Source organism: Streptomyces sp. NPDC005962, assembly GCF_040629205.1.
Lineage (GTDB): Bacteria > Actinomycetota > Actinomycetes > Streptomycetales > Streptomycetaceae > Streptomyces.
The window spans coordinates 1-83,298 of sequence record NZ_JBEXVE010000043.1 but is presented as its reverse complement, the minus strand read 5'-3'; the positions used below and the strand labels follow the sequence as shown (position 1 = coordinate 83,298).

The window sequence follows — 83,298 nt, the reverse complement described above, 5'->3', positions numbered from 1 at the left end:
GGGGTTCGAGACCCCGCCCGCGCCCGGAAGTTCTTGAGGGGCGCTCAGCCGGTGACGGCGAGCGCGTCGATCTCGACGAGCAGCCCGGCGGGGAGGCCGACGTAGATCGTCGTACGGGCCGCCGGGACCTCCTTGAGGTCCGCGAAGAACTCGTTGTAGATCTCGTTGAACTCGGCGAAGTGGCCGGTGTCGGTGAGGTAGACGCGGATCATCACCACGTCCTCGTAGCTCGCCTCGCCCGCCTCCAGCACGGACTGCACGTTGCGCAGGGTCTGCAGGGTCTGCTCGCGCAGGGACGGCCCGACCGGGGCGGGGGCCTGGCCGGGGACCGCGGGGCCGAAGCCGACCTGACCGGCGACCTGGAGGATGTTGCCCTTCTTGACGCCGTGCGAGAACTTGGCGGGCGGGGCGGTGTGGGTGGCCGGGGTGATCGCGGTCTTCTGCGGCTGCTCGGTCATGAGGAGGGTTCCTCGGCTCTCTTCTCGGGTGTTACTTGCGGTCGTGCACCGGGGGTAACTTCAGGCGGTGCTTCGGGTGTTCCTTGTCCACTGGACGCTCCACCGGACGGCCCGTCGGACGCGCCACCGGGCGGCCGGGCCGGGGCGCCGCCCGAGTACTCCCGGCTGATGTCGTCGGCGGTGCGGCGCACCGCGGGCAGCAGGGTGAGGAGTTCGTCCGCGGTGACGACGACGTTCGGCGCCGACACCGAGCACGCGGCGACGACGCGGCCGTCCGCACCCCGGATCGGCGCCCCGACGCAGTTGATCGACTCCTCGTGGCCGCCGAGGTCGGTGGCCCAGCCCTGTCCCCGTACGGTCTCCAGCTCCCTCAGGAACGCGGTCGCGTTCGGGGTGGAGCGGGCCGTGTACGCCGGGTACGGGAGCCGTTCGGCCAGCGTCCGCCGCTCGGGCTCCGGCAGGTCGGCCAGCAGCAGCTTGGCGACGGCGGCGACCGTGATCGCGACGGGTTTGCCGATCCGCGAGTACATCCGCACCGGGTAGCGGCTCTCCACCTTGTCGATGTAGAGGACCTCGTTCTCCTCGTACACCGCGAGGTGCACGGTGTGTCCGCACCGCTCGTTGAGCGCGACCAGATGGGGGTGGGCGATCTCCCGTACGTCCAGGTTCTCCACCGCCTCCTGGGCGAGCGCGAAGAGGCGGGCGCCGAGCCGGTAGCGCTGGTCCCGCTGGCGGTAGACCATGCCGTGCTCGTGCAGCGTGCGCAGCAGCCGCAGTGCGGTCGACTTGTGCACGCCCAGCCGCGAGGCGACCTGCTCCAGGTTGGCGGGTCCCTCCGCCAGCAGGGGCAGGATGCTCAGCGCTCGGTCGACGGTCTGGCTCATGGGTCGGTTACCTCCACCACCGCGGTATCGGACCCCGTTCCCGCCGGGTTCGCCCAGCCGGGGCCGCATCGCAGTGTGCCCCACTCGGCGGCGTCCAGGGTCACCAGCCGGTCGGCGTACGCGCGCGGGGGCGGGGTGCCGAGGTCGCCGGGGACGGTGAGGGCGGCGGCCGCCATCAGATGGCCGTGGCGCAGCCGCTGCGCGACGGGCAGGTCGCGCAGGGTGCCGGAGAGGAAGCCCGCGGCGAAGGCGTCGCCCGCGCCGACCGGGGCGACGACGTCCACGCGCAGGGCGGGCGCGAAGGTGACGGTGTCGGCTCCGTCCGCCCCCCGCGCGTACGCGGTGGCCCCGTCGCTGCCCTGCTTGACGACCAGCACCTCCGGCTCGGGCAGGGCCTCACGGATCGCGTCCGCGCCGCCGCGTATGCCCCAGGCGGCCGCCGCCTCGTCCTCGCCGACGAAGACCAGGTCGCAGCCGCGGGCGAGGTCGAGCAGCACGGACGGGCCTTCGTCCGGGGCCCGGTCCTCCCAGAGCGACACGCGGTAGTTGAGGTCGAAGGAGACCAGGGGGCGGCCGGGGGCCCGGGTGGTCAGCTCGCGCATCAGGGCGAGGCAGTCGGGCGAGAGGGCCGGGGTGATGCCGGTGAGGTGGAGCACCCGGCCCGACCAGGTCTGCATCCGCGGCATGAGCGCCGGGGACATGGCCGCGGCGGCCGATCCGGCCCGGTAGTAGACCACTTCGGCGAGCGGCTGCTCGCCATCGTCTTCCGTGGACGGCTCGGCCTCTTCCGCGGACGACTCGGCCTCGTCCGTGGACGGCTCGGACCCCACGGCCCGCTCGCCCGCCGTGCGGAAGTAGATGCCGGTGGGGCGGCGCGGGTCGCGCTGGACGCGGCCGACGTCCACCCCCCTCGCCGCGATCTCCGTCAGCAGATGGTCGCCGAAGCCGTCGGTGCCGACCCGGCTGAGCCATCGCACGCTGTGCCCCGCGCCCGCCAGTCCGCACGCCACGTTGGACTCGGCGCCGCCGATCCCCCGCGCGAAGGCGGGCACGTCCGCGAGGCGGCCCGGCCGGGACGGCACGAACGTCACCATCGACTCGCCGAGGCACACGACGTCGACATTCGGGACTGGGCGCACGATGGGTCTCGCTCCTCGCGGGTGGGGGTATGGCACACACCGTTGACCGGTTGCTTGGCGGGATGTTAAACAGCGCTAAGCGTTATACGCAATGGACGTTGCAGAGAATGCAACCAGAAATGTACGGGAGGCTCCTCCATGGCCACCGACCACCGCGAGCGCGCCGCCGCGCACTCCGACGCGCACCCCGCCGTCGCCCAGCTCGCGCAGGAGCGTGTCGACCACCGCTTCAAGGGGCTGCCGCCGAGCGCCGGCGGCCGCACCGTGGGTGAGCTGGCCGCCGAACGCCGCTCCCTGTTCACCGGTGGCTTCACCACTCCCGTACTCGTGCTGTCCGCCGAGGCCCTGGAGCACAACCTCCTCGCCATGGAGCGCTACTCCACCGCCCACGGCCTGGCCTTCGCCCCGCACGGCAAAACCTCCATGGCCCCGCAGCTCTTCGAGCGCCAGCTCGCCCACGGCGCCTGGGGCATCACCGCCGCCGTCCCCTCCCACGTGCGGATCTACCGCGCCTTCGGCATCCAGCGGATCTTCCTCGCCAACGAGGTCGTCGACGCCGCCGCCCTGGAGTGGCTGGCCGCCGAACTCGACGCCGACCCCGGCTTCCGCTTCGTCGCCTACGTCGACTCCGTACGCGGCGTCGAACTCATGGACGAGGCCCTGCGCCGGGCCGGGGCCGGGCGGCCCGTCGACGTCGTGGTCGAGCTGGGCGCGGGCGAGGGCGCGCGCACCGGGGTCCGCACCGAGGCCGAGTGCGCCAAGGTCGCCGACGCGGTCGCCGCCACCGGGACGCTGCGGCTGGTCGGCGTCGCGGGCTACGAGGGCGAAGTACCGAAGGCCGACGGCGAACGGGTACGGGCCTGGCTGCGCCGCCTCACCGCACTCGCCGCCGACTTCGACGCCGCGGGCCGCTTCGACGGCGTCGACGAGGTGGTGGTCAGCGCGGGCGGCAGCGCCTGGTTCGACGCGGTCGCCGACGTCTTCGCCGAACTGCCCGCGCTCTCCCGGCCCGTGCTGAAGCTGCTCCGCTCGGGCGCGTACGTCTCCCACGACGACGGCCACTACCGGCACATCACCCCCTTCAACCGCGTCCCGGAGGAGGGCGAGCTGCACCCCGCCTTCCGCCTCTGGGCCCAGGTCGTCTCCAGCCCCGAACCCGGCCAGGCCTTCCTCAACGCGGGCAAGCGGGACGCCGCGTACGACCTCCACCTGCCCGAACCGCAGCTCGTCCGCTCCGCCCGCGACGGCTCCGTCCGCCCCGCCCACGGCCTCGTCGTCACCGGCCTCTCCGACCAGCACGCCTGGGTCACGGTCGCCGAGGGCGCGGAACTGGAAGTCGGCGACTGGGTCGCCCTCGGCCTCTCCCACCCCTGCACCAGCTTCGACAAGTGGCAGCTGATCCCCCTGGCGGAGGCGGACGGCACGGTCACGGACTACATCCGCACGTTCTTCTAACCCAACGGCAGCACCTGCCCACAGCCGTGAGAGAGGCAAGGGGACGATGGACCTCGTCATCCGCGACGCACGCGTCATCGACGGCACCGGCGCCGCCGCCTACCGGGCCGACGTGGCCGTGGACGGCGGCCGCATCGCCGCCGTCGTCCGCGAGGGCGGCGGTCCGCGCCCCGGCGCCCGCCGCACCGTGGACGCCGACGGCCTCGCCCTCTCCCCCGGCTTCATCGACATGCACGCGCACAGCGACCTCGCGCTGCTCCGCGACCCCGACCACTCCGCGAAGGCCGCCCAGGGCGTCACCCTCGAAGTCATCGGCCAGGACGGCCTGTCGTACGCGCCCGTCGACGACCGCACGCTCGCCCAGATCCGTACCGCCATCACCGGCTGGAACGGCGACGGCTCCGACATCGACTTCACCTGGCGCACCGTCGGCGAGTACCTGGACCGCCTCGACCACGGCTTCGACGGCCAGGGAATCGCCGTCAACGCCGCGTACCTCGTCCCCCAGGGCACCGTCCGCATGCTCGCCCTCGGCTGGGAGGACCGCGACGCCACGCCCGCCGAGATCTCCCGGATGAAGGACCTCGTCGCCGACGGCCTCGAACAGGGCGCCGTAGGCCTGTCCTCCGGCCTCACCTACACCCCCGGCATGTACGCCACCGACTCCGAACTCACCGAGCTGTGCCGGGTCGTGGCGGCGTACGGCGGCTACTACTGCCCGCACCACCGCTCCTACGGCGCGGGCGCCCTGCGCGCGTACGAGGAGATGGTGGCCCTCTCCCGCGAGGCGGGCTGCGCCCTCCACCTCGCCCACGCCACCATGAACTTCGGCGTCAACAAGGGCCGCGCCCCCGAGCTCCTCACCCTGCTCGACACCGCGCTCGCCGACGGCGCCGACATCACCCTCGACACCTACCCCTACCTCCCCGGCTGCACCACCCTCGCCGCCATGCTGCCCAGCTGGGCCGCCGAGGGCGGACCCGACGCGATCCTCGCCCGGCTCCGGAACGACACGGAGGCCGCGCGCATCCGCCACGTCATGGAGGTCGAGGGCGCGGACGGCTGCCACGACGTGCCGATCGAGTGGGACGCGATCGAGATCTCCGGCGTGAGCGACCCGTCCCTGAACGGCTACATCGGCAAAACGGTCGCCGCGAGCGCCCGCGAACACGGCGAGGAGCCGTGGACCACCGCCCGCCGCCTGCTCCTCGACGACCGGCTCGGCTCGACGATCCTGCAGCACGTGGGCCACGAGGAGAACGTCCAGGCGATCATGAAGCACCCCGTCCACACGGGCGGCAGCGACGGCATCCTGCACGGCGCCAAGCCCCACCCCCGGGCGTATGGCACCTTCCCCCAGTACCTCGGCCGCTACGTCCGCGACCTGGGCGTCCTGCCCCTGGAGGAGTGCGTGGCCCACCTCACCGGCCGCCCCGCCGCCCGCCTCCGCCTCCCCGACCGAGGCCTGATCCGCGAGGGCTACCGCGCCGACCTCGTCCTCTTCGACCCGGACACGGTCGCGGCGGGCTCCACCTTCGCAACCCCCCGCACCCTCCCGACGGGCATCCCCCACGTCCTCATCGACGGCCGCTTCGTCATCGAGGACGGCCACCGCACGACCACCCTGGCAGGCCGCACCGTACGCCGCGTCGCCCCGCGCCAGAATTGAGTCGGCCTCAGCGTGGCCTGGTCAGGCAGAAGGGATGCCCGGCCGGGTCGGTGAGGACCCGCCACCTGGCTCCGCCCGGTTGGCCCTCCGGCTTCGCCGCACCCAGCTCCAGCAGCTCGGCCTCGGCGTCGTCGAGGTTGTCGACCTCGAAGTCGAGGTGGAACTGCTGGGGCACGGTCTGGGCAGGCCAGAGCGGGGGCCGGTAGTCGTCGACCCGCTGGAAGCCGATGACGGGCCCGCCCTGCTGGGTGAGGGCGGCGAAGTCCCGGTCGCTCGCGGGGTGCGGTTCAAGTCCGGTCGCCCGCTGATAGAACGCGGCCAGCGCTTCGGGATCGGCACAGTCGAGCGTTATCGCTGTCAGCTTCATCTGCGGGGGCATGGCAACTTCCTGCCCCACTAAATCCGTTGTCCACCTCGTGACTCGCCAGTAACCTTCCCCTCGTGCGACGACAACCCGTCAGATCGCACACCAACGGGGAATAACGGGGTGTAAATCCATGCGCATGCGCACTTTTCTGGTATCGGCCGCGTCGGCCGCACTCATAGCCGGAGGCGTGACGGCCACACCGGCGATGGCCGCGCCGTCCGGGCAGTCGGCGCCGTCCGCGGTCGGTACGTACATCACCAACGGTGACCGCGTCCACGTCTCCAGCACACCGCCGCGGACCGCGTCCGCGCACGGTTGGTGGATCAAGGTCAGCGGGGCGGGGACCAAGGCCAAGGTGACCATCTGGCTCCAGATGAAGAAGAGCAACGGCAAGTGGCGTTCGGTGGCGAAGGGCCAGAAGAACGTCAAGTCGGGCGGCGGCAGCTCGCGTCGGGCCAACGTGCGCAAGACCTGCGCGAACGCGCAGAAGCGGCAGTGGCGCAGCCTGATCGACGTGGACATCATTGGCGTCAGCGACTCGCCGGAGAAGGCGGTCACCAAGGCCGTGACGGTTCGCTGCGGCCTCTGAGCCACCGAGGAGTGACGACATGAGGGATGCCGGTCGCGGGGCCGCCAACGACCCCACGCTCATCGTGGGGCTGCACGGAACCCTGGACCGGCATCCCTGGTTCGAGCGCGCGAGCGCCGAATACGACCTCGACGAGGACGTCTTCAGCCTGGCCACCAAGCGGGCCACCGCGTACGGCTTCAGCTCGACTCTGCTCGGCCGGGCAGCGGCGGCCAACGCGGAACTCTGGGAGCACAACGACGCCGGTGGCGACTGGGCCCAGGACGGCCGGGTGCGCGAGCTGGCCTGGCTGCAGGCCCGCCTCCCGGCGCGGGCGCGCGGGCGGCGGCTGCCGCTGCTGCCCGTGGTCACCGTCCTCACCGACGCGCTGCGCCGCGTCGGCGCCGTACGCCTGACCGGTCTGCACGCGCTCGTACCGCTTCACGGCACGGCGGACGTCCGCGCCGAACTGGCCACCGTGGCCGACTGGTTCGCCCTCGCCGACCCGGACGGCGCGGCACAGCTCGCGGTGACGGTGTCGGCGCGGCCCTCGGCCGGGCTGTCCGGCCGGGCGACCGAGGTGTGCGAGGGGGCGCGGGCGCGGGTGTACGAGCGGATGAGCATCGAGACGTCCGACGCCCCCGGCGCGGACGCGGGGCTGGCGCGGCCCCTGGCCGGAGAGGTGCAGGCCGAGGGGATGCGGCAGGCCCTGGCCTTCCGGTGCGGGGCCCGCGAATGGTCCCCGGATGTCGCCGCCTGGACGGCGGAGGTCTTCGCCGACGCCCTCCGCGACGGCGGTACGGCCGAGCCGGTACTGATCACCGTTTCCGTCGTCTGAGCCGGTCGCCTCGCGCCCCCGACCGCCCAGCTCCGCCTCCACGAAGCCCGCAGATGCCGCTACGCGTCCTCGACACCGGCCACGGCGATCCGTGACATCACGTCCTTGGTTCAGCAGCGCCATGCGCCGTCAATGCGATCTGCATCACGGAAGCTTCCATCGCCGACTCGGCGGGACACTTCTTCCCATTCCCGCATCACCCTTGGCCTGCCCTCCGAATGGACAGGCCAATCGGTGCGCGTGACCGGCCTATCCGCGTAAATCGGCTCCCATGAGATGGCGTGAAAAGGGCCGATCTCGGGGAGTAGCGTCGCAAGGGAATGGAGTGTGCGACGGTGGTACCACTTGCCGATGGCCGTGATCCTCAATCCGGATTCCAATGCTTCCCGCAGATACGGAAGAGCAAGCTCCACGTTCTTCCATGTATTAACGGATTGATCCTCGCAGCGAATGACGACATCGGGCACCCCGCGCTCAATGAGAAGCCTGCGGAACTCCCTGGCTTCCACAATGCGGTTGTGGCGGTTGATACCGCCAGTCGCGATGATGAGCGGAGCCAGCCCCTGATGGTACCGTTCGGCCGCGATCTCAACGGGTTGAGCCTGATTGGTTCCGAAGATGAGATGAGCGGTAGGCAGTTCCACCGGGGGCGGCGCCTCGATGTCCACGAACGTGGTAACTTCGCCGACCTGGCCACCGTCCAGACCTTCGCTACTCATGCACGATCATCTCCCTCAAGCGAGAATCATATTCGGCAGCCTGTCGGGTGTCAGCAAAATCTCGCTTGAGAACCTGATTGAATTTACCAGCAAGAACCACGGTGGGCCATGCGGGCCGGTCGCCATTGAGGGCGGCATGCGCAGCGGAAACAGCCTCATCGACGGCCGCTTCGTCATCGAGGACGGCCACCACACGGCCACCCTGGCAGGCCGCGCCATCCGCCGCGCCGCCCCGCACCAGACCGGCCACGGCTGATGGGTGGGCGAAACTTCAGGTGCGGTGGGCCGAGACGGCGTCGGTGTAAAGCTCTGTCGTCAGGTCGCTCTCGGGGATGCCCAGCTCCGAAATAATCGAGCGTACATCGGCAAGGGCAGCCGATAGCTCGCGATCCTCCTGGACCAGGGTCTCGACCTCCAGGAACGTGCCCTCGATCTCCGGCACTTGCACCAGGGTGGCCAGCACATGCCGACCACGGAGGCTGAAGTCGTAGTTCACGCATCGCTTCTGAAACGCGAGTACGGGAACGAAACCGAGACCTCGAAGTATGGCACCGACGGCGTCAGGGTCTTCGACACGCGTTTCGTGTTCCGGCTTCGACCCTGACCCTTCATCGACGCGGGCGCCCTTGTACGTGAGCACGGATCGACTTGAATCGTCTCCGCGAATGGTCCGGACCCGCAACTCCCGGTCCTGCGCCCCGAGGTCTCCCGAAGGAGCATCGTAGTAGGTGTCCTGGTACACCTCGATCCGCGCATCCGTGAGCCGGTCCAGCCGCATGCTTACGGATTCAGGATCACGAACTCGCGCTTTCAGCTCGGCCTCGATCAAGGTCTACTCCCTCCGTTCAGATGACACGAATTCCGTCATTGACCATGGACTCGAACATTCGCTGGAATCCCCGGAACAGGGGGCCCTGTGGCCCTTCCACGACCTTGTAGGCAGCCGACTCATGCCCTTCCCAGCCGACGTCGAAGGTCGAAACGAACATGGTGTCATCTACGCGGATAACGCGCCAGGTCGGCCGCATGTCATATCGATACAGGCGCAGGTCGCAGACATCGGAGAGTTCGCGTAGTCGCGTTTCAGAGAGCGCAATGCCTGCTGCCAGTGATTCGGGAGACTCACCAATCTCCGCTGCCCGCTCGACCAAAGCCGGGGATTCAGGGTCGAGCAGCAAGACTCGTACGCGAGGCCGCCGCCCTACCGGTCGGGCGAGGGAAGCGCGGAGAAGTGAATCCTTCAGCCCAATGAGCCCGAGGCCACGCACGGCGAGCACGTCCAGTTCTTCCGCCGAAGCCGCGAGCTGCTTGATGTCCTCCGACGCGGCAACCTGACGAGCGTACACGTGTACGACCTCCGGAAAGGCTGCCAAGGCGAACGCCCTATCGCCGCCTCTCCCTTGGCGTATCGCCGCAAGGCCCATCAACTGCCGAGCATCATCCGGCATGCCCAGCCCGTCCGCGATTCGTTCGAACACGTCAAGCCGAGTGACCTCCCTCTTGCCGTTGATGATCTCGTTCACCCGCGCCTGGGTCATGGTCACAGCCGCCGCGATCCTGGCCTGGCTCACCCCGCCGTATTGCTGGACGCGCCGAAAGACCGCCCCTACATCGCGCCCGCGCAGCGCCTTGCGTACTTCAGCTCTTTGCCAGGCCCACTCGGGCAGTTCGATGGGCACCAGCACCGTCGACATGACCCTCCCGCTTCCACCGTGGGATGAAGAACCATCCCACGGTGAGATTACCTCTCAGGTATCGATCTCGCACCAGCCTGCGTCGAATCCTGTCCTGATGAGAAATGAAAATGTGCATGCACTCGGATGGGCTGTTCACGACGCGCTCGCGGAGGTGAAGCGGTGACCGCGACAAACGGTCTACGGCTACTGCCGTGGTCAAGCCCCGAAGGCAAGCCATGTTTCCTGTCAACGGACGGCAGCAGCAGCCGGTTGAGCCGCAGGGCGGATGAGGTCGAGGACCTTCAGCTGTCCATGGGCGCCGAACTCCTCGGCCACGCCCGCGCGCTGCTGAATGACCGGAAGGCCGACGTCCGGGAAGTCCGCTTCCTCGCGGAGCGGCTGTGCGAAGCGCTGCGCGACGCACTGCGCGTCGCGGAGAGCCGGGGCGAACGCTTGCCCACACACGATGACGACAGTGATGCCGACCAGACGGGCGAAGACACCAAGCCGTCATGCGCGCCCTGCCACTGCGTCCACAATTCGCATGGTGAGAGATCACCAGCCCTTGTCACCGAGGAGTGAGTCGGGGTGGCGGCGCGGACGGCCGGGCCGTCCGGCCACGGGTGGGATGCCATCGACCAGGGCGACCTTGAACGGGTGCCGCGTCCGTCGCAGATCAGGTGGTGTTTGCTGCCCGTCTTCCGCCGGTCGACCGGCGACGGACCAGTATCGGCACCCCTTTTTCGCGCGGACGTGGGAGCCGTCCACGCACGCGCGGGACCAGTCGAGATCGCCGGCCAGGGCGGCAGCAGCGGCTCGATCAGCACCACTTCAACGGTCTTTGGCGTGACTGGTTGCCAGGCTATTCGCCGGCCTGAACATGGACGGGGATCTTGGTGATGTCAGGGCGTAACGGGGAGGCTAGCGAGGTGCCGCGAGTACGTCCCGGAGTACGTTCGCGAGCGTGACCCGGGCCAGTTCGTGTCTCAGGGTCTCCTCGATGCCCTCGTAGATGCCCTGCATCGCCGGCTGGATGCCGTAACCCACCACGCATCCCTGGTCCGGGGTGGTGCGGTGCATCGCGAACAGCGGGCCGGGTTCCACTGCCTCGTACACGTCGAGCAGCGTTATCGACCCCAGCTCGCGCGCCAGCGACCAGCCCGCGCCCACGCCCCGCCGGGACTCCACGAGCCCGGCCCTGCGCAGCTCGCCGAGCAGCCGCCTGATCACCACGGGGTTGGTGTTCGCGCTGGTCGCGATCTGCTCGGAGGTAGCGACCTCATGGCCCTGGCGCTGGTAGAGACCGATCCAGGCCAGCGCATGGGCGGCAATGGTCAACCTGCTGTTGGCACTCATGAACCCCTCCTCTCGGCCGCAACACTTCATGTTACGACAGCAGAGTCGTAACAACTAAGGTTGCAACAAGCTGTCGTAACAATTAGTGTTGCGACTGCCGGGAAGCATCAACCAACGAGGTGGGAAGCATGAGCAAGCCACTCACGGGCAAGGTCGCCCTGGTCACCGGGGGGTCGCGCGGGTTGGGAGCCGCGACCGTACGACTGCTGGCCGAGCAGGGCGCTGACGTCGCCTTCACCTATGTCAGCTCCGAGAAGCAGGCACAGGTTGTCGTCGACGAGGTGTGCGGCAAGGGAGCGAAGGCCGTCGCCTTCCAGTCCGACCAGGCGGACATGAGTCGGGCGCCGGCGCTGATCGACGACGTGGTCGCGCACTTCGGCGGCCTGGACATCCTCGTCAACAACGCGGCGATCTCCGCGGGTGGCACGGTGGACGACCCTGCCGCCGACACTGCCGCACTGGACCGGATGCACGCCACCAACTACCTCGGCGTGATCGCCGTCATCCGGGCCGCCTCCCGCGTGCTGCGCGCGGGCGGCCGCATCGTCACGGTGAGTTCCGGAGTGGGCTCCCGGGTCGGTGTCCCGGGAGCTGCCGACTACGCGGCGACCAAGTCAGGGATCGAGAGGTACACCATGGGGGTCGCACGGGACCTCGGACCCCGGGGCATCACGGCCAACGTCGTGGAGGCCGGAATCATGGACGGCGGCATGGAAGCGCCGGACCCCGAGACCCTCAAGGCCCTGGTCAGCTCGCTGTCCCTGCAACGTATGGGTCACCCCGAAGAAATCGCCGCGGCGATCGCCTTTCTGGCGAGCCCCGCCGCGTCGTACGTCACGGGCGCGGTGCTGGACGCCCACGGTGGCTACAACGCCTGAACCGGCCCTGCCGCGCGCCCCGAAGGACTTCGCGCCCTCGGGGCGCGCACCGCCGACGCCCCGCGCGTGCGTGGACGTCTCAAGAAGACCGGATCGTGATCGCGTTACGAGCTTTAAGGCACGCCCCACCAGTGCACATCCACAAGATCGTGTTACGAGCTCTCAGGACAGGGTTATCGGAGCGGCCCTTGTTCGTCGATGAACACAGTGGGCGAGGACAGGAACACATCGGTGCTGACCGGGCCGTAGGCGATGTTGAACGTATCCAGCCAGTACGACCATCCCCGGATCCCCAGTGCACTGCTGAAGCGGTAGTTGAGCTGCCAGCGCACCCACTGGCCGGGGGCGAGTCGCACTGCCGGGGGCCGTCGCGGCCGGGGTGGCAGGGAAAACAAGGGCTGGACTCGCGGGAAGACCCGCAGTCGTCCGTCGGCTTCCCGGAGCTGGACATCGACTTTGGCGGGGTCTTCCTGGGTGGCATAGGGCTTGAAGCCGTCACGCTCTTGCATGCGAATCACGTGGGCGAAGGTGGTGGTCTCGACAGGTGGGAGAGCGAAGCCGATCGGGGTGCCGTTCCTGCGCGAGGCAGCCTCTCCTCCCCGGGACTCCTTCGTCCAGGATGTCCGTATCCACTGGACGGTGATCTCCATGACGTACTCCCGCCGTGTGGCTCACGGATGAAACCGCCACCGGCCTTCGGAGATGACGTCCACTTCATCGTCACTGACGCGAATAGCCGTGTCGTCGTCGATGAAATAGATCGGGAAGTCTGCCCGCTCGACGATGCGATCAGCCCAGGCGTCGTCCCGCTCCGGGAAGTCCGGCGAGTACAGGTGCGGCTTCAGATACCAGTCGAAGAGACCGAACGGCGGCTCCACCGTGGTGGCGCCGAGCACGTGCAGGTCCGCAGCATCCCCGATGACGTCGGCGGAATGTTCGGTGAGATTCCGGCTGAAGATCATCGATCCAGCGCTCACCCCCACATAGACGCGGCTCTCCAGGGCTTCCAGGAAGCCTTCGGCCAGACCGTTGCCGGTAATGCTGCGCGCGAAATGGTAGTGACTGCCGCCCCCGACATAAACGACGTCGGCGTGCAGCAGCCGGTCAAGCACCATCTGCCGAGGCAGTCCGTTCAACTCCAGGATGTCGAACTCCCGCCAGCCGAGGCCGTGCAGCCGGCTCATATCCGCGACGACCCACCCGTGGTCACCGGGCTCGGCGACGGATGCCGTGGGAACGTACACGACGTTCGCCGACTCGAACGGTTTTCCCAGCAGGTCCCGCAATGCATCCCGCAACGTCGCGTTACGCAGGCCACTCGCCGTCAACAGAAGATTCACCGGGCGAGCCAACCACGGCTGCCAGGCGCCCGCAATGCACCGGGCGACCGCCACCGCAGTCATCCGCTCAGGTGAGGAGTTTCGCGAACCGGGCCATCTCGGCGGGCGGGTCGATCACCGGCTGGATGAGGAGTTCGTCGATTCCGGCCTGTTCCAGGGCGGTGATGCGGGTGCGGAGGTCGTCGCGGGTCCCGACCAGGGCCAGGGTGTTCATCAACGAGGGCAGGACCAGGTCGCGGTCCTGAGGTGCGATGCGTCCGAGGTAGTTGGGGTAGAGCTTGGTGTGCCGGTCCGGTGCGGTGGAGGTGGTGCCGCGCCGGTCGAGGAGCCGCCGCACCGCCTCGCCTTCCTCAGGGCCGAGTTGCTCGGCGAAGGCGGGTGTGTCGGCGGCGAAGGCCAGGAATGACATGACGAGGTGGCCCGTGGCGTCCCGGGCCGGGTCGCCGTGGGGGTCCTCGTCCTCGTCGAGAAGGTGGAGCGAGGTGACCACGTAGGAGTCCGTGTGGGAGGCGGGGTCATGGGGCGTGGCCTGGGCGGCGTGGCGGCGGGCGTCGTGCAGCGCGTGCCAGGCGGTGGGGTCCAGCAGGCCGACGGAGATGAGGCCGGTGCCGCGGCGGCCGGCGACGGCGGCGGCCTCCGGTCCGCGCAGCGCGGCCACGACGAACTCGATCGGGTCGGCGGTGTGCACGTGCGCCCCGGCGTGCAGGAACCGGATGTCGCGGACCCGGTCACCTTCGCGATACTCCGTCGAACGTCCGGCGCACAGGTCCTGCAGTGCGGCGGTGAAGTTCTCCAGCCTGTCCGCCGTGGTCGGCCGCATGCCCAGGGTGCGCCGGGCGGTGTTTCCGGTGCCGACCCCGCAGATGATCCGGCCCGGTGCCAGGGCATTGAGGCTGGCCAGCCCGCTCGCGGTGGCCGGGGCCGAGCGCAGCGCCGGTGAGGTCACGCCGATGCCGAGCCTGATGCGGCTGGTGGCCTTCGCACACAGGCTCAAGGCGACGAAGGGGTCACCGTGGACCATCGGGGTGTCGTAGACCCAGAAGCTGCGCAAGCCCAACTCCTCGGCCCGCACGGCGAGGTCCTCCACACCGGGGTGCGCGGCGACAATGACGCCCGTACGCATCAAGACCTCCAAGAAGTGCGGATGGAATCGAATTCTCCTCCACGGCGAGTTCTGCCCTGCGCAAGCCACGCTCCTGATCCGCTGCCACAAGGTTCCAGCTCCCTCGGAAGCTTGGTAGTCGACGCCTCCGATCGCCACCGGGAGGTCGGCAGGGGTGCACACAGCCAGGTAGGACCTGGCCTTCCGGTGCGGGGCCCGCGAGGCGCGCCGGCTCTCCCGGGCAGGCACTCATGCCATGCGTCCGGGAGCGTTAGCCGGACGTTAGCGGTACGGCGGCGGTTCGACAGCGGCGGCCGACAGTCTTGTTCTCACGAGCCCGAAGCACCACTTCGAGCGATGAGAGAAAAACGGACAAGAACATGTCGCACACCGCCACGCTTCGCCGCTCCCGCACCGCCCGCAAGGCTTCCGCCGCCATGGTGATCGCCGTCGCGGCGCTCGGGCTCACGGCCTGTCAGGGCAACGACGCCGCCTCGTCGTCCCCGACCCACTCGTCCGCCTCCGCGAGTGCCCCGCAATCTTCCGGTACCAAGGGCGAGACCGGGGGCTCCGCCAACGACACGTCGTCGGGCACCGCCAAGAAGTCCGGCATGAAGTGCACCGACCAGATCAACTACGCGGGCGACCCCCGGGACAACGCCACCATCAACTCCATCGGTGAGGACACCGGGACCTGCCCGGAGCCCGAGAAGGGCAGCGCGTCGAAGGGCACCCCCGCGGACCCCAACACCAAGTGCACCGACCAGATCAACTACGCGGACGACCCCCGCGACAACGCCACCATCAACAGCATCGGCTCGGACACCGGCTACTGCCCGCCGGTCCAGGGCAAGTGAGCCCGCGCCGCCCAGGCGCCCGCTCAGCCGCCCAGCTCCGCCTCCGCGAAGCGCCGCAGATGCCGTCGCGCGTCCTCGACGCTCAGGGCCGGGACCTGCCGCAGCCGCCGCAACGCCAGCCCATCCGCCAGCGCCGAGAAGCGCAAGGTGAAGTCGGCCGGGTCGGCGCAGCGGAAGTCGCCCTCGGCGCAGCCCCGCTCCACCAGCGACCGGATCTCGCCGTGCCAGCTCTCGTACCGCTCGGCCGCCCCGCGGGCGAACGTCTCGTCGCGCTCGCCCGCGTTCCAGTAGTCGAACCACATCCGCCAGTGCCGGTCCGTGTCGTCCGTGAAGAGCGCGTCGATGAGCAGCCACAGCCCCTCCGCGCCGCTGGTGGCGTGGTCGGCGGTCTCGGTGAGGGCGGCGTAGTAGCGCTCGATGTGCAGGACCATCGCCTCGGAGAGGACTTCCTGCACGCTGTCGAAGTGGTACGTGACGGTGCCGACCGAGACCCCCGCCGCGGCGGCGACCTCGCGCACCCCGACCCCCGCGGTGCCCCGCTCCGCGATCAGCGGAACGGCGGCCTCCACGATCAGTCGGCGCCGTACCTCGGTCGGCTGCCGGGTACGGGCCGAGGCGGCGACGGCGCGGCGGGCGGGGCGGCGTTCGGAGGGGCGCTCGGACGAGGGTGTCACGCGGATGTCCTCGGGATGGTGTGCTGCCATGCGCGGTTGGCCACTGTCTCTCCGTTCGCCCGTGCTTCGACGCTGCTGTCCATGATGAATTCCTCCGCCGTGGCGCGCAGTTCGGTCGTGGTGTGGATCTCCGCGTCCCAGCCGTCGCGCCGCAGCCGGATGGTCCACCGCGAGCTTGCCACGGCCGACAGCGGGTCGCCGGAGCGGATGCGGTAGGTCTCGCGGGCGCTCTCCTCGTACCGCAGGCCGTCCGGATACGTTCGCGAACCGCCGTAGTTGGGGTCCACGTCCAGCACCCACTCCCCTGTGGCGACGTCGTGGGTGACGACGCGTTCGGGGCGGGGCTCGGCGGGCGTCTCCACGGTCACGGCCAGCGGCGGGGCCTGCTCGGGCTCCTCGAAGACGATCGGCGCGCGCGAGGCGTCCCCGGACGGGTCCCGTACCGGCAGCAGCAGCGCGCTCTCCGCGGGCCGTACGGTGAGCTGTCCGCGTTCGCCGTGCGGCCAGACCCACGGCCAGTACGCGTCGGAGACGGCGACCCGGACGCGGTGGCCGGGCGGGAAGGCGTAGCCGGTCCCGTTCAGCTCGAACTCGACGTCCTCGTCACGCCCCGGCTCCCACTCCACGGCCTTGTCCCGGCCGTGCCGCGACATCAGGTTGAGCACCCCTCGGGTGACGAGGGTGGACGAGCCGTCCGGCGCCACGTCGCAGACGCGCGCGATGACATGGGCGCGCCGGGTCGCGCTGTCGAGCCGCAGCCGTACCCGGGGGCGGCCCAGGATCTCCACCCGCTCCTCCAGCGGCGCCGAGTCGAAGCAGACCGAGCGGCCGTCCTCCTCGCGCTGGTCCGGCGGCAGATCGGTGGCGTTGCCGAACGGGAAGTAGCGGCCCGCGTCGAGCCCGGTGTGCGCCGGCGACCGCACGATCACGGGTTCCGTGCCGCCGCCGAGCGGGCGCGTCTCCCAGGTCACGGACGGGGCGGGCCAGGCGTCGTCGCCGACCCAGCGGCCGGGCATGGTGTCGTACGAGGTGGCGGGCGGCACCGGATCGTTGATCCAGGCGCGCAGCAGCGGCTCGTCCATGACGCCCGTGTCGTCGTCCTTGAGCCAGTGGTCCCACCAGCGCAGCGTCTCCTGGAGGAACCCGATCGCCGGGCCCGGCGGCAGTCCCCGGTCCGGGTACTGGTGCGACCAGGGGCCGATCAGCCCGCGTACCGGCGCGTCGAGGTGCTCCACCAGGCGCAGCACGGTGTCCCGGTACGGATCGGCCCAGCCGCCGACCGCGAGGACGGCGGCGTCGACCGCCGCGTAGTCCTCGCAGACGCTGCCGTGCCGCCAGTACGCGTCGCGCTCCTGGTGCGCGAGCCAGGTGTGCAGATACGGCTCCAGCGCGTCGAGCCGCTCCCGCCACATCGGCAGCCAGCGGTCCTCGCCGACGGAGGTGGGGTGCGGGGGGCGGGCGGTGAACGCCAGCATCGTGCCCGCCCAGGCGAGCATGTCGATGCCGAGGACGGCGCCGCCGATGTAGTGAACGTCGTTGTCGTAACGGTCGTCCGCGGAGCAGACGGTGACGATCGCCTTCAGCGGCTCGGGGCGCAGGGCGGCGATCTGCAGCGAGTTGAACCCGCCCCAGGAGATCCCGAACATCCCTACCTTGCCGGTGCACCACGGCTGTTCGGCCAGCCAGTTGACGACGTCCACGCCGTCCGCCAGCTCGGTCGCGTCGTACTCGTCGCGCATCACGCCCTCGGAGTCGCCGCTGCCGCGCAGGTCGACCCGTACGGAGGCGTAGCCGTGCCCGGCGTACCAGGGGTGACGCTGGGCGTCGCGGGGCGCGGTCCAGTCGCTCTTGCGGTACGGGAGGTATTCCAGCAGGGCGGGGACGGGGGCGGCCGCCGCGTCCACCGGCCGCCAGATCCGGGCGTGCAGCCGCGTCCCGTCGCGGGTCGGAATCCATACGTCCTCGACCCGCACCTCACGGTCGAACGATTCGCGGTACCTCACGTGTCTCCTTACCTAGCGTGCTGTCTACGCCTGCGGCGGGCCATTCCCCCACCCCGCCCCTTCCCGAAAACCGGGGCTCCGCCCCGGCCCCCGCTCCTCAAACGCCGGAGGGGCTGGGGGTGGGGCATCTCCGCCCCTGGACCCCGCTCCTCAAACGCCGGAGGGGCTGGAGGTGGGGCATCTCCAGCCCCGGACCCCGCTCCTCGAACGCCGGCGAGGCTGGAGGTGGGGCACATCTGCCCCGGCCCCACTCCGCAAACACCGGAGAGGCTGGACGGCGGACCCGTCCGCACCGCCCCCACTCCGCAAACGCCAGAGGGGTTCGAAGGCGGACTCGTCCGCACCACCCCCAGCCCGCGACTCCGGGGGCAAAGCCCGGCAGCCCCGACCGGGGCTCCGCCCCAGGCCCCCGCTTCCCCGAAGGGGCGGACGTACCCCACAGGTTGTGGGCAATCGTTCCGCCGGGGGGCACCTCCCAGCGGTAGCTGGGGGAGGAACGGGTGGGCACAACCCGGCCACCGGCCCGCACCCGGCGACGACACCTCAAGGGGCACCCCCGCGTCCGGGGGTCCGGGGCCGCGCCCCGGTTTCGGGGAGGGGCGGGGTGGGGGCTAACCATCCGACGGCCGCCAGCGGCGCACCCGGTGGGCGTCGCCCAGCTCGTCCCAGACCTCACCCGGCTCGGCGGCATCGGCCCAATCGTCGGCCGCCCCGGCAGGGGCCACCGCATCCGGATCGGGCTCCAGCGCGGCGGCCATCAACTGCCGCGTATACGGGTGCCCGGGAGCGGCGAAGACCGCATCCGTGGGCCCCTCCTCCACCACCACGCCGTGCCGCAGCACCACCACCCGATCGGCGATCCCCCGCACCACCGCCAGGTCATGGCTGATGAAAAGGCAGGCCAGCGACCGCTCCCGGCGCAGATCGTCCAGCAGCCGCAGCACATCGGCCTGCACGGACACATCCAGCGCCGTGGTGATCTCGTCCGCGATCAGCACATCCGGCTCACCGGCCAGCGCCCGCGCGATGCCGATGCGCTGCCGCTGGCCGCCGGAGAGCTGCGCGGGGAGCCGGTCGGCGAAGTCCGGGTCGAGGCGGACGTCGGAGATGAGGCGGCGGGCGCGCGAGGCCGCCTCGTCACGCGAGGCCGCGGCGCCGAAGAAGCGCAGGGGCCGCCGCACCGCGTCCCCCACCGAACGGCGCGGATTCAGCGACGTATCGGCGTTCTGGAAGACGAGCTGGATCTTGCGCCGCAGCGCGAGCGGACGCCGCCGCGCGGACGCGCCCAGGTCCCCGGCCTCGTGGGCCATCGAACCGCCCGAGGGCGCCCGCAGTCCGGCCAGCGCCCAGGCGAGCGTGGACTTGCCGCTGCCGGACTCGCCGACCAGCGCCAGGACTTCGCCCCGCCGCACCTGGAAGGAGACGCCGTCGACGGCCCGGGACGAGCCGTAGTCGATCGTCACATCCCGTACGTCGACCGACGGAGCCGCGTCGTCCGGCACCGGCCGCTTGGGACGGACCTCCCGCGTGCCGTCCTCGCCGACGAGGGCGAGCCCGGTGTCCGTCAGCCGGGGCACGCTGGCGAGCAGGCGGCGGGTGTACGGGTCGGCGGGGGCGGCGAAGAGCCGCCGGGTGGGGGCGGCTTCGACGACCCGGCCCGACCGGAGTACGCACACCTCGTCGGCCATCCGCGCGACGACGCCCAGGTCATGGCTGACAAGAACCGCCGCGAGGCCGAGTTCGTCGCGCAGGGAGCCGACCAGGTCCAGCACGGAGCGCTGGGTGAGGACGTCGAGCCCGGTAGTGGGCTCGTCCAGGACGAGCACCTGGGGCCGGGTGGCGATGGCCATGGCGATGGCGACGCGCTGCTGCTGGCCGCCGGAGAGCTCGTGCGGGTAGCGGCGGGCGAGCTCGGCGGGGCGCGGCAGCCGCACCTGTTCGAGCAGGTCGGTGACGGGAACCGCACCTCCCGCCTCGGCGATCTGCCGCCCGACGCGCATGGAGGGCGTGAGGGCCTGGCCCGCGTTCTGGGCGATCATCGCGACCGTTCCGCCGCGCAGCCGCCGCAGCTCCCGCGCCGGGAGGGCGAAGACGTCCCGCCCGTCGACGCGCACCGTGCCCCCCGTGAGCCGCGAACCGTGCCGCAGATGGCCGAGCAGCGTGGCGGCGACGGTGGACTTGCCGCTGCCGGACTCGCCGACGAGGGCGAGGGTGCGGCCGGGCGGCAGCTCGAAGGAGACATCGTCGACGACGGGAACGTCCCGTCCGGCCGAACGATAGGCGACGCCCAGCCCCGCCACGGAAACGATGGCGCTCATCAGGACCCCTCCCGGATGCGGTCGACGCCCCACGCCTTGGAGAGCCCGTCGGCGGCGAGGTTGAGCCCGACGACGAGCGTGGCCAGGGCGATGATCGGCGCGAGGCTGGCCATCGGCACGACGGTGATGGCGGTGCGGTTCTCGGACACCATGAGCCCCCAGTCGGGCGTGGGCGGGTCGGCGCCGAAGCCGAGGAAGGACAGCGACGAGATCAGCAGCACGACCCACGAGGCGCGCATGGCGAACTCGACGCACACCACGTCGGTGATGTTGGGCAGCACCTCGCGCCGCAGGATCGCCCAGGTGCCCTCGCCCCGGGCGCGCGCGGCCGTGACGTAGTCCTGCGGGACGACGGCGAGCGCGGCGCCCCGTACGACCCGCACCACCTGCGGCACGCAGATGACGCCGATGGCCAGCACGATGACCCCGGAGCCGGTGCCCAGCGCGGTGACGATGACCAGCAGGACGAGGATCGCGGGGATGGACAGCACCGCGTCCAGGACGCGCATCAGCAGGTCGTCCAGCCAGCCGCCGCGCAGCGCGGCCGCGCAGCCGAGGACGGTGCCCAGCGCGAGCGTGAGGAGGGTCGCGGTGACGGAGACGCCGAGCGCGTACCGCCCGCCGTACAGCACCCGGGTCAGCACGTCGCGCCCGTACTGGTCGGTGCCCGCCCAGTGGTCGGCGCTCGGCCCGAGCAGCGCGTGCGCGGCGTCGCCGGTGGTGGGGTGGTACGGGGTGAGCAGCGGGGCGAGCAGCGCGATCACGAGGTGGACGGCGACGATCGCGAGCCCGATGGCGGCGGGGCGGGAGGTGCGTATGGTGCGCCAGACGCGGGCGGCGGCGCCGGGAGCCCCCGACCGGGCGGGCGGCGGCGCGGGAACGGGTGCCTCGGCAGGCGTCTTCAGCACGCTCATCGGACACTCCCTCCTCGGGTGCGGAGCTTGGGGTTGAGGGCCATGGAGCCGAGGTCGGCGGCGAGGTTGCAGATGACGTAGACGACCGCGCTGATGAGGGCGATGGCCTGGATGACGGGCAGGTCGCGGTTCTGCACGGAGGTGAGGAGCAGCTTGCCGATGCCGGGGTAGTTGAAGACGTTCTCGACGACGGCGACGCCGCCCACCAGCCACGCCACGTTGAGCGCGATCACATGGAGGGTGGGCAGCAGGGCGCCGGGCAGCGCGTGCCGGGTGACCACGCGCCAGGTGGACAGCCCCTTGAGGCGGGCGGTGGTGACGTATTCGCTCGCCATGACGTCGATGACCGACGTACGGGCCATCCGCACGATGTACGCGGCCATCACGATCGCGAGCGACGCGGCGGGCAGCCAGACGGCGGGGAGCAGCTGCCCGACCCCGGCGCCCGGCCCGTACAGCACCACGGCGGGCAGCACGGGGACGGTGACGGAGAACGCGAGCACCAGCAGGGTGGCCACGACGAACTCGGGGATGGACATCCCGACCAGGCTGACCGTGGAGATCACATGGTCGGGCCAGCGGTCGCGGTAGAGCCCGGCGAGGACGCCGAGGACGAGCGAGCCGGTGACCGCGAAGAGGACGGTGACGACGGCGATCAGGGCGGAGTTGCCAAGGTACTGGGCGACCTCGCCGCCCACCGGCTTGGTGGTGACCAGCGAGGTGCCGAAGTCGCCGTGCAGGGCGCCCTTGATCCAGTCGAAATAGCGCTCCCAGGCGGGCTGGTCGAGCCCCATCTGCTTGCGCAGCGCGGCGACCGCGTCGGGGGTGGCGTCCTTGCCGAGCACCTGGGTGGCGACGTCGCCGGGCAGCGCCTGGACGGCCAGGAAGACCATCACGGAGGAGAGCAGCAGGGTGCCGAACGCGGCGACGACGCGGCGGACGATGAAGGTGAACACGCCTCTCACGCCCCCTTCAGGCCGATGCCGAGGTAGTCGAACTCGAAGCCGTGCTCGGCGTAGCCGCGCACCTTCCGGGAGATGCCGGTGAGCCGGTCGGCGAACATCGGGGTCATCGCCCCGCCCCGTTCGATCACCAGGGTCTGCGCCTGCCCGTACAGCTCGCGGCGGCGGCCCTCGTCGGTCTCGCGGCGGGCCCGGTCGAGGAGCGCGTCGAACTCCTTGTCCGACCAGGCGGTCTCGTTGTAGGAGGAGCCGCTGCGGAAGACCTGGTTGAGGAGTTGGTCGACGGGGCGCCCGGTGTACCAGTAGGTGGCCATGAGCGGCTTCTTCATCCAGATCTGGGTGTAGTACGAGTCGGCGGCCGCGGTTTTGACCCGGGCCCGGATACCGGCGCGGGCCGCGGACTCCTGGTAGGCGAGGGCCATGGGCGTGAAGATCGGGTCGTAGGAGGACGTGTAGAGGTCCACCGCCAGGCCCTCGTGCCCGGCCCGTTTCAGCAGATGGCGCGCCTGCTCGGGGTCGTGGGCGGGGTGGGCGCCGATGTGGGTGGGGTCGTTCGGCGGTACGGGGTTGTCCCAGCCGAGCGTGCCCGCGCCCTGGAGGGCGACCCGCCGGATGTGCTCGGGGTCGTAGGCGAGCTTCATGGCCTGCCGGACGCGCACGTCGGTGAAGGGCTTCTCGGTGGTGAGCATCGGCAGCACGTACCACTGCGCGTTCTTGGAGCGGGCGATGGTGGCGCGGCTGGAGGCGGCGACGACACGGGCGGTGGCGAAGTCGAGGTTGGTCTGGGAGAGCAGATCGACCTGCCCGGCGAGCAGGGCGTTGGCCCGCGCCTGCATATCGGCGACGGAGAAGAAGTCGATGGCGTCCAGCACCGGGCGCCCGGCCCAGTGGTCCCCGTACGCCACGACCCGGCCGGGTCCGGCGGAGGTGAAGGAGACCAGCTTGAAGGGGCCCGTACCGATGCCGGTGCGGCCGATGGACTTGGCGCTGCCGTCGGGGACGACGTAGCAGTTGTAGTGCGTGAGCAGGCTGGGGAACTCGGCGTGCGGGCTCTTCAGCGGGATCACGAGGGTGTGCGGGTCGGGGGTACGCAGCTTCTTCGGGTCGACGAGCGGGGCGAGCACCGGGCCCTGCGGGGAGGCCGTCGCGGTGGCCAGGATGTGCCGCAGCGTGTAGGCGGCGTCGGCGGAGGTGAAGGCGGAGCCGTCGTGGAAGGTGACGCCGCGGCGGAGCCGGAAGGTCCAGGTGCGCGCCGCGTCGTCGGGCTCCCAGGACTCGGCGAGGTCGGGGGCGACCTTGCCGTCCTCGCCGACCCGGACGAGCCGGTTGTAGAGGGCGCCGAGGTATTCGTACGCGGACAGCGCGCTCGCCGGGTCCAGGGTCTCGGCGTCGGAGGCGGGCGGCCGGGCGATGCGCAGGGTGCCCCCGCGGTCGGGGCGTCCGGCGGGGCCGCGGCTGGGCACGGCCTCGGCCGGGGACGCGGACGCGGCGCCCGAGCAGCCGGTCAGGAGGGCGGACCCGGCGAGGGCACCGCCGCCCGCGGCCGCGGCGGCCAGCACCGACCGCCGCGGTATCCCGGACACTCCGGGGTCTGTTCGGAGGGAGGTCTCGGACATGGACGGGGGCACCTTCGGTTCGAGGCCCGGTTCGCCTCGGGGGCGTCTCGGTCGCGCCCCTTCGGCTCAGCGCGCCGACGCGATTCGTTCGGCTGAACGATTGGGTGAGGTGCGTGAACGATAGCCACCCGTTCCCGCCAGGCCAACCCTTCGTTCGCGGAAATTAACGGGGTTAACACACTTGTTATCGACCGGCGCGGAGGGGGCGCGATGCGCTCGGCGCGGCCGGGGAGCGCTCCCGCACCCCCTCCCGTACACCGTCCACGTGGTGAAAAACACCGAGCGTGGCGGGATACGCCGCCGTAAGGTGGCCGACATGCAGGTGATCCAGTCCACGAAGCTCGCCAACGTCTGCTACGAAATCCGTGGCCCGGTCCTTGAGGAGGCGATGCGACTGGAGGCAGCGGGGCACCGCATCCTCAAGCTCAACACCGGCAACCCGGCCACCTTCGGCTTCGACTGCCCGCCGGAGATCCTCGAGGACATGCTGCGCAACCTCGGCGACGCCCATGGCTACGGCGACGCCAAGGGGCTGCTCTCCGCCCGGCGCGCGGTGATGCAGCACTACCAGACCCAGGGCATCCACCTCGACGTCGAGGACGTCTTCCTCGGCAACGGCGTCTCCGAGCTGATCCAGATGTCGATGCAGGGGCTGCTGGACGACGGCGACGAGGTCCTCGTCCCCTCCCCCGACTATCCGCTGTGGACCGCCTCGGTCTCGCTCGCCGGCGGCACCGCCGTCCACTACCGCTGCGACGAGCAGGCGGACTGGCTGCCGGACCTCGCCGACATCGAGCGCAAGGTGACCGACCGCACCAAGGCGATCGTCATCATCAACCCGAACAACCCGACGGGCGCCGTCTACAGCGAAGAGGTGCTGCGCGGCATCACCGACATCGCCCGCCGCCACCAGCTGATCATCTGCTCCGACGAGATCTACGACAAGATCCTCTACGACGACGCCACCCACACCCCGACCGCCGTCATCGCCCCGGACCTGCTGACGCTGACGTTCAACGGGCTCTCCAAGGCCTACCGCGTCGCGGGCTACCGCAGCGGCTGGCTCGCGGTCTGCGGCCCCAAGGCCCACGCCTCCAGCTATCTGGAGGGGCTGACGATCCTGGCCAACATGCGGCTGTGCGCCAACATGCCCGCACAGCACGCGGTGGCCACCGCCCTCGGCGGCCGTCAGTCGATCAACGACCTGGTGCTCCCGGGCGGGCGGCTGCTGGAGCAGCGCGACACGGCGTACGAGCTGCTGACCCAGATCCCGGGCGTGAGCTGCGTGAAGCCGAAGGGCGCGCTGTACGCGTTCCCGAAGCTGGACCCCAAGGTCTACAAGATCAAGGACGACCGGCAGATGGTGCTCGACCTGCTGCGGGCCGAGAAGATCATGATCGTGCACGGCACGGGCTTCAACTGGCCGGAACCGGACCACTTCCGCATCGTCACCCTCCCGGCGAAGAAGGACCTGGCCGAAGCGGTGACCCGGATCGGGAACTTCCTCGACGGATACAGCCAGCCCTGACCCGCCGCCGGGCCGGATTTCCGTGGCCGGATGTCTGTAGAGGGCTCAACTTTAGACTGCGTCTAAGTTAGGATGGCCTCCTGAACGTTTGGAGGCCCTCCATGTACGAGCCGATCCGCACCAAGTCGGTCCACACCATGGCCGCGCCCGAGCCGGATTTCCCGCATCGCTCCCGCGAGGAGGAGCTGGACATCCGGCTCGCCGGACATCTGACCGCGCTGCTGACCGTGACCGACGAACTGCGCACCCTCACCCCGGGCCCGGCCCTGGACGAGGCCGCCGAGCACCTTGCCGACCAGGTCGTACGGCTGCGCGACGGCCGCGCCCCGCTGCGCGCCGCCCCCACCACGGCCGACGCCGACCCGGCCCATGTCGCCGCCCTCCACCAGCGCGCCCACACCCTGGCGGGCTGGGCCCTGGTCACCGCCACCTCGCGCGACGACGCGGCGGCCACCGCGCTGACCGCCGAGCGTCTGGAGGCGCATGCGGCGGCGCTGAGCATCGCCGCCTGAAGCCCGGGTACGCCCTGGGCAACCCCGGGCAGCCCCGGGTATCCGCTCCAGGGCGGCCCCGGGTATCCGCTCCAGGGCAGCCCCGGGCGTCCGCTCAGGCGCCTTCGCCGAAGCGGGCCGCCTCCTTCGTCCAGGCCGCCGCCTGATCGCTGAGCGAGAGGCCGAGACCGGCGCGGTCCGGGATGACCATGCGGCCGTCGCTCAGCTCCAGCCGCTCGTTGAACAGCGGCTCCAGCCACTCGAAGTGCTCGACCCACGCGGTGCGCGGGTAGGCCGCCGAGAGATGGACGTGGATCTCCATCGCGAAGTGCGGGGCGAGGCTGCGGCCCTTGTAGTCGGCGAGCGTCATGATCTGCAGGAACGGGGTGATGCCGCCGACCCGCGGGGCGTCGGGCTGCACGAAGTCGGAGGAGCCCGCCTCGATCAGCGCCGCGTGCTCATGCGCGCTGGTCAGCATCTCGCCGGTGGCTATGGGGGTGTCCAGAGTGGCGGCGAGGGCCGCGTGCCCCTCGGCGTCGTACGCGTCGAGCGGCTCCTCGATCCAGGTCAGGTCGAACTTCTCCAGCACCCGGCCGACCCGGGTCGCGGTGATCCGGTCCCACTGCTGGTTGGCGTCCACCATCAGCGGAACGCCGTCTCCCAGATGCTCCCGTACGGTCTCCACCCGGGCGAGGTCCACACGCCAGTCCGGCGAGCCCACCTTGAGCTTGATCCCCGCGACGCCCCGGGAGCGGGCCAGGTCGATGTTCTCCAGCACCTGTTCGATGGGCGTGGAGAGAAAACCGCCGGAGGTGTTGTAGACGCTGACCGCGTCCCGGTGGGCGCCCAGCAGCTTGGCCAGCGGCAGCCGGGCACGCCGGGCCTTGAGGTCCCACAGCGCGATGTCGAACGCGGCGACCGCCTGCACGGCGGCTCCGCTGCGGCCCATGGACGCGCCCGCCCACACCAGCTTGTTCCACAGCCGGCCGGTGTCGCTGGGGTCCTCGCCGATCAGCTCGGGCGCGATCTCCTGGGCGTGGGCGTACAGCGCGGGCCCACCGGCCCGCTTGGAGTAGCTGAAGCCCAGCCCCTGATGGCCGCCCTCGGTCCTGATCTCCGCGAAGAGGAAGGCCACTTCGGTGAGCGGCTTCTGCCTGCCGGTCAGCACCTTGGCGTCGCTGATGGGCGCGTGCAGCGGCAGGTACACCAGGGAGAGCCGGATCGCCGAGACCCGGTCGGTGCTCGCCTCACCTGGGGCGGAGGCGAAGGGCTTGAAGGCGACGGAATCACTGGGCGCGACACTCATGTGGTGCTCTCCTCGGCCATCGTGCTGGTGTCGAAGGCCTACCATCCGCCGCCGCCCCGAAAACCGCCGGGCGCCGACGTGTAGGGACTCTCCTCGATGACAGCCGACAACTACGCGCTGACAGCTGACATTCATGCGATAACAGCTGACAACTATGCGATTTCGTCAGCACAAAGGCCGGGGCCCGCACCACGTGGTGCGGGCCCCGGCCTCATGACCTGGCGGTTCAGCCCAGGCGCTGCACCAGCGCCCGGTACTCGTCCCACATCTCCTTCGGCGTGTGGTCACCGAAGGTGTTCAGGTGGTCCGGTACCAGCGCCGCCTCCTCGCGCCAGACCTCCTTGTCGACGCTGAGCAGCAGGTCGAGCGAGGCGTCGTCGAGGTCCAGGCCTTCGGTGTCGAGCGCGTCACGGGTGGGCAGCACGCCGATCGGGGTCTCGACCCCGTCGGCCTTGCCGTCCAGCCGGTCCACGATCCACTTCAGCACCCGGCTGTTCTCGCCGAAGCCCGGCCACACGAAGCGCCCGCCGGCGTCCTTGCGGAACCAGTTGACGTAGTAGATCTTCGGCAGCTTGGCCGCGGCCTCGGGGTCGGATTTCTTGCCGACCTCGACCCAGTGGGCCATGTAGTCGCCCATGTTGTAGCCGCAGAACGGCAGCATCGCGAACGGGTCGCGGCGCAGCTCACCGACCTTGCCCTCGGCGGCCGCGGTCTTCTCGCTGGCCACGTTCGCGCCGAGGAAGACGCCGTGCTGCCAGTCGAAGGACTCGGTGACGAGCGGGACCGCGCTGGCGCGGCGGCCGCCGAAGAGGATGGCCGAGATCGGCACGCCCTTGGGGTCCTCCCACTCGGGCGCGATGATCGGGCACTGTCCGGCGGGCACGGTGAAGCGGGCGTTGGGGTGGGCCGCGGGCGTCTCGCTCGCCGGGGTCCAGTCGTTGCCCTTCCAGTCGGTGAGGTGGGCGGGCGCCTCCTCGGTCATGCCCTCCCACCACACGTCGCCGTCGTCGGTGAGCGCGACGTTGGTGAAGACGGAGTTGCCCCACAGGGTCTTCATCGCGTTGGCGTTGGTGTGCTCACCGGTGCCGGGCGCGACGCCGAAGAAGCCCGCCTCGGGGTTGATCGCGTACAGCTGGCCGTCCTCGCCGAACTGCATCCAGGCGATGTCGTCGCCGATCGTCTCGACCGTCCAGCCGGGGATGGTCGGCTCCAGCATCGCGAGGTTGGTCTTGCCGCACGCACTCGGGAACGCCGCGGCGACGTACTTGGCCTCCCCGCGCGGCGGGGTGAGCTTGAGGATCAGCATGTGCTCGGCGAGCCAGCCCTCGTCACGCGCCATGACGGAGGCGATGCGCAGGGCGTAGCACTTCTTGCCGAGCAGCGCGTTGCCGCCGTAGCCGGAGCCGTACGACCAGATCTCCCGGGTCTCCGGGAAGTGCGAGATGTACTTGGTGCTGTTGCACGGCCACGGAACGTCGTCCTGGCCCGGCTCCAGCGGGGCGCCGAGGGTGTGGACGGCCTTCACGAAGAAGCCCTTGTCCCCCAGAACGTCGAGGACCTCCTGTCCCATGCGGGTCATGGTGCGCATGGAGGCGGCGACGTACGCGGAGTCGGTGATCTCGACGCCGATCGCGGACAGCGGCGATCCGAGCGGGCCCATGCAGAACGGGACGACGTACATGGTGCGGCCGCGCATCGAGCCCCGGAACACGCCCTGTTCGCCCGTGAAGATACGGCGCATCTCGGCGGGGTCTTTCCAGTGGTTCGTCGGACCCGCGTCCGCCTCCTTCTCGGAGCAGATGAAGGTGCGGTCCTCGACGCGCGCCACATCGCTGGGGTCGGAGGCCGCGTAGTACGAGTTGGGGCGCTTGATCGGGTCGAGACGTTTGAACGTGCCCTTCTCGACGAGCTGCGCACACAGACGGTCGTACTCCGACTCCGAACCGTCACACCACACCACTTCATCGGGCTGGGTGAGGGCGGCGATCTCGCCGACCCAGGAGATCAGTTCCTGGTGACCGGTCGGGGCCGTGGTGAGGGTTGAAGCCACATTGCTGGGCGCCACGATCGCTCCATCCCGCCGGAACCGCACTGCTCCGGCGTCTTGGTTTGAGGGTTTGGGCGAATGTGTGCACGCACATCCGCATATGGAGACAGCTACCCCTTGGGGGCTGCGACCCGGATGCTCAGCTCATCCGGTGCCGACCGCGCTCATTTGATCATCCGACGATGCGAGCCATCTGTCCAGTGGGCGCCTTCGTGACCATCACCACTCGACACGAACCGGTAACGTTCGGTGGTCTCGGTAGCATGAGCGCCATGACTGCAGCCGCGCCCGACGCCGCCGTTGACCAACCTCCAGGGCCCGAGGCAATTCCTCTCCCCCTCAAACCCATGCTGCGCGGCTGGCTGCACGCCGCCATGTTCCCCGCCGCGCTCATCGCCGGAGTGGTGCTCACCGCCCTCGCCGACAGCCCCCGCGGACGCGTCGCGTGCGCGATCTTCACCCTCACCGCCTGCGCGCTCTTCGGCACGAGCGCCCTGTACCACCGGGGCAATTGGGGCCCGCGCGCCACGGCGGTGCTGCGCCGCCTGGATCACGCCAATATTTTCCTGATCATCGCGGGCACCTATACGCCCTTCACGATGCTGCTCCTCCCGCACGGCAAACAGCAGATGCTGCTCTGGCTGGTGTGGGCCGGAGCGCTCGCCGGTATCGCGTTCCGGGTGTTCTGGGTCGGCGCCCCGCGCTGGCTCTACACCCCGTGCTACATCGCCCTGGGCTGGGCGGCGGTGTTCTTCCTGCCGGACTTCCTGCGCACCGGCGGCATCGCCGTCATGACACTGATCGTCGTCGGCGGCCTGCTCTACAGCGCGGGCGCGGTGATCTACGGAACGAAGCGCCCCAACCCCTCACCCCGCTGGTTCGGCTTCCACGAGGTGTTCCACTCGTTCACCCTCGCCGCCTTCGTCGTGCACTACGTCGGCATCTCGCTGGTTGCCTATCAGCACTCCTGACCGTCCGGCGGTACCCGACAATGATCGACATGGCCTCCGCACACACCACCCCCACCGGGCCCCGGCCCGGACTGCGCGAACGCAAGAAGATCCAGACCCGGCAGGCGATCCGGCGGGCCGCCTACCGGCTGTTCGCGGAACAGGGCTATGACGCGACCCCGGTGGACCGGATCGCGGAGGCCGCCGACGTCTCTCCCAGCACCGTCTTCCGCTACTTCCCCACCAAGGAGGACATCGTCCTCACGGACGAGTACGACGCGGCCATGGCCGCCGCGGTCCGCGACCGGCCGCTGGACGAGCCGCCGGTCTCCTCCCTGCGGCGCGTCCTGATCGACATGGCGCGGCAGCTCACCGATGACGAGCGCGAGGAGATGCTGACCCGCCTCACCCTGATGCGCCAGGTCCCGGCGCTGCGCGCCCGCATGGGCGCGGGCATGACCAAAACCGGCATCCTGCTGGGAGAGGTCCTGGCCGAGCGCAGCGGCCGGTCACCGGAGGACTTCGAGGTGCGGGTGCTCGTCGGAGCGGTCCTGGGCGCCCTCCAGGAAGCGGTCTACCACTGCTTCGACCACCACCGGGTGGAGGCCATGGAGGACAGCGTCGACCGCGCCCTTGGCATGCTCGCCCGAGGCCTGCCGCTGTAGCGCGCCGCGGCCGATTTCCCGGCGTCAGCCGCCGTCAGCCGGTCAGCCCGCGCCGCCAGCCGCTGTCAGCCGTCAGCCGCTGGTCAGCAGCTGTCAGCTCCCGAGCCGGGCCGTCAGCGCCGCGACGTCCGCCGTCGGGGCGTCACACGTGAAGTGGCGGCAGACGTACGCCGCAGGGCGCCCCTCCAGCAGCACCCGCCCCTCCAGCAGCGGCACCTCGTCGGAGCCGGGCGCGCCCACCGCGATCACCGCTCCCGGCGCCGTGCCCAGCAGCGCGGCCCGGTGCAGGGCGCGGGTCCCGGGGTCGCCGTCCGGTCCGACGACGGCCACCTCGCGCGGCCCGTCGAGCCGCGCCTCGGCCACCGCGAGACCCCAGCCGATGAACCGCGGCACCCGCGCGCCCAGCGCCCGCACCACACCCAGCGCCCGCTCGGCCGCGTCCCGGTGGCGGCCGCTCCCCGCGATGGCGGCGTAGGACAGCAGCGCCCCGGCGGCCGCCGTCCACCCGGAGGGGACGGAGTTGTCGGTCGGGTCCTGGGGCCGTCGGATGAGCGCCTCGGCGTCGTCGGCGGTGTCGAACAGGGTGCCGTCCTCGGCCGCGAAGTGGTGCAGCACGGTGTCCAGGAGCAGCCCCGCGAACTCGACCCACACGCCCTCGCCGGAGACCGCGGACAGCGCGAGGAAGCCCTCGGCCACATCGGCGTAGTCCTCCAGCACGCCCGCGTGGGCGCCCACGGCGCCGCCCAGCGAGGTGCGGGCGAGCCGCCCGCCGGTGTCCATGTGCAGGCGTACGAGCAGATCGGCGGCCTCGGTCGCGGCCTCGACCAGGTCGGGGCGGTCGAAGTAGGCGCCGGTCTCGGCGAGGGCGGCGATGGCCAGCCCGTTCCAGGCGGCCACGACCTTGTCGTCGCGGCCGGGCCGCTCCCGCCGCTCCCGCGCGGCCAGCAGCCGCTCCCGTACGGAGGCGAGCCGGTCGGCGTCGGCCGGGCGCGCGCCATCGGGCAGCTGAAGGACGGACGCACCCTCCTCGAAGGTGCCCTCCTCGGTCACCCCGAAGTACGCGGCGGCCCACTCGGCGTCCGCCTCGCCCAGCACCTCGCGCAGCTGCCCGGCCGTCCAGACGTAGTACGCGCCCTCGACGTGCCGCCCGGTGCCGTCGTCACTGTCGGCGTCCAGCGCGGAGGCGAACCCGCCCTGCTCGGTGCGCAGCTCGCGGACCAGGAAGTCGGCGGTCTCCAGGGCGACACGGCGCGCGAGATCCGATCCGGTGGCCCGCCAGAGGTGGGCGTAGACGCGGCACAGCAGCGCGTTGTCGTACAGCATCTTCTCGAAGTGCGGAACGATCCATTCCGCATCAACCGAGTACCGCGCGAACCCGCCCCCGAGCTGGTCGTAGATACCGCCCCGGGCCATCGCCTCACAGGTGGCCTGCACCATCTGCAACGCGCCCTCGGAACCGGTCCGGGCGTGGTGGCGCAGCAGGAACTCCAACGCCATGGACGGCGGGAACTTCGGCGCCCCGCCGAACCCGCCGCGCACGGCGTCGAATTCCCGGGTCAGCCCCATCAGCGCGGCGGCCAGATCCTCCGCACCGGGCGGCTGCGGCGCACCGGAGCCCAGCGCGATACCGGTGCGCTCGGCCAGGTCCCGCACGATCTTCCCGGCCACATCCCGGACCTCGTCCCGCCGGTCGGCCCACGCGGCCCGCACCCCCTCCAGCACCTGCCGGAACGAGGGCACACCGGGCCGGGCCCGGGGCGGGAAGTAGGTCCCGAAGTAGAAGGGCTCGGCATCGGGCGTCAGAAACACCGTCATCGGCCACCCGCCCTGCCCGGTCGCCGCCTGCACCGCCTCCATATAGACGGCGTCGACGTCGGGCCGCTCCTCGCGGTCGACCTTGACGGACACGAAGTGGGCGTTCAGATACTCCGCCGTCTCGGTGTCCTCGAAGGACTCGTGCGCCATGACATGGCACCAGTGGCACGCCGAATAACCGACCGACAACAGAATCGGCACACCACGACGCCGCGCCTCCTCGAAGGCACCCGACTCCCAGGGCCACCAATCGACGGGATTCTCGGCGTGCTGGAGCAGATAGGGCGAGGTCGCGCCACCCAACCGATTCATGCGGCCAGCCTCTCACACCACCCGGCCCCCGCCCGGAAAGGTTCAACGAGAGAAGGGGAGGCCATCGCACTCTCCCGAATCCGGCGCCCCGGCATCACAGGACAGTACGCTGAGCCCAGCAGCGCTGGACCTGTCGAGGCTCCTCGAAAGAGGTACACCATGACCGCCGAGATGGTGGCGCCCGCGTGGATGCACACACAGATCAGCGCGGAGCAGTACGACTCCTGGTCCGACGAGCAGTGCGCCGGCATCGAGATCGTGGACGGGATGGTCGTCGTGAGCCCGAGCGTGCCCAAGCGGCACAACCGGCTGGCCCGAATCCTGGCCAATGCCCTGGACGCCGCCGCAGGCCCGGACTGGAACGCCGACACTGACTTCGACGTCCGCCTGCAGGACGTTCCACTCACCAACCGCCGCCCGGACGTCGTCGTCTACCGGGCGGAGACCATCGACCTCACGCCCACCCGCCCCGAACACGTACTCCTGGTCGTCGAGGTCGTGTCGCCCGGCTCGGAGACCACCGACCGGATCGTGAAGGTCGACCAGTACGCCAAGGCCGGCATCCCCTTCTACTGGCGCATCGAGCAGGCCGCCACCGGTGTCCCCATCATCTACACCTACGTACTCGACCCCGCCACCAAGACCTACCGGGACGGTGAGATGTTCACCGGCACGATCAAGGCCGCCGCACCCTTCTCCGTCACCGTCGACCTGGGCGCCATCTGACAGCGCTGGAAGAATCGCAGTACGGGGCTCCTCATCACCAATGAGCGGCCGCACCCGCACACTGGGGGAATGGACACACCGATGGACGCGCCCGTGGAACTCCCCACCACGCTGGGCGAGCAGCTTCTGCTCCTCTCGTTGGACGACGAGTCCGGTACCGCCAAGGAGTCGGCGAAGGTGGCGCTGGCGATCTCCGCCGCCTCGCTGGTGGAACTCGCCCTCGCCGGTCGGATCGACGTGGCCGACGACAAGGTCACCGTCATCGACGCGACGCCGCTGGGCGAGCCCGGGCTCGACAGCGCGCTCGCCGCCATCGGTGGCAAGGACCGTCCGGGCAAGGCCAAGGACTGGATCACCCAGGGGAAGACGGACGCGGTGGCCCGGGCGAACGCGGGGCTGGTCGAGAAGGGGCTGGTCCGGGAGGAGAAGAAGAAGGTGCTCGGCCTCTTCCCGGTGCGCCGCTACCCGGAGGCCGACGGCTCGGTGGAGGCGGCGGTGCGGCAGCGCCTCGACGCGGTCGTCCTGCGGGGCGCGACGCCGGATGCCCGTACGGCGAGCCTGGTGGCTCTGCTGCACGGAGCGAAGCTGCACCGTCTGGCGTTCCCGGACGCCGACGCGCGCCGGGTCGCGGCGGCCATGGAGTCGGTCTCACGCGGCCAGTGGTCCGCGACGGCGGTTCGCCAGGCTGTGAAGGCCGCCGAGGACGCACTGGCGACGATCATCGCGGTGACGGTGACGACGACAGTCGTCGCGGGCAGCTGACGGCTGCTGGATGGGCTGCGGTGGCTGTGCCCGTCACCCAGGTCGCCCCGGACCGCCCGGCTTCTCCGCGGGCGTGGCCCACTGGAGCGCGGGGGCGCCGTCCTCGGTGAGCGTTTCCGCGAGCAGGTCGCAGTAGTGGCGCAGGTCCTCGTGCCAGCCGACGAACGAGGCGAAGTCCCGCATGTGGACGGCCAGTCGAAGCGTGGCCGCGCGTGCGGTGCCGGGCGGGACGGCGGCGGTGCCGTCGCCGCCGGTGTAACCGGAGAGCAGGGCGTGGGCCGCGATCGCGTAGTCGACCGGCGGGCCCTGTCCGGCGGAGCCGAGGCCGCGTGCGGCGGCGGCGCGCAGTTCGTGCAGTTCGCCGAGGAGCCAGCCGAGATCAAGGGCGGGATCGCCCCCGGTGGTCTCCTCCCCGGTGAGCAGGGCGGGGTGACCACCCGTCGGGGAGGGGACCAGCCAGCCGGTGCTGGGCGCGCCGTGCACCAGGACGGCACCTCCGCCGGGTGGTTCGTTCGCCGCCTCGGCCCAGTCCGTCAGCCGGGCCCACAGCGAGGGGCCGAGCCGGGTGCGGGCCAGCGCGCGCAGCCGCGTCGCCTCAGGGGGGTTCTCCTCCCCGGAGAAGTCTCCGGAGGCCTCTCCGGAGATCCAGGTGAGGAGCCGTCGCACGCCGTGATGCGGCGGCCGCTCAGGCAGTTCCCACGGCTCCCGGTGCAGCCGCCGCAATGTCCTGCCCGCGTCCGCCAGGGCACTTGACGAGAGCCGGAAGGCGGTGTCGTCGCCGGAGGGCAGCAGCCGGGCCACCGAGACGGCGCCCGGCACGCGGTACAGCACACCGGGCCGCGCGCTCGGCCGTGTCTCATCCCGCGACGCGGGGGCGACGGCCCACTCCCCCAGGGCGAGCCGGGCACCGCGCCGGTCTTCGGAGGCGTCGCCGGTACGGGTGGCGGCGGTGTCGACGCGGCGCAGTGCCGCGCCGACCGCCGTCGGGGGCAGGCGCTGCGGACGGGTGTGGGCCGGGCCGGGGGCGCGCAGCCAGCTGAATCCGCTGTTCCCGTGGTAGCGCACGGTGATCCGCAGATAGCGGGTGCCGTATTCGCGTACGGTGACGGGCTCTCCTTCCGAAGGCTCAGCCACCGTGCCGCCGCCGGACCGCCTCGATGATCTCCCGGGCATCGCGGAACGCCGCGTCCCGGCCCTCGGTGAAGGCCACCCCGGCGCAGTTGAGGATCACCTCGTCCACCCCGGCGTCCCGGTACTCGTCGAGCCGGGCGGCGATGTGGTCCGCCGAGCCGAATACGTACGTACCGCTGTCCACCAGGGAGAGGGCACCGGCCCTCGGGTCGGACGATTCGGCCGGTACACCGGCCCGGCGCAGCATGTCCGTGTAGTGGTCGGCCGAGAGGTGCCCGGAGGCGGCGGTGTGGGCGAGCACGTACGGGTCCCGGCCGCCGCGCTCCACCGCGACATGAACGACGGTCGCGACGCGGCAGCGGGCGTCCCTGTCCTTGGCCCCTTCCTCCAGGGCGGGCAGCAGGGTCTCGGCGACGTATCCGGGCGGGGTCATCCAGGTGATGGCGACATCGGCGACGCCGCCGGCGGTGCGCGCCATATTGGGGCGCAGCACGCCCACGCCGACCTCCACGCCGGGGTGTTCCATGGGTATGAGCCGCCCCCGCAGGGCGTGGTAGTCGCCCGCGTGGTCGACGACCTTCCCGTCGAGCAGGGAGCGGACCGTGCGCAGGTAGTCCGCGGCCATCGTTCGCGGGCTGGGATACGGGCGTCCGTTGAGGCCGCGCACGAACGCCGGTGCGCCGACGCCGTATCCGGCCACCACCGGCAGACCGGTCATCAGGGCCAGTGAGCGCGCCTGGAGGGCGGCCTCGTAGGGGTGGCGCAGCGGCATCAGGGTCACGCTGGTGCCGATGGGGACGCGTACGCCCGCACCGGCGAGATGGGCGAACGCCTGGTGGGTCTCCACCTTGAGCGACTGCCCGGTCCACAGGCGGCGCGCACCGGTGTCGCGTACCAGCTCGGCGTGGGGCCGCAGGGCGTCCGGGGTGTCCGGCATGTCGGGCACGAGCACGCTCGGGAGCACGTTCGCATCGGTGGTCACGGGTAGCACACCTTCCCTTGTCTCTGGTGCGGTGACTCCTGCCAGAGCCGCCAGAGCCGTTGCTTTTCCTTGACGAACTGTTGTGTTTCCACTACATTCCTTGCATGAGCCCAGTGAGCCATCGCGAGGGAATGCCGATCTACAACCAGCTGAGAGTGCTCCGCGCGGAGCGCGGCCTCAGCAGGGTCGCGCTGGCCAAGTCGGTGGAGGTGCACCCGCAGACCATCGGTGCCATCGAGCGGGGCGACTACTTCCCGAGCCTCGATCTGGCGTTCCGGTTCAGCGACGTGTTCGAGCTTCCGATCGAGGCGATCTTCAGCCGCAAGCCCTTCGCCCCGCTGTCCGCCCAGCTGTACAACAAGGAGGCACGCTCGTGAGTCGGCAAGGTTCTGACGGGACGACGGATCTGGTCCGCAGCCCCTCGTCCCCCGTGGCGCTCTCGCTCTGCGCGCTGAGCGCGGCCATGGTGGTGCTGTCGCTGATCTCCGAGGGCAACGCGTTCTCCGACTCATGGTGGCTCGTGGCCTTCGCCGTCTGGCTGCTGATGTGGGGCGTGCTGCGCTCGATGACCCGCGGCGTGGCAGAACGGCCGCGAGAGGGACTGGACGAACGCGAGCGCGGGCTGCGCGACCGCGTCTCCTTCATCGGATATCAGTGCGCGGTCGGCGCCGGTATGGCCGTCGTCCTGCTCATGGTCGCCTTCCAGAACGAGCCCGCGATGATCGAGCGCATGCCCGCGCTGCTGACGACGCTGATGCTGACGTCATCGGCGCTGCCCTCCATCATCCTGGGGTTGTCCGGTGCGGGCGTCGAGGACGCCGAGGCAGATCACGACGAGTGATCCGACAGGACGAGTGACCCGACAGGCGGAGACCGGCGACCCGGTTCTCGTGCGGCAGGGCGGGTGCCCACCGATTGCGGCGGTGGGCACCCGCCCTGCTTCTCAGCGGGTCACGCGGTCCAGCGGGATCACCTGGGTCAGCAGGAGTGATCGAAGGTGTTGTCGACCGACACGGCCGAGACGGCGGACGCGGCGGAGATGCAGGCCTGCGACGAGGTGGTGATGGTGATGGTGGCGCCCGGAGCCTCCACCGCCGGAACGATCTCGTCGGCGTCGGCGTAGGCGGAGTAGCCGCTGATGAGGGCCTGGGTGTTCATAATGACTCCCGTTGGTGATAGTGGAATTGAGTGGCGACCGGTTCGGCGATTTCATCGATCACGCCCTCCGGCCGCGACAGAACCATTCCCTGACCGACGCACGATGGCAATGGGATTGACCGCATGCGGACACTGGCCGCTATCGGTCAACGCTCCCCGTTGAGCCGGTACTTGACTCGTGCTTTACTCGACCGGGTGACCCGAAATCAGCTGCGCCGCCTGGTATTGGACAATGGCCTGCGGGTGCTGATGGCACCGAATCCCGTCGGCGCGTCGATCGGCGTCGCGGTGCACTACGGCGTCGGTTTCCGGACCGAACCAAAAGGACATACGGGCCTCGCACACCTCTTCGAACACCTGGTGTTCCAGGGCGGCCGCCGTGCCGCACCCGAGGGGTACCTGCCCCAGGTGCAGCGCGCCGGCGGCTTCGGCGACGCCAGGACCCGCCAGGATGTGACGGTCTACTACGCCGCCGCCCCGGCCTCCGCATTGGAAATGCTGCTCGCGCTCGAAGCGGACCGAATGCGCTCGCCTCGCATTTCCGAGCGAAACCTGCGCACACAGACCGCGGTGATCGACGAGGAGATCCGCCTCATGGTCCGCAATCGCCCCTACGGCGCTTTCCCCTGGGTGCTGCCGCGTGCCCTGCACCGTCGTGCGGAGAACACCAGGGACGGGTACGGCGAAACCGTCGATCTGGCAGCATTCGACATCCCGCTGTGCGAGAGGTTTTTCGCCGACCACTACGGCCCCGCAAATACCGTGGTGACCCTGACCGGTGCGTTCGACCCGGGCACGGCGGAGCGTCTCGTCCGCAGCCACTTCGAGCGCCTGTCGGCGCGTCCGCCGGTGGCCGCGCCCGACGTGCACGAGCCGTTGCCGCGAGAGGAGCGGCGGCTGACGGTCGCCGACCCGCACGCCGGGTCGCCCGCGGTGGCGGTGGGCTACCGGATGCCGGACCCGGTCACCGAGCGCGCCGGCTATCTCGCCCACCTCGTACTGGCCGCGCTGCTCGGACAGGGCAGGCACGCCTTGCTGCGCCGGGGGCCGACCGCCGCCGCGGGCGTGTCCAGCCTGTCGGTGGGCTGCGGTCTGTTCGGGCTGCCGCTGGACACGGCGGGGCCCGATCTGCTGACGCTGTTCGCCGTGCACGAGCACGAGCACGGCGCCGAGGACGTCCTGGCCGCACTGGACAGCACGCTGGAGGCGCTGGCGAGGGACGAGGTCGATGGCGGCCTGCTGCGCGCCACGACCGCCCGCTGGGCCGCCGGGTCGCTGCGCGAGCTCGGCGATCCGGGCACCCGGGCACAGTTGCTCGGTCTGCGCGAAGCGCTGTTTGGCGAGGCCGAGTTGACCCAGGCGCTGCCGGAGCTGGTGCGGACCGGGGTGAGCGGTGAACAGGTGAGCCGGGCTGCCGCCCGGCTCAGGTCCTCGCACCGGGCGGTCGTGCGCTTCGTACCGGGAGAACCGGGAGAACCGGGAGAAGCGGGAGAAGCGGGAGAAGCCGCGCCTCGGGGCAGCGCGCGAGAGAAACGGGAGCCGCGGGAGAAGCGGGAGAAGGCGGCATGACCGGGCGGCTGCCGCTGCCCGACGTCGACATCACTCTCGGCAACGGGCTGCGCGTGGTGGTCTGTTCGGCCCCTGTCGTCCCCCTCGTCGAGATCCGGCTCACCGTCCCGTACACCGCCACGAGCCCCGGCGACGTGGCGCTGTGCCAACTGCTGGCCGGGGTCCTGTTGCAGGGCTCCGCGCACCGGGACGCGGACGGCTACGACGCGGCGCTCGCCGCGCACGGCGCCACCCTGAACGCCGCCGCGGACGCCGGCAAACTCACCGTCGCCGGGCACACCATGGCCGACGCCCTGCCGCCCGTACTCGCCCTGCTGGCCGAGTCCGTCCGCGAGCCGCGGCTGACGGAGGACGTCGTCACGCCCGAACGGATACGGCTTGCACGCCGTATCCGGCTGGCCACCCACCAGCCCGCGGCCCTCGCCCAGCACGCGCTGCTGCGACGGCGGTACGGCGAGGAGACCGCCGCCCGGCGGCAGCCGACGCCCGAACTGGCCGCCGCCTGCACACCGGACGACCTGGCGAAGCTGCACGCGCGGCACCTGGGGGCCGAAGGCGCGGTGCTGGTACTGGTCGGAGACCTGAGGCCGGAGGAAGCCGTCGCCACGGTCACGGACGCGTTCGGGTCGTGGGAGGCGGGGCCGGACGGTGACATACCCGAGGTGCCGCCGTGGTTCGCGGGCGGGCCGCTGCTCCGGGTGGCCCGGCCCGGGTCCGTCCAGAGCGTGATCCGGCTGGCCACCCCCGCGCTGCCCCGAACGGACCCGGGCTACCCGGCCCTGCACCTGGCCCAGTTGGTCTTCGGCGGGTCCTTCGCCTCCCGGCTGGTCGCGCGTCTGCGCGAGGACGAGGGGTACGCCTATCAGCTCGGTTCGGGTGTGGAGTCGGTACCGGGGGCCTCGACGCTGATGGTCGAGGCCGACACCGCCGCCGAGCACACCGTGCCCGCCCTCGCGGTGATCAAGGAAGAGCTGGAGCGCATGGCGACCGAGCCGCCGTCGGTACGGGAGGTCGACGCCGCCAGGAGTTACGCGGCCGGTTCCACCGCGACGGCGATGTCGTCACCGGGCGCGCTGGCGTCCGGTCTGGCGAACCTGCTGCACATCGGGGTCGCCTCCGACTGGCTGCACCACTGGGGACCGCTGATGGAAGGCGTGCCGTACGACGCGGTCGGCGAGGCGGCCCGCCGGTTCTTCCGGCCCGCCGGTTTTACGGGTGTGATCGTCGCCGACGACGCGGCGGTGGCACCGCTGCGCCGCGGTGCCACCGACGAACTCGACTTCTGAGTGGGCCAATCAGGTAAGTCAGTCCCGGCTCTTCTTGATCCCCGCGACAACGGCGACGAGAACGGCGATGCCGACGGCGATCCAGAGGGCGGTGCTCATGAGGTCTCCTACGGTGTCAGGTGGCCCGGGGGCCGGTTGGTGTGTTCCGAAATAGGTTCCGAAAGGTTCCGAATAGGTTCCGCATAGGGGCTAACGCAGCCGCAGCGCCTCGGCGAGCGGAACGCGGGAGCCGCTGCGCAGCACGCTGTTGGCGTACATGCGTCCGGCGATACGGGTCATCCCGGCCAGGGCGGCGGCCGCCAGCACCAGGGAGAGCGCGATCTGCCAGACCGGGGCGATGCCGAGCAGCATGCGTGCGGGCATCAGGATCGGGCTGAGCGGCGGTACGAGCGACAGCCACTCGATCACCGGGTCGTGGGCGTTCTTGCTCAACAGGGCGATGCCCAGCACGAACGGCGCGGTGATGAGCAGCATCACCGGTTGCACCACCCCCTGGAGGTCCTCCTGCCGTGAGACCCGCGCGGCCGCCGCGGCCAGCATCGCGGCGAAGAGGAAGAAGCCGAGCAGGAACCAGGTGCCCAGCGTCACCAGCGTCCCGCCCACGGCGGTCGGCAGGGTGATGGAGCCGGTGCCCTGGGCGAGCGCCACCGCGGCTCCGCCGAGCACCACGAGCTGGGTCAGCCCGGCCACGGCCACACCGATCAGTTTCCCGGCGAGAAGCTGCCAGGGGCGGATGGTGGAGAGGAGCAGCTCCACCACACGACTGGTCTTCTCCTCCACCACGCCCTGCGCCAGCATGATCCCGTAGAAGACGAAGAAGAAGTACAGCAGTCCGGTGGAGGTGAGGATCAGCGCGAACTGCTCGGCCGCGCTGGTCTCCGACGGCTCCAGGGCGTCGACCTTCACGGTGGACGACGCCACCTGCTCCCGGAATTCCACGGGGTCCACCCCCGCGCGCTCCAGTTCCCTGGTGGTGCGCTCCTCGGCGGCCGCGGCACGCACCACCGCGAGCAGGTCCTCGTCCGCTTCACGTTCCACGGACAGCGTGAGCTGCCCGCCGGTGCGGCCGATCACGGCGGAGAGTTCCCCCTCGCGCAGGAGCCGGTCGGTACGGTCGCCGTCGACGGCGACGAACTCGAAGTCGCCCGCCTCTTCGGCCACCGCGGCGAGCACCGGGCGCGTCGCCGAGGCCTCCCGCTCGACGCCGACCCTGGTCGGCCCCCCATCGGAGGCGAGAATGATCAGGGCGTAGACGCCGAGTCCGAGCAACAGGCCCAGGGTGCTCATCACGAAGGACTTCGTCCGCATCCTGCTGCTGATCTCCCGCCGGGCGACCAGGCCGACGGCGCGGCGGGCCGACAGGGCGCCGGGGCCGTCGTCCGCGCCGGGGCCATCGTCCGCCGAGCCGGTCGCTCCGCCCGGCGCACGCGTCACCGTGCTCATCGCTCGCCGCCCCCGCCTGCCGGGGCGCCCGCCGGTTCCCCTGCCGATGCGCCCGGGTGCGCCGTCTCTCCGGCGTCCTCCCCGGGCGCGTCTGCTCTGGTGATCAGATCGCGGTACAGCTCGGTCAGCGGAGGATGTTCGGAGACGAAGGCCGAGACCGGCCCGGTGGCCAGCGCCGCGTGGAGCACCCGCTGGTCGTCCGCGCCCTTCGCCAGGCGGAGCCGGGTACGGGTGCCCTCGCGGCTCACGACCTCCACGCCCGCCAGCCCCGCGGCCCAGTCCTCGCCCGCCTCCGGGGCGTCGACCAGCAGTCGGCGATCGGCGTTCTCGCTCAGCTCCTCGACCGACCCGCAGGCGATGAGCCGCCCGCCGCCGACGATGCCGACCCGGTCGCAGACGCGCTCGACGAGCGACAGCTGATGGCTGGAGAACATGACGGGGACCCCGTCGGCGGCCCGTTCGGCGAGCACGTCGCGCATGGTGTCGACCGCCACCGGGTCGAGGCCGGAGAACGGCTCGTCGAGCACCAGCGCCTTCGGCCCATGGACCAGCGCCGCGGCCAGCTGGACCCGCTGCTGGTTGCCGAGGCTGAGGTTCTGGACCTCCTCGGAGGCGTACGTGGAGAGCTCCAGCCGCTCGATCCACCGCCCCGCCGCCGCCCGCGCGGCCGCCGGTGACAGGCCGTGCAGCTCGCCCAGATACCGCAGGTGTTCGCGGACCTTCATCCGCGGATAGAGACCGCGCTCCTCGGGCATGTAGCCGAACTGCCTGCGGGCGGCGAAGTCGACCGGGCGGCCGAGCCACCGGACCTCGCCCGCGTCGGGTGTGAGGACTCCGAGGATGATCCGCATCGTGGTGGTCTTGCCCGCTCCGTTGCTTCCCACGAAGCCGAACAGCTCACCGGCGCGGATGTCGAAGGTCATGCCGTCGACGGCCCGACGCCTGCCATAACTCTTCCGTACGCCGTCGACCTCCAGCACCGGCACAGCCATGTCGCGCACCTCCCAAGGCACTGCGTTAACTCACTGAAGTATTGTGTTAACACATCACTCCGTCAAGTTAGTCATGCGCTTTGGCGCTCCACCACATAGACATGCTTCTCCGCCTGATCCGTCACCTGACCGCGGTCCCAGTCGGCCCAGCGGCCGGTCACCCGCAGTCCCGCGAGCCGGGCCATCACGTCGAACTCCGCAGGCCAGGCGTACCGGCTGACCTCCGGCACCTTCCGCAGCCCACCGGGGCCCATGATCGTGTGGACGACCAGGACGGACTGGAGCGACTGGTTCACCTGGATCGTGTCGAGCAGCAACGCGTCCGGCGCCAGATGGCCGACCCGGGTCGTCGCCTCGGTGAGCCGGTGGTACGTCTGCGGGTTGTACGTCTCGAAGACCGCGACCCCGCCGTCCGCCAGGGCGTCGTGGATGCCGCGGAGGCAGTTGATCTGCTGCTCCTGGGTGGGCAGCATGAAGAAGGTGTTGAGCGCGGTGAGGACGAGGTCGTACCGCCCCTCGACGGCCAGCGCACTGAAGTCGCCCACCGACGTGGTGACACCGCCCGTGGGGTCGTTCTCGTGGAGCTTCGCCAGCATCGCGGGGGACGCGTCCACACCGTGCACCCGGTAGCCGTGCCCGGCCAGCGGGATCGCCAGGCGACCGGTACCGACTCCCAGTTCGAGCAGCGAGGCGGGGGCGGGGCACAGCTCCTGGAGGAAGGCGACCATGGAGTCGATGGCGGGGCCGGTGGCGGGGTAGAGCGAGTCGTAGACGTCCGCCAGCGACTCGCCGTACGCGCCGGCCCCGCCCGGCTTCGCGTCCTTGTGCCCGGTCTGCCCAGGGGTTCCGGCGGTCATGGCTGCCTCCGCGAGGTGTCAGGTGGGTGGGTGTTCCCGCTCGGCCCGGCCGGACCGCCGGAGGCCGGTGCCCCCAGCTCCGCCCGCAGCCGGTCGGCCGCGGCCAGCACGTCGGGGAAGGACGCCGGGGCCCACGCCTCGCGCTTCCCGCTGGTCGTACTGCGGCCGGGATGGGGTGGGACGACGATCACGTTGCGCCGCGCGCCGAGCTTGGCGGTGTGTTCCTCGTACGCCGCGCTCTCCGCGCCGCCGGGCGGCAGCGCGGGCGCCAGCGCGATCGCCGCCCGCGTGCACTGAAGCGCGAGGAGGGAGGGCGAGTCGCCCAGCCCGATGGCCAGTCTGGCCAGGTAGTTCAGCGTCGCGGGCAGCACCACGACCGCGTCGGGCCACTGCGCGAGGTCCACATGCCGGGCGCGCGGCTCCGGCTCGTCGGGCCATCGGTCCGCCAGCACCTCACAGCCGCCGATGGCGACCAGCGCCTCCCGGGTGACGAACCTGGTGGCCGCCCCGGTCAGTACGTACCGCACCTCCGTGCCGGGGTGCCCGACCTTCAGCCAGCTGGCCCAGAACGGCAGATGGGCTGCGGTCACCGAACCCGTCCCGATCACCAGCAGGCGCCGCGTCCCCACCGGTCCGGCCGCGCCCGCCGTACTGCCCGCCGTACCGCTCACCGGCCCGCCGTCCCGGCCACCGGAGCGGGCGGCACCGGGCCGCCGGACGGTGCGGCGCCACCGGACGGGGCGGCGCCGACAGGCACCGGAGTGCCGACCGCCCGCCTCGCCGGACCGCCGCGCAGGGACTGTCCGTGCACCAGCTCCTGGTAGAGCGCCGAGCGCGTCAGCAACTCCTCGTGCGTACCCCGGTCGACGATGTGTCCCTCGTCCACGACCACGATCAGATCGGCGTCCTGCACCGTGGAGATGCGGTGCGCGACCACGATCACCGCGCGCTCGGCCGCCAGCGCGCGCATCAGCGCCCGCAGCCGTTCCTCGTTCTCGCTGTCGAGCTGCGAGGTCGGTTCGTCGAAGATGACGATGCGGGTGTCCCGCAGCAGGACCCGGGCGGCCGCCAGCCGCTGCCGCTGGCCTCCCGACAGATCCTCGGCCCGTCCCAGCTCGGTGTCCAGACCGTCCGGCAGCGCTTCCACGGCGCCGCGCAGCGCCAGCGTCTCCAGCGCCCGCCACAGCTCCGCGTCCGGCAGGTCCTCGTCCCGCCCGAGCTGGAGGTTCTGCCGCACCGTGCCCTCGACGAGCGTGAAGCTCTGGTCGACGTAGTTGATCTCGCCGCGCAGCTGGTGCAGGGGCCACCGCTCGACCGGCGACCCGCATACGGAGATACGGCCCGAATCGGGCAGGAGGAAGCGCTCGGTGAGCCCGAGCAATGTCGTCTTTCCCGCCCCGGACGGCCCGACGATGGCGGTGAGCCCTCGTGCGGGGGCCGCGAAGGACGCCTCGTGGATGATGGTGCGCCCGCCGTCCGTGTAGGTGACCGCGTCGAACTCCACCGCGGGCGCGGTCGGTGACGGCTCGACCGGAGAGGCGGCCCCGACGCCTTCCGGGGCGATGGTGAGCACACTGTTGAGACGTTCGCGAGCGGCCAGCCCGCTCTGCATCCGGGCCACGCCCGAGACCAGCAGGGTCAGCGGCGCGACGAGTTGCAGCAGGTAGACGATGAAGGCGGCGAACTCGCCGATGCCCAGGTCCCCGGAAGCGAGCCGGGCACCGCTGGTGACCATCACCGCGATGATCGAGAGCTGCTGGCCGAGCTGCATCGTGGGTCCGACCAGGGCGGACATCCGCGCGACCGATACGGCGGCCCGGCGCGCGTCTTCGACGCTGTGGCCGACCGTGGACGCCACCTGGCGTTCGGCGAGGAACGCCTTGACCGTGGGCAGTGACAGCACCGCCGCCGTCATCTGCTGCGACATCGTCCCGATGGCGTGCTGCTGGCGTTCCACACCACCGCGGATCGACCGTACGCACAGGAAGATGCCGACACCGGCGATCGTGAAGGTGGCGAGCACGACGAGCAGCAGGACCCAGTCCAGCGTGCCCATGGCGACCAGGGTGCCGACGGCCAGGAAGAGCGAGGACGGGAGCTGCGCCACGCCGACGTCCACCACGGAACGCAGTTGCGTGCTGTCGGAGTTGGCGCGGGCGACCAGATTCCCGGCTCCTTCACGCCGCACCCGCCGCAGCGGCAGGGTCAGGATGTGCGCGACGATGCGGAACCGTGCCTCGGACACCAGGCCCTCACCGGCCCGGGCCAGCAGGTAGGAGGAGAGCGCCGCTGCCAGCCCGGCGCCCACGGCGAGGCCCGCCATCATGAGCATCGGGCCGACGGGACGTTCGTCCTCGGCGAGAGCCATCACCAGATCGCGGACCTGGAGGGGGAGGACGAGGGTGGCGGCGGCGGAGAGCAGGCTCAGCACCACCGCGGCGGCCACGGTGGCCTTCCGGCCCTCCAGAAGCTGCGTGAAGACGCGCAGTTCTCGGGTGTCGTCAGGGCGTGGCTCTCCGGCCATGGTGAGGGACCTCCTGCAGAGTGCGGTTGAATCCGGTCGGCCAGTCGCTGGAGTCGAGATTCCGGGCGGGGTCGGCGGGATCGACGTTCGCCGCGACGCACGCCGCCGCCAGCTCGGCGGCCGTCGGATGCTCACGGCGGTGTTCCGCCGCGCTCACGAAGGCCCGCGCGACCACATGTGCCCGGTGTTCGCCGAAACTCAGTCCGCGCATGCCCGTACGGTCGTCCTTCGGCTCCCACGCGGCCGTCACACCGGGCGCGATCACATGGGCGAACGCCGGGGCGGGCCCCTCCGGCAGGCCGGTGGCGAGGGCGGTTTCGGTCACCACGTCGACCATGTGCCAGGAGCGCGAGCCGAGGTAGAGGACCATGCCGTCGTTGCGCGGCAGGCTCGCCGGATTCGAGATGATTTTCGCGCGATAGGTCGCGGAGCGGCTCTCCAGAGCGCTCAGTACGGCATGCCACAGCTCAGGTGCCGCGTCGGGGTCGGCCACCCGCAGATAGAGCCGCAGCAGATCGCCACCGCCGGTGCGGCCCGCACCGCTGTCCACGAGGAAGAAGCCGGGAGAGACCAGCGGGCGGGCCGACGGGAGGGGCGTCATCACCACCGGGCGTCCGGGATCGCCCGCCAGCCGCCCGGTTTCCCGCAGCGTCACCGAGTCCGGGACGCCCACGCGCAGGCCGTCGAGCTCCACGACCCGCCGCCCGGCGGCCGACCGCCGCTCGGTGAGGATCGCCGCGGCGACCGTCTCCGGATGCGGTGTCGCCTTGGCCAGTCGTGCCTCGAAGTCCGGCGCGCGCAGCGTCTTGGGCGGCGTGCGGTCCTTGACCCCGCGCCCGGTGTGCAGCACTTCGTACAGGGTGCGGGCGAGCGCGAAGCGCATCGCGGACGCGGACTCGGCGGTCACCTCGTCGTCCCGTACCCAGGCCGTCCTGCCGTCCGGCGCGATCCGTACGTCCTCCAGCGCCCTGCGGAGCCCGGCCGAAAGCGCCGGTACGGGCCCCCCGTTCGCGGAGGGCCGCTCCGGCACGCGACCGGGCGTGGCGATCTCTTCGGCGTGCGTGCTCATGGAGCCTCCCCGAGTCCGACCGTGGAGACGAAGCTCCGCGGATCAAGTAGCGCGGTCCGGCCGATGCCCGCCGCCGCCCGGACGATGGCCGACAGCCTGCCGCTCTCCCTGGTCGAGGCGATCAGCCGATCGATCAGGTGCCATCCGGCGTAGGACGTGGCACGCACCACGAGTCCGTCGTCGTCGGGGCCCCCGCCCTCGCGGTAGCCACGGTGGAACGCGGAGATCAGCGGCAGTACGCGGGCCAGCTCCTCGCTGCCGCGCGCCACGACGTCCTCGTGGGTGAGCACGGGGGAGAACGCGTCGTCCGTCTCCTGCCCGGGAATCCGCAGCACCGCACGGTGCAGCCACTCGCCGACGTACGCCCCGACGTCGCGGGCCGGGTCACCGAGCCTGAACTCTTCCCAGTCGTTGACGTAGAACGCCATGTCGGTGAACGACGTGTCGGTGAGCGCCGTGTCGGTGAAAGCCGTGCCGCTGACCAGGAACTGATCCAGCCGCAGGTCACCGTGGACGGGCACTCGTGCGACTCCGGCCTCGGCCGCCCGCAGCCGCTCCAGCGCTTCGAGCAGCGCGGCATCACGCTGCAACAGCGCCCATGCCTGCACGAAGGCGCCGGTGGCGTTGACGTAGATCTCCAGCGGCAGCGACCGCAGGTCTTCGACCGGTGGGAACGGGTGGGGGTCCGGCCCGGGGAAGTCCTCGGCCCGGAAGGGGAGTCGATGCAGCGCGGCCAGCGCCCGGCCGGCCTCCGCCGACATGGACTCGGTGAACTCCTCGTCCGCGGCCAGCTCGCTGCCGGACCTGATGTCGTCCAGCATCCGGAACACCAGCAGCCGCTGCTCCTCGTCGCCCCCCAAGAACTCGGGGCGGGGAACAGCCTGGACGCCGCCCTTCACCAGACGCTCGAACGCCAAGACCCTTTGGTAGCGCTTCAGGGATTCCCCGGGACTCCCCCTGAGCTGTTTCACGAATACCGAATTACCGGTGTCCGTGATACCGGACCAGTTCTCGTTCCGGCCAGGATAGGAGTAGACCTCCGAGGCGCTCAGTGAACCTAACCCGAGCTGACTCAGAAGCTGTTCGACCGATGCACTCACGGGACTGTCGACAGCCGACGCGGAAGACCGGACCTGCGGGTACTTAATCTTTTCGCCTGCCACAGACGCTTTCTATCCCGGGACGATGCCGCCGGACAACGAATTGACCGGCATCGGCCACCGGCGGCAGGGCGCACGGGGCGCGGTACAGGACGACCGCCGAGCCGCCCGACGTTTCCGCCGACGGCGTGGCCCGTCACGGCACCCGGGCGCCCACGAGGGGCGCGGACAGCGTGACTCCGGTCAGATGATTCTTCGGCGCACGGCCCACACCACTGCTTCGATCGGGGTTTCCACGTCGACGTGGTCGCATATCGACCGGAGTTTACGCCGGAGGGTGCGGTCGCTCATCTCCATATGACGGGCGACCTGCACCATGGTGCAGCCCTGGGAGACGAGTTGAAGGATTCTCAAGTGATCGTTTCCTAGTTTGACGTGGGGATCTCTTAAGGAAGTACTTGAATTCACCTATCAACCTTACGTTCACCCGGCGGTGAGGCGCCGGATTCCGAGGCACTAAAAGCGCATGAGGAAGATGGGTCGCGATAACCGGTTCTCGGTGAATGGGTGAATCGGCCATGGCGAGCCATGACAGAAATATGCGAAGCGACCGGCGCGGCCTACGTCTGGAGGCGGCGCTCCGCAGTGAAGTCCTCGGGCGAGGCGTCCTGATCAACTCGTTCAAAATGCATGAAGCTCCCCCTGGATTCAGACCGCATCGCTGCGCCGGACGGACACGCGGCCGCACCCGAAGGGTCGGCGAAGAGGCGTCAGTCCATCCGCGGCACCGAACGTGGCGTCAGTATATGAACCATCCGATCCACTTGAACAAGACTTTACCCATGTGATGGACATCACACCGTGATCATTTTCGCCGGAAGTCGAGATTCCACATACGAAAGGAGCGAGGTTCAATTATTCGCCATCAGATATTTCGTTAGGAATAACCCATACCCCACGAGGACGCCGCCATATCCGTGCCGGGCACGGCGGACGCCCTCCCCACCGTGCGGGGCGCCGCCGAGCGCGGGCGGGCGCGGGCGGGGACGGCCCTCCCGGCCCGGCCCGCGGGGGTGAGCGAGTTGTCCACTTGTCCGCTTGCCCGCAGAGGGAGTTATCCACAGGGCTGCCGGAAATGAGGCAGAAGCGGAACACTTGGGGAGCAACGCGCGATTCACGCGTGGCGCTCGTGCAGGAGGGGGATCACATGCCGGGCTCACTGGCCGTGCTGCGGGACAGCCACCGGACGGAGGTCGAGCGGCTGCTGACGCGGGCCGTCGAGGAGGAGGTGCGGCGCTCCGGCGGCCGCACGAACGGCGGGGTGCTGCTGAGCCGCGCGCGGGGCTCGCTGGACGAGATGGCGGCGACCGCGGCCGAGGAGTACGGCGCGTATGTGCGCGCGCTGGACGAGGCGGACGCCGGCAGCAGACCGCTCTCGGCGATGCTGGGGCACGGGCGGCTGTCCACCCCGGCGCTGGCCGCGGGGGTGGCGGCGGTCGCCGCCTTCGGCGCGGATCTGACCTTCGGCACCTCGGCGGGCACGGCGCTGGGCGCGGGCGCGACCGCGGCGGTGGCGGGGTCGGCCGCGGCCGTCGTCAAGCTCACCGCGGCGCACTGGCCCGCCGCCCACCGCCAGGCGGCGCTGCGCAACCAGCCGGGCGGGCCGGAGCAGCTGCGGCTGCAGTGGCTGACGGCGGTCGAGGTGCGGGGCATCCGGCCGTTCATCGACCAGCACCGGATGACCTCAGCCGCCACCCGCCAGGGCGGCGGCCCGGCCAAGCGCTCCACCTCCGCCTCCGGCGCGCAGGCGCCGCGGCTGCGGGGCGCGGACCGCAGCCAGGCGGCCCGCAGGCGCACCGTGCTGGAGCAGTCCTTCGGCCATCTCCCCCAGGCGGACGGGCCGTTCGCCGGGCGCCGCGCGCAGACCGCCCAGATCGCCCAGTGGGTGCACCAGGCGCGGGCCAGCACCGAGACCAGGCCGACGGTGGTGCTGCTGGAGGGCCCGGCGGGCTCGGGCCGCACCATGCTGGCCGTGCGGGCGGCCCATGAGCTGCGCGACCAGTTCCGCGGCGCCTGCCTGGTGGACCTGCGCGGGGACAGCGCCGAGCAGGCCCCGCTGACGACGCGCGACGCGCTGCTGCATCTGCTGAACCGGCTCGGGGCGCCCCGCGATCAGCTGCTCTTCCGGGAGCGGGCGAGCCAGGACCAGCACCTCAAGCGGCTCATCGAGCTGTATCACCAGCATCTGACCGGGCTGCCCGTCACGATCGTGCTGGACGACGCGAGCGACGCCGAGCAGGTCCGCACGCTGGTCCCGGAGCGGTCCGACAGCCTGATCCTGGTCACCTCGCGCACCCCGCTCACCCTGCCGCCGGACCTGGCGGCGTGGGTGCACCGGCTGGAGGTCGGCCCGCTGGACCAGTCGGGCGCCGAGGAGCTGCTGCGGGTCTCCGCCGAGAATCCGGCCGGGCCCGGCCCGTACGACGGGCGGTCCGTGGAGCGGATCGCCGAGCTGTGCGGGCGGCTGCCGCTGGCGCTGCGGATCGCGGGCTCCGCCCTCGGCCCGCGCACCCCCGCCGCCCTCGCCGCCGACCTGGAGGCGTACGGGCCGGTCGGCCCGGTCGAGCGCACCCTGTGGCTGCGCTACACCGACCAGGAGGACGGCGCCCGGCGGCTGCTGCGGCGCCTCGCGCTGGCCGGGCGGGCGAGCATGGGCGCGGCGGCGGCCGCGGCGCTGCTGGGCGCCGATCAGCAGGAGGCGGCCCGCCATCTGGACGCGCTGGGCCGTGCCGGGCTGATCCAGCATGTGCGCGGCAGCCGCTACCGGCTGCACGACGTGGTGCGCTCGTTCGCCGCCGCCCGGCTGGCGGACGAGGAGGAGCCCGGGCAGCGCACCGCCGCCCAGGAGCGGCTGATCCGCAGCTATGCCGAGCTGGCGGACTCGGTGATCCGCCTGGTCGACGGCAAGACGTCCACCCGCGCCGACGTCTTCACCAAGGGCACGGCGGGCGGCCACGGCTTCACCTCGCTGGACGCGGCGCTGGGCTGGCTGGACGAAGAGTCGAGCTTCATCACGGCGGCGCTGCGCCACGCGGAGGGCGTGGACCAGTCCGCGGTGCTGCATCTGCTGGGCGCGCTGTGCGACTACTGCCTGCTGCGCGGCGACCTGTACCGGCTGGGCGAGATCAGCGAGCTGACCCAGGCCGTCGACCAGGGGCTGCTGCTGCGGTCCGTGCAGTGGCGCACCGGGATCGCCGCCCGCCAGCTCGGCGAGCTGGACCAGGCCCGTACGACGCTGTCGTCGGTGGTCGACCTGTACTTCGAGGCCCAGCACGAGGCGGGCGCGGCCCGCGCGCTGTGCAGCCTGGGCATCACCCTGCACCACCAGGGGAATCTGGTGGAGGCCTCGGCGAAGCTGCGCGAGGCGCTGGCCCTGCAGACGCCCGAGGCGCTGCGCGGGGACCGGGGGTGGACGATGCACGCGCTGGCCGCCGTGGAGCGGGATCGCGGGCAGCTCGCCGAGGCACTGGACCTGCTGCGGGAGGCGCTGGAGCTGCACCGGGAGTCCGAGAGCCTGCACGGTCAGGCGTGGGCGCACTTCCAGCTCGGCCAGGCGTGTCTGCGGATGGGCGACGTGCCGCGCGCGGAGGCCGAGCTGCGGGACGCGCTGGGCGCGTACCACCGCACCCACGACCAGCGCGGTGAGGCCTGGGCGCTGACCCAGCTGGCCCGTGCCCGGCTGGTGGCAGGGGAGCCGTCGGCGGCCGTGGACCAGCTGCGCCAGGCCCTCTCCCGGCACCGGGAGAACGAGGACGCGCGCGGTGAGGCCTGGACGCTGTACTACCTGGGCCAGTCGCTGGAGGAGCGCGGCGACCGGGACGCGGCGGTGCGCGAGCTGGAGCGGGCCCGCACGATGTTCAGCCGGATGCGCGATGTGTACGGGCTGGCGTGCGCCCGGCATCACTCGGCGCGGGTCACCCGTGATCTGCGGGCGGCGCAGACGGGCTCGCTGCGCAACAGCGGCTTCGCGCGGCAGCTGCTGCAGGACGCGCGGCAGGACTTCGCCCGGGTGGGGGTGGCCCACGGCGAGGCGTGGTCGTGCGTCGAGCTGGCGGTGATCGACGCGGGGAACGGCCGGGCGGTGCAGGCGCTGGAGCTGGTGGACGAGGCGGCCCGGCTGTTCGCGGGGTACGGGGACCGGCGCGGCGGGTCCTGGGCCCGGTTCCTGCGCTGCACACTGCTGCCGTTCGCCTCGGCGGGCGGCTCGGTCATCGGCACGGCGGTGGCGCAGGAGGAGCTGGCGGAGCTGCTGCGGGAGCTGCGGGAGCCCGGCGGGGCCTCGACGGGCGGGGACCCCCGGCTGGAGAGTGACGCGGAGGCGTTCGCGCTGGTGCTGGAGCGCGGTGTGGAGCCGGAAACGGGATGGCAGGCCTGGCAGCTCGGCATGGTGCCGAGCCGCCGCTCCCGCGAGGTCATGGCCGTGCTGTCCGACCGGCCCCGCGCCTGAGCCCGGTCCGGACAGGTCAGGCCAGGTCAGGTCGGTCCCGGCAGGTCAGTTCCGGGCCCGGGTCGAGGAGGTGCCTCTAGGCCGTGCTTTCCCCCTTGGTGCCCTCCGGGGAGGCGGTGGTGCCCGTCGGGGAGGCGGAGGCGGTGACCCGGGCTTTACCGGGCTGCGGCTCCTCCTCGAAGTCCACCTTGTTCATGTGCTTGTTCATGGACTTCATCAGGAGCCACACCGCGCCGCCGATCAGTGCGAAGACGACGAACCCGAGCAGGCCCGGGGTCACCTTGTTCTCGTCCAGATCTTTGGCGAGCGGGACGAGATGCGTCATGGCGAGGGTGCTGGTCGCGCTCATCATGGGGTCAATTGTTGCGGATGCCCGCGAAGAGGTCGTCCTCGGGGAGGGAAGTATCCACGAGCGACTTCGCGAGCTCGTATTCTTCCGTCGGCCAGATCTCCTTCTGGATGTCCATGGGCACTCGGAACCAGCCGCCGTCGGGGTCGATCTGCGTGCGGTGCGCGATCAGCGCCTTGTCGCGGATCTCGAAGTAGTCGGCGCACGGCACATAGGTGGTCAGGGTGCGCTCGCGCCGGGAGAACTCCTTCCAGCGCTCCAGCCACTCCGCGTACGGCGAGTCCAGGCCGCGCGCGAGCAGCCCCTCGTGCAGGGCGACGGTGCGCGGCCGGTTGAAGCCCTGGTTGTAGTAGAGCTTCTGCGGCTGCCACGCCGGGCCCGCCTCGGGGTACTTCTCGGGGTCCCCGGCCGCCTCGAAGGCCACCATCGTGATCTTGTGGGTCATGATGTGGTCGGGGTGCGGATAGCCGCCGTTCTCGTCATAGGTGGTGATGACCTGCGGCTTGAAAGAGCGGATCAGCTTGACGAGCGCGCCCGCCGCCTCATCCACGTCCTGCAGCGCGAAGCAGCCGTCCGGCAGTGGGGGCAGCGGGTCACCCTCGGGCAGCCCGGAGTCCACGAAGCCCAGCCACTCCTGCTTGACCCCGAGGATCTCGCGCGCCTCGTCCATCTCCTTGGCGCGTACCTCGTGAATGTGCTCCTCGATGTACGGATCTCCCTGGAGCTTGGGGTTGAGGATGGAGCCGCGCTCACCGCCTGTGCAGGTCGCGACCAGCACATCCACCCCCTCGGACACGTACTTGGCCATGGTGGCCGCGCCCTTGCTCGACTCGTCATCCGGGTGCGCGTGCACGGCCATCAAACGCAGCTGCTCAGTCAACTTCGATCCTCAGTGATTCGTCGCGGAAGACGGCTTCTATAGTGACCCACAGCGGGCCCGAATAATTCCGGGTCTCCCAAGCAGGAGGAAGCGATCATGTCGGCGGTGCGCGAGGGCCTTCCCGAGGGGCGCTACGGCCGCTCCGCGGATGAGCGGGCCGACCGCAAGCTGAAGATCATCGGTTCGGTGCTCGGCGCCGGTCTGGTCGCGCTGATCGCCTGGTTCGGGTACGCGTACGTCATCGAAGAGGACGTCAGCGGCCAGCTCACCGGTTTCGAGGTGACCGCGGACAACTCCATCGAGGTCCGGCTGGAGATCACCAAGGACAAGAGCTCCACCGCCGTGTGCACGGTGCGCGCGCAGGACGTCTACCACGAAGAGGTCGGCCGCAAGACCTTCACCTTCGGCCAGCGCCAGGACGACATGATCAAGGTCGTGACGATGCGCACCACCGGCCGTGCGACCAGTGCCGAGCTCGTCGGCTGCGAATCCGCCAAGGACAGCTGAGCCGGGCGCCGGGCGAGTCGCCCCGGCACCGCCCGGAGACCGCCCGGAGACCGCCCTGACACCGGCTTGAGGCACGGCCGGAAGCCCGGTCGGAGGGCTCCGTCAGCCGCATCCGGACTGGCCGGGTTTGACCCGTTTCATACCCATGAAGATGAGTTCCCTCCTCCCCGTTTCCTGTCGGAATTGTTAGGCTCGTGGTTTCGCCCGGCTTTGAAGGCGCACCCTTCTGAGTAGGGCGTTCATTTGTATTCCCAGCACCGACGAGGAGCACCTGTGACCCAGACCAGCGAGAACGTCACCTGGCTGACCCAGGAGGCGTACGACCAGCTCAAGGCCGAGCTGGAGTACCTGTCGGGTCCGGCACGTATCGAGATCGCGAAGAAGATCGAGGCTGCCCGGGAGGAAGGCGACCTCCGGGAGAACGGCGGTTACCACGCCGCCAAGGAGGAACAGGGCAAGCAGGAGCTCCGAGTGCGTCAGCTGACGCAGCTCCTGGAGCACGCGAAGGTCGGAGAGGCACCCGCGGACACCGGCGTGGTCGCCCCCGGCATGGTCGTCACCATCGCCTTCGACGGCGACCCGGACGACACCACGACCTTCCTCCTCGCCTCCCGCGAGTACGCGAGCTCGGACATCGAGACCTACTCGCCGCAGTCCCCGCTGGGCACGGGCGTGAACGGCAAGAAGGTCGGCCAGGACGCCGAGTACGAACTCCCCAACGGCCGTACGGCATCGGTGCGCATCCTGGAGGCCAAGCCCTATCAGGGCTGAGCCCCCGCCCAACGCCCGCACGACGTACGGCGAGCCCCCGGCCCGAGCGGCCGGGGGCTCGCTGTCACGGCACCACCACTCGCTCGGCGACGCCTCAGGCGGTCGCCGAGCGGTACTTCCGGACCGACAGCGTCCGGAACACCAGGATGATCACTACCGACCACAGCACCGACGCCAGCGCCGGATGCTGCATCGGCCAGGCGTCCGAGACCACGCCCTGCGGATTGCCGAACAGCTCCCGGCAGGCCTGCACCGTGGCGCTGAACGGGTTCCAGTCCGCGATGTGCCCCAGGAACTCGGGCATCTTGCTCGACGGCACGAACGCGTTCGAGATGAAGGTCAGCGGGAACAGCCAGATCAGCCCGCCGGACGTCGCGGCCTCGGGGGTCCGTACCGTCAGCCCGATCAGCGCGCCGATCCAGGAGAAGGCGTAACCGAGCAGAAGCAGCAGCCCGAAGGCGCCCAGCGCCTTCAGGATTCCGTCGTGCACCCGCCAGCCCACGATGAGGGCGACGATCGCCAGCACGACCAGCGTCAGCGCCGTCTGCACCAGATCCGCGAGCGTACGGCCGGTGAGCACCGCGCCGCGCGCCATCGGCAGCGAGCGGAACCGGTCGATCAGCCCCTTGTGCATGTCGTCGGCGATCCCCGCGCCCGCGCCCGCCGTCGCGAAGGTGACGGTCTGCGCGAAGATCCCGCCCATCAGGAACTCGCGATAGACGTTCGCGTCCGCACTGGCCTGCCCCGGCACCATGATCGCGCCACCGAATACATAACTGAACAGCACCACGAACATAATGGGCTGGATCAGGCCGAAAATGACAACTTCCGGAATTCGCATCATCCGGATCAGATTGCGCTGCGCGACCACCAGCGAATCCCGCACCGCCGCGAGCGGTCCGCCGCGCGGCCGGGGGGCGATGGCGACCGTGGCGCCCGACTCCTCGACAACAGCCATCACTTGCCTCCCTCGTGCGCGCCGCTCAACCCGCCGCCGTCCACAGCGCCGACGTTTTCAGCACCGCCGTGCTCAGCGCCGCCGTGCTCAGCGCCACCGTGCTCCCCGCCGCCGTCCTCGGCGCCATGGCCGGTGAGCGAGATGAAGACGTCGTCGAGCGTCGGGCGGCGCAGCCCGATGTCGTCGATCTCCACTCCCCGGGTGTCCAGTTCGCGGATGACCTCGGCGAGCAGCTTGGCCCCGCCGACCACCGGCACGGTGACCTTGCGGGTGTGCTCCCGCACCGTGGTCTCGCCCTTGCCCAGCACCCGCAGCACATGCTCGGCGACCGCGATGTGCTCCCGCTCGTGCACCACGACCTCCACCCGCTCCCCGCCGGTACGGGCCTTGAGCTGGTCGGAGGTGCCGCGGGCGATGACCTTGCCGCGGTCGATCACGCAGATGTCATGGGCCAGATGGTCGGCCTCCTCCAGATACTGCGTGGTCAGCAGCAGCGTCGTACCGCCCGCCACCAGTTCCTGGATGACCTCCCACAGCCCCTGCCGGTTGCGCGGGTCGAGCCCCGTGGTCGGCTCGTCCATGAACATCACCGGGGGGCTGACGACCAGGGCGGCGGCGAGGTCGAGGCGGCGGCGCATACCGCCGGAGTACGTCTTGGCGGTGCGGTCGGCCGCGTCCGCGAGGTGGAACCGCTCCAGCAGCTCGTCCGCGCGGGTCTTCGCCTCGCGCGCGCCGATCTGGTAGAGCCGACCGACCATCCGGAGGTTCTCGCGGCCCGTCAGATACTCGTCGACGGCGGCGAACTGCCCCGAGAGGCCGATGGACCGGCGGACCTCGTTGGGGTACTTCAGCACATCCACCCCCGCGACCACCGCCGTCCCGCGGTCCGGGCGCAGCAGCGTGGTCAGCACGCGCACCGCGGTGGTCTTGCCCGCGCCGTTGGGGCCGAGCAGTCCGAGCACGGTTCCTTCCGGCACGTCGAGATCGACGCCGTCCAGAGCTCTTACTTCGCCGAAGGTCTTCACCAGGCCCTCGGCATGGATCGCGCCTGGCATGTGGCACTCCCAGAGTTGGGTGTTCCCGGGTTGAGTCACCTCAATAAAGGCATATGTCCGCCCACAAGGGCAGCGTCGCGACAGCAAGTGGAGAGGAATCATAGCGCAGTCGCGATACATCGCGACATACCTCTGACGACCTGTGTATGCCGTCAGGCTGCCGTCACACCGGCGTCGGACCGGCGCCAGACCGGCGTCAAGACCGGCGTCAGATCATCACCGTGTATCCGGCCCCGTGCAGTGCCTCCCGGACCTCGGCGCAGTGCTGCGGCCCCTTCGTCTCCAGCTGAAGCTCCACTTCCGCTTCGCTGAGCCCCAGCCGCGGGTTGATCCGTACATGGCTGATATCGAGCACGTTGGCGTCCATCGCCGACAGCTCCGCCAGCAGCTTCGCCAGCGCCCCCGGCCGGTCGGTGAGCCGCAGCCGCAGCGACAGATAGCGCCCCGCCGCGGCCATGCCGTGCCGCAGGATGCGCTGCATCAGCAGCGGGTCCACATTGCCGCCCGAGAGCACCGACACCACCGGCCCCTCGAAGGACTCCGGAGCGGACAGCACCGCCGCCACCGGACTCGCCCCCGCCGGTTCCACCACGAGCTTCGCCCGCTCCAGACACAGCAGCAGCGCGCTGGACAGCTCGTCCTCGCTCACCGTGCGGACCTCGTCGACCAGCTCGCGGATGATCGCGAACGGAACGTCGCCCGGCAGTCCCACCTTGATGCCGTCCGCCATCGTCACCGGCGCCTCGACCGACACCGGGCGCCCCGCCTCCAGCGAGGGCGGATACGCCGCGGCGCCCGCCGCCTGCACACCCACCACCCGTACGTCCGGCCGCAGCGCCTTCACCGCCACCGCGATCCCGGCCACGAGCCCGCCGCCGCCGATGCCCACCACGACCGTGCGCACCTCGGGGCACTGCTCCAGGATCTCCAGGCCCACCGTGCCCTGCCCCGCGATGACGTCCGGGTGGTCGAACGGATGGATGAAGACCGCACCCGTCTCCTCCGCGTACCGCCGCGCCGCCCGCATCGACTCGTCCACGATCTGGCCCTCGAACCGGACCTCCGCGCCGTAGTCCCGGGTCGCCGCGATCTTCGGCAGCGGGGCGCCCTCGGGCATGAAGACCGTCGAGCGCACCCCCAGCAGCGAGGCCGCGAGCGCGACGCCCTGCGCATGGTTCCCGGCGCTCGCCGCGACCACCCCCGCGGCCCGCTCCCCGGGCGTCAGACGGGCGATCCGCACATAGGCGCCGCGCAGCTTGAACGAGCCCGTACGCTGCAGGTTCTCGCACTTCAGCTGCACCGGGGCACCGACCAGACCGGCCAGATAGCGGCTGCCCTCCAGGGCAGTCGTCCGGGAGACCCCCGACAGGATCTTCTGCGCCTCGCGCACATCGTCCAGCGTGACGGCGAGCGGGGCGGACGGTACGGAACGTGCGGGGCGCGGGGCCGCACCGGGCCCGTCCTCGCCGCCGGGTCGTGGAGCCGTACCGCCGGATCGTGGAGCCATGGCCCCAGTCTCGCAGCTCCCCCGCAACACGGCCGGGCCGGGGGAACCAGGGGTTGGCCGGTTGTCGGCAGGTTTCTGCAGCCCCCGTACGGGCAGGGCCCGGGCCGCGTACTCTGTGCCACATCCCACAGACCACCGCATGAAGTGAGCCCTAGGCCATGCCCACCCAATCGGACATGACGACTCAACTCGACACAGGCGTACTCGATTCACTCCAGCACCAGGTCGCGGTCTTCGCCCGCCGCGCGGAGCAGACCCGGCTCGGCGGCGTCGGACAGGCGCGCAACTCGATGGACCGCGCCGCCTACCTGCTGCTCAACCGGCTCGACCAGGAAGGCCCCATGGGGGTCAAGGCACTCGCCGGAGGCATGGGCATCGACTCGTCCACCGTGACCCGGCAGGTCGCCCCGCTGGTCGACTCCGGCCTGGTCAAGCGCACCTCGCACCCCGAGGACGGGCGCGCCGTCGTCCTCCAGCTCTCCCCGCGCGGCAAGGCCCGCCTGGAGGAGGTGCGCTCCTCGCGGCGCGAGCTGATGGCGCAGGTGACGGACGACTGGACGGCGGAGGAGCGCGATATGTTCTGCGATCTGCTGACCCGCTTCAACGGCGCCCTGTCCGCCGCGCACGGCGCGGTGCCGCAGGCGGCGGCCCCGGCGTCCTGAGCCGGACCAGACTTCACGCCTCTCGCCTCCTGCCTCCTGCCTCCTGCCTCTTGACCGAGCGCCCCTGCCTGCCGTGTCCTTGAGGAACGAAAGGCGGAGGGCGCGGTGCGAGAGCGGCGGGCAGCACGGGAGAGCCGCCGGGCCCGGGAATTCGAGGCATTCGTCGCGGGCGCGGGTGGCAGGTTGTTGCACGCGGCCACACTGCTCACGGGGGAACGCCCGGGGAACCGCACCGGGGACACCGACGCCGCGCAGGACCTGCTGACCGCCGCGCTCGCGCGCACCTACGCCCGCTGGGACCGGCTGCGCGGCGAAGATCCGTACGAGCGCACCCGCCAGGAACTGGCCGCCCTCTTCGCCCACCGGGCCCGCCGCTACCGCCGTCCGCGCGGCGGCGTACTGGACCGGCTCACCCCGCGCGAGCGGCTGGTGCTGGTGCTGCGGCTGTACGAGGGGGTCGCGGAGGAGCAGACGGCGGCCACGCTCGGCCTGCCGGTCGAACGCGTACGGGCCATCTGCACGCGCGCCGTCAGCCTGATGCGTACCGCCGCCCCGCCGCACCCCGGCCGTCCCCCTGCCCACGGCCATCCGGCGGGAGCGGCGCGGTGAGCGGGCTCCGGGGCGCGCGGAAGACCCCGCACGCGGGAAGCACCAACGGGACGCGTGGCCCGGGCCGATACGGCGGCGCCACGGGTGATGCGGGCCGCAACGCCTCGCGCGCCCACCGCCACCGCGAACGGGCGGCGCCGTGAGCTACCCGGACCGCAAGGAGGACCAAGTCCGGCGGATGCTGGAGGGGCCGCATCCGGTACTGCCGCCGGATCTGGCCGGGCGGGCGGCCGGGCGCGGGCAGCGGCTGCTGCGCCGCCGCCGGGCGGCCCGGACCGTCGGCTGGGCGGTGCTGCTCGCCCTGGTCGTCGCGTTCACCGTCTGGGCAGCCGTCGTCCACCCGTGGGCGGGACCGCCCGCCGACACCACCCCTCCGCTGGAGGGGTGGTGACTCGGAATGGGACTCAGGCGAGCGCCCGCGTGAGATCCGCCAGCAGGTCGTCGATGGACTCGATGCCCACCGACAGCCGTACGAGATCGCCCGGCACCTCCAGCGCCGAACCCGCCGTCGAGGCGTGCGTCATCCGCCCCGGGTGCTCGATCAGCGACTCGACGCCGCCCAGCGACTCGCCGAGCGTGAACAGCCGGGCCCGGTTGCAGACCTCGACCGCCGCCTCCTCGCCACCGGCGACCCGGAACGACACCATGCCGCCGAAAGACCGCATCTGCTTGGCCGCGACCTCGTGGCCCGCGTGCTCGGTCAGCCCCGGGTAGAAGACCTGGGCCACCTTGGGGTGGGCGGTGAGCAGCTCCGCGACGCGCTCGGCGTTCGCGCTGTGCCGGTCCATCCGTACCCCGAGCGTCTTGATGCCGCGCAGCACCAGCCAGGAGTCGAAGGGGGCGGCGACGGCGCCCATCGCGTTCTGGTGGAAGGCGAGTTCGTCGCCGAGGCCCGGGTCGGAGACGATCAGCGCACCGCCGACGACGTCCGAGTGGCCGCCCATGTACTTGGTGGTGGAGTGCACGACGACGTCCGCGCCGAGCGCCAGCGGCTGCTGCAGATACGGGCTGGCGAAGGTGTTGTCCACGACGAGCCGGGCCCCCGCGGTGCGGGCGACGTCGGCGACGGCGGCGATGTCGGTGATGCCCAGCAGCGGGTTGCTCGGCGTCTCGACCCAGATCACCTTCGTACGGGGGCGCAGCGCGGCCCGTACCGCCGCCGGGTCGGAGGTGTCGGCGACCGACCACTCCACGCCCCAGCGCTCGACGACCTTGGAGAAGAGGCGGAACGTACCGCCGTACGCGTCGTCCGGGATGACCACGTGGTCGCCCGGCACCAGCAGCGTGCGCAGCAGGCAGTCCTCGGCGGCGAGGCCGGAGGCGAAGGCGAGCCCGCGGCGGCCTCCCTCCAGGGCCGCCAGGTTCTCCTCCAGGGCGGTGCGGGTGGGGTTGGCGGATCGGCTGTACTCATAGCCGCCGCGCAGGCCGCCCACCCCGTCCTGCTTATAGGTGGAGACCTGGTAGATCGGCGGAACGACGGCGCCGGTGAGCGGGTCCGCCTCCTGGCCCGCATGGATGGCGAGCGTCTCGAAGCTCTGGGGGTCCTGATCGGTCATGAGCCCGAGCGTAACGCGCGGCGGGCAGGTCGAGGAGGCGCCCGCGGACCCGTCCGGGATTCGGCCGCGGGACCGTCCGGGATTCGACGGTGGGCCGTCCAGGGTTCGACGGTGGACCGTCCGGGGTTCGACGGCCGTCTTCAATGTCCGCGGGGACGCATAGGCTGGACCACAAGCCGTTACGGGACTTCACACGGGGACACCTCATGGAGCTTCTGATCATCCTCATCGCCCTCGTCATGATCGGCGGGCTGATCGTGCTGCCCGCCCTGCGGCGGCGGCGCGGTGGCCGCGAGACCCTCCAAGGGGCGGTGCGCGCCACGGACCCGGGTGAGTACGGCTTCGTACCGCGCGAACAGCTGGACGTCCGGCTGCCCGGCCCGGACGGGCGGCTCATCGACGCGCTGGAGGAGGTCCAGTCCGGCCAGGACTGGCAGCCCGCGTCCCGGCTGCTCGCGCTCACCGAGGCGACCTCCGAACTGCGCTGGCAGCGCGTCCAGACCCTCGCCGGAGCCGCCGCCTTCGAACTCGCCCAGGCCCCCGGCCGGGGCGGGATGTGGCTGCGCACCTGGCGCGTCGCGTCCCCCGAGGACCCGGGCGCGGCCGCCGTGCAGGCGGAGTTCCTGGTCCGCCAGGCGCTGCGCGACCCGTCCTCGCAGGACTTCCGCATGATCCTGGAGGAGGCGCGGGACGTCTGCCACGAGGCGGCGCGGCTGGCCCCCGACGACCCCGTCCCGTACATCATCGAGCTCGGCGTCGCCCGCGGTCTCCCCTACCGGCAGGCCGACTTCGAGGAGCTGTGGACCAAGGTCACCGACCGGGCCCCGCACCACATGGGCGCCCACCTCGCCGCCCTCCACTACTGGTGCGAGAAGTGGCATGGCTCCCAGGACCGCGCCGACCGCTTCACCCACACCGCCGCCGGGTCCGCGCCCGAGAAGAGCCTCCTGCCCGCGCTGCCGCTGTTCGGCGTCTTCGAGCACCTCCCCGAGGTCAACCTCGTCCGCAGCCTGTACCAGAGCGACGTGGTCACCAAGGCGGTCGAGGGCGCCCTCTACGCCGTCCGCCGGGCCCCCGCCGACCACCCGGTCCTGCCGCACGTCCGCCATCTGCTGATCTGGTTCCTGGTCCGGTCGGAGCGGTACGCGGACGCCATGGAGCAGCTGCGCCACGTGGACGGCCACGTGGGCGCGGTGCCGTGGTCGTACGGCGCGGACCCGGCCGCCGAGTACGCCGTCTACCGGGCGCTGGCGGTGGCGGGCTGGGAGGGCCACGGCGGCTCCCCGGCGACCCTGCCCAAGTGAGCGCCGCCGCGGCTCCCCGGCGACCCTGCCCAAGTGAGCGCCGCCGCGGCTCCCCGGCGCCCCTGCCCAGGTGAGCGGCGCCCCGGAATTCGAGCGAGCCCCCGCCCGTTGTAAGGGATGGCCGCCCTGCACTTCTGCCCCCGAGGAGCCCTCCCGATGCTGTTCAGCCGCCGCGAGAACCACCTCCCGACCCCCGAGGAGGCGCTGAAGGGCCGCCCCGCACCGGGCTTCACGGTCCCCGACCGCCACACGGTCCTCGGCAACCCCCTCAGCGGCCCGTACCCGCAGGGCCTGGTCGTCGCCGACTTCGGCCTCGGCTGCTTCTGGGGCGCGGAGCGCATCTTCTGGCAGGCCCCCGGCGTCTGGACCACCCTGGTCGGCTACCAGGGCGGCCACACCGAGAACCCCACCTACGAAGAGGTCTGCAGCGGCCTCACCGCCCACACCGAGGCCGTCCGCGTCGTCTTCGACCCCACGGTCACCTCGTACGGCGCCCTCCTGAAGCTCTTCTGGGAGTCCCACGACCCCACCCAGCACTTCCGCCAGGGCAACGACGTCGGCACCCAGTACCGCTCGGCCGTCTACACCCACTCCCCCGAGCAGCAGTCCGAGGCCGAGGCCTCCCGCGCCGCCTACCAGTCCGTCCTGACCGGTTCCGGCTACGGCGAGATAGCCACCGAGATCCTCCCCGCGGGCCCCTTCTACCCGGCCGAGCCGTACCACCAGCAGTACCTCGACAAAAACCCCGCAGGCTACTGCGGCATCGGCGGCACGGGCGTCTCCTGCCCGATCGGCGTGGCCCCGGCGGACGGCTGAGCCGACGAGTGGGCTTCGGAACCCATGTCCGCAGGGTGCGTGACGAACAGCTCCCCCTCGCCCGACGGCACGCGGCACTGAGGTGTGCCGTCGGGCACTACTGCCCGCTCGGCTTCAACGCGACCTGGGCGTACCTCGCCGCCACCGCGCGACCGTCTCCCGACCTGCGCAGGGACCCCGAGGCCCTGCTGCGCGCCCTGGACACGCTGGAGGCCAGCCGGGCAGTCCGGCTGGAAGAGGCGGCCGCCTTCGCCGCCCGCCGTCACAGGGAGAAGGCGCTCGGCCGACGCACTCCACGGGCCACCGACTCCGCGCATCTGCGCGTACCTCGCTGGCCCGGGACAGCGCCTCCCTCTCGCCTGGGACTTGTCGCGGCGGTGGCAAACCGCCGCTCCGCGTTCGAGAAGGTCACCTATCCCGACGAGACGCTCTACCCCGACAGCCAGGCCCCTCAATTCGCCGCTCTGCACACGAGTCTCGGCGCCTGCGCCACTTCCTACCTCAGGAACCTCGGCCACCTGGACGGCCCGGCGCACGCAGCCCTGACCGAGACCCTTGAAGGCATCAACCGCCTTGTACGTCCGGGCCACGCACCGCTGAACGTCCACCTGCTTCAGTGGCTGCGCTTCGCGAACCTCCTGACGTACGCCGCCGAGGTCGGGACGGTCGACACTCGACTGCGGCGAATGGCGAGGTCGGCGGAGTGGTGCGATCATCGAATCACGTCTGTCGGCCGGTAGCCGGCGCGCGGCGCGGAACGGGCCGGGGCAATGACATCAATGATGTGCGGTTGCTGTTCCTCCCGGGAGGGAGCTGCCATGGCCAAGAACCTGATCCTCTGCTGTGACGGCACGTGGGACCTCGCCGACCAGCCCAACAAGACGAACGTCACCAAGGTCGCCCTGGCTGCCCGGCCGCGGGCAGACGGCGTGGAGCAGCGTGTGTACTACGGTCGCGGTGTCGGCACACGCCGATGGGACCGCCTGCGCGGCGGCGCGTTCGGTATGGGGTTGTCCAGCAACGTCCTGGACGCCTACCGCTTCCTCGTCGACGCCTACGAGCCCGGTGACCATCTGTACCTGTTCGGATTCAGCCGGGGTGCTTTCACCGCCCGCAGCCTTGCCGGCCTGGTGCGCAACTCCGGCATCCTGCGCCGGGAGCACGCCCACCGGATCAAGCAGGCGTGGGCCCTGTACCGCGACCGGATCGAGAAGCCGACCGGCACGGCCGCCACCCTGTTCCGCCAGACGTATGGGTACGAGACGGGGATCCGCTTCATCGGAGTGTGGGACACGGTCGGTTCCCTCGGCATCCCCGTTCCGGGTCCCCGGTGGCTCAAGCCGGTCGTGGCCTCGGTCAACCGTCGGTGGGCTTTCCACGACACCGAACTGAGCAGCTGGGTGGAGGGGGCCTTCCACGCACTGGCCATCGACGAGCAGCGCACACCGTTCATCCCGACGCTATGGCACCAGCAACCCGGCGCCGATGACAACGGCCAGGAGCTGAAGCAGGTGTGGTTCGCCGGAGTACACAGTGACGTCGGCGGCGGCTACAGCGAGACGGCCCTGTCCGACATCACCCTGTTGTGGATGGTCCACCAGGCTCGCCGTCACGGGCTGGAGTTCGACCCCGAGGTCCTCAACTTCCATGTGCGGCCCGACATCATGGGCACGATGCACAACTCACGCACCGGCCTCTACCTCATGGACCGACCGTGGCACCGGCCCATTGGAATGTCCGCGGACAAGTCGGGTCGTGCCGACGGGTGCGAGTACCTCTCGGAAACCGCCCGCATACGCCACGACGAGGACGCGTCCTACCGACCGCCCGAACTCGACCGCTATCTCTCTGAGGGACGAGTACACCTCGAACCGGTGCCCCTGACCGCCCCCGACTCGCATCGAGCGCCTGCCGGACCGCGCCGATCGAGGCGACCTTAAGGTCTTCCTGGTCGAGGCGCTGTGCGTACACCGTGAGGGAAACCAGCTCGCGCTGACACATCGGGTCCTCCGGCTGAGAAAGCTCGTGGCCCTCGCCCCGCTGATTCTGACGCTGGACGAGTCGGAACAGCTCCACTCGGGTCTCTGCTTCGCACTGGTCCCGGAACCCGCGCGATTGGACACGTCTGAGTGCCTAGGGACGGTTCGCTATCCCGGCGGGCGAGAGCGGTACTGAGTCGGCTCGGGGGGCGCCGGGCGCCTATCCGCGGCAGCTCGCCGCCGAAGCACCGAGATGGCAGGAGATAAATCGATCGAAAGGCCTGAACGGCGTCGCTAGCGTATGGCGGATGGAAATCCGGGCGTTCGAGGAACGTGACTGGTCGCAGGTCTGGCCGATCGTCGAGCAGATTGTCCGTAAGGGAGATACCTTCTGCTACGACCCTCTCCAGACTGAGGCTCAGGCGCACGACATGTGGGTGGTACCGCACCCGGGACATGTCGTGGTGGCCGTGGAGGGCCAGCGCGTGCTTGGCACCTCGAACATGTACCCCAATCGCCCCGGTCCCGGTGCCCACATCGCCAGCGGCAACTTCATGGTGGCGTCTGAGGCGCGCGACCAGGGTGTCGGTCGAGCGCTGGGCGAGTACCTGCTCAACTGGGCCTCGACCAGCGGCTTCGCTGGCGTGCAGTTCAACGCGGTCGCCGCCTCCAACGCACCCGCCGTGAGACTGTACGAACGCCTCGGGTTCACTCTCATCGGCACCGTCCCGGGTGCGCTTCGGCACCCGGCGCTGGGCCCGGTCGGACTCCACGTCATGTATCACGACCTGGGCGGCTGAGCCGCTGCGGTCATCCGACCGGATGACCTCCGCCCGAAGCTGCGGTACTGGCGCCGCCGGACGTCAGGTCGATGACGTCCGGCGGCGGTTGGGACATGTGCGGGACCGCGATCGCAGTCGACGCTTCAGCGCCGGATGAAGACGGCGACCAGGACGGCGGCGGTCGCCACGCCGACGGTCAGGGGGTCGGCCAGCGCCGGGTGCTGGTAGGCGACGTAGGCCGAGCCCCCGGCGAAGAGCAGGATCAGCACCAGGGCGAGCAGCAGCATTTGCGTCCGCAGGTCGTGGTCCTGCTCGTCGCGGCGCGGGTCGTTCGGGTTGGTCATCAGGTCGTCCTTCCAACTCAGCATGCGGAAGTCGCATGCGGCGCAGTAAGCAGCAGCGGTGCTCCCCCATCCCTTCAGAGGCGAGAGAGGGCGGTAGACAGGGACCGCCGGGCTGCGGACAGCACAGTGGGGCAGGCGGGGGTTAGTCGTGCAACTCCGCTGGCACCCGATCACCGTTCCATCGGGAAGCAGCCCATTCACGGGCTCTGACCTGCGAATTCGCTGACCGGCCAGTCTTGAATGACGCGTCTACCACTGGTACGGGCAAGCCGCGCAAGCCCGTTCCTTTCTCTCCAACCTCGTTATGCTGCGGGGCCCGGCAACCGTTCGCCCCAGAGGGCATCCGCACCCCCGTCGCACGGAGTGTGGTGGTGCTGGCGTCGAACCGCGTGTGCCGCGCATAGGCGGAGTTGACGCACCGCATAGTCACGGCTGGGATGCCCTGGCCGTCACAGAACGAAGCGTTCGCCGTTCTCGAGATACGCGGGCCGCCGCTCGGCCAGGGCCCGGAGTGCCTGGGCGGCCCGTCGGCGGGTGCGGGGCGGGAGCATGGTCAGGGCGTCGTCCGGGGAGACGAACTCGCAGGCCGACAGTTCATGATCGCGCGGATACAAGCCGCCGACCTGGCCAGATGAGAGGGTGCCTCCGTCGAAGACGAATGCGAGCTGGTCGTCCCAGGGGCCATGTGGCGCGACCCAGTCGACGCACAGAAGTCCTCGCAGTTCGACGGCAAGGCCCAGTTCCTCGGACAGTTCGCGTCGCGCCGCGTCCGCAGGCGATTCGTTCGCCTCGGCCATCCCGCCAGGCAGGTCCCACGCTTCCTTGTACGTCGGCTTGACCACCAGCAGGCGCCCGGCGGTATCGCGCAGGAGAACGTCGGCCGATACCCGTTTGCGCTCCTGCTTGGCATTGCCCTCTGCCAAGTAGGCGTCCCAGTCTGCGGTGCCCGGCTTGGGAGGCGTGGTCATATGGCAGTTCCTCCATCAGGTCATCCGGTGCCGCGAGACTAGGCTCGCGGCATGGCTGAATTCCTTCAGGTGGCGACAGCGACAGAGAACCGCGCTAAGGCGAGAAGCTTGCGGGTTTGGTGGTGACGGCTCGACTCTCGGCCGGGGCGCAGTTCGTGGGGCCGGTGGTCTCTGTCTTCTGGCACCAGGGTGAGTTCGGGACTGGCGAAGAGTGGCAGCTCTTGTTCAAGACACGTGCCGACCGCTACGCCGATCTTGAAGCGCGCCTCTTGGAGCACCACCCGTGGAAGAACCCTGAGGTGTCGGCCGTACCGATCGTCGCAGGCTCCGATGCCTACCTGCGGTGGGTGGAGCGGACGACTGAGCCGAGCCCTGCGGGCTGACACCTCATGTCCTGGCCTTCTCCAGGACTTCGGCCACGGCCGGAAGCTCCCGGTGGGGCCTGAGCTGTTGGACGATCGGCGCGAGGCGCTGGCGTGGGCGGACGGACGCGACCCCGGCGGAGAGTTCCAGCGCGCGGCCGGTGGCGGACGCGGCTTCCTCGACCTCTCCGGCAGCCAGGTAGGAGTCCGCCAGCCACGACAGGTAGAGGCTCTTGTCGCGGGCGTGAGTGTCGTCGTACCGGGAGAGGAAGTCCTCCAGCACGGGAACGGCACGGAGGGGCCGACGTAGTTCGGTCCAGCATCGGCCCGCCATGATCTGCAGACCGTTTCCGTCCCACGCCGCCCAGTCGGGCTGGGGCGTTCCGTCGCCCTCGCCGAGTGCGGATTCAGCGGCGTCGAGGGCTCGTTCGGTCTCGTCCGCTTCCCCGGCGGCTGCGTACGCCCAGGCGAGACGCCCGTGGAGCAGCGCCCGTACGCCAGGTGGGGCGTCGGGGCCTGCGGTGCCGCATGACTGGACGGCGATGTCTATCCCGACTGTGCGATCCCGGCTGAGCCTCTGGTAGGCGAGGAAGGCAAGAGCGTTTCCGGCGAGGGCGGTGTCTCCCGCTTCGGTGGCGGCCTGGTGGCTGTCCTCGTAGAGGCTGGTGGCATCGGCGTGCTGACCCGCGTCGAACGCCGCCCAACCCGCTTGCTGGGCCTGCTCGGAGAGGACCGAAAGGAGTGCGCGACCGGTCTCCTCGGTGTAGCTTCCCTCTCGCAGCATCGTCTTGGTCGCTTGGTATTCGCCGAGGTAGACGCGGTACGTGTCGCCTCCGCCGAGGACGTCATCGAGTCGCCGTAGTCGTGCCGTGCGCTGTCGCAGCTGGTCCGGCACGTCTCGGCCGATCTGGCGGCCTGCCGTGACTTGAGCCAACTCGGGCAAACCGAGGACCAGACCTGCCCCGGCTGAGGCTCGGAAGAACTCCCTGCGCCGCACTGTTTCGCTCCCTTCTCGGGTCGTCGTAGAAGTCGTGCGTGCTGAAGCCGCTTCCCAGTCGCGGGGAGCGAGACCGAGTAGATGTCCGGGGATGCGCAGGGCGTCGGCAATCGTCGCGATCTTGTCGAACGATGTGATGCGGCCCTGGCCGCGTGCCAGTGTGCCGACCCGCTCGGGTTTGAGGTCACATTCGGAAGCGATCTTCGAGTAGCTGATCTTGGCTAAGTCTCGGGCAAGAGAGAAGACCGCGCCGAAGTCATGAGCCATGATCGCGGCACGCATCTCCGGGTGGTTCAGAACCTGACGCGGTAGTGCTGTCGGGGGTTGGTAAGCGGTCATCGTGTGCCCCGTTACGCCTGATGGTGACAATCTGTCACACGGTCCTGACCGTCAGCCTACCCATCATGGGGATAGCCAGGGGCGGGAAGGCAGCGCCGTTACTCCGCAGCACAGTTGGCGAATACAAGACCCACGCGACCGCGCGAACGGCCCGGGGGCGTGGTCAACGCGCAGAGGAGCGTCAACGTGCCAAACCATATCCACCACACCGTGTGGCGGCTGCTGCGGTCATTGCTACCCGGTCGGGGGCGCCGACACGTGGTCCGGGCAAGTCCTCCGGTGAACTGCGTGAATGCCCCGGCGCAGCGACCGGCATGGTCTGCGAAGGGCACTCCCCGGGTGGAGCTGCTGTGCGCTCCGCACGGGATGGTGGTGATCCGGTGAGCACACAGCCGCGTCTGCTGCCGTGGAATGGACCGGCTGGCAAGCCGTGCTTCCTGGTCCCCAGTGAGGACGGCAAGGGGTATCTGTCCCGGCTCGCCGACGAGATGGAAGCGGTGCAGCTCCGCATGGGCACCGAACTCCTCGGCCATGCCGACGCACTGCTCGGCAACCCGAAGGCGGAGTCCGGAGAGCTTCGCTTCCTCGCGAACCGCCTGGTCGAGGCGCTGCGGGACGCGCTGCGGGTGGCGGACAGCCGTGGCAGGCGCATCCCACTCCCCGACGAGGACGACGACGAGGACGCTCGGCCGGTTCAAGCGAGGGGAGCATGGGGATGAGCCCGGACTGTCGCCCTCAGTCCGAGTGGCGCCTCGAGACCGCCCCGGTGGGGCTGCGCGTACGCCGCGAGGGAGACCACCTCACACTGACGCTCCGGGTCGCCCGACTCGGGCAGCACGTGGACCTCGCACCACTGATTCTGACGCTGGACGAGTCGGAACAACTCCACGCGGGCCTGTGCTTCGCGCTCGATGGTGAGCCTCCGCCCGTGAACGCACCCGAGTGCCGCAAGACGATCCACTACCCCGGGGGCCGACAGCAGTACTGACACCGGCTCGGCCCGGATCACGCGCAACATCCGAAAAAGCAATACCGGACCACCCCGTGCCTGGACAGCTCCCGGGGTGGTCCGGCTGGGGGCCGATCGCGAACCCCGGTGCCGATGGATGGCGCTGGGGACGTCGGCGTGTTCTCGTTCAGCCCGGGTCCGGCGTGACCGTCCGTGCAGCTCATGTGCGGCACGAAGGCCTCCCAGCTCGGTCTCACGTCGCGGTGAGTGCGCTCATCTCGTGCCAGTCGCCTCGCCCTGGGTACGGTCCGGACGATGTTTGCTGAGCGGTGCGTGATTCGTCGCGATCAGAGGGAGTAGGTGCGGGGCATGCCGTCTGCCGGTGCTCAGGCGGCAGGGTTCACGTCGGCGGGGGCTGCCCGTGTGATGGCCGCTGCCTGCCGACGAGCACGCCTTGAGAGCGACGGCGCGCAGCTGATCCGCTTCGGCGAGAACGCGCTCTTCCGGCTGGCGTCGCGCCCTGTGATCGTGCGAGTGGCCCGGACAGCGGACTACCTGCCCTCGGTGCGGAACGAGGTCAAGGTGTCGCGCTGGTTGGCGCAGGAGGGGTTCCCGGCCGCGCGCGTTGTAGAGGATCTGGAACAGCCACTGAGCGTGGATGGCTTCCCGGTGACGTTCTGGCATGTGATTCGGGAAGCTGAACGCAAGGCAAGCTACGGTGAGTTGGGTGCGGTTCTCCGGGAACTCCACTCGTTGCGTCGGCCGGACAGTCTCGACCTTCCGGGGTACGACGCCTTCGGGCGGTCTGATCTGCGTATCGAGAAGGTGCACGGAATCCCGGATGACGATCGCACGTTCCTGCGCAAGAGAGGCAGGGAGTTGCGTGAACGGCTGGCAAGTCTCCGTTTCGAGCTGCCCAAGGGGCCTGTGCATGGGGACGCGCACGGGGACAATCTCATGGTCGACCAGAAGGGGAATGCCATCTTGATCGACTTTGAGAACTTCTGCTGCGACTACCCGGAATGGGACTTGATGGTCACAGCAACGGAATACGACAGCATGGGCTGGGCCAGTGACGCCGACTACGCGGCTTTTGTCGACGCGTACACCTGGGATCTGCGGCAGTGGTCGGGGTTTTCGACACTGCGGGCTATCCAAGAGTTCAAGATGACCACATGGCTCATGCAGAACGTCAACGAAAGCGCTGACGTGGCGGACGAGTACGCTCGGCGCATCGCATCACTGCGCGACGACGACGCACCCCGCGATTGGCAACCGGGCTGACGGCGTTCATTCGCCACCCGTGGGGGTCATCGCTTCCCGGACTCGCTCGTTGAACTGTCGAACGATCGGGATTGGAGAGATCTCGCGCTGAAAGTTCTCGACGTAGCGTTGGAAGCGTGCGGATTGAAGCGCCTCAGCGGCCTCCACGGCCTGCGTAGCCGTCGCGGCCGCTTCCTCGAGATCGCCGTTGAGCAATTGGCTCTGGGCCAGGACCATGCGCACGAAACCCAAGGTGCGTGCGTACTCGGGTCCGTGAGCGCTCTGGCACGCTCCGCAGACGGACGGTACGTGAAGGGGCGGTGTTCCCACGGGTGCCGGAAATCCGGTGTGGCACTGAGATGGAACCTGGGAAAATCACCTGACCAGGCGAGTTGCGAAACTGGAATTGCCGCGCATTTTGCAAGAATACTCAATCGCTCCGCAGACCTGACCCTCCGTTAAACTGCTCAAAATTCTCACTCAGATTCTCTTTAAGCCTCCTCAGGTGAGGGTTCATGGGTTCACGCTGAAGCCCCTCACGAACTACCTCACCGGCCTTTGCAGTGTCCTTCGAATACAGATAAAGCCAGGCGAGACGGCCTAGCTCCGTGGGCATCGCCTCAGACTTTCCTTCTTCCATGAGCCGAATGAGGTTCGCGATCATTAGAGATCTCACATCAGGACTCAGTTGAAGAATTTGATTTCGCTGCGTATAGGCAAACAAGCCAGCCGCACTTGCAATCTCCGAATAGTCTACATCTGAGATTTCCGCGAGCACAATTCTCGCATTCAGCTCCTGCGCAACATCCTTGAGTCGCTGATTTACATAGACAAGCTTTCGCCAAGCTTGTATGTTTGCACTATCCACCTCCAGGTATCTTTCGATACTGGCGCGAGCTTCCGCCCAGTCCTCCCGCGTTCCTTCCAAGTAGAAATCTGCTATGCGCAACCAGGCTTCAGGATAGCTCCCCGCCACATACTCCAACGCCCGCATTTGTGGCGTAATATCATTGCCCGCCTGTCGACGCGAAGCAATCACACCGATCATGCGCTCGACCCTGGGCGCCATTCCCTTGACGACATCGGTTGCCTGCATCGGTCCAAACTGTTGAATCAACTCGATATCAGCGAGCACAAGAGACCTGAAAGGACTCACCTTGAGTTTACTCTGGCCGAATACAGCAGCAGTCATCGGCGTGCGCAGAAATTCGCCGCCACCCCCATCGGTAAGGACTTCGATCATGGAGTACCGCTCTAGCTGACTCAAGGCTTCGCCCACATCCATGGACTCATTCTCAGGTCTAATTAGACCTGCCTCGAGCGCAAGGCGCGGAACTAGCGAACGCCAGCTACTAAGAGTCAGAAATACCCGCTGCGCCGCCGGCGAAAGTAGTCCATACGAGCGCTCAAAGAGCGCCCTCAGTGAATCTTCCTTATTAAGGAAGAGCCGACCTACTGGAATGGCCCGGCCTTCTCTCTTCGTATCCCCCAAAAGGATCTTTGCGAAATACGGGTGCCCATCCGTTTCTTCGATTAGAGATTCAATGTAGGCATGAGTTACCAGACTTTCGATACCGAGTTTCCGGGCGGTCGTCATTACTAGATCCTCGAACTCTCCCCTCCTCAGCCCACGAATCTCGATCGGAAAGTCGGCCTTAAAGTCACGCATTCGAGTAGTGATCAATACTTTATTAGGGCAGCGCACACAAGAATCAATGAACTGATACAGCTCCAGCGGGTGGGAGGCTGTTTCAAAGTTGTCAAAAACCAGCAAAAGGCGCCTACTGTCGTCTCGTTCAGCCAGAGAGTGCGCCAAGTAATCGATAGCTTTAAAGCCTTTCGCTTTGCCGCCCGCCGGATTCATGAGTTTTGTAAATTGCCTGGCGATGTCTTCTTTTGAGAGAACTGCTGGCCGCACGGGCTTTGGCCCGGCAGCCATTAGATCAATATCGCGAGAACTGAACCACAGGATGGCAAAGAAGTCGCCGTCCTGAGTCAGGCGGTGTAGCACCTCCAAGGCTAGTGATGTTTTGCCAATCCCACCCCTCCCCACGAGGGTAACCACTGGGTGCCTATCGTCTTTGAGGAGAGAAAGAACTTCCTCCTCCAAGTCCGGTCTTTGGATGTAGTCGGTAAGACGTGGCGGGATGTTGGCGAACGATGCCCCCTCGAGATCTAGATTCGGGAGCCCTTCAGTCTCGCTCGGCGGCAGTGCTTCCGGCGGTGTTTGGTAGGCCTCAGCAGTCTCACGCTTTCTCGTGTCAGCGACATACGAGAGAACTTCAAATGTTGAGTCGGAGCCGGGCTTGGACCGATAGCCGCCATTGGCTAAAAAGAAGTCCCGCATATCTACGTCACTATAAACTAGCGGCAGTCTCATGAGTCGGGTATCGAAAGCCATGTAGATACCGTCATCATAAGCGTGGTCCTTCTCTGACTTGAGGTACGAGAAGGTCGAGGAGTCTCCGGAGATCGTGGATATCCGATATTTTCCAGAAATATTTCGATGCAGGTACATCCACGGCATACCGAAAGCCGAAATCCCGGTTAGAACGGAAAGGATCGACTCTTCCAGAATCGGTGCAGCTGAGGAACACTTACGTGCTGTTATGGCACCATGCCCGCGAGTTCTATTCCGTAGCGCAGCAAAGGTTCGTACCCACCATTGAAGATTGGTTTTTCGGGGAGCCTTCTCGATTTCTGGGTCAATGGTTTACACCGAACTGTTCAGCTTGTCAACTGCCACTCTCTGCCAAGATGCATCGCCGAACACAAAGCTCTCTGTCAGTTCCCGGAGCAGGGGCCTCGCTTCCGCAATAATATGAGCATTTGCAGGGCCAGTTAGAGCTTCTTCAAGTGCACGCGACCATTCTCCAATTCCGTCGGCCCGAATGAGCTGATATTCAATCTTGTATCTTTGCCGATCTCGATCATTATCAACTCCAGCAAGGGTGCATGACGTGATGAGCTTAACGATCATTTCGCCGAGCAGCATCAAGTCGTGGAAGTACGCAACGTCCGAGTCTTGTTTACTTATCTCGACCCGTTTCCACATTTGATCGAGTATTGCAGAATTAAATGACCTCATCGCACATTCCCCCCAGACTGTCGTGCATGCCGCAGAGTTGATCAATCCGGTCATGTTATGTCGTATGACAGCGCATCAGCAAGCCATTCGCGAGGAAGCGTTGGTGTCCTCCGCCAGCAGCTTCCTGAGGGACGCCGAGAGCGCGCGCCGGTCGCCGCGACTCGGGGGTCAAGCCGCCGAACGGGCACCCGCCGTACCAGGCCAGGAGACACATCTGGGCGGTGGCCTGCCGCCATGGGGTCAAGCATGGCCAGTGGGCGTACGTTTGCCCGCAGCTCAGACGAGGTTGCCCTTGCTTTCCGCTGACGTCGCACAAGTCGATCTCGCCACTGGCGGTGACAAAATCGCTCACGCTAACCCGCCGGGTCAACCACGTCCTCCAGCTACCGTGCTGATCGCGTGAGACCGTCCATATCCGAAGCAATCGACTGCGTTGACAAGTCCTCGTTGACGTCTCCCAGTTCCTGGGCGTGCGATGCCCAACCCGGCGCCATCCAGGCCCTGGTCGGTTCGAATGTAGATGGCACCTCGTGCGGTCATACGCACGTGGCGGGCCGCTGCGGTTGCGGCTGCGCGACCGTCGACCTGGCCGTGGACCGTGCGGCGGTGCCTCCAGCCCCGGGGCAGGACAGTGGGCTGACCGTGGACGCCGGATATGTCGGGCCGGAGTACGCCGGGGTGGTGGTGCTCGTGGAGGACGGGTATCTCTCACTGCTGGAGATCTACTCCGCGACCGGCGAGCCGGTCATCACCTGGCCGGACCCGCGTTTCCTCGACCTCTGAGCAACCTACGGAGGATGGATTCGGCCGCGTCCGGGGCCCTGCCCGATCGGCGTGGCCCCGCCGGGGACTGAACCGCCGCGCCCTCACTCGTTCGGGCGATGTGATCGGGCCCGCACTCGATACGCTGCTCCCAGGGATCAGAATCTCGCCCATGGGAGCAGCAATGACCACCTCCGCCGCTGGGCAGCCACTCATCCCTCAGCCGCCTGCCACCGTCACGGCCCTCCGCCAGGCCGTCGCGCAGATCGCACCCGCCGCCCTGCCCGCCTTCACCCGGGAACTGGACCAAGCCGCCGACCAGTCCCGCCAGGCGTCCGACCTGGCCCCGCTCCAGCGGTTCATCGCTCAGTGGGCCGTCTACGTGCACATTCAGCGGCAGCCCGGTATCGCGAAAGAGTTCCGTCGCTGGGAGGACGCCGCCGAGGCCGGTGACACGGCTCAGGCACGACGCGCAGCGTCCGCCATCGGCAAGATCCTGGACGACGCGCACGCCGCGCTCGGCCTCCCACAGCGGTGAGCGCCGACTGGCGCTGGGAGTACGACCCCGACCACGCTCACGTGACAGGCGGCATTCCCGCTCTGGTCGTGGCCGAAGTGGAGCGTCTCGCGGGGCAGCTGGTCGAGCTGGCCCGGATGGGAGTCGATGTCCGTGACCTGGGCAACGGCCCTCGGCCAGGGGGAATGCGCCGCATGGATGCGGCAGGCGGCTGGTTCTTCTTCCTGGTGGCACCGCGGGATCAGCTGATCGTGATCGTCCGCATCATGCCACCGTTCTCGGACATCTAGGCGGGTCTCTCCGCCGTGGGCGTACGCGTCGCCAGCGCTTCGCGCAGGAGCGCGACGGCCTCGGGGATCTCGGGGTCGCTGATGTTGCCGTAGCCGAGGACCAGGGCGCGGTCCGCCGAATCCTGTACGCGGTAGTCGTCGAGGTCCGCCAGGCGTAGCCCGGCGGCGGCCGCGGTGCTGACCGTTGCGCGGGTGTCGGTGCCGTGCGGCAGGTGCAGCAGGATGTGCAGCCCGGCGGCCGTGCCGGTGACGCGGGCCTCCGGCAGCTGGGCGCCGAGCGTGCGGATCAGCAGGTCGCGGCGGGCGCGGAACCGCCGCCGGGCCGCGCGGAGATGGGCGTCGTACCAGCCGCGGTCGATGAAGGTGGCGAGCGCGAGCTGGTCCAGCACCGGTGGGGCGGCGGCGACGGGGCTCGCCGCCCGGAGCGCCGGGGTCATCGCGGCGGGCGCGACCAGCCAGCCCAGGCCGAGGGCCGGGGACAGGGTCTTGCTGACCGAGCCGAGGAGGAAGACCCGGCGCGGGTCCATGCCCTGCATGACGGCGACCGGGTGGTGGTCGTAGCGGAACTCGGCGTCGTAGTCGTCCTCGATGACGAAGCCGTCCACCTCGCGCGCCCAGCGCACCAGATGGGCCCGGCGGGCCGGGGACAGCACCGTGCCGGTAGGGAACTGGTGTGCCGCGCCGACGACGACGGCCCGGGCCGGGGTACGGACGAGGTCGTCGACACGGAGGCCGTCGTGGTCCACGGGCACCGGGTGCAGTCGCAGGCCGGTGCTCGTCGCGGCGTCGCGCAGCCGCCCCCAGCCCGGGTGTTCCACGGCCAGGTCGGCGATCCCCTCGGCGCGCAGCGCCCGGCACGTACGGACCAGGCCGTCGGTGACCCCCGCGCACACGGTTACGGCCGCGGCGTGCGCGTCCGCGCCGCGCGAGCGCCGGAGGTACTGCGCGACGGTGGTACGCAGGCCCGGGTGCCCGGCGGGGTCGGGCAGGCCGAGGTCGTAGTGGACGGCCGAGCCGGTGACCGCCCGGACGGCGTCCGCCCAGCGACGGCGCGGGAACGCCCGCAGGTCGGGCAGGCCGGGCGCGAGGTCGTACCGGACCGGTGGTGGCGCCGCCGGTGCGGGCTGCGCGCGGGGGCGCGGCGGCGCGGCGTCCGGATCCGGTGACCACGAGACGCGGGTGGCGGACCCGACCCGGGCGGTGAGGTAGCCCTCGGCGATGAGCTGCCCGTACGCCTCCGTCACGGCCCAGCGGGAGCAGCCGAGTTCCTCGGCGAGGGCCCGGCTCGGCGGCACGGCGGCGCCCTCAGTCAGCCGGCCGTCCCGGATCGCGGTGCGCAGCGCGCGGGCGAGGCGGTCGTGCAGGCGGCGGCGCCGGGCAGGGTGCGGGGCGCCGGGCGCCGTTGCGCCGGGCTCCGGTACGCCGGACTCCGCTGTGCCAGGCCCCCGTACGCCAGGCCCCGGAGCACCGGACTCCGGTACGCCAGGCCCCGGTACGCCGATCTCCAGCAGCGTCGCCCACGCGAAATTGGTCTGGGAAATCGCCACAAGATTGGAGCGTACCGCCGATCCGAACCCGCCTACCGTGACGGACATGAATCCTCAACTGGCGCTGGGCGCCATGCTGTTCGGCACGGCTCAGGACAAGCGTCGGTCGTTCGAGATCCTGGACCGCTTCGTGGACGCCGGAGGCGTCTGGATCGACACCGCCAACTGCTACGCGTTCTGGGCGGACCCGACCGGCTTCGGCGGGCAGAGCGAGACGGTGCTCGGGCGCTGGCTGGCGCGCCGGCCGGGCGTCCGCGACCGGGTCAGGATCAGCACCAAGGTGGGCTGCGAGCCGACCGAGGCCGGGCGCTTCCCGGAGACGGCCGAAGGCCTCTCGGCCGGGGTGATCAAGCGCGGGATCGAGGGCAGCCTCCGGCGCCTCGGTACGGACCACATCGAGCTGTACTGGGCGCACAAGCCCGATGCGGCCACTCCGCTGGAGGAGACGGTCGCCGCCTTCGACGAACTGGTCTCCGCGGGGACGGTCGGCCGCCTCGGCTGCTCCAACTATCCCGTCTGGCAGATCGAGCGGGCCCGGCAGATCGCGCGGGCCCGCGGCGGCGCGGGCTTCACGGCGGTGCAGCAGCACCACACGTACCTGCAGCCGCGCCCCGCGACGCGGCCCCTCGTGTCGCACCGGTTCGGCATGGTCACCGACGAGGTGATCCACTACCTGGAGCATCACCCGGACATCGCGTTGTGGGCGTACACACCGCTGCTGAGCGGCCGCTACACCCGCCCGGACCGGCCACTGCCCGAGGAGTACGACCACCGCGGCACCGCCCGCCGCCTCGCCACGCTCGACGAGATCGCCGCCGAGACCGGCACGAACCGCAATCGCGTGGTGCTGGCGTGGCTGACCGGCGGAAACCCGGCCGCCACGCCGATCGTCGGCGTCAGCACGGTCGAGCAGCTGGACGAGGCGTTCGCGGGGGTGTCGCTGGAGCTGAGCGCCGAGCAGCGCGAACGCCTGGATTCGGCGGTGTGACGGGAGCGATCAGGTGCGCTCTTCGAGGCGGGTGCCGTGGCGCAGGGTGATCGACATCAGGTCGCTCGGGGCGTCGAGTTCCAGCCGGTGCCAGCGCCCGCGGGGCACGACCACGGCGTTGCCCGCCGCCAGCCGCACCACGTCCTCGGTGCCGCCGGGCACGGTGGGCCGGAAGGCGAGCCGGACCCCGCCCGTCAGGCAGCACACCGCCTCGTCGGCCTCCGGGTGCATCTCCCAGTAGTCGGCGTGGACGTCGGCGTCGGTCTCGACACGGAAGGTGGCGACCTGCCAGGCGCCATCGGCGTCGCTGCCGGTCATCTGTCGCTCGGCGGCCCGGACGCCGCCGTCGCGGTGGAACCGCAGCGCTGAGGTGAACAGGTCGATGGGGGCGGTCGTCGGCATGGCGGCGTCCTTCCGGTCGGCATTCGACGCCTTTGCGTGCGAAATATGCCCCTCCCGGTATCCCCCGGGAGGGGCATGGCACGGCCGGACCACATCACGGTCCGCGATAATTGACGGTTACCGCGTTGCGGTGGCCAGTGCCGCGCGGATGGCGTCCTCGCCGACCGGCCGGCCCTTCTCGTTCGAGAACGGCCCGTACGGGGTCCCCCACACCGGCGTGCCCGTCGCCTGCCGCCAGCCGTCGGCCAGCGGTCCCGCGTCCACCACGCTGTAGCCGATGGAGTCGATGAATTCGGTCACCGCCGCCTTCGCCGACGCGGAGTCCCCGGCGATCGGCAGGTACGAGCGGTCGGCCGCCCCCGCCGGGCGGGCGAGTGACAGCAGGTGCTTGAAGAAGATGTTGTTGAACGCCTTTACGAGCAGGGCGTCCGGGACGTACCGCAGAAGCAGCTCGCTCGAGGTGACGGACTTGCTGTCGAGCTCGGGGATGTGCCCGTCACGCTCGGGGCCGTAGTTGCAGGTGTCGATGACCGTCTTCCCGGCCAGTGGTGCGGCGGGCACGTGGGGGAAGGCGCTGACCGGCACCGTGACCACGACAATGTCACCGGCCGCCGCGGCCTCTTCGCTCGTCGCCGCGGACGCCCGCGGCCCCAGCTCCTCGGCCGTGTCCACGAGCGTTTCGGGACCGCGCGAGTTGCTGAGCACCACCTGGTGCCCGGCCCCGACAGCGAGTCGCGCGAGGGTCCTGCCGATGCTTCCGCTTCCGATGAATCCCACAGTCGTCATAATCTCAACGTCCTTCAGAAGAGCCGAACTTGCCGGTTGCCGGGCTCGTTACGATCCGGGTTCCCGCAGTCATCCGGCGGGGAAATAATGGCCGTTGTCCAGATCGGCGAGCAGGCCGGGCCGGGCGGGTTCCCAGCCGAGGGTCCGGCGGGTGATGAGGTTGGACGCCGGGTAGCTCTGCGTGACGATATTCGTGAGGAACCCGAAGTACCCCGGCGTCATCAGGGCATCGTTGGGAACGCTCACGGCGGGCAGGCCCAGGCGGCTGGCGATGGCCTCGGCGATGTCGCGGAACGTGATGCCCCCGTCCTCGACCGCGTGCCAGTATTTGCCCGCCGGCCCCTTCTCCAGCGCCAGGCGGAACAAGCTGGCGGCATCGCGGATGTGCACGGCGTTCCACAGGTTCGCGCCGTCGCCGGGGTAGCCGACGAACCCCTTTTCCTTCGCGAGCGCGATCAGTGTGGGGAGGAAGCCGGCACGATCGGTCGTGCTGTGCGCGATGTTGGCGATCCGCACGACCGAAGACCGCACCCCCTGCTCGGCGAGGTCGACAACGGCCCTTTCCACGACGTTGCGGACCCGCAGGGTGCCCTTGTGCTCCTCGTCGGCGGGGAGGGCCGGGTCCTCCTCGGTGGCAGGCCGCTCCAGGTTCCCGGGCGAGCCCATGCTTCCCGCCGTGACCAGCGGCTTTCCGGTTCCCGCGAGTGCCTCGCCGTACGCGAGCATGATCGGGAGCTCCGCAGCGGCCACGGCGTCCATCCCGCCGGAGGGCAGCAGATCCTGCCTGTGGGCTACGTGGATGACGCCATGGGAGCCCGAGGCTGCCTCCTTGAGCCCGTCGAGATCCTGAAGGTCGCCGCGACGCACCTTCGCGCCGAGCGCGGACAGGGCCGCCGCGGAAGCGTCCGACCGGGCCAGGCCGGTGACCTCGTGCCCGGCGGCGATGAGCTCGGGGATGATGTACGAACCGGAATGGCCGGTTCCCCCAGCGACGAATACGCGCATCTAACTGTCCTTGTGAGGGTAGGTGCAGGGTCTTCCCGTGCCGTAAGTGAACTGGCGTAATGCGGCACGAGAGGTAGAGGTAAGTGGTAGGGGTGCGCTCAGCCGAGAAGGGTGATGCCGAAGGAGAAATTGGTGTGCTTGACGGAGTGGTTCATGAGGCCAAGCTCCAGCAGGCCGACGTTCTCCAGTGCCCGCGCCATGAACAGTTCCCCGGTGTCCCAGGGGCGCAGCCCCAGGCTCTCGACGAACACCGACACGCGTGCCTTCGCCTGCGCGTCGTCGCCGGCGATGAACACGTCCAGAGGGCGGTCCTCGGCCGGGCCGGCCGCCAGAACGTGGGAGAACACAGTGTTGAACGCCTTGACGACATGCGCGTCGTCGGGAGCCGCCTTGGCGATCTCCTGTGCGCCGGAACTGTCGTCAGGGACGACGAAGCCCTGCAGGCCGGGGGCTACGGGGTTGGCGATGTCAACGATGATCTTGCCGCGCAGCGCGTCCCCGTACTCCCTCACCACCGCCGCGGCGCCGGCGTACGGCGCGGCGAGGATCACGATGTCCCCGGTCGGGACGGCCAATTCCTTGGCCTTGGCCTGGTCGCGGCCGATGATCTCGACGGCGTTACCGCCGGCGAGCGCCCGGCCGGCCAAAGCACGGGCCATGTTTCCCAGTCCGATAATGCTGATGCGGCTCATCGGTGTTCCTGCTTTCCGGGATTTGGCCCTGCTGTCAAATTCCAGTATCGAATTCCAGTGCTGAATTCTTGTGCCGAATTCACTTCGACGCCCTTAAGCGCCTGTTTTCCATGCTGCCATCGCTTCCGATTGGCGTCCAAGACCTATTGAAGCCGTGGTGATACCCTGGAGGTATCACCGGGCTGGGGGTTTTATGGATCTGGATCTGCGCAAACTGCGTTACTTCGTCACCGTGGCCGACCGGCTGCATTTCGGCCGCGCCGCCGATGAGCTTCACATCGCACAGCCGGTGCTCAGCCGGCAGATCCGCGCGCTCGAGCAGGATCTCGGCGCCTCGCTGTTCACCAGAGATCGCCACGGCGTAGAGCTGACAGATGCGGGCCGGCAACTGCTGGCCGACGCCGGTCCGCTGCTCGCCTCAACCCACGCGGTCCGCCGCCGGGTGTCCGCGGCCGCCGGCGGCAAGCGGCGGCTGATGGTCGGTTTCCGGGCCGGCATTGCAGTCACCCCGGCGACCCGTGCGTTCGAGGACCGGCACCCGGACGTGGTCGTGGACGTGCAGCGGATCGAAGGGGACGACCAGGCTGCGATGCTGCTCGACGGCCGCATCGACGTCGGCTATGTGCGGCTGCCCATCGACGAGGCCGGCCTGCGCGTCACCCCGCTGTACACCGAGCCGCGGGTAGCGGTACTGCCCGCCGGACACCGGTTTGCCTGCAAGGAGGAGGTCACCGAGGCCGACCTGGCCGGCGAACCGCTGGTCTGGCACGGTGACCCGAGCACGCAGCCCACCAAGCGCCCGCTCCCCAATGCCGGGTATTCGGTGCGCGGGGTGGACGAGACGCTCGAGCATGTCGCGGCCGGACGGGGCGTCTCCTTCCTGGCCCGTTCGGCGTCCGTGTTCTACTCGCATCCGGACGTCGCCTATGTGCCCATCCCGGATCTGGCGCCCGACCAGGTGTGCCTCGCGGTGGCGGCATCGCACACCTCGCCGGTAGTAGATGACTTCGTCGCTGCGGCTCAGTCGACGGCCGAGATCACGGCAGAATGTGGGAACTATGAGATGTGGCAGCTTGGAGGCGATGTCGCCTCAAGGCACGCTTGAGCAGTTCGGCTGACCCCCGTTCATCATGCGCTGGAGAGCTGCCCCGCGAGGAGAGCGCCGCGGTGGAGTGGATGAGCGGGGTGGCAAGTCTCCGGCTCGTAGAGGTTCTGAAGGTGCGGGTGGCCCGCCGGCGTCGCCGGCGGGCC

The 83,298-nt window shown here is 70.1% G+C and carries 86 protein-coding genes and 2 pseudogenes; 38 read left to right on the top strand and 50 right to left on the bottom strand.

Annotated elements, in window-relative coordinates:
• Positions 1-44 precede the first annotated feature (44 nt).
• The 3 genes from ABZ370_RS41065 to ABZ370_RS41055 are packed head-to-tail and all read right to left on the bottom strand — an operon-like array spanning position 45 to position 2,481.
• Positions 45-458, bottom strand: coding sequence for a RidA family protein (locus tag ABZ370_RS41065; protein WP_358632667.1), 414 nt, complete (start codon positions 456-458; stop codon positions 45-47).
• Entirely contained in the window at positions 455-1,342 is an 888-nt protein-coding gene (locus ABZ370_RS41060; RefSeq protein ID WP_358632664.1) for an IclR family transcriptional regulator, read from the bottom strand. Before ABZ370_RS41060 ends, ABZ370_RS41065 begins: the two co-directional genes overlap by 4 nt.
• Positions 1,339-2,481, bottom strand: a complete 1,143-nt coding sequence (locus ABZ370_RS41055) for a sugar kinase (RefSeq protein ID WP_358632661.1) — start codon at positions 2,479-2,481, stop codon at positions 1,339-1,341. The genes ABZ370_RS41060 and ABZ370_RS41055 overlap by 4 nt, the downstream gene beginning before the upstream one ends.
• 138 nt (positions 2,482-2,619) lie before the next feature.
• Here ABZ370_RS41055 and ABZ370_RS41050 point away from each other — a divergent pair, with 138 nt between their 5' ends.
• Positions 2,620-3,936, top strand: a complete 1,317-nt coding sequence (locus tag ABZ370_RS41050; RefSeq protein ID WP_358632659.1) for an amino acid deaminase — start codon at positions 2,620-2,622, stop codon at positions 3,934-3,936.
• A 46-nt stretch (positions 3,937-3,982) separates the two neighbouring features.
• Positions 3,983-5,605 carry a D-aminoacylase gene (locus ABZ370_RS41045; RefSeq protein WP_358632656.1) on the top strand — a complete coding sequence of 541 codons (1,623 nt, stop codon included), beginning with the start codon at positions 3,983-3,985 and terminating at the stop codon, positions 5,603-5,605.
• Positions 5,606-5,612: 7 nt separating this feature from the next.
• On the opposite strand, the gene ABZ370_RS41040 is transcribed toward ABZ370_RS41045, so the two are convergent.
• Entirely contained in the window at positions 5,613-5,984 is a 372-nt protein-coding gene (locus ABZ370_RS41040; RefSeq protein ID WP_358632653.1) for a VOC family protein, read from the bottom strand.
• 124 nt (positions 5,985-6,108) lie between these two features.
• Here ABZ370_RS41040 and ABZ370_RS41035 point away from each other — a divergent pair, with 124 nt between their 5' ends.
• On the top strand, positions 6,109-6,561 hold the full coding sequence (locus ABZ370_RS41035; RefSeq protein WP_358632650.1) for a hypothetical protein: 453 nt from the start codon (positions 6,109-6,111) through the stop codon (positions 6,559-6,561).
• A gap of 19 nt (positions 6,562-6,580) precedes the next feature.
• A complete protein-coding gene (locus tag ABZ370_RS41030; RefSeq protein ID WP_358632647.1) occupies positions 6,581-7,378 on the top strand; it encodes a hypothetical protein in 798 nt (265 codons plus the stop codon).
• A gap of 110 nt (positions 7,379-7,488) precedes the next feature.
• Here ABZ370_RS41030 and ABZ370_RS41025 read toward each other — a convergent pair whose 3' ends face one another.
• A complete protein-coding gene (locus tag ABZ370_RS41025; protein WP_358632645.1) occupies positions 7,489-8,097 on the bottom strand; it encodes a YdcF family protein in 609 nt (202 codons plus the stop codon).
• On the opposite strand from ABZ370_RS41025, the gene ABZ370_RS41020 reads away from it, so the two are divergent.
• Entirely contained in the window at positions 8,096-8,353 is a 258-nt protein-coding gene (locus ABZ370_RS41020; RefSeq protein ID WP_358632642.1) for a hypothetical protein, read from the top strand. The two genes, ABZ370_RS41025 and ABZ370_RS41020, sit on opposite strands and share 2 nt — an antisense overlap.
• Before the next feature lie 15 nt (positions 8,354-8,368).
• Here the strand turns inward: ABZ370_RS41020 and cyaB are convergent, their stop codons facing one another.
• A complete protein-coding gene (cyaB, locus tag ABZ370_RS41015) occupies positions 8,369-8,926 on the bottom strand; it encodes a class IV adenylate cyclase (protein WP_358632639.1) in 558 nt (185 codons plus the stop codon).
• A gap of 16 nt (positions 8,927-8,942) precedes the next feature.
• Positions 8,943-9,791: a helix-turn-helix transcriptional regulator gene (locus ABZ370_RS41010; RefSeq protein WP_358632637.1), complete on the bottom strand. Its 849-nt coding sequence runs from the start codon at positions 9,789-9,791 to the stop codon at positions 8,943-8,945.
• A 162-nt stretch (positions 9,792-9,953) separates the two neighbouring features.
• On the opposite strand from ABZ370_RS41010, the gene ABZ370_RS41005 reads away from it, so the two are divergent.
• The gene (locus tag ABZ370_RS41005) at positions 9,954-10,355 is read left to right on the top strand and encodes a hypothetical protein (RefSeq protein ID WP_358632634.1); all 402 of its coding nucleotides are present in this window, start codon (positions 9,954-9,956) and stop codon (positions 10,353-10,355) included.
• Here ABZ370_RS41005 and ABZ370_RS41000 read toward each other — a convergent pair.
• Positions 10,332-10,571 (bottom strand): annotated as a pseudogene (locus ABZ370_RS41000) (IS5/IS1182 family transposase); the annotation flags it as partial. The gene ABZ370_RS41005 and the pseudogene ABZ370_RS41000 overlap by 24 nt on opposite strands.
• A 123-nt stretch (positions 10,572-10,694) precedes the next feature.
• Positions 10,695-11,129, bottom strand: coding sequence for an Rrf2 family transcriptional regulator (locus tag ABZ370_RS40995; RefSeq protein WP_358632631.1), 435 nt, complete (start codon positions 11,127-11,129; stop codon positions 10,695-10,697).
• Positions 11,130-11,257: 128 nt separating this feature from the next.
• On the opposite strand from ABZ370_RS40995, the gene ABZ370_RS40990 reads away from it, so the two are divergent.
• Positions 11,258-12,007, top strand: a complete 750-nt coding sequence (locus ABZ370_RS40990; RefSeq protein ID WP_358632629.1) for an SDR family oxidoreductase — start codon at positions 11,258-11,260, stop codon at positions 12,005-12,007.
• A gap of 173 nt (positions 12,008-12,180) precedes the next feature.
• On the opposite strand, the gene ABZ370_RS40985 is transcribed toward ABZ370_RS40990, so the two are convergent.
• The 4 genes and pseudogenes from ABZ370_RS40985 to ABZ370_RS40970 form a co-directional block, all read right to left on the bottom strand.
• Entirely contained in the window at positions 12,181-12,657 is a 477-nt protein-coding gene (locus tag ABZ370_RS40985; protein ID WP_358632626.1) for a hypothetical protein, read from the bottom strand.
• Positions 12,658-12,678: 21 nt separating this feature from the next.
• Positions 12,679-13,347 (bottom strand): Type 1 glutamine amidotransferase-like domain-containing protein, encoded by a 669-nt coding sequence (locus ABZ370_RS40980; protein ID WP_358632681.1) that lies wholly within the window; start codon positions 13,345-13,347, stop codon positions 12,679-12,681.
• Positions 13,348-13,414: 67 nt separating this feature from the next.
• The gene (locus ABZ370_RS40975; protein ID WP_358632623.1) at positions 13,415-14,470 is read right to left on the bottom strand and encodes an LLM class flavin-dependent oxidoreductase; all 1,056 of its coding nucleotides are present in this window, start codon (positions 14,468-14,470) and stop codon (positions 13,415-13,417) included.
• 28 nt (positions 14,471-14,498) lie between these two features.
• A pseudogene (locus ABZ370_RS40970) lies at positions 14,499-14,641 on the bottom strand (GNAT family N-acetyltransferase); the annotation flags it as partial.
• Between the two features lie 188 nt (positions 14,642-14,829).
• Here ABZ370_RS40970 and ABZ370_RS40965 point away from each other — a divergent pair.
• Positions 14,830-15,306: a hypothetical protein gene (locus ABZ370_RS40965; RefSeq protein WP_358632620.1), complete on the top strand. Its 477-nt coding sequence runs from the start codon at positions 14,830-14,832 to the stop codon at positions 15,304-15,306.
• 23 nt (positions 15,307-15,329) lie between these two features.
• Here ABZ370_RS40965 and ABZ370_RS40960 read toward each other — a convergent pair whose 3' ends face one another.
• The 6 genes from ABZ370_RS40960 to ABZ370_RS40935 form a co-directional block, all read right to left on the bottom strand.
• On the bottom strand, positions 15,330-15,980 hold the full coding sequence (locus ABZ370_RS40960) for a TetR family transcriptional regulator C-terminal domain-containing protein (protein WP_358632618.1): 651 nt from the start codon (positions 15,978-15,980) through the stop codon (positions 15,330-15,332).
• On the bottom strand, positions 15,977-17,983 hold the full coding sequence (locus tag ABZ370_RS40955; RefSeq protein ID WP_358632615.1) for a CocE/NonD family hydrolase: 2,007 nt from the start codon (positions 17,981-17,983) through the stop codon (positions 15,977-15,979). Before ABZ370_RS40955 ends, ABZ370_RS40960 begins: the two co-directional genes overlap by 4 nt.
• A 611-nt stretch (positions 17,984-18,594) precedes the next feature.
• Entirely contained in the window at positions 18,595-20,301 is a 1,707-nt protein-coding gene (locus ABZ370_RS40950; protein WP_358632613.1) for an ABC transporter ATP-binding protein, read from the bottom strand.
• A complete protein-coding gene (locus tag ABZ370_RS40945; protein ID WP_358632610.1) occupies positions 20,301-21,215 on the bottom strand; it encodes an ABC transporter permease in 915 nt (304 codons plus the stop codon). Before ABZ370_RS40945 ends, ABZ370_RS40950 begins: the two co-directional genes overlap by 1 nt.
• Positions 21,212-22,171 carry an ABC transporter permease gene (locus tag ABZ370_RS40940; RefSeq protein WP_358632607.1) on the bottom strand — a complete coding sequence of 320 codons (960 nt, stop codon included), beginning with the start codon at positions 22,169-22,171 and terminating at the stop codon, positions 21,212-21,214. Before ABZ370_RS40940 ends, ABZ370_RS40945 begins: the two co-directional genes overlap by 4 nt.
• A gap of 5 nt (positions 22,172-22,176) precedes the next feature.
• Entirely contained in the window at positions 22,177-23,793 is a 1,617-nt protein-coding gene (locus ABZ370_RS40935; RefSeq protein ID WP_358632604.1) for an ABC transporter substrate-binding protein, read from the bottom strand.
• A gap of 316 nt (positions 23,794-24,109) precedes the next feature.
• On the opposite strand from ABZ370_RS40935, the gene ABZ370_RS40930 reads away from it, so the two are divergent.
• Positions 24,110-25,321 carry a pyridoxal phosphate-dependent aminotransferase gene (locus tag ABZ370_RS40930; RefSeq protein ID WP_358632678.1) on the top strand — a complete coding sequence of 404 codons (1,212 nt, stop codon included), beginning with the start codon at positions 24,110-24,112 and terminating at the stop codon, positions 25,319-25,321.
• A gap of 101 nt (positions 25,322-25,422) precedes the next feature.
• Positions 25,423-25,833 (top strand): hypothetical protein, encoded by a 411-nt coding sequence (locus ABZ370_RS40925; RefSeq protein WP_358632602.1) that lies wholly within the window; start codon positions 25,423-25,425, stop codon positions 25,831-25,833.
• A 94-nt stretch (positions 25,834-25,927) separates the two neighbouring features.
• On the opposite strand, the gene ABZ370_RS40920 is transcribed toward ABZ370_RS40925, so the two are convergent.
• Entirely contained in the window at positions 25,928-27,118 is a 1,191-nt protein-coding gene (locus ABZ370_RS40920) for a mandelate racemase/muconate lactonizing enzyme family protein (protein WP_358632599.1), read from the bottom strand.
• 226 nt (positions 27,119-27,344) lie between these two features.
• Positions 27,345-29,183, bottom strand: a complete 1,839-nt coding sequence (locus tag ABZ370_RS40915; RefSeq protein WP_358632596.1) for a phosphoenolpyruvate carboxykinase (GTP) — start codon at positions 29,181-29,183, stop codon at positions 27,345-27,347.
• 254 nt (positions 29,184-29,437) lie between these two features.
• Here ABZ370_RS40915 and ABZ370_RS40910 point away from each other — a divergent pair, with 254 nt between their 5' ends.
• Both ABZ370_RS40910 and ABZ370_RS40905 read left to right on the top strand, forming a co-directional pair.
• The gene (locus tag ABZ370_RS40910; protein ID WP_358632593.1) at positions 29,438-30,136 is read left to right on the top strand and encodes a hemolysin III family protein; all 699 of its coding nucleotides are present in this window, start codon (positions 29,438-29,440) and stop codon (positions 30,134-30,136) included.
• Positions 30,137-30,156: 20 nt separating this feature from the next.
• Positions 30,157-30,780, top strand: coding sequence for a TetR family transcriptional regulator (locus ABZ370_RS40905; protein WP_358632591.1), 624 nt, complete (start codon positions 30,157-30,159; stop codon positions 30,778-30,780).
• A 93-nt stretch (positions 30,781-30,873) separates the two neighbouring features.
• Here the strand turns inward: ABZ370_RS40905 and ABZ370_RS40900 are convergent, their stop codons facing one another.
• On the bottom strand, positions 30,874-32,907 hold the full coding sequence (locus ABZ370_RS40900) for a thioredoxin domain-containing protein (RefSeq protein WP_358632588.1): 2,034 nt from the start codon (positions 32,905-32,907) through the stop codon (positions 30,874-30,876).
• A 159-nt stretch (positions 32,908-33,066) separates the two neighbouring features.
• Between ABZ370_RS40900 and ABZ370_RS40895 the strand changes: the two genes are divergently transcribed.
• Both ABZ370_RS40895 and ABZ370_RS40890 read left to right on the top strand, forming a co-directional pair.
• Positions 33,067-33,633: a Uma2 family endonuclease gene (locus tag ABZ370_RS40895; protein WP_358632585.1), complete on the top strand. Its 567-nt coding sequence runs from the start codon at positions 33,067-33,069 to the stop codon at positions 33,631-33,633.
• A 69-nt stretch (positions 33,634-33,702) separates the two neighbouring features.
• On the top strand, positions 33,703-34,395 hold the full coding sequence (locus ABZ370_RS40890) for a GPP34 family phosphoprotein (protein ID WP_358632582.1): 693 nt from the start codon (positions 33,703-33,705) through the stop codon (positions 34,393-34,395).
• Positions 34,396-34,428: 33 nt separating this feature from the next.
• On the opposite strand, the gene ABZ370_RS40885 is transcribed toward ABZ370_RS40890, so the two are convergent.
• Both ABZ370_RS40885 and ABZ370_RS40880 read right to left on the bottom strand, forming a co-directional pair.
• Positions 34,429-35,529, bottom strand: a complete 1,101-nt coding sequence (locus ABZ370_RS40885) for a hypothetical protein (RefSeq protein ID WP_358632579.1) — start codon at positions 35,527-35,529, stop codon at positions 34,429-34,431.
• Positions 35,522-36,508: an LLM class flavin-dependent oxidoreductase gene (locus tag ABZ370_RS40880; RefSeq protein WP_358632576.1), complete on the bottom strand. Its 987-nt coding sequence runs from the start codon at positions 36,506-36,508 to the stop codon at positions 35,522-35,524. Before ABZ370_RS40880 ends, ABZ370_RS40885 begins: the two co-directional genes overlap by 8 nt.
• A 104-nt stretch (positions 36,509-36,612) precedes the next feature.
• Between ABZ370_RS40880 and ABZ370_RS40875 the strand changes: the two genes are divergently transcribed.
• Both ABZ370_RS40875 and ABZ370_RS40870 read left to right on the top strand, forming a co-directional pair.
• Positions 36,613-36,885 (top strand): helix-turn-helix transcriptional regulator, encoded by a 273-nt coding sequence (locus ABZ370_RS40875; protein WP_358632573.1) that lies wholly within the window; start codon positions 36,613-36,615, stop codon positions 36,883-36,885.
• Positions 36,882-37,349: a hypothetical protein gene (locus ABZ370_RS40870; protein WP_358632571.1), complete on the top strand. Its 468-nt coding sequence runs from the start codon at positions 36,882-36,884 to the stop codon at positions 37,347-37,349. The genes ABZ370_RS40875 and ABZ370_RS40870 overlap by 4 nt, the downstream gene beginning before the upstream one ends.
• Before the next feature lie 137 nt (positions 37,350-37,486).
• On the opposite strand, the gene ABZ370_RS40865 is transcribed toward ABZ370_RS40870, so the two are convergent.
• Complete coding sequence (locus tag ABZ370_RS40865) at positions 37,487-37,666, bottom strand: LxmA leader domain family RiPP (RefSeq protein ID WP_358632568.1); 180 nt, start codon at positions 37,664-37,666, stop codon at positions 37,487-37,489.
• Positions 37,667-37,789: 123 nt separating this feature from the next.
• On the opposite strand from ABZ370_RS40865, the gene ABZ370_RS40860 reads away from it, so the two are divergent.
• The gene (locus tag ABZ370_RS40860; RefSeq protein ID WP_358632565.1) at positions 37,790-39,235 is read left to right on the top strand and encodes a pitrilysin family protein; all 1,446 of its coding nucleotides are present in this window, start codon (positions 37,790-37,792) and stop codon (positions 39,233-39,235) included.
• Positions 39,232-40,521 (top strand): pitrilysin family protein, encoded by a 1,290-nt coding sequence (locus ABZ370_RS40855; RefSeq protein ID WP_358632562.1) that lies wholly within the window; start codon positions 39,232-39,234, stop codon positions 40,519-40,521. Before ABZ370_RS40860 ends, ABZ370_RS40855 begins: the two co-directional genes overlap by 4 nt.
• A gap of 189 nt (positions 40,522-40,710) precedes the next feature.
• Here the strand turns inward: ABZ370_RS40855 and ABZ370_RS40850 are convergent, their stop codons facing one another.
• The 8 genes from ABZ370_RS40850 to ABZ370_RS40815 form a co-directional block, all read right to left on the bottom strand.
• Positions 40,711-41,964 (bottom strand): ABC transporter permease, encoded by a 1,254-nt coding sequence (locus ABZ370_RS40850; protein ID WP_358632559.1) that lies wholly within the window; start codon positions 41,962-41,964, stop codon positions 40,711-40,713.
• Complete coding sequence (locus ABZ370_RS40845) at positions 41,961-42,956, bottom strand: ATP-binding cassette domain-containing protein (RefSeq protein ID WP_358632556.1); 996 nt, start codon at positions 42,954-42,956, stop codon at positions 41,961-41,963. Before ABZ370_RS40845 ends, ABZ370_RS40850 begins: the two co-directional genes overlap by 4 nt.
• 71 nt (positions 42,957-43,027) lie before the next feature.
• Positions 43,028-43,813, bottom strand: a complete 786-nt coding sequence (locus ABZ370_RS40840; protein WP_358632553.1) for a class I SAM-dependent methyltransferase — start codon at positions 43,811-43,813, stop codon at positions 43,028-43,030.
• Entirely contained in the window at positions 43,810-44,484 is a 675-nt protein-coding gene (locus ABZ370_RS40835; protein WP_358632550.1) for a flavoprotein, read from the bottom strand. The genes ABZ370_RS40840 and ABZ370_RS40835 overlap by 4 nt, the downstream gene beginning before the upstream one ends.
• A complete protein-coding gene (locus tag ABZ370_RS40830; RefSeq protein ID WP_358632547.1) occupies positions 44,481-46,337 on the bottom strand; it encodes an ABC transporter ATP-binding protein in 1,857 nt (618 codons plus the stop codon). Before ABZ370_RS40830 ends, ABZ370_RS40835 begins: the two co-directional genes overlap by 4 nt.
• A complete protein-coding gene (locus ABZ370_RS40825) occupies positions 46,315-47,406 on the bottom strand; it encodes a T3SS effector HopA1 family protein (protein ID WP_358632544.1) in 1,092 nt (363 codons plus the stop codon). The genes ABZ370_RS40830 and ABZ370_RS40825 overlap by 23 nt, the downstream gene beginning before the upstream one ends.
• Complete coding sequence (gene lxmK, locus ABZ370_RS40820; RefSeq protein ID WP_358632541.1) at positions 47,403-48,506, bottom strand: class V lanthionine synthetase subunit LxmK; 1,104 nt, start codon at positions 48,504-48,506, stop codon at positions 47,403-47,405. Before lxmK ends, ABZ370_RS40825 begins: the two co-directional genes overlap by 4 nt.
• A gap of 243 nt (positions 48,507-48,749) precedes the next feature.
• Positions 48,750-48,920 carry a helix-turn-helix transcriptional regulator gene (locus tag ABZ370_RS40815; RefSeq protein WP_358632538.1) on the bottom strand — a complete coding sequence of 57 codons (171 nt, stop codon included), beginning with the start codon at positions 48,918-48,920 and terminating at the stop codon, positions 48,750-48,752.
• A 793-nt stretch (positions 48,921-49,713) separates the two neighbouring features.
• On the opposite strand from ABZ370_RS40815, the gene ABZ370_RS40810 reads away from it, so the two are divergent.
• Positions 49,714-53,013: a tetratricopeptide repeat protein gene (locus ABZ370_RS40810; protein ID WP_358632535.1), complete on the top strand. Its 3,300-nt coding sequence runs from the start codon at positions 49,714-49,716 to the stop codon at positions 53,011-53,013.
• A 76-nt stretch (positions 53,014-53,089) separates the two neighbouring features.
• On the opposite strand, the gene ABZ370_RS40805 is transcribed toward ABZ370_RS40810, so the two are convergent.
• Both ABZ370_RS40805 and mca read right to left on the bottom strand, forming a co-directional pair.
• Positions 53,090-53,365 (bottom strand): hypothetical protein, encoded by a 276-nt coding sequence (locus tag ABZ370_RS40805; protein ID WP_358632532.1) that lies wholly within the window; start codon positions 53,363-53,365, stop codon positions 53,090-53,092.
• A 4-nt stretch (positions 53,366-53,369) separates the two neighbouring features.
• The gene (gene mca / locus ABZ370_RS40800) at positions 53,370-54,242 is read right to left on the bottom strand and encodes a mycothiol conjugate amidase Mca (RefSeq protein ID WP_358632529.1); all 873 of its coding nucleotides are present in this window, start codon (positions 54,240-54,242) and stop codon (positions 53,370-53,372) included.
• A 96-nt stretch (positions 54,243-54,338) separates the two neighbouring features.
• Between mca and ABZ370_RS40795 the strand changes: the two genes are divergently transcribed.
• Both ABZ370_RS40795 and greA read left to right on the top strand, forming a co-directional pair.
• The gene (locus ABZ370_RS40795; RefSeq protein WP_358632526.1) at positions 54,339-54,749 is read left to right on the top strand and encodes a DUF4307 domain-containing protein; all 411 of its coding nucleotides are present in this window, start codon (positions 54,339-54,341) and stop codon (positions 54,747-54,749) included.
• A 273-nt stretch (positions 54,750-55,022) separates the two neighbouring features.
• On the top strand, positions 55,023-55,520 hold the full coding sequence (gene greA, locus ABZ370_RS40790) for a transcription elongation factor GreA (RefSeq protein ID WP_358632524.1): 498 nt from the start codon (positions 55,023-55,025) through the stop codon (positions 55,518-55,520).
• A 94-nt stretch (positions 55,521-55,614) separates the two neighbouring features.
• On the opposite strand, the gene ABZ370_RS40785 is transcribed toward greA, so the two are convergent.
• The 3 genes from ABZ370_RS40785 to ilvA form a co-directional block, all read right to left on the bottom strand.
• Positions 55,615-56,478 carry an ABC transporter permease gene (locus ABZ370_RS40785; RefSeq protein ID WP_358632521.1) on the bottom strand — a complete coding sequence of 288 codons (864 nt, stop codon included), beginning with the start codon at positions 56,476-56,478 and terminating at the stop codon, positions 55,615-55,617.
• The gene (locus ABZ370_RS40780; RefSeq protein ID WP_358632518.1) at positions 56,478-57,533 is read right to left on the bottom strand and encodes an ATP-binding cassette domain-containing protein; all 1,056 of its coding nucleotides are present in this window, start codon (positions 57,531-57,533) and stop codon (positions 56,478-56,480) included. Before ABZ370_RS40780 ends, ABZ370_RS40785 begins: the two co-directional genes overlap by 1 nt.
• Positions 57,534-57,741: 208 nt before the next feature.
• On the bottom strand, positions 57,742-59,040 hold the full coding sequence (gene ilvA / locus ABZ370_RS40775; protein WP_358632515.1) for a threonine ammonia-lyase: 1,299 nt from the start codon (positions 59,038-59,040) through the stop codon (positions 57,742-57,744).
• Between the two features lie 158 nt (positions 59,041-59,198).
• Between ilvA and ABZ370_RS40770 the strand changes: the two genes are divergently transcribed.
• The 3 genes from ABZ370_RS40770 to ABZ370_RS40760 all read left to right on the top strand — a co-directional run bounded on the left by ABZ370_RS40770 (position 59,199) and on the right by ABZ370_RS40760 (position 60,702).
• Positions 59,199-59,702 carry a MarR family transcriptional regulator gene (locus ABZ370_RS40770; protein WP_358632512.1) on the top strand — a complete coding sequence of 168 codons (504 nt, stop codon included), beginning with the start codon at positions 59,199-59,201 and terminating at the stop codon, positions 59,700-59,702.
• 105 nt (positions 59,703-59,807) lie between these two features.
• Positions 59,808-60,311, top strand: a complete 504-nt coding sequence (locus ABZ370_RS40765) for a sigma factor-like helix-turn-helix DNA-binding protein (protein ID WP_358632509.1) — start codon at positions 59,808-59,810, stop codon at positions 60,309-60,311.
• Between the two features lie 139 nt (positions 60,312-60,450).
• The gene (locus tag ABZ370_RS40760; protein ID WP_358632507.1) at positions 60,451-60,702 is read left to right on the top strand and encodes a hypothetical protein; all 252 of its coding nucleotides are present in this window, start codon (positions 60,451-60,453) and stop codon (positions 60,700-60,702) included.
• A 13-nt stretch (positions 60,703-60,715) separates the two neighbouring features.
• Here ABZ370_RS40760 and ABZ370_RS40755 read toward each other — a convergent pair whose 3' ends face one another.
• Positions 60,716-61,867: a cystathionine gamma-synthase gene (locus ABZ370_RS40755; RefSeq protein WP_358632504.1), complete on the bottom strand. Its 1,152-nt coding sequence runs from the start codon at positions 61,865-61,867 to the stop codon at positions 60,716-60,718.
• A 206-nt stretch (positions 61,868-62,073) separates the two neighbouring features.
• On the opposite strand from ABZ370_RS40755, the gene ABZ370_RS40750 reads away from it, so the two are divergent.
• The 5 genes from ABZ370_RS40750 to ABZ370_RS40730 all read left to right on the top strand — a co-directional run bounded on the left by ABZ370_RS40750 (position 62,074) and on the right by ABZ370_RS40730 (position 66,766).
• Positions 62,074-63,171 carry a hypothetical protein gene (locus ABZ370_RS40750; protein ID WP_358632501.1) on the top strand — a complete coding sequence of 366 codons (1,098 nt, stop codon included), beginning with the start codon at positions 62,074-62,076 and terminating at the stop codon, positions 63,169-63,171.
• Positions 63,172-63,327: 156 nt separating this feature from the next.
• Positions 63,328-63,987 (top strand): peptide-methionine (S)-S-oxide reductase MsrA, encoded by a 660-nt coding sequence (msrA, locus tag ABZ370_RS40745; protein WP_358632499.1) that lies wholly within the window; start codon positions 63,328-63,330, stop codon positions 63,985-63,987.
• A 35-nt stretch (positions 63,988-64,022) separates the two neighbouring features.
• A complete protein-coding gene (locus ABZ370_RS40740; RefSeq protein WP_358632496.1) occupies positions 64,023-64,727 on the top strand; it encodes a hypothetical protein in 705 nt (234 codons plus the stop codon).
• A gap of 78 nt (positions 64,728-64,805) precedes the next feature.
• Positions 64,806-65,927, top strand: coding sequence for a DUF2235 domain-containing protein (locus tag ABZ370_RS40735; RefSeq protein ID WP_358632493.1), 1,122 nt, complete (start codon positions 64,806-64,808; stop codon positions 65,925-65,927).
• A 347-nt stretch (positions 65,928-66,274) separates the two neighbouring features.
• The gene (locus ABZ370_RS40730) at positions 66,275-66,766 is read left to right on the top strand and encodes a GNAT family N-acetyltransferase (protein ID WP_358632490.1); all 492 of its coding nucleotides are present in this window, start codon (positions 66,275-66,277) and stop codon (positions 66,764-66,766) included.
• A 125-nt stretch (positions 66,767-66,891) separates the two neighbouring features.
• Here the strand turns inward: ABZ370_RS40730 and ABZ370_RS40725 are convergent, their stop codons facing one another.
• Positions 66,892-67,092, bottom strand: a complete 201-nt coding sequence (locus tag ABZ370_RS40725) for a hypothetical protein (protein WP_358632487.1) — start codon at positions 67,090-67,092, stop codon at positions 66,892-66,894.
• Between the two features lie 449 nt (positions 67,093-67,541).
• Positions 67,542-68,060: an NUDIX hydrolase gene (locus tag ABZ370_RS40720; RefSeq protein WP_358632484.1), complete on the bottom strand. Its 519-nt coding sequence runs from the start codon at positions 68,058-68,060 to the stop codon at positions 67,542-67,544.
• Positions 68,061-68,179: 119 nt separating this feature from the next.
• Between ABZ370_RS40720 and cutA the strand changes: the two genes are divergently transcribed.
• Positions 68,180-68,443, top strand: coding sequence for a divalent-cation tolerance protein CutA (cutA, locus tag ABZ370_RS40715; protein WP_358632675.1), 264 nt, complete (start codon positions 68,180-68,182; stop codon positions 68,441-68,443).
• A 4-nt stretch (positions 68,444-68,447) separates the two neighbouring features.
• Here cutA and ABZ370_RS40710 read toward each other — a convergent pair whose 3' ends face one another.
• On the bottom strand, positions 68,448-69,317 hold the full coding sequence (locus tag ABZ370_RS40710) for an XRE family transcriptional regulator (RefSeq protein ID WP_358632481.1): 870 nt from the start codon (positions 69,315-69,317) through the stop codon (positions 68,448-68,450).
• 821 nt (positions 69,318-70,138) lie between these two features.
• On the opposite strand from ABZ370_RS40710, the gene ABZ370_RS40705 reads away from it, so the two are divergent.
• The 3 genes from ABZ370_RS40705 to ABZ370_RS40695 all read left to right on the top strand — a co-directional run bounded on the left by ABZ370_RS40705 (position 70,139) and on the right by ABZ370_RS40695 (position 71,991).
• The gene (locus ABZ370_RS40705; RefSeq protein WP_358632478.1) at positions 70,139-70,477 is read left to right on the top strand and encodes a hypothetical protein; all 339 of its coding nucleotides are present in this window, start codon (positions 70,139-70,141) and stop codon (positions 70,475-70,477) included.
• Positions 70,474-70,746, top strand: a complete 273-nt coding sequence (locus tag ABZ370_RS40700; protein WP_358632476.1) for a hypothetical protein — start codon at positions 70,474-70,476, stop codon at positions 70,744-70,746. The genes ABZ370_RS40705 and ABZ370_RS40700 overlap by 4 nt, the downstream gene beginning before the upstream one ends.
• A gap of 330 nt (positions 70,747-71,076) precedes the next feature.
• The gene (locus tag ABZ370_RS40695; RefSeq protein WP_358632474.1) at positions 71,077-71,991 is read left to right on the top strand and encodes an aminoglycoside phosphotransferase family protein; all 915 of its coding nucleotides are present in this window, start codon (positions 71,077-71,079) and stop codon (positions 71,989-71,991) included.
• A gap of 6 nt (positions 71,992-71,997) precedes the next feature.
• Here ABZ370_RS40695 and ABZ370_RS40690 read toward each other — a convergent pair whose 3' ends face one another.
• The 3 genes from ABZ370_RS40690 to ABZ370_RS40680 form a co-directional block, all read right to left on the bottom strand.
• On the bottom strand, positions 71,998-72,213 hold the full coding sequence (locus tag ABZ370_RS40690) for a hypothetical protein (RefSeq protein ID WP_358632471.1): 216 nt from the start codon (positions 72,211-72,213) through the stop codon (positions 71,998-72,000).
• Between the two features lie 187 nt (positions 72,214-72,400).
• A complete protein-coding gene (locus ABZ370_RS40685; RefSeq protein WP_358632469.1) occupies positions 72,401-74,497 on the bottom strand; it encodes an NB-ARC domain-containing protein in 2,097 nt (698 codons plus the stop codon).
• A gap of 186 nt (positions 74,498-74,683) precedes the next feature.
• Positions 74,684-75,112: a hypothetical protein gene (locus ABZ370_RS40680; RefSeq protein ID WP_358632466.1), complete on the bottom strand. Its 429-nt coding sequence runs from the start codon at positions 75,110-75,112 to the stop codon at positions 74,684-74,686.
• Positions 75,113-75,664: 552 nt separating this feature from the next.
• Between ABZ370_RS40680 and ABZ370_RS40675 the strand changes: the two genes are divergently transcribed.
• From ABZ370_RS40675 to ABZ370_RS40665, 3 genes are all read left to right on the top strand, one after another.
• On the top strand, positions 75,665-75,841 hold the full coding sequence (locus ABZ370_RS40675) for a hypothetical protein (RefSeq protein ID WP_358632463.1): 177 nt from the start codon (positions 75,665-75,667) through the stop codon (positions 75,839-75,841).
• Between the two features lie 163 nt (positions 75,842-76,004).
• Complete coding sequence (locus tag ABZ370_RS40670; protein ID WP_358632673.1) at positions 76,005-76,358, top strand: DUF6247 family protein; 354 nt, start codon at positions 76,005-76,007, stop codon at positions 76,356-76,358.
• Positions 76,355-76,627: a hypothetical protein gene (locus ABZ370_RS40665; protein WP_358632461.1), complete on the top strand. Its 273-nt coding sequence runs from the start codon at positions 76,355-76,357 to the stop codon at positions 76,625-76,627. The genes ABZ370_RS40670 and ABZ370_RS40665 overlap by 4 nt, the downstream gene beginning before the upstream one ends.
• On the opposite strand, the gene ABZ370_RS40660 is transcribed toward ABZ370_RS40665, so the two are convergent.
• A complete protein-coding gene (locus tag ABZ370_RS40660) occupies positions 76,624-78,174 on the bottom strand; it encodes a PLP-dependent aminotransferase family protein (protein ID WP_358632458.1) in 1,551 nt (516 codons plus the stop codon). The genes ABZ370_RS40665 and ABZ370_RS40660 overlap by 4 nt on opposite strands.
• A 46-nt stretch (positions 78,175-78,220) precedes the next feature.
• Between ABZ370_RS40660 and ABZ370_RS40655 the strand changes: the two genes are divergently transcribed.
• Positions 78,221-79,162 carry an aldo/keto reductase gene (locus ABZ370_RS40655; protein WP_358632455.1) on the top strand — a complete coding sequence of 314 codons (942 nt, stop codon included), beginning with the start codon at positions 78,221-78,223 and terminating at the stop codon, positions 79,160-79,162.
• Between the two features lie 9 nt (positions 79,163-79,171).
• On the opposite strand, the gene ABZ370_RS40650 is transcribed toward ABZ370_RS40655, so the two are convergent.
• The 4 genes from ABZ370_RS40650 to ABZ370_RS40635 form a co-directional block, all read right to left on the bottom strand.
• Positions 79,172-79,564, bottom strand: a complete 393-nt coding sequence (locus tag ABZ370_RS40650) for a cupin (protein ID WP_358632452.1) — start codon at positions 79,562-79,564, stop codon at positions 79,172-79,174.
• A 117-nt stretch (positions 79,565-79,681) separates the two neighbouring features.
• Positions 79,682-80,341, bottom strand: coding sequence for an NAD(P)-binding domain-containing protein (locus ABZ370_RS40645; protein WP_358632670.1), 660 nt, complete (start codon positions 80,339-80,341; stop codon positions 79,682-79,684).
• A 78-nt stretch (positions 80,342-80,419) separates the two neighbouring features.
• Positions 80,420-81,355 (bottom strand): SDR family oxidoreductase, encoded by a 936-nt coding sequence (locus ABZ370_RS40640; RefSeq protein ID WP_358632449.1) that lies wholly within the window; start codon positions 81,353-81,355, stop codon positions 80,420-80,422.
• Positions 81,356-81,453: 98 nt separating this feature from the next.
• Positions 81,454-82,047 (bottom strand): NAD(P)-binding domain-containing protein, encoded by a 594-nt coding sequence (locus ABZ370_RS40635; protein ID WP_358632446.1) that lies wholly within the window; start codon positions 82,045-82,047, stop codon positions 81,454-81,456.
• Between the two features lie 193 nt (positions 82,048-82,240).
• Between ABZ370_RS40635 and ABZ370_RS40630 the strand changes: the two genes are divergently transcribed.
• On the top strand, positions 82,241-83,152 hold the full coding sequence (locus tag ABZ370_RS40630) for a LysR substrate-binding domain-containing protein (RefSeq protein ID WP_358632443.1): 912 nt from the start codon (positions 82,241-82,243) through the stop codon (positions 83,150-83,152).
• The last annotated feature ends 146 nt before the right edge of the window (positions 83,153-83,298 follow it).

What these genes read in the sequence shown, in the direction of transcription:
- ABZ370_RS40935 (WP_358632604.1), bottom strand. Translation starts at nt 23,793, where the DNA reads ATGTCCGAGACCTCCCTCCGAACAGACCCCGGAGTGTCCGGGATACCG.
- ABZ370_RS40865 (WP_358632568.1), bottom strand. Translation starts at nt 37,666, where the DNA reads ATGAACACCCAGGCCCTCATCAGCGGCTACTCCGCCTACGCCGACGCC.
- ABZ370_RS40810 (WP_358632535.1), top strand. Translation starts at nt 49,714, where the DNA reads ATGCCGGGCTCACTGGCCGTGCTGCGGGACAGCCACCGGACGGAGGTC.
- ABZ370_RS40900 (WP_358632588.1), bottom strand. Translation starts at nt 32,907, where the DNA reads ATGAATCGGTTGGGTGGCGCGACCTCGCCCTATCTGCTCCAGCACGCC.
- ABZ370_RS40845 (WP_358632556.1), bottom strand. Translation starts at nt 42,956, where the DNA reads ATGGCTGTGCCGGTGCTGGAGGTCGACGGCGTACGGAAGAGTTATGGC.
- ABZ370_RS40795 (WP_358632526.1), top strand. Translation starts at nt 54,339, where the DNA reads ATGTCGGCGGTGCGCGAGGGCCTTCCCGAGGGGCGCTACGGCCGCTCC.
- ABZ370_RS40630 (WP_358632443.1), top strand. Translation starts at nt 82,241, where the DNA reads ATGGATCTGGATCTGCGCAAACTGCGTTACTTCGTCACCGTGGCCGAC.
- ABZ370_RS40840 (WP_358632553.1), bottom strand. Translation starts at nt 43,813, where the DNA reads ATGACCGCCGGAACCCCTGGGCAGACCGGGCACAAGGACGCGAAGCCG.
- ABZ370_RS41060 (WP_358632664.1), bottom strand. Translation starts at nt 1,342, where the DNA reads ATGAGCCAGACCGTCGACCGAGCGCTGAGCATCCTGCCCCTGCTGGCG.
- ABZ370_RS41050 (WP_358632659.1), top strand. Translation starts at nt 2,620, where the DNA reads ATGGCCACCGACCACCGCGAGCGCGCCGCCGCGCACTCCGACGCGCAC.
- ABZ370_RS41045 (WP_358632656.1), top strand. Translation starts at nt 3,983, where the DNA reads ATGGACCTCGTCATCCGCGACGCACGCGTCATCGACGGCACCGGCGCC.
- ABZ370_RS40860 (WP_358632565.1), top strand. Translation starts at nt 37,790, where the DNA reads ATGCGGACACTGGCCGCTATCGGTCAACGCTCCCCGTTGAGCCGGTAC.
- ABZ370_RS40995 (WP_358632631.1), bottom strand. Translation starts at nt 11,129, where the DNA reads ATGAGTGCCAACAGCAGGTTGACCATTGCCGCCCATGCGCTGGCCTGG.
- ABZ370_RS40655 (WP_358632455.1), top strand. Translation starts at nt 78,221, where the DNA reads ATGAATCCTCAACTGGCGCTGGGCGCCATGCTGTTCGGCACGGCTCAG.
- ABZ370_RS41035 (WP_358632650.1), top strand. Translation starts at nt 6,109, where the DNA reads ATGCGCACTTTTCTGGTATCGGCCGCGTCGGCCGCACTCATAGCCGGA.
- ABZ370_RS40805 (WP_358632532.1), bottom strand. Translation starts at nt 53,365, where the DNA reads ATGATGAGCGCGACCAGCACCCTCGCCATGACGCATCTCGTCCCGCTC.
- ABZ370_RS40755 (WP_358632504.1), bottom strand. Translation starts at nt 61,867, where the DNA reads ATGACCGATCAGGACCCCCAGAGCTTCGAGACGCTCGCCATCCATGCG.
- ABZ370_RS41040 (WP_358632653.1), bottom strand. Translation starts at nt 5,984, where the DNA reads ATGCCCCCGCAGATGAAGCTGACAGCGATAACGCTCGACTGTGCCGAT.
- ABZ370_RS40770 (WP_358632512.1), top strand. Translation starts at nt 59,199, where the DNA reads ATGCCCACCCAATCGGACATGACGACTCAACTCGACACAGGCGTACTC.
- ABZ370_RS40895 (WP_358632585.1), top strand. Translation starts at nt 33,067, where the DNA reads ATGACCGCCGAGATGGTGGCGCCCGCGTGGATGCACACACAGATCAGC.
- ABZ370_RS40650 (WP_358632452.1), bottom strand. Translation starts at nt 79,564, where the DNA reads ATGCCGACGACCGCCCCCATCGACCTGTTCACCTCAGCGCTGCGGTTC.
- ABZ370_RS40785 (WP_358632521.1), bottom strand. Translation starts at nt 56,478, where the DNA reads ATGGCTGTTGTCGAGGAGTCGGGCGCCACGGTCGCCATCGCCCCCCGG.
- ABZ370_RS40965 (WP_358632620.1), top strand. Translation starts at nt 14,830, where the DNA reads ATGTCGCACACCGCCACGCTTCGCCGCTCCCGCACCGCCCGCAAGGCT.
- ABZ370_RS40825 (WP_358632544.1), bottom strand. Translation starts at nt 47,406, where the DNA reads ATGAGCACGCACGCCGAAGAGATCGCCACGCCCGGTCGCGTGCCGGAG.
- ABZ370_RS40640 (WP_358632449.1), bottom strand. Translation starts at nt 81,355, where the DNA reads ATGCGCGTATTCGTCGCTGGGGGAACCGGCCATTCCGGTTCGTACATC.
- ABZ370_RS40720 (WP_358632484.1), bottom strand. Translation starts at nt 68,060, where the DNA reads ATGACCACGCCTCCCAAGCCGGGCACCGCAGACTGGGACGCCTACTTG.
- ABZ370_RS40905 (WP_358632591.1), top strand. Translation starts at nt 30,157, where the DNA reads ATGATCGACATGGCCTCCGCACACACCACCCCCACCGGGCCCCGGCCC.
- ABZ370_RS41010 (WP_358632637.1), bottom strand. Translation starts at nt 9,791, where the DNA reads ATGTCGACGGTGCTGGTGCCCATCGAACTGCCCGAGTGGGCCTGGCAA.
- ABZ370_RS40925 (WP_358632602.1), top strand. Translation starts at nt 25,423, where the DNA reads ATGTACGAGCCGATCCGCACCAAGTCGGTCCACACCATGGCCGCGCCC.
- ABZ370_RS40985 (WP_358632626.1), bottom strand. Translation starts at nt 12,657, where the DNA reads ATGGAGATCACCGTCCAGTGGATACGGACATCCTGGACGAAGGAGTCC.
- ABZ370_RS40890 (WP_358632582.1), top strand. Translation starts at nt 33,703, where the DNA reads ATGGACACACCGATGGACGCGCCCGTGGAACTCCCCACCACGCTGGGC.
- ABZ370_RS40850 (WP_358632559.1), bottom strand. Translation starts at nt 41,964, where the DNA reads ATGAGCACGGTGACGCGTGCGCCGGGCGGAGCGACCGGCTCGGCGGAC.
- ABZ370_RS40920 (WP_358632599.1), bottom strand. Translation starts at nt 27,118, where the DNA reads ATGAGTGTCGCGCCCAGTGATTCCGTCGCCTTCAAGCCCTTCGCCTCC.
- ABZ370_RS40735 (WP_358632493.1), top strand. Translation starts at nt 64,806, where the DNA reads ATGGCCAAGAACCTGATCCTCTGCTGTGACGGCACGTGGGACCTCGCC.
- ABZ370_RS41030 (WP_358632647.1), top strand. Translation starts at nt 6,581, where the DNA reads ATGAGGGATGCCGGTCGCGGGGCCGCCAACGACCCCACGCTCATCGTG.
- ABZ370_RS40700 (WP_358632476.1), top strand. Translation starts at nt 70,474, where the DNA reads ATGAGCCCGGACTGTCGCCCTCAGTCCGAGTGGCGCCTCGAGACCGCC.
- ABZ370_RS40750 (WP_358632501.1), top strand. Translation starts at nt 62,074, where the DNA reads ATGGAGCTTCTGATCATCCTCATCGCCCTCGTCATGATCGGCGGGCTG.
- ABZ370_RS40830 (WP_358632547.1), bottom strand. Translation starts at nt 46,337, where the DNA reads ATGGCCGGAGAGCCACGCCCTGACGACACCCGAGAACTGCGCGTCTTC.
- ABZ370_RS40990 (WP_358632629.1), top strand. Translation starts at nt 11,258, where the DNA reads ATGAGCAAGCCACTCACGGGCAAGGTCGCCCTGGTCACCGGGGGGTCG.
- ABZ370_RS40685 (WP_358632469.1), bottom strand. Translation starts at nt 74,497, where the DNA reads ATGCCGTGGATGTACCTGCATCGAAATATTTCTGGAAAATATCGGATA.
- ABZ370_RS40725 (WP_358632487.1), bottom strand. Translation starts at nt 67,092, where the DNA reads ATGACCAACCCGAACGACCCGCGCCGCGACGAGCAGGACCACGACCTG.
- ABZ370_RS40950 (WP_358632613.1), bottom strand. Translation starts at nt 20,301, where the DNA reads ATGAGCGCCATCGTTTCCGTGGCGGGGCTGGGCGTCGCCTATCGTTCG.
- ABZ370_RS40670 (WP_358632673.1), top strand. Translation starts at nt 76,005, where the DNA reads ATGACCACCTCCGCCGCTGGGCAGCCACTCATCCCTCAGCCGCCTGCC.
- ABZ370_RS41065 (WP_358632667.1), bottom strand. Translation starts at nt 458, where the DNA reads ATGACCGAGCAGCCGCAGAAGACCGCGATCACCCCGGCCACCCACACC.
- ABZ370_RS40780 (WP_358632518.1), bottom strand. Translation starts at nt 57,533, where the DNA reads ATGCCAGGCGCGATCCATGCCGAGGGCCTGGTGAAGACCTTCGGCGAA.
- ABZ370_RS40635 (WP_358632446.1), bottom strand. Translation starts at nt 82,047, where the DNA reads ATGAGCCGCATCAGCATTATCGGACTGGGAAACATGGCCCGTGCTTTG.
- ABZ370_RS41020 (WP_358632642.1), top strand. Translation starts at nt 8,096, where the DNA reads ATGCACGATCATCTCCCTCAAGCGAGAATCATATTCGGCAGCCTGTCG.
- ABZ370_RS40930 (WP_358632678.1), top strand. Translation starts at nt 24,110, where the DNA reads ATGCAGGTGATCCAGTCCACGAAGCTCGCCAACGTCTGCTACGAAATC.
- ABZ370_RS40875 (WP_358632573.1), top strand. Translation starts at nt 36,613, where the DNA reads ATGAGCCCAGTGAGCCATCGCGAGGGAATGCCGATCTACAACCAGCTG.
- ABZ370_RS41025 (WP_358632645.1), bottom strand. Translation starts at nt 8,097, where the DNA reads ATGAGTAGCGAAGGTCTGGACGGTGGCCAGGTCGGCGAAGTTACCACG.
- ABZ370_RS40730 (WP_358632490.1), top strand. Translation starts at nt 66,275, where the DNA reads ATGGAAATCCGGGCGTTCGAGGAACGTGACTGGTCGCAGGTCTGGCCG.
- ABZ370_RS40695 (WP_358632474.1), top strand. Translation starts at nt 71,077, where the DNA reads ATGCCGTCTGCCGGTGCTCAGGCGGCAGGGTTCACGTCGGCGGGGGCT.
- msrA (WP_358632499.1), top strand. Translation starts at nt 63,328, where the DNA reads ATGCTGTTCAGCCGCCGCGAGAACCACCTCCCGACCCCCGAGGAGGCG.
- ABZ370_RS40910 (WP_358632593.1), top strand. Translation starts at nt 29,438, where the DNA reads ATGACTGCAGCCGCGCCCGACGCCGCCGTTGACCAACCTCCAGGGCCC.
- ilvA (WP_358632515.1), bottom strand. Translation starts at nt 59,040, where the DNA reads ATGGCTCCACGATCCGGCGGTACGGCTCCACGACCCGGCGGCGAGGAC.
- ABZ370_RS40680 (WP_358632466.1), bottom strand. Translation starts at nt 75,112, where the DNA reads ATGACCGGATTGATCAACTCTGCGGCATGCACGACAGTCTGGGGGGAA.
- ABZ370_RS40945 (WP_358632610.1), bottom strand. Translation starts at nt 21,215, where the DNA reads ATGAGCGTGCTGAAGACGCCTGCCGAGGCACCCGTTCCCGCGCCGCCG.
- ABZ370_RS40855 (WP_358632562.1), top strand. Translation starts at nt 39,232, where the DNA reads ATGACCGGGCGGCTGCCGCTGCCCGACGTCGACATCACTCTCGGCAAC.
- ABZ370_RS40975 (WP_358632623.1), bottom strand. Translation starts at nt 14,470, where the DNA reads ATGCGTACGGGCGTCATTGTCGCCGCGCACCCCGGTGTGGAGGACCTC.